Consider the following 114,514-nt stretch of genomic DNA (forward strand, 5'->3'; position numbering starts at 1 on the left):
GGTGTTCGCCATCGGCGGTGCCGAGCAGTCCGCGCTGCTGATGGGCCTGCCGGTGGCCCGCACCAAGATCAGCCTCTACACGCTCAGCGGTGGCCTGGCCGGGTTCGCCGGCGTCCTCACCGCCGCGTACCTGCAGTCCGGCGTCACGGTCATCGGCGTCGGCACCGAACTGGACGCGATCTCGGTCGTCGTCATCGGCGGCACGCTGCTCACCGGCGGCGCCGGGACGATCATCGGCACGCTCGTCGGCGTGCTGCTGCGGACGCTGATCCAGAACGTCATCAACCAGATCGGCACCCTCGACTCCAACTACCAGACGGTGGTGAGCGGGGCCTTCCTGCTCGTCGTCGTGGTGATCCAGCGCGCCCTGGCGCGCTCCCGGACCCGCTGAGCCCCAGTCCCCCAACAGGAGGTCTCAACGATGTTCCACCCTGCCCGAAAAACCCGGAGATGGCTGACCGCGGCCGCCGCGTTCGCGGTCGCGGTGGCCGGCCTCGGCACCGTGCCGGCGGCGAGCGCCGCCGACGCACCGCAGTGGCAACGGCTCACGCCACCGCTGTCGACGCCCTGGACGAAGGACGTCTCCCCTGCCAATGCCCTCCCCGACTACCCGCGGCCGCAGCTGACCCGCAACCAGTGGCAGAACCTCAACGGCGTCTGGGAGTTCGCCAAGGCGACCCCGGGTGAGGCCGCGCCGATCGGGAAGACGCTCGGCGAGCGGATCCTCGTACCGTACCCGGTCGAGTCCGCGCTGTCCGGGATCATGCGTCACGAGACGAACATGTGGTACCGCCGCACGTTCGAGGTCCCGAAGAACTGGCAGATCGGCAAGGGGCAGCGGCTGCAGCTGCACTTCCAGGCCGTCGACTACGACGCGACGGTCATCGTCAACGGCAAGACCGTCGCCCGCCACACCGGCGGCTACGACGCGTGGTCCGTCGACGTCACCGACGCGCTGACCACGAAGAAGACCCAGGAGATCGTCGTCGGCGTCGCGGACCCGAACGACCAGGGCGGACAGCCGATCGGCAAGCAGCGCCAGCCCGGTGACGGGATCTTCTACACGCCGTCCTCCGGCATCTGGCAGACCGTGTGGATGGAGCCGGTGGCGACCGCGCACGTCGACCGCCTCGACGTCACCCCCGATGTGGCGAGTGGTTCGGTCACGGTGAACGCCGTGGTCGGCGGGCCGGTGAAGCAGCGCGTCGAAGCCGTCGCCTACGACCACGGCCGCCCGGTCGGGCGCGTGTCCGGGGACGCGAACAAGCCGTTGAAGCTCAAGGTGGACCGGCCGCACCTGTGGTCGCCGGACGACCCGTTCCTCTACGACCTGCGCGTGAAGCTCTCCGGTGGTGACGAAGTCGGTTCGTACTTCGGCATCCGGTCGATCAGCGTCGGCAAGACCGCCGACGGCAAGCAGCGGATGCTGCTCAACGGCAAGTTCGTCATGCAGGTCGGCCCGCTCGACCAGGGCTTCTGGCCGGACGGCATCTACACCGCGCCGACCGACGCCGCGCTGAAGTTCGACCTGGAGCAGGAGAAGGCGCTCGGCTTCAACATGGTGCGCAAGCACATCAAGGTCGAGCCGGACCGCTGGTACTACTACGCCGACAAGCTCGGATTGCTGGTGTGGCAGGACATGCCGGCGATGAAGGACGACGTCGAGCCGACCCCGGCCTCGCGCGTCAACTACGAGTCCGAGATGCACCGGATGATCGACCAGCACCGCAGCTTCCCGTCGATCGTCACGTGGGTGCCGTTCAACGAGGGCTGGGGCGACTACGAAGTCGGCCGGATCGCCGACGAGGTCAAGTCGTGGGACCCCTCTCGGCTGGTGAACGCGGAATCCGGCGTCAACTGCTGCCGGTCCGAACCGGACAGCGGTCGCGGTGACATCTACGACGACCACACCTACACCGGCCCCGGGACGCCGACGCAGACCGGGACGCGCGCGGCGGTCGACGGCGAGTACGGCGGTCTCGGCCTCAAGGTCGACGGCCACCAGTTCGACCCGGCGGGCAGCTTCGCCTACGAGATGGAGCCCGACAGCGCGACGCTGACCCGGCGCTACGGCGAGCTGCAGCAGCGCCTGCTGCTGGTCGCCCAGCGGTGCGGTGTCTCGGCCGGCGTCTACACGCAGACCACCGACGTCGAGAAAGAGGTCAACGGCTTCTTCACCTACGACCGGCAGGTGAAGAAGATGGACTTCGCGGCGGTCCGCGCGGCGAACCTGGCGGTCATCAAGGGCGCCACTGGTGCTCCCGTTGCGGGTCCTTCGGTGCCCCAGGGCACGCCGGGCATCGACGGCATCGCGGCGTACGGGTTCGACGAGAACACCGGCACGACGGCGGCGGACAGCGTCGGCGACCACGACGCCACGCTCGTGGGCGGCGCGTCCTGGACCGCGGGCAAGAGCGGTTCGGCGCTGGCGGTGAACGGGTCGGGCCAGTACGCCGACACGGGCGCCGCGCTGGTGAACACCGAAGGCAGCTACAGCGCGGCGGCGTGGGTGAAGTTCAACGCCGTGGGCGACGGCTTCCAGACGGTGGTGAGCCAGGACGGCGACAGCAACAGCGCGTTCTTCCTGCAGTACTCGGGCCAGGACCACCGGCTCGCGATGAGCTTCGTCGGCACGCGGGCCCTGGCGCCCACGGCCCCCGAGGCGAACCGCTGGTACCACGTGGTCGGCGTCCGAGACGCGGCCGCGGGAACGCTGAAGCTGTACGTCGACGGCCAGCTGGCGGCCACGAAGAGCGTCTGCCTCGGTGACGCGTCGACGGGCCACACGGTGATCGGCCGCGGCAAGTACGGCGGCAACCCGGTCGACTACTTGAACGGGGCCGTGGACCAGGTCCACGTCTACGACCGGGCGCTGTCGGACGCGGACGTGAGCGCGTTGTACACCAGCGGGAAGTAGGCAACCGGAAGCACACCTGAAGCGTGTTGAGCCCGGGGACCGCGATCGCGGTCCCCGGGTTTCGCATTCAGGGGGTGAGCCTTTTGGGCTCTCGAAGATCGTCGCTGCCCGCCCGAGCGGGCGTCCTCGCCGCCACCGCGGCGTTGTTGCTGGCCGGAACGGCGCTGCCGGCTTCGGCCACGCAGATCACGTCGATCCAGTCGACGTCCTGGTCGTACATCGACTCGGCCCAGCCGAAGAAGAGCTTCGCCGACCCGGCCGGTGACGCACCGATCGGTGCGAAGACCGACCACGGCAAGAAGCACGTTTCGAAGTCCTACTTCACGTTCGACCTTTCCGGGCTGCGCGGCGCCAAGGTGCTCTCCGCGGAGCTGTCCGGAAAGGAGACCGCGGTCGCCGACTGCTCGGCGCCGCGCGGCACCGAGCTGTGGGTCACGGCCCCGGTGAAGAAGGCGCCGACCTGGGACGACCAGCCTCGCGAGCTGACCAAGCTGGCCGGCCCGGGCAGCCTCGACGTCTGCCCGTCGGACTACCTCGACTGGGACGCCGGACCGGTGCTGCAGCAGGCGATCGACGCCGGTCGCACGTCGCTGACCATGGTGCTGCGCCTGCCGGACAACCAGCAGTACAACCCGCGGTTCGGCCGCACCTACCGGCCGATGCTGTACGTCAGCATGGACAAGAACCAGCCGCCGGTGACGCCGACCGCGCTCAAGACCGGTGCGCACCCCTGCGCGGAAACCCCGCTCGTCCGCCGCGGCGGCGCCGCGATGTCGGCCACCGTCAGCGATCCGGACGACTACAGCTTCGAGGCCGAGTTCGCCTGGTGGCCGGTGGACCACCCCGACCAGCGCGCGACCGGCATCGACTACGTCTACGGCTCCGGCGCGTACTTCGACCCCGACTCGCAGCTCGCGGACGGCGTCACCTACGCGTGGCAGGTCCGCGCGAAGGACAGCCTGGCCGCGAGCCCGTGGAGCGAAACCTGCCGGTTCACCACGGACTTCACCCCACCGGCCACGGCGCCGACGGTCACCTCGACCGACTACGTGTACGAGGTGCCAGGCAAGGGCGGCATCGGCATCCCGGGCGACTTCACCCTCGACGCGGGTGGGGACACCCAGGTCGTCGGCTTCCAGTGGCAGGCCGGGTTCACCGACAGCGGGTACGTCGCGGCCGACCGGCCCGGCGGCACGGCCACCGTCCGGTACACCCCGCGCGACGACGGCCCGATGAGCATGTCCGCGAACGGCCTCGACGCCGCCGGGAACTACGGCCCGTCGGGCGACTACCGGTTCTTCGTGGCCCGCAACGGTCCCTCGATGACGTGCACGCCGGCCCGGGCCTTCCTGGGCGAGACGCGGCAGTGCGTGTTCGGCCCGCACAGCACCGACGGCGCCACCGAGTACCTCTACAAGATCGACGACGAGCCGGAGGTCACCGTACCCGCGGGCCCGGACGGCACCGCAGCGATCAGCGTCACCCCGACCGACGCCGCGAAGTCCTACCGCGTCAGCGTGCGGGCCCGGATGACCAACGGCAACCTGTCCGGCGACGGCGGCGGCCAGATCGACATCGACCGGGGCGCACCCACGGTCGACGTGCCGGCCGACGCCATGGTCGGCAAGCCGGTCGTCCTGACGTTGCACGCCGTGCTGCCCGGTTCGACGTCGTTCACCTACGACTGGGACTACGGCGAGCCGGTGACCGTCCCGGTCGGGCCGGACGGCACGGCGCGGGTCACCGTGGTGCCGGACCGGCCGTACTACCACACGGTTCGGGTGTACTCGACGACCGCGGCCGGGCTCGGGTCGGCGACGAACGAAGAGAGCGTCATGATCGGCTCGGACGAACCGACCATCACGAGCACCGACTTCCCCGAGTGCTGCGAAGGCGGCTACGAAACCACGCCGGGCACGTTCACGTTCTCGTCGTCGCTTCCCGGCGTCGTGAGCTACACGTACTCGTTCTTCGGGGCGGCGCCGGTCACGGTGCCCGCGGGACCGGACGGCACGGCGAGCGTCACCTTGACGCCGCTCAGCACCGACACGCAGTACCTGGACGTGACGAGCAAGTCCGCCGACGGATGGGTGTCGGCGCCGGGCTACTACCGCTTCTACCCGAAGTCGGCCGCCCCGCCGCTCACCTGTGACGCGACGGGCAACCTGCGGCCCGGCCAGGTGGTCCGCTGCACGCTGACGCCGGTCCAGCCGGGGTTGGCCTCGTACGGCTACCGCATCAGGGCGAACGAGACGACGCCGGATGTGGTGGTCCAGCCGAACGCCGACGGCACGGGGACCTTCGAGTTCACCGCGCCGCCGACCGACACGAAGATCTTCCTGTACGTGGACGCGTGGAGCGCCAACGCGGCGGGCCAGCGCACGGAGACGTCGTACGAGAGCTACTACGTCGACCCGGACGCGGCGGCGAGCCGGGTGACGCGCGCAGTTTGACCTGGAGCCCGCTCCAGCCGCTACCGTCGCTGTCATGACCGATGATCGTTTCGAACGCGGCAAGCGGGCTCTGGTCGACCTCAACGGCGAAGAGACCGCGCAGCGCGTGCTCGACAGCCTCGCCGACATCTCGCCGAAGCTCTCCGACAGTCTCGTGTCGTGGGGCTTCGGCGAGATCTACACGCGGCCGGCGCTCGTGCCGCGCGACCGGCAGCTCGTCACGCTCGGCATGCTCACCGCGCTCGGCGGGTGCGAGCCGCAGCTGGAAGTGCACGTCAACGCGTCGCTCAACGCCGGCCTGAAGCCGGAAGAGATCGTCGAAGCGCTGCTGCAGTCGGCCGCCTACTGCGGCTTCCCCCGGGCGCTCAACGCGACCGCCGTCGCGAAGAAGGTCTTCGCCGAACGCGGGCTGCTGCCGGTGGCCGACGCATGAGGGTCGTCCTCTTCGGCGCGACCGGCATGGTCGGCCAGGGCGCGCTGCGGGAGTGCCTGCTCGACGAGCGCGTCGAGGCGGTGCTGGCGGTCGGCCGGTCCCCGCTCGGCGAGACGCACCCGAAGCTCACCGAACTGGTGCGCGAAGACCTCTTCGCCCTGGACCCGATCGACGGCTACGACGTCTGCCTCTTCTGCCTCGGCGTCTCCTCGGTCGGCATGGCACCGGCGGACTACGAGCGGATCACCTACCAGCTGACCCTGTCGGTGGCCGGGAAGCTGCCCGAGGGAACCGCGTTCGTGTACGTCTCGGGTCAGGGCACCGACAGCACCGAACGCGGCCGCGTGCGGTGGGCGCGCGTCAAGGGCGCCACCGAAAACGCGCTCGCGAAGCTGCCGCTGCGCACCTTCGCCGTCCGTCCCGGCTACATCCAGCCGCTGTACGGGATCACGTCGAAAACCCGGCTGTACCGGACGCTCTACCGCGTCGCGATGCCGCTGTACCCGGTGCTGCGGCGGCTGTTCCCGGGGTTCGTCACGACCAACCGGGAGCTCGCCCTGGCGATGCTGGAAGTCGCCGAGAACGGCTACGAGAAGCGCGTGCTCGAGAACGCCGACCTCGTCACCGCCGCCGCGCGACGAGCCCGGCCAGCAGGTTCGTGAGGCCCTCGGCCAGCCCGTCCGCGAACGTCGGCACCCCGCCCACCTCGGCGGCGGCCGCCGCGACGGCGTCGGTCGGGTTGGCGTACGGCCACGCCCCCGACACCACGATCACCACGCCGAGGGCGAACTGGCGGGCCCCTTCGGCGGAGAGTTCCGGCACCCGCGTCCGGACCAGCGCGCCGAGCCGCTCGGTGTTGGCCGCGGCGCGGCCCTTGAAGCCGCGGGCGAACTCCGGCGAGATGTTGCGTTCCAGCACCGGCGCCATCGCGCTGACCAGCTCGCACAACAGCCGGCGCTCGGCCAGCGTCGCGGCGATCGTCCCCGCGACCCGCTCCTCGCGCGCGTAGCCGGGGTCCGGCGGCGCGGGGTCGCCGAGTGCGCCGTCCAGCTCGTCGAGCCACGCCGTCCACGCGGTGTCGAGGACTTCCAGGAAGACCGCTTCCCGGCTGTCGAAGTAGCGGAGCACGTTGGACTTCGCGAGCCCGACGCGGCAGGCCAGCTCCCGCAGGCTGATGTCGGCGACCGGGCGCTCGGCCAGCAGCTCCCGCGCGGCGGCGAGGATCGCGGTGCGGCGCGCCTCGATCTGCTCCGGCCGCCGGGCACGCTGGAATCCGGCGCTCATGGCGCCGACAGTATCGCCCTCAGCTGCGGCTGGTGGCCTCGCGCCGGGACTTGACCCGCCGGTAGCTCCAGATCAGCAGCGCGAAGAGGATCACCGACGACAGGATCAGGCTCGACCCGGTGCTCCAGCCGGCGAACGGCAGCGACTTCACCGTGCCCCAGACGATCCCCGCCGCCAGCAGCGCCAGCCCGGCCAGCACCGACCCGGCGATCCGCAACGGCGAGGACACGCTCTCCTCGGCCGCCTTCATCGCGCGGTCGCGCACCGGGTCGACGTACCGCTCGAGCGCCGGGAACTCCGAGGCCAGCAGCAGGAGCCCGGCGAGCACGAGCAGCAGCCCGGGGCCGGGCAGGACGAGCAGCAGCACCCCGACCAGCAGCAGGACGGCACCCGCCACCGTGATCAGGATCCGCTTCGCCTGTTTGCCGATGCCCACTGGGCGTCTCCCCTCGTTTCGTCCGATTCTTCCTGGTCGCGGCCTCGCGTGCCACTCACGAGGACCCGTGCCCTGGCCACGGCCACGGTCAGGCCCGCCAGCGCGACCACGCCGAGCGCGACGACGAGCCCCGGCCAGACGTAGAGCACCTGCGCGTAGGTACCCCGCCGGCCGGCGAATACCCACCCGAGCAGCTGCGGCAGGAAGGCCGGCGGGACGAGCGGGAGCAACGGCGGCACGACCCGCCACCACCGGGGCTTCCGGCGGGCCCGCCGGACCCCCAGGACGGCCAGTCCGACCGCGATCACCACCAGCGCGACGAGGACCCAGTCGGCGATCACCCCGGCGGGCAGCGCGGGCTCCGGCGCCCCGCCTTCCAGCAGGCTCGCGAGGCCCTGGGCCAGCAGTTCCGCCTCGTTGTCGAGCGCCATCCCGGTGTTGGCCACCACGGCGACGCCGTAGCCGCCGGGCAGCAGCACCTGCGCGGCAGTGTGGGAGAACCAGTCCCCGGTGTGCGACGCCCGGCCGTCCCGGACGCGCCAGCCCAGCGCGTAGTCGTGACCGGGTGCCGGGGTGTGCGCCAGCCGGACCGACTCCGGGGTGAGCACGCCGCCACCATCCCGCTGGGCGCGTAGCCACTTCGCCAGGTCTTCCGCGGTGCTCAGGACGCCGTGGCTGCCACCGGTGAACCAGTCCGGTTCGGACACCGGTACCTCGAACCCGAAGGCGCGGACGTACCCGGCGGTCCCGGGCGGAGCGTCCACGGAGGAGCTGGCGGACATGCCGAGCGGCGCGAACAGTCTCGTCTTCAGGTACTGCGCGAACGGCTGCCCGGCGACGACCTCGACGATCCGGGCGGCCACTTCGTAGTTCGGGTTGTGGTAGTGGAACTGCGTCCCGGGCTCGCTCGCCAGCGGTGCGTCCTTCAGCCGCGCGACGGCCTCGGCGAGGGTGTGCGGCTGCGACAGCGCGAGGTCGGGGAAGGCGGAATCGGCCATCCCGGACGTCTGGTCCAGCAGCATCCGGACGGTGATCCGCGCACCGCGGGCGTCGGCGAGCCGAAAGTCCGGCAGGTAGCGCGTGACGGGCTCGTCCAGCTCGAGCTGGTTGTGTTCGACGAGCTGAAGCACGGCGAAGGCGGTCATGGACTTGCTCAGCGACGCGATCGGCAGCGGCGTCGACGCGGTGATCGGCGCGCCGTCTGCGTCGTGGCCGTAGCCGGCGGCGCGGACGACGTCCCCGTCGTGGGTGACGGCGACCGCGGCACCGGGCAGGCCGGTGTGGTCGAGGTAGGCGCGGACGTACTCGTCGACGTCGGGCCGCTGCCCGGCGGCGGCCGGGGTCGCGGTGGCGAGCAGGAGCGTCGCGAGCAGGAGGAAAAGCCTGGTCATGGCGGTGAAGGTAGATCTTTTGCGGGTCCGCGGGCCGCTGCCGGACGACGTCGGCCACCCCCGACTTTCGGCAGGGTCTTGACAATCCGGCTATATTCAACGCGTTGGTTGATAAAAAGATTGGTTGATAAAGATGCCGGTTGACGAGGAGGCGCTGGACCGGGCGTTCACCGCGCTCGGCGACCCGATCCGCCGGGCCCTGATCGCCCGGCTGTCCCGCGGCGAAGCGACGGTCAACGAGCTGGCCGAGCCGTTCGCGATCACGAAGCAGGCGGTGTCCCGGCACATCGGGGTACTGGAGCAGGCCGGCTTGATCACGCGCAGCCGCGACGGCCAGCGCCGGCCGTGCCACCTGGTGCCGTCCGCCCTCGAAGCGCTGACGAGCTGGATCGACACGTACCGGCTGGCCACCGAACGCAGCTACCGGCGGCTCGACGCCGTCCTGGAAACCTTGGAGGAATCGCCGTGAGCACCACGATCACCGCCCGGCCGGGAACGCCGTTCATCGAGATCACGCGCGAGTTCGCGGCCCCGCCGTCGGCGGTCCTGCGCGCCCACACGGATCCCGAGCTGCTGGTGCAGTGGCTGGGCCCGCACGGGATGGAGATGGAGCTAGTGGAGTTCGACGCGAGATCAGGGGGTGGTTACGAGTACATCCACCGCGATTCCCGCGGCGAGTACCGCTTCCGCGGCGTGTACCACACGGTGAGCGCGGACCGGATCATCCAGACGTTCGAGTTCCTGGGCGCCCCGGGCGAAGTGACGTTGGAGTCGATGACGTTGACGGACCTCGACGGCCGAACGCGCGTGGTGACACAGTCGGTGTTCCCATCGGTATCGGCGCGCGACACGGCGTTGGAGAGTGGGATGAGCCGCGGGATCACGGAGTCGTTCGAGCGGCTCGACAAGGTGCTGGGGGACTGAGATGCCCAAGGTCGTCGCGAGTTTCTGCATGTCGCTGGACGGGTTCGTGGCACGCCCCGACGATTCGGTCGGGCCACTGTTCGACTGGTACACCGCCGGGGACGTCGAGGTCCCAATGGTGGGGTACCCGACGACATTCCGGGTGTCGCCTTCCAGTGCGGCGTACTTGTCGTCCTTTTTGGACATGGTTCGCGGCAGCGCTTTCGTCTGCGGGCGACGGGTTTTCGACTACACCCAGGGGTGGGGTGGACGTCCTCCTGGTGGGGGCGCGGCCTTCGTCGTCACTCATCGGCCTCCGCCTTCTTGGTCGTCTTCCGTTCTTGCGCCTTTCACTTTCGTTCCGGACGTAGCCCGGGCCGTCGAGCTGGCTGCGGCTGCCGGGGATGGGACTGTCGGGGTCTCGGGGCCTTCCATTGCCCGGCAGTGCTTGGAACTTGGGCTTCTCACTGAGGTTCGGATCGATCTTGTTCCTGTGTTCTTGGGTTCGGGGGTTCCTTACTTCGCTGGCCTCTCCCCTTCCTGCGCTTCGCTTGAACAGGTTGAGGTCGTGGTCGGGTCTGGCGTGACACACTTGGTTTACCGGGTCCATTACCCGCAGTCTTGAAGATGCCGCATCGATTCCCCACGCTTCGGTGCCTCTGGCGGACTTCGCTGGACCACCCGTTCGTGTGGTGATCATGCGTTCGAAGTCGGCTAACCTTGTTTTATGGCAACGGAAGCGGCGTGGAAAGCGGATGCGATGGCTCTGGCCGATCGCATCTCCACTCTGCTTACTGTAGTGCGCTCCGCCGAGGCCGAGATCGGTGCGTTGCTGGCGGAGATCGAGTGCCGTGGGGTGATGGAGCTCTTCGGCTACCGCTCTGTCGCGCGTCTCTTCGAGCACCTGGCGGACGTCCCGAAGTCCGCCGCTGAAACGGTCGTCAAACGAGCCCGCTCCCTCCACCCCGGCCACCACCTGGACAGCCCTCCCGCAGTCGCCCCCGCCACCGCCGCCGCGGCTGCCGAGGGCCGCCTGAGCAACCCGATGATCGACACCATCGTCGGCGCCTTAACGCAGATCCCGCCCGAGCACCGCGAGGACGCCGAGCAGCACCTGCTCACCTTCGCTGACGAGGCAGGCCACAAGCAGGTCGCCGCCCTCGGGGCTCGCATCATCGCCCACCTCGACCCCGACGGCCCCGAACCCGACACCACGGAACCCGCCATCCCCAACCGGGAACTCTCCCTACGCCGCAAAAGAACCGGTATCTGGGAGCTGCACGGCCGTTTCGACGACGAAACGGGTTCTCGGGCCAGCACCCTCCTGGACGCTTTGGCCGAACGCCGCACCACGGACGAAGGCGGCGACCACCGTTCCCCACAGGAACGCTACGGCGACGCGTTCTCCGACGCGATCGATCTGGCCCTCAACGCCCCGACGCTGCCGATGCAGGCGGGCGAGCGAGCCCACGTGATGGTCGCACTCCACCTCAACGATCTGAAGTCCGCAGTCGGCCAGGCAACACTCGGCGACACCGGCACAATCACGGCAGCCGAGGCCAGAATCCACGCCTGCGACAGCATGATCATCCCAGCAGTGCTAGGCGAGAAAAACGAGCCACTAAACCTGGGCCGCCTCCGCCGCCTGATCTCAGCGGGCTTACGCCGAGCGCTCTACCTGCGCGACCGAGGTTGCGCCTTCCCGGGCTGCCACCGCCCACCCCGGCATTGCCAGGGCCACCACATCCGCCACTGGGCCGAAGGCGGCCCGACGGACTTGGACAACCTGGTCCTGATGTGCGCCCACCACCACCGGTTACTGCACCGTTCAGGCTGGGAGGTCCGCATCGCCACCGACGGCCTTCCCGAGTTTCTCCCACCGGCATTCTTGGACAAGCGCCGAAAACCCAGGCGCAACAACCTGCACCAGCCACTGCCGTTCGCGGCTTGAGACAACCGAAGATGGCAAAGGCCCGCAGCCACCGGCTACGGGCCTACACCCACGTCCAGATCAGGAACCCGCCCCAACACACGAAGTCCGCTCATCCCACCAGAATTCCCAGCCGGCACGCCCCTCCCCCGAGCAGGGCAGTCAACAACGCCGCTCCGACCAAACGCCAACAGACAACGACTCCGCTCCCCGAACCCCAACTATCCGAGCACACCCACCGGCTGACAGAGATCCACCCACCAACACTGGCCACACCGACCACCAGCTACCAGCTACCGGCACCAGTCCTAGAACCGCAGCCGCCCAGCAGCGCAGCGACCCCGGCCGCACTCCCCGTCCTCCGCCCGCCGCTCCGACTGGAAGCCATCGGGCACCGACTCCAGTCCCGGCCCCTGCGCACCCCAGCGACACCGACCGCCTACAGAGCTGCCCTCGCCAACGCCAGCCACCTACCAGCTACTGGCACCGATCCCCGCAACGGCCCAGCGGCGCAGCAACCCGGCCGCACTTCCCCGCCTACAACTGCCGCTGCAACCGAATGCCATCCGGCACCGCCCCCGTCCCGGAACCCCCGCAACACAACCCGCCTGCAGGACTCGACTCACCAACGCCAGCCACCTCGCCTGCCGGCTACTGCCACCAGTCCCCGCAACCGCAGGTGCCTTCGCAGCGAAGCGACCCCAGCCGCACTTCCCGCCTACCGCCGTCGCTCCGACTCAAAGCCGACCAGGCGTCAACTCCAGACGCAAGTCCGCAGCAACCCAGCAACTCCAACCGCCTACAGAGCTCCGCCCGCCGGCGACACCACGCGGCACGCCACCAACCAACCGCAGGCAGCCCCTCCAGACCAGGCCGGCGAGCCCCCACCACCCGGTAGAGCCACCCCGGCAGACCATCTCCAGCTCAGCCGGCAGCACAGCACCACCACCACCACCACCGACCCGAGCCTCACCAGTCAGTCACTCCGACAGCGATCGTCGCCGCCCACCTGCAGAAAGCCACGCCGACCAGCCAGCGGCCGACCAAGCCCCGCCAGTCAGTCACTCGGCAGCTCTTCCCGGCAGCGACCATCGCCGCCCAGCGGCCGGCCGAACCATCAGCCGGCCACCGAACCCCTACTCCCCCACCTCAGCCAAAAGCTGAGCAAAGGGAACAAACCCCGCCCCCTCATCACCACCAACCCGACCATCCACAGCCGAAGCCAGCTCAGCCCCGGCCTTCTCGATCCGCCGCTGCAAGGCCCCCTCCCCGCTCCCCCAATCCGAAGAAGCGGCATAAACCCCCGTAGCCACCGGATCCGCCTTCAAGTACCCGAACAACGGCCGCAACTGGTAGTCCAACACCAACGAGTGCCGCTCGGTCCCGCCAGTGGCACCCAACAGCACCGGCTTCCCCACCAGCGAGTCCGCGTCCAGCACGTCGAAGAACGACTTGAACAACCCGCTGTACCCGGCCGTGAACACGGGAGTCACCACGATCAGCCCATCAGCGGAGACCACCGTCGAAATCGCCGCCTGCAGAGCCGGACTCGGGAACCCCGTCAGCAGGTTCTTGGTCACGTCCAGAGCGACGTCCCGCAGCTCCACCACCGAAACCGTGGAACCGGGAGAAGCAGCCACCGTGGCCGCCGCCAGCCGATCCGCCAGCAACCGGGACGACGACGGCACCGACAACCCCGCCGTCACCACCGCGAGCTTCATTCCGACACCTCCGAGAACGACGACGAAGACAAAGAAGCGTGCGTAGGCGCCTCGGGCACGTGAGCCGGCCGCATGGAGTCCAGCTCCTTGCGCAGCACCGGGACCACCTCCGACCCCAGCAGATCCAACTGCTCCAGCACCGTCTTCAGCGGCAACCCCGCGTGGTCCATCAAGAACAGCTGCCGCTGGTAGTCACCGAAGTGCTCGCGGAACGTCAGCGTCTTGTCGATGACCTCCTGCGGGCTGCCCACCGTCAACGGTGTCTGGTCGGTGAACTCCTCCAGCGTCGGCCCGTGGCCGTACACCGGTGCGTTGTCGAAGTACGGCCGGAACTCCTTCCACGCGTCCTGCGACCTCGGGCGGATGAACGCCTGCCCACCCAGCCCGACGATCGCCTGGTCCGCCGCACCGTGGCCGTAGTGCTCGAAGCGCTGTCGATAAAACGCGATCAGCTGCTGGAAGTGGGACGTCGGCCAGAAGATGTGGTTGGCGAAGAAGCCGTCTCCGTAGAACGCGGCCTGCTCGGCGATCTCCGGACTGCGGATCGACCCGTGCCACACGAACGGCGGCACCCCGTCGAGCGGCCGGGGCGTCGAGGTGAACCCCTGCAGCGGGGTGCGGAACTTGCCGGACCAGTCGACGACGTCCTCGCGCCACAGCCGGCGCAGCAGGGCGTACTTCTCGATCGCGAGGGGGATGCCCTGGCGGATGTCCTCGCCGAACCACGGGTACACCGGGCCCGTGTTGCCGCGGCCCATCATCAGGTCGACGCGGCCGTCGGCCAGGTGCTGGAGCATCGCGAAGTCCTCGGCGATCTTCACCGGGTCGTTCGTCGTGATGAGCGTCGTCGATGTCGACAAGATGATTTTGGACGTCTGCGCCGCGATGTACCCCAGCATCGTCGTGGGTGACGACGGTACGAACGGCGGGTTGTGGTGCTCGCCCGTCGCGAAGACGTCGAGGCCGACCTCCTCCGCCTTCAGCGCGATGCGGACCATCGCCTTGATCCGCTCGTGCTCCGTCGGCGTGGTGCCGTTGGTGGGATCGGTCGTGACGTCGCCCACCGAAAAGATTCCGAACTGCATGACCTGACTCCCTTCGCGAGCCCCATCTTACATGCGCGTTCAACTACTTCCAAGCAAGAGATATTCCGGCCGTCAATGCCCTGGAGGGCACCAAGTAAGGTCAAGGACATGGACGCGGAGCTCGGTCGGCTGGGTCTGGCAGAACGTTCGGTACGACTTCTCACGGGCCGCGACATCTGGGGTTCGATCACCCCATTGCTCGCGCCCCGCCGGAACCTGGTGGCGGCCTTCGGCCACGTCGGGCCCGGCGCGGCCGCCCTGTTGCCGCTGCAGCCCGGCGACACCCTGATCACGGACGCGAGCCTGGACACGGTGCTGTCCGGCGCGACGAGCCCGCACGCCCTGCTGCACTGGGTGAAGGCGGGCGTGATCGTGCACTCGCTGCGCGGGCTGAACGCGAAGCTGGTGATCGCCGAGGATGACCCGTCGTTCGTGGTCGTCGGCTCGGCCGACGTCACCGCCGCCGGGCCGCGGCAGCTGTTCGAGGCGGTCACGCTCTCGCACGAGAAGCACACCGTGGAAGAGGCCCAGGAGGCCTGGCTCGAGTGGTGCGACCTCGCCGGTCCCGCGCTGACGGCGGGTGACCTGGAGCCGCTCCTCGAGCAGTACGGCGCCGGCAAGCCGGTCACCGCGCAGCGTCCCGCGGCACCCGCGCGCCCGGCGGCGCCGAGCCGTCCGGTGGTCACCAGCCGCCCGGCCACGCCGGTCCGGCCCGCCGCCGCGACACCGCCGCCGTCACCGGTCCGCCCGGCCGTGCCCGCGCCGTCGCCGGTGCGCCCGGCCGCTCCCCCTTCCCCGGTGCGCCCGGCACCGGCCGAGACCGCCGCGCCGACCGAAACGGACACGCCCGCCGCCGCCCAGGACTCGCCCGCTCCCGAGGAGACCCCCGCGGCCACCAGCGCGACCTCGGAACCGGTTGCGGCGGCCGAGCCCGAAACCGCCGAGGTCGAAGCCACCGACGTGCCGCGCCCGAACTGGCCGCGCCCGGCGGAGCTGTACCTCGTCAGCCTCGTCGAAGGCGGCGAGCCGTCGGCCGAAGCCGAGTACCGCCTCGAAGAGCTCTCGCGCGAGTACACCCACCCCGGCGAGAACGGCGAACTCCCGTTCCGCGTCGAGCTGTTCTGGGCCGACGACGGCCAGGGCCAGGACCCGCCGCGCACGCTGCGCGCGGGCGTGCACGTGATCCGCGTCTACAGCCAGAAGCAGGGCCGGGCCCTGGTCGGGTCGCGGATCGAGGCCCCCGGTCTCGTGCTGCAGGCCTACACCGACGAGTTCGCCTACCCGCGCCGCACGTACTGCTACATCCTGACCCGGGAGCCGGCCGCGCGGCCGGCGTTCGGCGACCTCCGCAAGGGTCTCGCCACGATCGGCGAAAAGCCGAACTTCCGGAACAGCTTCCAGGTCCCGCGGAAGATCGAAGCCCTGCTGAGCCTGTGGCCCGACCTGGGGTACGACGCCCGTTAGGGGGCGGCGCGCGCCACACCCGGGGCGACAGGGCGCGGAAACTGTCGGGGCGGGCGGATATCCTGCAGTACGGTGCAGGCCAGTCCGCACCGCCACCAGCACTTTCGCGAGCCACGATCCGGGAGAACGACCCTGTGACTGCCGAGACCTTGTACGGGGCCGATGACCTGACCCACCTCGAGGGTCTCGAAGCCGTCCGCAAACGCCCCGGGATGTACATCGGTTCCACCGACAGCCGGGGCATCAACCACCTCTTCTCCGAGGTGGTGGACAACTCGACGGACGAGGGTGTCGCCGGCCACGCGACGAAGATCGTCGTAACCCTGCACGCCGACGGCAGCGTCCAGGTCGACGACGACGGCCGCGGCATCCCCACCGGCACCCACGCCAAGTCCGGTTTGTCCGGCGTCGAACTGGTGCTGACGCGCCTGCACGCCGGCGGCAAGTTCGGCGGCTCCGGCTACAAGACCTCCGGCGGCCTGCACGGCGTCGGCGCTTCGGCGGTCAACGCGCTGTCGCACCGCTTCGACGTCACGGTGAAGCAAGAGGGCAAGGTCCACCAGATGTCGTTCAAGCACGGCATCCCCGGCACCTTCGACGCACCCGGCCCGAAGGCGAAGTTCACCCGCCGGTCCGGGCTGAACCTCGTCGGCAAGATGAAGCGCGGCGAGCGCTCGGGCACGTCGATCCGCTACTGGTACGACGCGCGCTACTTCGAGTCCGGCGCGGCGCTGGACGTCGAGGGCGTGCGGGCGAAGCTGCGCAACACCGCTTTCCTCGTCCCGGGCGTCACGTACGTGCTGCGCACGGCGATCGAAGACACGATCAACGAAGAGACGTTCCACTTCCCGCACGGCCTGGCCGACATGGTCGACTTCCTGACCCCGTCGGGCGACAAGCCGGTCTGCGGCACGCTGCTGATCACCGGCGAAGGCACGTACAAGGAGAACGCGGCCGACGCCGCCGGCGTCATGCAGTCCAATGTGGAGCGTCACGCCGAGGTCGAGGTGGCGCTGCGCTGGGGCACCGGCTACGAGCGCACGGTCGAGTGCTTCACCAACACGATCCGCAACGTCCACGGCGGCACGCACCGGCGCGGCTTCGACCGCGCGGTCACGAAGGCGTTGCAGGAGGCCATCTCCAAGACCCGCGGGCTGCTCAAGCCCAAGGAGGACATGCCGACGATCGAGGACGTCCTCGAGGGCATGACCGCCGTCGTGCACGTCCGGCTGCCGGAGCCGCAGTTCACGTCGCAGACGAAGGACGAGCTGTCCACCGCCGGGATCACCCGGGTGCTGCAGGGCATCGTCGACAAGCACGTCAAGGCCTGGACCGAAGACCGCAAGACGAAGTCCGAAGCCAAGGTCGTGCTGCAGAAGGTCGTCGACGCCGCGCGCGTCCGGCTGACGCAGAAGCAGCAGAAGGACGCGGCAAGGCGCAAGACCGCGCTCGAAGGCGCGGCGATGCCGCCGAAGCTGGTCGACTGCCGCACCACCGGCGTCTCGCGCAGCGAACTGTTCCTCGTCGAGGGTGACAGCGCGCTGGGGTCGGCCCGGATGGCGCGCGTGTCGGAGTACCAGGCGCTGCTGCCGTTGCGGGGCAAGATCCTGAACGTGCAGAAGGCGTCCCTGGGCGACACGCTGAAGAACGCCGAGATCGCGTCGATCGTGCAGGTCCTCGGCGCGGGCACCGGTCGCACGTTCGACCTCACGACCATGCGCTACGGCCGCGTGATCCTGATGGCGGACGCGGATGTCGACGGTTCGCACATCCGCACGCTGCTGATCACGCTGTTCGCGAAGTACATGCGCCCGGTGATCGAGGACGGCCGGCTGTACGCGGCGATGCCGCCGTTGCACAAGCTCGTCACGAAGGGCCGCAACCCGGAGACGCACTTCACCTACACCCAGCAGGAGATGGAGACGAAGTTCGCCGAGCTGGAGAAGGCCGGCAAGAACATCGTCACCCCGGTGCCGCGGTTCAAGGGTCTCGGCGAGATGGACGCCGACGAGCTGTGGGAGACCACGATGAACCCGGCCACCCGCTCGGTCCGCCGGATCACCATGGACGACGTCGAAGCCGCCGAAGGCGCGCTGGAACTGCTGATGGGCGAGAAGGTCGAGCCCCGGCGGAACTGGCTGGTCGCCTCCTCGGACCGGATCGACCGCGAAGCCATCGACGCGTAATTTTTCTTAGCTACCAAGGAGTTCTGCCGTGGCACGCCGCAAGGGCACCACCACCAAGGTCGATCCCAGCGCGTTCGACTCCCCCGGGGCGCACGTCTTCGACAACTCGCTGAAGACCGAGATCGAGGACTCCTACCTGGAGTACGCGTATTCGGTCATCCACTCGCGCGCCCTGCCGGACGCGCGGGACGGGCTGAAGCCGGTGCACCGCCGGATCCTGTACTCGATGAACGAGAACGGCTACCGCCCGACGCACGCGTACGTGAAGTCGTCGCGCGTGGTCGGCGACGTGATGGGCAAGTACCACCCGCACGGTGACGTCGCGATCTACGACGCGATGGTGCGGCTGGCGCAGGACTTCTCGCTGAACGTCCCGCTGATCGACGGCCACGGCAACTTCGGTTCGCCGGACGACGGCCCGGCCGCCTCGCGGTACACCGAAGCGCGCATGTCGCCCGAGGCGATGCAGCTGGTCGGCGAGCTCGGCGAAGACACCGTCGACTTCCGGCCGAACTACGACGGTTCGCTCGAGGAGCCGTCCGTGCTGCCCGCGGCGTTCCCGAACCTGCTGGTGAACGGCACGTCCGGGATCGCGGTCGGGATGGCGACCAACATGATCCCGCACAACCTCGGCGAGGTCATCGCCGCGGCGCGGTGGCTGATCACGCACCCGTCCGCGACGCTCGACAAGCTGATGGAGTTCGTGCCGGGCCCCGACCTCCCGACCGGCGGCAGCCTGCTGGGTCTCGACGAGGTCCGCCGCGCCTACGAGACCGGCCGCGGCGTGGTCCGGATGCGCGCGAACTGCGAGACCGGCCCGCTCGAAGGCAGCCGCGGCCGGCAGGCGATCACCGTCACCGAGCTGCCCTACGGCGTCGGCCCGGAGAAGGTGATCGAGAAGATCACCGACGAGGTCAACAAGTCCAAGCGGCTCACCGGCATCGCCGACGTCAAGGACCTGACCGACCGCGAGAACGGCACGCGGCTGGTCATCGAGTGCAAGGTCGGTGTCAACCCGCAGGCGCTGCTCGCGGACCTCTACCGGCTGACGCCGCTGGAGCAGTCGTTCGGCATCAACAACCTGGTGCTCGTCGACGGCCAGCCGCAGACCCTGGGGCTGAAGGAGCTCCTCGAGGTCTTCCTCCGGCACCGCTACGAGGTCGTCACCCGGCGGACCAAGTACCGGCGGCGCAAGCGCGAAGAGCGGCTGCACCTAGTCGACGGCCTGCTGATCGCGTTGCTGAACATCGACAAGGTCATCAAGCTCATCCGCGAGAGCGAGAACGCACAGGCCGCCAAGGACGGCTTGATGACGCGCTTCAAGCTGTCGGAGATCCAGGCGACCTACATCCTCGACACCCCGCTGCGCCGGCTGACCAAGTACGACCGGCTGGAGCTGGAGTCGGAGCAGGAGCGGCTGCGCGAGGAGATCGCCGAGCTGTCGAAGATCCTCGACGACGAGTCCGTGCTGAAGAAGCTGGTCTCGGCCGAGCTGGCGAAGATCGCGAAGGACTTCCCGACCGAGCGCCGCACGTCCCTGATCGACGGTGACCTCAAGGAGGTCCTGGCCGCGTCGAAGCCGTCGGGCCCGCTGGAGGTCACGGACGACCCGTGCCAGGTGATCCTGTCGGCGACCGGCCTGGTCGCGCGCACGGCGGCGGAGTCGGAGGAGTCGACGGAGACGCGCCGGCGCAACGGCCGCGTGAAGCACGACGCCGTGGCGGCGGTGGTCCACACGACGGCCCGCGGCCAGATCCTGCTGGTGACGAGCCGCGGCCGCGCGTTCAAGACGGACGTGCTGCCGCTGCCGGTGCTGCCGGAACAGGCGGGCACGGTCTCGTTGCGCGGCGGCATGGCGGCGCGCGAGCTGGTCCCGCTGGAGAAGGGCGAGACGGTCGTCGGCATCGCACCGCTCGGCGAGCAGGCGGCGGGGTCCCCGGGCCTGGCACTGGGCACCCGCGCGGGCGTGGTGAAGATCTGTTCGCCGGAGTGGCCGGTCCGCTCGGACGAGTTCGAAGTGATCTCGTTGAAGGACGGCGACGAGGTCGTCGGAGCGACGTGGTTGACGGACGGCACGGAGACGCTGGCGTTCATGACGTCGGAGGCGTCGCTGCTGAAGTACGCGGCCTCGCTGGTCCGCCCCCAGGGCTTGAAGGGCGGCGGCATGGCCGGCATCAACGTCGGCGCGGGCACGGTGGTTTTCTTCGGAGCAATCCGCACGGACGACGACGAGCACGGCGAGCCCCTGGTGATCACCTCGACGGGCGCCAGCGTCAAGGTGACGCCGTTCAGCGAGTACCCGGCGAAGGGCCGAGCCACGGGCGGAGTCCGGGCCCAGCGGTTCCTGAAGGGCGAAACGGCTTTGCGAGTGGCGTGGATCGGCCCGAGGCCGGCCGGAGCGGCGAAGAACGGCGACCCGGTGGAACTCCCGGAGATCGACGTCCGCAGGGACGGTTCAGGCCACGCCCACCCAGGCCCGGACGTGGTAGGCCACCTCATCGAGCGCGACTGACCTGTTCCGGGGTGGCTCGACGCCGGGTCACCCCGGAGACCGGTCAGGCTCGCTCGGACATGGCGACGCCGAACAGCGGACAGGCCGGTGGCCGGTCCGGCGTCGCCGGTAACACCCGGTCGCAAAGCGCGCGCGGGCATTGGTGCATTGCCGTCGGGCCGGGGAAACTCTCGTCCTCGAACTCGCCGTGACGGATCGTCTGGTCCAGTTCCGCGGCGACGAGCCGGGCGATGTCCGCTTCGAGGGCGTGCCAGCCGGCGAGCGTGTCCTCACCCGCGCGCGTTGCCGCGACCAGTGCGTCGAAACGAGGCCGAAGCGCGAACCAGTTCGCGTCGCCGCCGATGCGTCGCAACCGGCCGCACACCGCCGCCCACTCCCGGCGGTGGGACTGTTCCGACATACGACCTCCGGTGTTTCCGCCGGTGACGGGACCTCGGTAGGGTGTCCAGCCTACGCAGCGACGCCTCGCCGGGGAGGTTCAGGTGGCCGATGCCGAGATCCTGACCGGTGGGGTCGATCTCCCGCCCGAACGAAGGGGCATGATCCGGCACGCTTTGCAGCGGATCGGCCGATCCGGCAACGGCTGGCACGGCCCGGTCGAGATGATCGAAATCACCCGGCTGATCGACGCCGGCCGGAGCGGTGCCGTCGTCGTCGAAGTCGCCTTGCGAGCCGGCGCCGAATACCGGCAACGGGTCGTGAAAATCGGCCCGGCCGCCGAAATGGCCACTGAATACGCCAATTTCCGGAAATACCTGGTGGAATACCCGGCGACCGTGTGCGCCCCCGTCCAGGAGGCGACGCCGGGAGCCGTGGATCCCGCCGCACAGCAGGACGGCGTGGTCGAGGCCGTGGCGTACGCGCACGTCGCCGAGTACGCCGGCCGGCCCCGGATCCCCGCGCCCACCCTGGAAGACCTCGTCCGCGCCGCGTTCGACGACCCCACCGAAGTCCGTGCGGCCCGGCGGATGATCGAGCAGTTGTTCACCAAGTTGTCGACCCCGTTCCACAACCGCCGCAGTCCCGTTCCGGAAGCGCGGAGCCTGCGCGATCTCAATCCTTCGCTCGGCCCTGACGTCGTGCTCGATCCCGGCTCGGTGCGTGCGGAGCCGGTCTATGCCGACGACGTCATCGAAGCTTCCTTCGGCAGCGGGCAATTCACCGTCGGACAGGAACTGCGCGTCGCGGATTCCGGTGGAGGAGAGATCCGGGTCGAAACGCCAGACGGGATAGCCTGCTTCGCCGGCCGAGTGGTCCAGACCCGGTTCACCGAGCAACGCCGGCGGCTCGACGGCGCTTTCACGACCATTGACCGGTCCGTCGATTCGGTGGTCGCCGACAGGGTGCGGACCGCCGATCCCGCCGGTGGCCTCCGTCCCGCGCTCACCGATCCCCGGTTCGGCCGCGTGCGCGGGGTCGTGCACGGGGATCTGAACGCGCGCAACGCGATGTGCGTCGAGGGCCAGCCGATCTTGATCGACTTCGCCATGACGACCGGCGACCGCCCCGTCCTGTCGGACGCCGCGTGGCTGGAGATCAGCCTCCTGCGTGACGTCTTCGCCGAGCTGCCGTACGCGGATCTCGTTCGCCTTCAACGCTTCCTCGCCCTCACCACCCGGTTCCGGCCGTACGTCGCCGATGTCGCCGAGCTCGAAGCGGTCTTCGACGGCCTGCTCGAAGGACAGGCACTCGTCGCCTTCCACCTCCTCCACGAGATCCGCACCCAGGCCCAGCGCACGTTCCCCGAAGCGGACGCCTGGCTCGATCACCTGGCCCAGCTGCACCTGTCTGCGTACCGCACGGTCAAGTGGGACACCCAGCCCCCCGGCGCGCTCCGTGCGGTGCACGCGGCCGCCGCGGTGGCCACCGAGTGGCTGGCCGCCGAAGATCCCTTCGCGCACTGGGACGACCTGCCGGAACTCCTCCGCCGCCTTTCGCCGATCACCGGCCTCACCCGGCCGGACGCCGTGACGGCGGTGGTCGGGCTGCTGACCGCGGTGGACCAGCGGCATCCGGGTGGCGAAGCACCCGACGTCGACGAACTGCGCGACCGCTTCGTCCGTGCGTACTACCTCGAGCAGGCCCGCGAACTGGTCGTGGAACTCTCGCGTGAACACGAAACCTTCCACGACACGATGGTCACCCGCTCAGTGCAGACGGCCGTGCTGACCGGCGGTCCTGGCGCCGGGAAGTCACGGCTGCTGCGCGAGCTGGCCTTCCGCGGTGCCCTCGACATCGCCCGCCCCGGACCGCGGGCGAAACCGCTGCGCATGCCCGTCCTCGTCTCCGCAGTCGATCTGGTGACGAGTGCCGAGCCACCGGACCTGCCGTTGCCTCCCGGAACACTCGTGCTCGGCGCCGTTCACCTCCTGCTCGACGGCCTCGACGAAATACCGGCCGAAGACCGGAACCGGATCGCCGCGTGGTCCCGGTCGCTCCTGAGCCGGTATCCCCGGATCCGGCTGACCATCGCGGTGCGCAACCGGACCTGGGCAGCCGACGCGTTCGACCTCCCGGTGCTGGAGCTGGAACCGTGGAACGACGCCGAGATCGGCTGGTACCTCAACGGGTTCCCCCTCACGGCGAGCGAGCGGGATGAGATCAAGAAGGGCATCCTCGAGCTGCACCGTGCCGATTCCACCGCGCCGCCGGGATTGGTCACCATGGTCGCCGAGACAGCCTTGACAGCCCGGGTGCCGATGCCCCTCGAGAAGGTCTACGAGAAGTACTTCGTCGACGACCTCACCGAGGAAGCCGTGGCGGCACTGGCGTCCTTCGCCGCGGCGAGCGTCGGCGCACACCGGCCGGTGGTGCCCACGATCGACGTTCACGCCTTCTTCGATCGCGGGATTCTCGAACCGGATGGCGAGGGGGCGCGGTTCATCCGGCTGGCCGAGCGGGACTTCTTCGCCGCACAAACCTTGCAGGTGCCCGGCGACCACATCCGGCAGCGCGCCCGCGTGTTCGCCTGGCGCGACCCCTGCCTGCTCGCCGCGCGGCTGCCCAGTACCCCCGACGAGGTCGTGGACCTGATGGTACGCAGTGTGCGCACCGCCGATCCCCGGTTCGCGGCGCGGCTTTTGGCGTTCCGGCCGGCGATGAGCCTCGATCACGTGCGGACCTGGACGGCGCTGCTCGCGGACGCGACCGCCGGAGCGCACGCGCACCGGGTGGCGGCAGAAGCCTTGGTGCTGACCATGGCCCCACCGGCCTGGCAGGCTCTCGCCGACCTTCTCCTCGCCCGGACGACACCCGTCACGACGCAGGTCGAGGTCCTCGGGGTGCTCTCCGAACCGCACATCTTCCAGCACCGAACGCACCGGGTGTTCGGGCCCTGGCTGCGTCAGGTCCTCGCCGCGGTCCTGACCGGGGAGTACGCCGCCGACACCCAGGTCGCGGCCATGGCCCTGATCAGCGGGCGGATCCGGGGTCTCGAAGTCCTGCTGGCCGACCTGCTCCGGTCCGCCGGGCACCGGGTCGCCGTCGCGGCCGACGACGTGCTGCGCTCGTTCGACGTGCTGGTACCACGCCACCTGGACGAAATCCGGACGACCGTGCTGTCGGCACGCCTCGCCGAAGTCGAAGCACAGCTGCCGGCACTGTCCGGCGCCGGGACCATCCGTGAGGCCAACGAACTGCGGCTGAGGCTGCTCGAACGACTGCGGGACGGGCCGGAACTCCTGCGCCGGAGGTACTCCTACGGCATCGGGTCCGCGGTCGGTGATCTCCTCGAGGGCACGGAGCCGGAGAGCCCGGAGAACCACGAGGCCCTGGTGTTCGCCGCCCGGGCGGACTCACCGCTGGACCGCCTCCTGATCGCCGCCGCGGCGGTGTCGTCACCGGCCACCGTCGACCACGCGGCGAAAGTGGTCGCGGACCTCGCCGCCGTCGTGGAGGCGGACCGGATCGAAGGGCTGGCCGCCCTCGGGCAAGCCGTGTACCAAGCCGACCGGCGACGCGGCTTCGTCGCGACCCGGCGCGCGGCACGGGTCCTGCGCGACCGCGGTCTCGCGGCGCGCTGGTATTGGCCGTGGAGCACGATGCTGGCCCACACGAGCCCCGCGCCCGCCGAACTGGATCAGTTCCTCGCCGAAGGACTCGACGGCGCGCTGCAGGAACTGGCGGGCTACGCACCGTCGTGGGACGGATCGCGCACCGCGGCACCACTCCTCGGCGCCGCCGCACGCGAGTACGTCTTGGCCGACGGGCACGACGACACGGAATGGGTACTGGCCGTCGCGGCGGCCCGGCTCACCGGCACACTTTCCCGAGTACTCGAAATCGCCGGGAACCGTTACATCGCTACAACGGTCGAGACCATTTCCACCGGCCGTTACGGAATCGTTGAAGTGGCTCCGCACGCCCGGGTCCTCGCCGCACTCGGCGGCCTGGCCCGGGAAAGCGCGGACCCGTCCAGCGCCCATCGGCTGCTCGACGGATTCGACACCGCCGGGTTGCCGCCCAGCGTGGCGGCCGGACGGCTCGCCGGGCTGGCGTTCCTCGGCGACTGGGAACCGTTGCTCCGCGCCGCACCAGGTGATGGCGGTCCGCTGGACACCGCGTCGCGCCAAGCGATCCGCGTCTGGGCACCGGGCCCGTGCACGCCGGCCGGCCTGCGCGATCCGGGCGACGTCGCGGCGCGGCTGAGCCGGCTGCGAGCCGAGCCGGGAATAGGGCCGGAACGCCGATCGCTCCTCGACGAATTGATCTACGAAGCGGAACAAAAGCACGGGGAGCTTTTGGCACCGTGAGCACGATTGGGCCGAACGGGTTGTAACGCCGGCGCCATTTCCGGCGAGCTTGGTGGGTGAAACAGGCCACTCCGCAGGGGAAGGGGCGAGGTCGCCCATGGTCGTCCGCGATCGGCTGCCGTCCGGCAGGGGGATGTTCGCCGCGTTGGCGCCGTCCACGGTTTCGAGCCTCGTCCAGGTCGGCGCGGAACGGGTGTACCGCCCCGGGGACGTGGTGGTACGCGAAGGCGAGTCGACCACCTTCGTCGTGCTCCTGCTGGAGGGGTGCGTCAAGGTGACCGCGACGACCGCCGACGGCGGCCGCGCCCTGCTGGCGGTCCGCGGCGGCGGGGAGCTGGTGGGCGAACTCGCCGGGCTGGACGGCCAGCCGCGGTCGGCCACCGTGACGGCGGTCGGGCGGCTGCGCACCCGCGTGATCGGCCGCGCGGAGTTCCAGCGCTTCCTCATCCGCCACCCGGACGCGGCGATGGCGGTCAGCCGGATGGTGGCCGCCAAGCTCAGGTGGTCCACGCAGCGCCGGATCGACTTCAGCGGGTACGACGTCCCGGCGCGCCTGGCGCGCATCCTCGTTTCCCTCGTCTCGGCCTACGGCGCGCTCACCTCCCGAGGCTGGGAAATCGGCTTTCCCATCACCCAGCCCGAACTCGCCGCGCTGATCGGCGCCGCCGAGCCGACCGTGCACAAGTCGCTCACCGAACTGCGGCACCGGAAGGTGCTCGACACCGGGTACCGCCGGATGACGATCCTGGACCTCCCCGCGCTGCGCCTGGCCGCCGGCCTGACGTCCTAGCGGCGCGGCGGAATCGCCGGATCCCGTGCCAGCACGGGATCCGGCGCGGTGCGGCGCGGCACAGTGCTTTCGGTGAGCGTCGAGAAATGGCCGTCCCGTTCCCTGCTCGGCAGGCTCAGCCGCCGGGCCCGGGAGGCGTTGCTGCAGCTCGGCACCCCGATCGGCTACGACGCGCACCAGCGCATCATCCGCCAGGGCGATTCGGCGCGGCACACGCTGCTCGTCCTCGAGGGCCTGGTCAAGATCGTCGTCGACACCGAGCGGGGTCGTGACGTCGTGCTCGCCGTCCGGGGCCGCGGCGACCTGCTGGGGGAAATGGCGACGCTGGAACGGCGTCCGCGCGCGGCGCACGTGATCGCGTGCGTGCCGGTCAAGGGGCGGATCATCCACAGCCCGGACCTCGGCGACTTCCTCGAGCGGAGCCCGGACGCCTGTCTGGCGGTGGCCCGGGTGCTCAGCGAACGGCTGCGGGGTTCCGACCGCCGCGGGATCGACTTCATGGTCTGCCCGGCGCCGGTCCGGGTCGCCCGGGCACTGCTGGAGGTCACGCAGCGCTGGGGCGAAACCGTGGAGGTCGGCCGGGGTCTCGTCATTCCCCTATCGCAAAAAGACATCGCCTCGCTGGCCGGGACGGGGCTGAGTTCGGTGGAGAAGGCGTTCCGGCTTCTCGAAGAAGCGGGCGCGCTCGACCGCCGTTACCGGCGAGTCCTGGTGACCGATCTGAGCCGGCTGCGGCGATTCGGCGAACTTCCTGACGAGATCCCGTACTAGTACGGGGTCGGCGATCGCGTTCTGTCACAGAGTGGGTGCCGTCATTCTTCCGCCACCGCCATTGGCAGGGACTTCGCCGCACCGGCTGTCGTCCTTCCGGGCGAGGGGCGCCTGTGCCGAAAGGGTTCTCGATGCCGACTCCCCGTGACAGGTTCCTGCAGGTGCGCAACGCGGTCAGCGGGCTCGGCGGGCGCCGGGCCGGGCCGGCCCCGGGCGAGGACGTCTTCGCCCGCGCCCTCCCGGAAACCGTGAAGCTGACCGAGCACTACAGCTACGAACAGGAGCTTTCGCGCAACGCCTCGACCCGGCGCAGCGCGCCGCCCAGCGGCGAGATCGAGATCGTCGTGCCGTTCGACGGGGCCGACCACTTCACCCGCCAGGCCTGCGACGACGTCGCGAGGGCGTTGCCCGGGCTGCCCTCGGGCGAACCGGTCAACGCGCTGATCGGCCACGTGGTCTTCGCCGGCCACCAGCAGACCGACCTGGGCGAAAAGCTCGGTCTCGACGACACCTACGGCGCGCTCCCGATCCGGGTTCCGGTCACCGGAGAGGGCAGCCCGGGCGGGGTGGACGAACTGAGTGGCGACCGGCACGCCTGCGTGATCAGCCACGACTACGCGCCGAAACCGGAGCTGCTCGGGGTGATCCCGATCGACGTGCAGGTGGAACTGCTCGACCCGGACACCGTCGACGAATACCGGATCGCGGCGACCGGCGACGGCGGGGTGGACTTCTCGAAACTGAGCCAGCAACCGAACTTCGAGTCGTTCCTCTGGCTGGTCCTCAAGGTCCGGCTGGTGCTGCCGTGGAAGGAGGAGCGCGACCGGCCGAGCCCGGTGATCGATCGGATCTCGCTCGACTGGCCGTCCATCACGTCCCTGCGCGCGCTCACCCTCATCCTGCCGGAAAGCGGCCAGAAAGCGCCGCCGATCATCTACAACCCGGTCGAACGCAGCATCGAGTGGCGGAACATCCCGATGCACGCCGTCGCGCCCACCAAGGGGCGTGAGGACGAACTGGAGTTCACCACCGAGGCGATGGCGCTCTCGATCGAGCAGCCGGGCGAGCTGTACCAGCAGCCGAGCCTCGACGGCCGGGTGGAGGTCAAGGTCCCCGGCTACCTGCTCTCGGGCATGCGGACCCGGTTGTTCGACGGCACCGGGCGGAAGACCGACCTGGACGGCCACGAAGAGGTCAGCTGGGTCGGGACCCGGATGCAGCTCATCCTCGACGACGCGTTCGCGCGGCGCACCCTGAAACCGCACCAGCACCTGTACTTCGACGAGGTGATCCCGGAGGACGCGCGGATTGCCGACATCGAAAACGCGTTGCGCACCAGGGGTTTCACCGTCGGCTTCCGGCGCGTGTCCGACGACGGGACGAAACGCCAGTGGGCGGGCACGGCCGAACGGGCGGAAGGCCCGGAGAAGATGACCTTGACGCTCTACGTCGAAGGAACCCGGCACGAGACCGAACGTCAGATCCGCCGCGGCGGCCAGACCTTCACCACCACCTTCCCGAGCGGCGAGCTCAGGTTGTTCATGCACGGCGCGCTGCCGCGGACGAGCGGGGCGATCACCCGCGAGATGAACGCTCTGCACGCCGTCATCCGCGACCGCTTCGCCCGCACCCGCGCCACGCACTGAACGCCACGAGAGGGAGCCGAAATGTCGATCAGGATCCGGTCCCGGGCCCCGCGGACCCGGTGCCACCGCTGCGGATCGCCGGAGATCGCGGCACTGTGCCACCACTGCGGCCGGCCGCTGTGCCAGCGGCACCGGTCGGGAACGATCATCACCAGCGAGTTCGCCGGGCTCGGCTTCCAGAAGGCCGAACCGCAGCACTGCGACGAGCACCGGCACGTGGTGAAACCGCCGATCCGCAAGTACGCCTTCGTCGGCGGCGGCGTGGCGGCCCTGGGGTTCCTGCTGATGTTCGCGTCGGTGGCCGTCGGGCTCGTCCTGCTCCTGGCCGGGCTCGCCGCCGGGGCGCTGATCTGGTGGGAGGACCACCGCCGGGCCGTCGCGGCGTTCGAGAACCGGCCGAAGCTGCCGGTGGTGCCGAGCATCGATTCCGTGAAGGTGCGGGAAATCGTGCAGGGCCGGCTCACCCTGGACGAGCGGGGCGCCTACCACAGTTCGGTCACGCCGGTCGAAGGCGGCATCACGCTGGACATGACCTTCGGCCGCCCGGACCAGGACCGCTTGCGCGACTACCGCACGAAGTTCCGGCTCGACCCGGCGCAGGACGTGGAGTTCTCGGCCGGGTACGCCGTCCTGCTCGGCCGGGCCGGGCTGGAGTTCACCGACCGCACGTTCACGCCGCCGGTGCTGCCGCTGACCGGGCTCGTCCACCAGCACCCGTTCCTCGCGACGCCGGAGAGCCGCGCCGGCGCCAAGTGGCAGCTCGAGCTCACCCACCGGCTCACCAGTGAGCTGGAGGTCGACGCGTTCCCGCTGTGGCTGACGCCGGCTCTGGTGCCCGAGTCCGACCAGCGGGCGCTGCAGCTGGACCTGCAGTGGCTGGGCAACTGGCCTTCGGAGGAGGCGAGCCTCGAAGCCGACAAGGTCGAGCGGCTGAGGCTCTACGTCCCGGCGTCGTGGGGGAACGTCGAGTACGTCTCCGAGAGCGCGACGATCGGCGGCCAGGCCGACCCGGTCACCGGCGGCCGGCTGATCGAATGGAAGCAGCTGCCGCTGGGGGCACGGGCCGATCACCGGCTGACCCTCTCGGTCCGGTTCGAGGACCGGATCCGGCTCACCGACGTGATCACCGGTTCGCTCAAAGTCTCCTTCAAGGGGGCGCTTTCCGGGCTCGCAGGCGTCGAGGTCTACCACCCGATGGGCGGGCGCCGCAGCGGCCGCGGCGACAGCGAGGTGAAGACCGAGGTCACCGCGGACATCTCGCTCAGCCTGAGCGGTGTGCGGTACCAGGACGTGCGGGTCGTGCCCGATCAGAAGAAGGACGATCTCCTGGCCCGCCCGGAAAGCCACGAATATCCCGGGGTGATCCCCGACCACGAGACGTTGATCGCGCTGACGAACGCCATGAGCGACAGCGACTACTACGTCAAGTGGGTGATCGGGCACGCGCCGCGCAACGGCGACCGGGCCAACGCGCTCAACCGCGCGTGGGACATCGGTGGCCGGCTCTACGAAGGCGTCTACCCGGTCGACTTCTACGTCGGGCTGACCGGCGAAGAGGTGTACGGCGGGGACATCCACGCCGAGGCCGGCAACAGCAAGGTCCGGCTCTCGGTGAAGGGCGCCTTCGCCAGCGACGAGATGGAGGAGCGCATCGAGTCGGTCTGGTACGGCCTGCACGACATCGTCGGCGAAACGCTGAAGGCGCGGACGCGGGCGGAGCCGCCGGGCCGGAACCACCAGCGCGGGTACCGGCCCCCGAAGGGCGCCGAGCCGGCGGACGACGACCGGGCGAAGGCGCTGCTCGACCTGCGACGGCGGCGTAAGGACTTCCAGCAGGCCGTGGCGCAGGGCCGGATTTCGGAAGAGCTGTTCCGGCAGTTCGACGCCGAGATCGAGCGCGAGATGGCGGAGCTGAACCGGGCGGACGGCCCGTGGGACGGGGAGAACTGACATGGCTTGGGAATGCAGCGACTGCAACGCCCGTGAAGACGAACAGGGCACGGTGGTGGTCGACGCCGTCTGCCACCACTGCGGCAAGCCGCTGTGCCGCGAGCACCAGGTGCCCGTGGTGCTCGACCCGGCGTTCGGCGCGGTCGCGGTGCTCGACGCGCCGGTGTTCGGGGGCCTCTTCCCCGTGCACTGCGACAGCTGCGGCAAGGCCCACCACGGGCAGGGGCTGCCGAAATGATCCGAGCCGAGCTGCTGGCGGGCGAGCTGAATGTGGGCCGGGCCACCGATCTCACCCTCCGCCTGACCAACGGCGGTGGCGGCACCTGCACGAACATCGTGTTCACGCTGCGGCTGCCGCCCCAGGTGCCGGCCGTCCGGGGCAACCGCGCGCTCGAGGCGTCCCGGCTGGCTCCGGGCGAGTCCTGCGACGCGGTCGTCCGGGTCCGCCCCCGGCAGGCCGGCCGCTGGCAGGCGACCAGCACCAACTTCTCCTTCCGCGACCAGCACGGGGCGGCGTTCCGCGTCGCGGACTTCAGCTCCCCGCTGGTGGTGGCCGCCGAAGTCGAGGACGTCAAGGTGCCGCTGCCGCGCTTCGACATCACGTTGTCCACCCCCGTGCTGGCCCACGGCGAATGGGACACCCTGCGCGGCTACGTGAGCAACACCGGCCCGACCCCGATCAGCTGGGGCCGGCTGAGCCTGCAGGGTCCGCTGGTGATGGACCCGAACGGCGTCACCGCCGACCTCGGGTACCTGCAACCGGGCGAGCAGGAGCCGTTCACGTTCCACGTGCTGGCGCGGGAAGCCGGTCGCGAAGTGCCGGTGCGCATCACCGCGATGTGCGTCGACGGAGCGGCGCAGCGCGTGGAGACGGCGAAGAACCTTTCGGTGCAGGTCGGTCACGCGGCGACGGCGAACTCCGGACAGGTGCGGATCCTCTACCTCGCCGCGAACCCGTCGAGCTTCGACCGGCTGAGGCTCGCCGAAGAGGTCCGGGACATCAAGCAGACGCTGCGTTACGGCAAGCAGCGAGATCGCTTCGAGCTCGCCGAACAGGGGGCGATGCGCGCGAGAGACCTGACCCAGGCGCTGCTCGACTTCGCACCGCGGATCGTCCACCTGTCCGGGCACGGGGCCGAGGACGGCCGGTTCGTCGCCGAGGCCGAGGGCGGGGGCACCCGGCTGCTCTCCACCAACGGGGTCGCCGCCTTGTTCAAGGAGGTGTCCGACACGGTCGAATGCGTCATCGTCAACGCCTGCTACAGCGAGGACCTGGCGCAGTCGCTGTCCGAGCACATCAGCTACGTGATCGGCATGCGGAGCTGGATCGGGGACCAGTCGGCGATGGACTTCAGCGTGGGTTTCTACCAGGCGCTGGTGGCCGGGCGGGCGATCGAGCCCGCGTACCGGATCGGCAAGGCGGCGATGGTGACCGGGAACAGCCACGGCCGCGGCGGCGAAGTACCCGTGCTGTTCCGCCGGAGCTGACCGGCTCAGCTCTTCGGCACGTAGACCCAGGCGCTTTCGGCGAAGTTCTTCTCCGGCAACCGGACCTCGGCCGGCGCGAAGTCCGCGGGGTCGAGCGAGCCGTACCCGTCGGTGATGATGTCGGTGTAGAGGACGTCGGACACGATCAGCGCGAAGTCCGCGTCGTGCTCGCGCGCGAGCGCGGCGCGCACGGGCGCGCTGTCCAGCAGCCGGTGCACGGCGATGGTCGCGCTGCCGACCCAGCCGTTGACGCCGGCGGCGACGTGCCCCCGGTGCAGGGCGACCCGCAGCCGCAGCCGGGCGTGCGCGTTGAGGTCGGCATTGGTCGCGGCGAGCTCGGTCCGGATGGCCGAGACGAGCCGGGGGATCACGGCCGACTCGTCGACTCCGGCCGGCAGGATCGCGAACTGGCCGTCGCCGGACTGCTGCAGGTCGACGTCCGCCTCCCGCAGGCCCGCGTGCCGGCGGGCCCGCGCGAGGACGTCGACGAGCCGCTGCTGGGAGCGGGCCGCTTCGCCGGTGCTGAACCTGCTGTAGGACTCGGTGTCCACGGCCACGCACAGCCGGACCGCAGGCGACCGGGTACGCACCGGCTCGGCCGGCGCGGGACGTGCGTCCAGGGCCCAGCCCTCCGGTGGCGGCACCTCGAACCGCACGGGCGGGCTTCCACCGTGCGCGCGGCGAGGCCGTCCGCGGCCCACCAGCACGGTGACGTCCAGCCGGACGAACCCGGACACCACGGTGAGTTCCGGCGGCGCGCACAGCACCGCTCGTGCCTCACCGCCCAACGGGATCGGCACGTCGCCGAGGGGGTCGCCGAGCAACCAGCCGCAGCCGCCGGGCAGCTCGCTGATCGCCATCGGCAGGCCGGGGGCTTCGCCGGCCGCTTCACACACCCGGACGCGGGGATCGTCGAAGCCCACGACCAGGTGCGCCGCCACGAACGGCGCGCCGTGGTCGGCCCGCTCGAGAGTGAACCGCGTACGCAGCTCCAAGCCGGCGGCTCCCGGCGGTGGCTCGAACGCGCTGCCGGCGGCGGGACCGGCGTGGAGCGGGCCGAGCCGGGCTTCGCCGAGCCGGCCGCCGAGCCCGGTCAGCTCCGTCGCGACGGGTTCGCCGGCGGTCACCGGACCGGCGGGAGATCCGCGGCGAGCCGCTCCGGACCGGCGAGGAACGCGCTGTGCGGCGCGATCAGGGCCGCCCGGAGGCGGCCGTGGGCGATGTCGCCGAAGTTGGCGCAGATCGCGCCCGGGCGGCTCTCGTCGTGGCCGGCGTCGACCAATTCGCGGCGAAGCCGCAAGGCATCGGGGCTCAGCAGCGCCAAGTCGTACACCTCGAAGTTCCGCACCTGCAGGTAGGGCTTTCCCGGCACCGGGGCAGGCCCCTCCCGCACGGTCCGGACCGGGCTGAAGACCAGCGACCGGGTGAGGGGTTCGAGCGCACCGAGACCGACTTCGGACAGTTCTTCCCGCAGCTCCCGCAGCAGGCACTCGCCGGCGGTCTCCCGGTAGGAGTTCGTGGCGAACCAGGCCTGGAACGGGCGCAGCGCACCGGCCGGCAATGTCCCGCGGAGGTCGGCCCTCATCTTTTCCGCACCGACGGTGGTGCGTTCGGGCTGGAACCCCCAGGACTCGAGCAGACCGGCGGCCGGCGGGTGGATCTTGATGACTCCGCCGGGCGGGCCGTACGCGCCGGGCCGTTTGGGCGAGTCGAACAGCACGTAGCGATCGTCGTCGGCCAGCCGGAGGAGGACGCTGCACGAAACGCGCACCAAGTGCCGCCGCTTCCCGGTCCTGAACCCCGCCGAGAACGTCACGGCAAGCTCCCTCCGTCCCCGTCCCGCTCCACGATGACACAGCCGTGCGGCCTTCGTCACCATGCGTCCGGCTAGGAGGCTCCCACCGCCCTCACGGCAGCCGCGCCGCGATGTCGTCGATCTGCCACGGGCCTTCGGTTTCGATCACCTTCACGTCGTGCCAGCCCGCCAGTTCCGAGATCGCGCCGCCCTGGACCGCGAACACCTTGCCCGTCAACGGACACTTCGCGGACGCCAAGTACGCCACCAACGGTGAGATGTTCGCCGGGGAGAACGCGTCGAACTCGCCCGGTGGGACCTCGGCGGCGAAGATCGCCCCCATTCCCGGGGTCGCCAACGTCAGCCGGGTGCGGGCGATCGGGGCGATCGCGTTGACCCGCACCCCGTAGCGCTCCAGCTCCGCCGCCGCCACCAGCGTCATCGCCGCGATCCCGGCCTTCGCCGCGCCGTAGTTGAGCTGGCCCGGGTTCGGCAACGTCGTCCCCGACGCCGAGGCCGTGTTGATCACCGACGCGGCCGGGGCGGAACCCGCCTTGGCCGACGACTTCCAGTACGCCGCCGCGTGGTGGAGGACCGCCGCGTGCCCCTTCAGGTGGACCGCGATCACCTCGTCCCACTGCCGCTCGGTGAGGCCCGCGACGAAGCTGTCCCGCAGGATGCCCGCGTTGTTCACCACCACGTCCAGCCGGCCGAACTCGGACACCGCCTGGTCGACCAGCTCCGCCGCGCCCGCCCACGACGCCACGTCCGACGTGTTCGACACCGCCGACCCACCGGACGCGCGGATCTCCGAGACCACCTCGGGATCCGGCTCGATGTCGTTGACGACCACCGAAGCACCCTCGCGGGCGAACAACAGCGCGTGCTCCCGCCCGATTCCCCGGCCCGCGCCGGTGATCAGCGCGACGCGCCCCTCGAGTGCACCCATCACAGCTCCGCCAATCCGTCTTTGATCACGACGGTGTCTCCCACTTTGGTTTCGAAGGCGTACGAAGAAGGTCCCGCCGCCCAGATCGACGTCGACAGGTCCTGCCCGGGTAGCACCGGCGCGGCGAACCGGACGGCCAGGCGACGCAGCCGGCCCGCGGGGGCCACCGAGGTCAGCACGGCCCACGACGTGAACGCCATCGTGCACAGCCCGTGCGCGATGATCCCCGGCAGACCCGCGGCGCGCGCGACCTCCTCGTCGAGGTGGATCGGCATCGGGTCGCCGGCGGCCGGGCCGTAGCGGAACGTCTGGTCGTCGTCGACGTGCTGGTCGACCTTCGCGACCGGCGCACCGGAATGCGAAGAGCGGTGCGCTGGCCCCAGCTCACCAATCTTCGAGCCGGCGTCGAAGCCGCGCACGAAGAACGTCACGTACTGCTCGTTGACCAGCTCACCATCGGACGCACGGCACTCGAGGTAGACCGTCGCCCGCGTCCCCTTGGGCAGTCCCTCGTAGCCGGTCATCTTGGCGCGCGACACGAGAGCATCACCGGGCCGGATCGGGCGGTGGAACCGGAAGTCCTGCTCACCGTGGAGAACGCGCCCGAACAGCGACGGCGGCACCACTTCGAGGGCCGGTTCCAGCAGCGACTGGAACACCGGGACGATCGCGAACACCGGACTGGCGACGTCCCCGGCGCGGTGCGCGGGGATCGGGTCGTTGGTCGCCGCCGCGTACTCGGCCAACCGCGAGCGCGTGACGTCGAACGAGACCGGCTCGGTCCACTTGCCCAGCCCGGCCGGGTCGAACTTCACGCGACCAGCGCCTTGAACTTCTCGAGCGACTCGTCGAGGTTCTTCTTCCCGTCCTTCTCGACGGCCTTGCCCAGCGCGCCGACGATCATCGCGCCGGTGAACTCGGCTTCGATGGTCGCCGCCGAACCGGCCCCGGCCGCCGCGACCGACAGTGAGAACCGGATCTTCACCCCGGCCATCCCGGTCCCCGAAATCACCAGGCGATGGGGAGCGTCGTAGGTGTCCACGGTCCAGGTGATCGTGTTCGCCATCCCGAGCATCGTGACGACCTCGGACACCTGCGAGCCCTGCGAGAACTCCGCCGGGACGTCGCCCTTCCACTTGGTGTGGATGGTCAGCCACTTTTCGAAGTTGTTGGGGTTGCTGAACTCCGCCCACACCTTGCCCGGCGCGGCGGGCAGTTCGACGGACGCGCTGATCTGGCCCACGGTGTCTCCTAAGCTCGCTGGTAGGCGGTGACGACGGCGGCGCCACCGAGTCCGATGTTGTGCTGCAACGCGGCCCGCACGTCCGGGACCTGGCGCGCATTCGCGTCACCGCGCAGCTGCCAGGTGAGTTCGGCGCACTGGGCGAGCCCGGTCGCGCCGAGCGGGTGCCCCTTGGAGATGAGCCCGCCGGACGGGTTGACGACCCACCGGCCGCCGTACGTCGTGTCGCCGGCGTCGATCAAGTGCCCGCCTTCGCCCTCTGCGCAGAGGCCCAGTGCTTCGTAGGTCAGCAGCTCGTTGGCGGAGAAGCAGTCGTGCAGTTCGACGACCTGGAAGTCGGCCGGCCCGAGCCCGGCCTCCTCGTACACGCGCAGCGCGGCCTGGCGGGTCATGTCGTAGCCGACGATGTTCTTCGCGCTGCCGTCGAAGGTGCTGCGGAAGTCCGTGGTCATGGCCTGGCCGACGATCTCGACGGCCCGCTCGGCCAGCCCGTTGACGTCCACAAAGGACTCACTGGCGAGCAGTACCGCGCCGGAGCCGTCCGACGTCGGCGAACACTGCAGCTTGGTGAGCGGGTCGTAGATCATCCGTGACGCCAGGATGTCGTCGAGGGAGTAGACGTCCTGGAACTGCGCGTACGGGTTGTTCGCCGAGTGCCGGTGGTTCTTCTCGCCGATCTTCGCGAAGTGCTCGGCCGTGGTCCCGTACTTCTGCATATGCTCCCGGCCGGCCGCGCCGAACATCCACGGCGCGGGCGGGAACAGCACCTCGGAGATCTCCGCGAGCGCCTGGAGGTGGTTGCCCAGCGGCTGTTCGCGGTCGTCGTAGGTCGACGCGAGCGAGCCCGGCTTCATCTTCTCGAAGCCCAGCGCCAGCACGCAGTCCGCGCGGCCGCCGCGGATCGCCTCCGCCGCCAGGTACAGCGCGGTCGAGCCGGTGGCGCAGTTGTTGTTGACGTTGACCACGGGGATCCCGGTCATCCCCAGCTCGTAGACGGCGCGCTGCCCGGACGTCGACTCGCCGTAGACGTAGCCGACGTACGCCTGCTGGACGGCGTCGTAGCCGAGCCCCGCGTCCTCGAGCGCGCTGGTCCCGGCCTCGCGGGCCATCCGCGGGTAGTCCCAGTCCTCGCGCCGCCCGGGCTTCTCGAACTTCGTCATCCCGACGCCGACGACGTACACCCTGTTCGCCATGCAACAAACATACAGACCGGCATGTATTTATCAACCCCACGGGACGGAGCTTTCACGTGAAAGCTCCGCTTTGCGGCACAAAGCGGCACTTTCACGTGAAAGTGCCGCGTGGGGTCAGCCCAGGGGGGCGACCGGGCCCGGGTAGCGGGCCGGGTCGAGGCAGCTGCCGAGCCCGTCGACGACCGAGCAGAAGCCCGGCGGCCGCACCGGCGTGTACCCGCCCGGGACGCCGTGGCCGGCGATCAGGTCCCGGTACGCCGCGACGGCGTCGGTCGGCCGCCGCGTCAAAGTCGGGTCGGTAGCGGCGTCCACTGTGTACAGTCCGAACCGCGGCTGGTAGCTGCCCCACTCGTAGTTGTCGGTGAGGCTCCAGTAGTTGTAGCCGATGACGTTCATGCCGTCGGCCTTCGCGCGCTGCACCCAGTAGATGTGGTCGCGCAGGTGGTCCGAACGCGTGTAGCCGTCGGGCCGCGCGGCCCCGTTGTCGGTCGGCATCCCGTTCTCGACGACGTACAGCGGCAGGTTCGGGAACTTCCGCGCGTAGTACCGCAGCGCGTAGTAGATCCCGTCCGGCTGCGGTGTCACCTTCCAGAACTCGCCGTTCGCCGCGTGGACGGCGCTGAGGTTGTCGAGGCTCGCGCCGTAGTAGTAGTCGACGCCGGCGAAGTCGAGCTTGTCGCGCACCCGGTCGAGGAACGACGCGTCCAGGATGCCTTGCGCCGCCGGGATGTAGGCCGTGTTGCTGGACACCAGCGCACCGGGGTCCAGGGAGTGGATCAGGTCGTAGGCCGCCCGGTGCACGTTCACCAGCCGCGTCTGCGCCCACGGCAGCTTCCAGCCGGCCAGCCCGCCGTTGGTGGTCTCGTTCTGCAGGTAGACGGTCGGCTCGTTGATCGTGATCCACAGCGCGCCGAGCCCCTTGTACCGCTCGACGACGCGGCGGGCGTTGGCCAGCCAGGCGTCGACCGTGCGGTCGGAGTCCCAGCCGCCCTGGTCGGCGACCCAGCCCGGGTACACCCAGTGGTCGAGGGTGATCATCGGCCGCATCCCCGCGGCGACGACGCGCCGGACGACGTCGTCGTAGTAGGCGAGCTCGGTCTGATCCACCTGGCCGGGGCGGGGTTCGATGCGCGCCCACTCGACGCTGAAGCGGAAGACGTTGACGCCGAGCTGCTTCGCGCGCTCGATGTCTTCGGGGTAGCGGTGCCGGAAGTCGACGGCCTCGCGGTAGGGCTCCTTGATCGACGAGGTCTTCGCCTGTTCGTAGCGGCGCCAGTTGCTGTCGGGCGCCGAGCCCTCCGACTGGTACCCGGACGTGGCGACGCCCCAGAAGAACGCCGGTGACGCGATCGCGGGACTCACTCCCGCGAGCAGGCCCGCGAGCAGGGCCAGGACGACGACGATCGCTCGGTTCCGGCGCACCACGGCACCCTCCTCAGCCAACGTGAAGGTCATTCATGTTAGCTGAGGGGGCGCCGTGGCGCATCCCCCGCTAGGCGACCTTGAACGACTGAGCGGCGCTGCCGTTGCAAGCCGCCTGGACCAGCTGGACGCTGTCCGCGGTGGAACCTCCCGGCACGGTCAGGCACTTGCCGCTGTGGCGGGCGACGAAGTGGTAGTAACCGCTGCCTTCCGAGACCGGCTGCCACTGCTGGTTGGTCCCGCCGCCGTACGCCCACAGCTGCAGGCCGGCGTTGTCGGCCGTGGAAACGCCGGTCACGTCGATGACCTGGGCGGGGTTCGTCCGGTTGTTGATCCGGTCGTAGCCGCCGCTGGTCGCGGCGAACTGGTACTGCTGCGCCGTGGTGCCGTTGCAGGTGTACTGCTGGATCACGGTGCCGTTGGCGCTCGCCGCGCTACGGGCGTCGACGCACTTGCCCGACGCCCTGTTCGACACGGCGTACCAGGCCGACGGGTCGATCGTGCCGTCCGGCGGCGGGGTGGTCGTGCCACCGCCGCCGAGCCACTTCAGGCCGTCGAGCACGAACCGGTTCTGGTCGGCGCTCTCGAACGTCGACGACAGCGCGGTGTTCGTGTCGTAGTTCATCGCGTTGTGGCCGAAGTTGGCGTAGAGCATCTTGTAGTTCTTGTTCGTCCACGCGATCGGGTAGTAGCCGCTGTACCAGGTCTGGTTCGGGTCGGTGCCGATCGGGAAGGTGGACTGGTCCATCGACGCCAGGATGGTGATGTTGCCGTTCTGGCGCAGGTCGTTCTGCCAGGCGTACCACTCGGACGTCGAGGACTTGATCGTCGCCGGCAGGTTCACCGTCGAGGGGTGCGTGCGGTTCTCGATCTTCAGCGTCTCCGGCGTCGGGCCCCACGTGTTCGACGTGAACCGGCCGGTGCCGAGGAAGTCGTTGTGGAACCAGTTGGCGTACGACGGCGTCGAGCTGTCGTTGTACGCCGTGACGTGGAAGCCGAAGAACCCGCCGCCGTTCTGCATGTAGTTCTGGAAGCCCTGGAACTGCGCCGCCGACTGCGGCTGGTCGTCCAGGAACATGACGACGTCGGCGGTGGACTTGGTCAGGCTGGTCAGCCGGTTCCAGTCGGTCGTCGAGGAGTAGGTGAAGCCGTTGGCCGCCGCCTGCTGCGGGAACCAGACGTTGGCCTCCTTCTCGAAGCTGATGTGCGCGGCGTCGTAGGTGCCGCTGTAGAACGCGAGCACCTTGAACGGCGTCGCGGCCTGCACGGCCGGGGCGCCGAGGCTCAAGCCCAGACAGGCGGCGAAGAAGGCCAGGATTCTGACCAGGTGACGGCGGGGCATGCGATGTTCCTTCCGGTGGGGGACGGGGATCACCAGTGGCGCGGGTAGTGCAGGCCGTAGCCGTAGGGGAACAGCGCGGGCTTGCCGTCGCCGGCGTTGATGGGCTGCTGGTCCGCGCTGCGCATCCACGTCACCGGCAGCTTTCCGGTCGGGTTGTAGGCGCCGAAGAGGACATCGGCGACGCCCTGGCCTTCACTGCCCGGCAGCCACGACTCGACGAGCCCGGCCCAGTCCGGCAGCTGCGCGGCGATGTCCAGCGGCCGGCCGGACACGAGCACGACCACCGTCGGCACGCCGGAGTCCTTCAGCTTCTGCAGCGTGGCGAGGTCGGTCGCGTCCAGCCCCATCCCTTGTGGACGGTCGCCCTTGCCTTCCGCGTACGGCGTCTCCCCCACGACCGCGACGGCGACGTCGTAGCTGGAGTCGATCCCGGTGCCGTCCTTGGCGTAGGTGACCTTCGACGAGCTGCTTTCGATGCCCTGCAGGATGGTCGTGCCGGGGATGACCGGGCCGCTGGTGCCCTGCCAGCCGACGGTCCAGCCGCCCGACTGGTTGCCGATGTCGTCCGCGCTCTTGCCGGCCACGAAGACCTTGTCCCGCTTGGACAGCGGCAGCACGTGGTTGTCGTTCTTCAGCAGCACCTGGGATTCGCGGACGGCCTGGCGCGCGAGGTCGCGGTGCGGCTTGCTGCCGATGGTGTTCATGAACCGGCGATCGGTCAGCGGGTGCTCGAAGAGGCCGAGTTCGAACTTCTTCGTCAGGATCCGCTTGTTCGCGTCGTCGATCCGGGACATCGGCACGCGACCGTCCTGCACCAGTGTGCGCAGGGTGTCGATGAACTTCTGCCACTCGAAGGGCACCATGACCATGTCGATGCCCGCGTTGATCGACGCCTCGACCTCTTCGGGGGTGAACCCGGTCTTGCCGTCGATCTTGTCGACGCCGTTGTAGTCGGAGACGACGATGCCCTGGAAGCCGAGCTCCTTCTTGAGGACGTCGTTGATCAGGTAGGAGTTCGCGTGCAGCTTCACGCTGTTCCAGCTGCTGTAGCTGACCATCACCGAGCCGACCCCGCGCTGGACGGCGGCCTTGAACGGCGGCAGGTGGATCGCGCGCAGCTCGTGCTCGCTGATCTCGGTGTTGCCCTCGTTGACGCCGCCGGTCGTGCCGCCGTCGCCGACGTAGTGCTTGGCGGTGGCCAGGACCGAGCCCGGCTGGTCCAGCCGGCGGCCCTGCAGGCCGGTGATGATCGACGTCATCTCGGTGGCCAGCTGCGGGACCTCGCCAAAGGACTCGTAGGTGCGGCCCCAGCGGTCGTTGCGGGCGACGCACACACACGGCGCGAAGTCCCAGTCGATGCCGGTGCCGGAAACCTCCTCCGCGGTGGCGCGGCCGATCTTTTCGACGAGCCACGGATCCCGCGTCGCGCCGAGGCCGATGTTGTGTGGGAAGACGGTCGCGCCGTAGAGGCCGTTGTGCCCGTGAACGGCGTCGACGCCGTAGATCAGCGGGATGCCGAGCGGCGTGGCGAGGGCGGCCTTCTGGAAGCCGTCGTACATGTCGGCCCAGGTGACGGGCGTGTTCGGGGTCGGCTGCGAGCTGCCGCCGGAGAGCAGCGAACCGAGCCGTCCGGCGGTGACGTCTTGAGGCGATTTCACGCCCAGCCGTTCGGCCTGCATCATCTGGCCGAGCTTGTCGTCGAGGGTCATCCGCGACATCAGGTCGGCGACGCGCACCTTGACCGGCCGCCGGGAATCCTTGTAGGCCGGGCCGTTCCCGGCGAGGGCCGGGGTTCCGGAAGCGAGCAGCACCCCCACGGCCAGCGCGCCGATGCCCAGTCTGCGTCCGAGACCCATCCGGGTCCTCCTCGTCGAGAGACCGAAATTCACGCCTTGAATTAAGACACAAGCTTTTGGCGTTGGTCCAGACCTCTGACCGAACTCGGTTTCCGCTCAGCGGGACCGCGGGTTCCGGCCTCGAACTGACGTGATTCGCCGGTATACTGGCGGCCGATGCCGGAAACCCGCCACCTCACCCCGCCCCCGGGAACCACTCCGGAAGGGAAAGGCTGGCTGCCGCACGGCTTCCACCTCGGCACCCACCGCCACGATGACGGCCAGCTGGTGTACGCGGCCGCCGGCGGGTTCGCCACGACCACCGCGCTCGGGACCTGGGTCGCGCCGGCCAACCGCGTCACCTGGACGCCGCCCGGGTTCGACCACTCGCACCGCTGCTACGGCCGGACCGACTTCCGGCTCGTCGTCATCCCGGCCGAGTCGTGCGGTGAGCTCCTGGCCCACCCCGGCGTGTTCGCGGTCAGCCCGCTCCTGCGCGAGGCCCTCCTGACGCTGACCGACCCGCGCGAAAGCCGTCCCGGCGCCCACCGGCGGCTGCGCGCGGTCGTCGTCGACGAGCTCGCCGGGCCACCCGAGCGGTCCCTGCACCTGCCCGAACCCCGCGACGACCGGCTGCGCGCCGTCACCGCCCTCCTCCACGCCGACCCCGCGCGCGCCGAGACGCTGGCCGAACTGGGCCGGGTGGCCGGGGCGAGCGAACGCACCCTCAGCCGCCTCTTCCAGGCCGAGCTCGGCATGGGTTTCCTGCGCTGGCGCACCATCCTGCGCGTCCACCACGCCCTGGTCCACCTGACCGAAGGCCGCTCGGTCCTCGACACGGCGATGGCGTGCGGGTGGTCCAACCCGTCGAGCTTCATCGACGCCTTCACCGACGTCGTCGGCCAGACGCCGGGCCGCTACCAGGCCGGGCTGGACCAGCGCTGACTTGGCGGGTTTCCGGTATCCGGTGTCGCTTCACCGGTTGGTGGCGGCCGGCGCCGGGTCCACAGTGGAGTCATGACCGAACACACCACCGTCGTCGTCATCGGGGCCGGGGTCGCCGGGCTCACCCTCGGGAACATCCTGCTGCGCAACGGAATCGGCTGCGTCGTCCTCGAAAAGCACAGCCGCGCGCACGTCGAACAGCGGCAACGGGCCGGCACCATCGACAGCCGCGGCGTACGCATGTTCCGCGAGTGGGGGCTCGAAGAGGTGCTGGCGAGCGACGCCCCGACCGACGTCGAGAGCGGTTTCTTCCTCGACGGCGAGGAACTGCCCATCGAACTCGGCGACGACGACAACGACAGCGTCTTCCTGCCCCAGCAGGTCCTCGTCCGGAACCTCACGGACGTCTTCCTGCGCGCCGGCGGCGATCTCCGCTTCGAAGCCGAGGACGTCACCGTCGAAAACCTCGAACAGCCCGTCGTGCGGTACGCGGACCACGTCGTCACCGCCGACTTCATCGCCGGGTGCGACGGCGACCGCGGCGTCAGCCGGACCGCCATCCCCGCCGGCGTCCTCACCCGGTACTCGCGCGAGTACGGCTACGCCTGGCTCAGCGTCCTGGCCGAGGTACCCGCGAACCCGTCGGGCATGGCGATCCACACCCGCGGCCTGGCGGGGATGATCCCCCGCGGCCCGCACGCGAGCCGCGTCTATCTCCAGTGCGCCCTCGGCGACGGTCTCGAGCAGTGGCCGGACGACCGCGTCTGGAGCGAGCTGGCCGCCCGGTTCGGCCGGCCGGTCACGCCCGGCCGGATCGCCGACAAGCGGCTGGTACCACTGCGGAACGTCGTCCACAGCCCGATGCACCACGGCAAGCTGTACCTGCTCGGGGACGCGGCGCACATCGTCCCGCCGATGAGCGCCAAGGGAATCCACCTCGCGCTGTTCGACACCGAGGTCTTCGCGCGCGGCGTCCTCCGGCACGTCAAGGAGGACGACCCGAGCCTGCTCGACGGCTATTCCGAGATGTGCCTGAGCCACGTCTGGAACTACCAGGCCTTCGCGTCGTGGATCACCGACCTCATGCACGACGCCGGAGACCCGGCCCACGCCGGGGAGTTCCGCAAGCGGACGGCCCGCGCGGAGCTGGAACGCCAGTTCACCTCACCCGCCGCGAGCCGCCTCTTCGGCGAGTTCATGGCCGGGGTGAGCTAGCGGTCCGAGCGCAGCGACGCGGGGTCGAAGGACTCCCAGTAGGCGTCTTCGTCCTCCGCGCTCGTCACCGGTTCGGGCGCTTCCGAAGGCGCGGCACCCAGCCGTTCGGCCCGCAGCCGCTGGAACTCCTCGACCGTCATGCCCGGGTCGTCGTCCTCGGCGCGGGCCGGGGCCGGCATCCCGGTCATCCGCTCGATCAGGTACGTCATGTCTTCGCCCAGCAGCAACGCCACTTTGTTGTAGCCGTCCTGGGTCGCCTCGCGCATGGCCGCCTGGGCGATCTCCACGACCAGCGGCCCCAGCCGCTCGCCCAGGTTCACCGCCGACGGCGCCAGCCACAGCCGCAGGAGCTTGCCGCGTCCGTCGACCGTCGCCTCCACCTGACCGTCGAGGTCGTGGGCGGTGCCGGTGGCGGACGCGAGCAGCTCGTCCACTTTGGACATGGCTTCCTCCCGAGCCCGGGCCTGGGAAATCAGGTCACGCGTCGAGATCACCGGCGCTCACCTTCCGTACGAGTAGGTGTCGGCGTCGGGGTCGTCGTCCGGGATCGGTTCGTAACCCAGGACTTCCAGCTGCGACGCGTCCACCACCGGCGCCAGCGCGTGGTACATCTTGTCGCCCGCGCGGCGGGTTGCGCGCTGGGCCAGCTCGAGGATCTGGTCGGCCAGCACCGCCGACCCGTGCCGCAGCGCGGACCGGTGGATCGTCACGCCGGTCAGCAGCCCGCCGGGCGCCACCTGGACTTCGATGGTGCTGTCCGGCGAAGCCGCCTTGCCCACCACCGGACCCGACCGCTCGAGCCGGGCCGAGACGTCGGCCTCCACGCGTTCGGCTTGCTCGGCGATCCGCGAAGAAGCCAGGTCCACGTCGAATTCAGCCACGACTCACCCCGTCGGCCGGTAGAAACCGATGAACGACTGTCCCGCGTTGGTGGTGCGGATCTTGCTGATCTGCACCGGGTCGCCGGCCTCGACCATCTGGCCGTCGCCGATCACCATCGCCACGTGCCCGGACCAGACGACCAGGTCACCGGGCAGCAGCTGGTCGATCGAGGGCACCTCGGCCCCGACCGTCTGCTGCGCGGCCGTCCGCGGCAGCTGCAGCCCCGCGTCCTGGTAGGACGTCATGGTCAGCCCGCTGCAGTCGAGGCCGACGCCGCGGGCGGTGCCGCCCCAGACGTAGGGCACGCCGAGCTGCGAAAGCGCGTTGCGCACGGCCTTGGCGGCGGTCTCGTTCGGCGCCATGACCTGCTTGCCGCCGGGCAGGTTGATCGCGACGCCGCTGCCGGGCTGCGGCGGGATCGCGACCGGCAGCCGCGGCTTGTGGACGGCGCCGCCACCACCGCCGCCGCCGCCTCCCCCACCGCCTCCGCCGCCGGAGTCGCCGCCCCCGGAGTAGCCGCTGTTGCTGTTGAAGGACGAGCCCACCTTCGTCGAGGACGCGCTGGACGTCGACGTCGACTGCTCGCCGCCGCCGAGCTTGGTGCCGATGTCGGTGAGCTGGTTGATGGTCTGCTCGCTGAAGGTCGCGGCCTGCCCGGTGAGCTGGCTGATCTTCGTCTGCAGCTTCATCAGGATGTCGCGCGACGCGGCGGCGCGGCTCTCCGGCGGCTGGATCGACTTCACCGCCGCCAGCGCCTTCATCGACGCCGAGATCTCCTTGATGATCTGGTCGCGGACCTGGTCGTTCTTGATCTCGCCCAGGTTCAGCGTCTCGGCCGCCTCGGCGACGGCCTTTTCGATCTCGGCGCTCTCGTCGAGGAGGTCCTGGACCTCCTGCTCGAGGCTCTTCGACGTCGCGGTGGCGCGGTCGGTCGTCGAGCCGGAGCTGGCCGAAGTGAGGTTGACGCGCTGGTCGGACGCGTGGTCGCGGGTTTGCCCCACCGACGTCTGCAGCGCGTGGTGCGCGTCCCGCGCGCCGCTGATCGCGACGGGGTCGTGGCGCAGTTTCAGCGCGAACTGGTTGGTGGGCTCCAGGCTGTGCCGGACGAGCTGGTCGGTGTGGTGCTCGGTCACGCGCGGTCCCCGAGGTCGGTGCCGAGCCTGCGGACGACGTCGCCGTGGTCGGCCTCGACCGCCGTGTAGTTGCGGTCGGTCTGCCGCGCGGCCTCGCCGACCTGCCGCCAGCCGCCGCCGACGCGGTGCATCCGCTCCTGCAGCGCGCGCATCCGGCCGCTGTAGGCGCCGGAGAAGCCGGACTCGCCGCCCATCTCGGAGAAGCCGTGGCCACCGAGCGTCACGTGCGGGCCGACGTGCTTGTCGGCCGCGCCTTTGACGTCGTCGCCGAGCGGGTCGACTTCGCGCGCGTACCGCGCGTATGCGCCCTCATCGACGTGAAACCCCTGATGCGAACCGTCCACTGGCCCTCCCTGTCACCGGAGGTGCGACGTACGCGCGCGACCCCCGGTTCCCCTGTTGCGGGACTGAGCCTAGTCGACGGTCGGTACCCGGGTGGGCGAATTGCCCGGACTCAGCCGGTGACCTTCGCGAGCCAGCCCGGGTCCTGCCAGCTGACGATCGCGCCGTTCGCGGTGACCGTCGGCGTGCCGAAGCCGCTCTGCCCGTTACCGAAGTCCTGCGCCAGCTTCGGGTCGGTCTCGATCTGCTGGAACGCCGTGTTGAGCTGCTGCTCGTACGTGCCCGCGTTGACCGTCTGGGCGAACGCGGGGTCGGTGATCCCGACGTCCTGGCCGAGCTTGATCAGCTGCGCCTTGTCGTAGCCGCGCTTGCCCTCTTCGGGCTGGTTCGCGAACAGCGAGTCGTGGAACTGCAGGAACTTGCCGGCGTCGGCCGCGGCCAGCGCCGCGTTCGCCGAGTCGAGCGAGTAGCCGGGCGGGTCCGAGCGGTCGTTGAGCAGCGGCACCATGTGGTAGCGCACCTGCAGCTTGCCGTCGTTGATCGCCTTTTCGACGTCGGCCTTGTAGGTCTTCTCGAACTGGCCGCAGATCGGGCAGAGGAAGTCGGCGTAGACGTCGATCGACGCCTTCGCGCCCGCCTTGCCGACCGTGACGACGACGCCGTCACGCTTCTGCGTGACGTCGCCGGTGAGCGACGTGCCCCCGGCCGCGATGGTCTGGCCCTCGGTCTTGTTCTTGTCCGAGATCGTCCAGATCACGCCGCCGATCACCAGCGCGGCCACGACGACCACGGCGGCGATCCCGATGATCCACTTCCGCTTGTCGGTCGACGCGCCCCTGGCCTGGGCCACCGCCTTCGCTCCCCCGGCCTGTGCGGCCTGACGACGCTTCCGAGCGGTCCGCTCAGCTCCACCCACTGTGTATCAGTTCCCTTCCGCGATACCCGAGTAGTCGGGCTCGGGTTCGTCAGAGTTCCCGCGACCTCGCGCGAGCCACCCGTCGAGTGACAGCAGCGTGCGCGGCCGCGCCAGCAGCCAGACGGCCAGCAGCGCGAAGCCGGAGTCGCGGAGGATCTCCTGCGGGTACTCGGTCTGCCCCGCCGCCACCTGGCCGCCGCCGCCGAAGCACCCGCAGTCGATGCTCAGGCCACGCGCCCACGACTGGGCGATGCCGGCGATGAGCACGACGAGCAGCACCAGCGCGGCGCCGGCGACCCAGCGGGTCGCGAGGCCGGCGAGCAGGAACAGCCCGAGCACGAGCTCGACGAGCGGCAGCGCGATGGCCACCACGTTGGCGAGTGCGTCCGGCAGCACCTGGTACGCCTTCACGGCGATCAGCGTCTGCCCCGGATCCGCCAGCTTCAGCGCACCGGAAACGAGCCAGACGGCCGCCAGCCCGAGCCGGGCGAGCGTGCCGACGGCGTCCAGCACGGGTTGGGACGGTCGCACCACGCACTTAGGCTAACGGGAGGACCTGAGAACTCCGTAAGGGCACGGCAGCGGTGGAGGGAGCGGCGGAATGCGGTGGCGCACGCTCGTCGCTTCGGCGTTGCTGCTGGTCACGGCGGCGGCGTGCGGGCCGGGGAAGGTTTCGCCGACCGACTCGCTGGTGGCCCGCGCCAGTGCCACGGATCACCTGACCATCGGCATCCGGTTCGACGCGCCGGGGCTTTCCGAGCGCACCGTGGACGGCCGGTTCGTCGGGTTCGACGTCGACGTCGCGACTTTCGTCGCCTCGGAACTGGGTGTCGCCGCGAAGGACATCACGTGGCGCGAGACGACGTCGGCGACGCGCGAAACGGACCTCACCTCCGGCGCGGTCGACCTGGTCGTCGCGACCTATTCGATCACCGACAAGCGCAAGCAGCTGGTGTCGTTCGCCGGGCCGTACTTCACGACCGGGCAGGACCTGCTGGTGCGGCGCACGTCCCCGGACATCACCGGCCCGGAGACGCTCAACGGGCGGCGGCTGTGCTCGGTCACCGGCTCGACGCCCGCGGAGCAGGTGCGCGACCGGTTCGCGCAGGCGGTGCAGCTGGTCGAGTACCCGCGCTACCCGGACTGCGTGACGGCGCTGCTCGCCGGCCAGATCGACGCGATGACCACCGATGGGGTGATCCTCGCGGGTTACGTCACACGCGACCCGGAGCTGCTGAAGGTCGTCGGGAAGCCGTTCTCGAAGGAGAGCTACGGCGTCGGCCTGCGCAAGGGCGACACCCAGGGCGTGAACGCGGTCGACGACGCGATCCGCAAGATGATCTCCTCCGGCGAATGGCTGCGCTCGCTCAACGCGAACATCGGGCCGTCCGGGTACCAGCTGCCGGCTCCCCCCGAGGTCACCGAGAAGTGAAGCTGCCCGACCTGCCCGTGCGCGCGGTCCTGCCCGACGTCCTTTCGGCGCTCGACGACCACGGCACCGCCGTGCTCGTCGCGCCGCCGGGGACGGGGAAGACGACGCTGGTCCCGCTGGCGCTGGCGTCTTCCGGGTCCGGCCGGGTCGTGGTCGCCGAGCCGCGGCGCCTGGCCGCGCGGGCCGCGGCGGCGCGGATGGCCAAGATCCTGGGCGAGCCGGTCGGCGAGACGGTCGGGTACGCCGTGCGCGGCGACCGGAAGGTGTCGGCCCGGACGCGCGTCGAGGTCGTGACGTCGGGGCTGCTGGTGCGGCGCGTCCAGGGCGACCCGGAGCTGCCCGGGGTGTCGACGGTCCTGCTGGACGAGTGCCACGAGCGGCACCTGGACGCGGACCTGCTGCTGGCGCTGCTCCTGGACGTCCGCGCGGGGCTGCGCGACGACCTGCGGCTGCTGGCGACGTCGGCGACGGTGGCCTCGGGCCGGCTGGCCACACTTCTGGGTGAAGCTCCGGTGGTGACGGCGACCGCGCCGACGTACCCGGTTTCGTTCTCGTACGTCCCGCCCGCGCGGGGTGAGCGCATCGAGGCGTGCGTCGCGCGTGCGGTGCGGACGGCACTGTCCTCGGGGGACGGTGACGTGCTCGCGTTTTTGCCGGGCGCGGGCGAAATCGCGCGGACGTCACGGTTGCTGTCGGTGTCCGATGTGGACGTGTTGCCGCTGCACGGCCGGCTGTCGGCGGCCCACCAGGACGACGCGCTGCGCCCACGCGACCGGCGGCGCGTGGTGCTGGCGACGGCGGTGGCGGAGTCGAGCTTGACGGTGCCGGGCGTGCGCGCGGTGGTGGACTCCGGCTTGGCGCGGGTGCCGCGGGTGGACCACCGGCGCGGCCTGCCGGGCTTGGCGACGGTGCGGGTCTCGTCGGCGGTGGCGACGCAGCGCTCGGGCCGCGCGGGCCGCGAGGGGCCGGGACGGGCGTACCGCTGCTGGGCGGAGAACGAGCAGGCGTTGCTGCCGGCGTACCCGGAGCCGGAGATCCGGACGGCCGAGCTGGCGCGGCTGGCGTTGGAGCTGGCGTGCTGGTCGACGCCGGACGGGAGCGGCCTGGCCTGGTGGGACCCGCCGGGCGAGGGAGCATTGGCGGCGGGCCGGGCGTTGCTGGAGACGCTGGGCGCGACCGCGGATGGTGCGGTGACCGCGCGCGGGCGCCGGATGGCGGAGCTGGGGCTGCACCCGCGGCTGGCACGGGCGTTGCTGGACGGCGCATCGAAGGTCGGCGCCCGCGCGGCGGCGGAGGTGGTGGCGCTGCTGGACGCGGGAGCGACGCTGACGGACGTGGACGCGGAGTTGCGGAGGCTGCGCTCGGCGAGCGACGAGCCGGCGCGGAGGTGGAAGCGCGAGGCTCGGCGGCTCGAAGGCTTGGTGTCCGGCGGCAAGGCGGACCGCTCGGCCAGCGCCGAGCGGGCACAGCCCGGCAGCCCTGCCGCAAGCACCGCCGCCGAGCGGACACAGCCCGCCAGCCCTACCGCAAGCACCAGCGCCGAGCGGACGCAGCCCGCCAGCCCTACCGCAACCACCGGCGCCGAGCGGGCACAGCCCGGCAGCCCTACCGCAAGCACCGCCGCCGAGCGGGCACAGCTCGGCCGGCCCAGCGGGAGCGCCGAAGCCGATCCCGCGCGCCGAAGCGGAAGCGCCAGCGCCGGGCAGGCACAGCCCGGCAGTCCTACCGCAAGCACCGCCGCCGAGCGGGCACAGCTCGGCCGGCCCAGCGGGAGCGCCGAAGCCGATCCCGCGCGCCGAAGCGGAAGCGCGAGCGCCGGGCGGGCACAGCCCGGCGCGGCCGCCGCAAGCGCCGGAGCCCGGCCCGATCCCGCCCTCGTCGTCGCGCTCGCGCATCCTGAGCGGCTCGCGCGGCGGCGGCCCGGGACCGCCCCCGTCTACCTCATGGCCGGCGGCACCGCGGCCGAACTTCCGCCCGGCAGCGGCCTCGACTCCGAGTGGCTGGCCGTCGCCGAAGCCACCCGCGATCCCGGCCGCGTCCACGGCACCATCCGCCTCGCCGCGGCCGCCGACGAAAAGCTCGCCACCCGCGTCGGCGAAGTGTCCGAAGTGGATGAAGTCACCTGGGACGGCGATGTCGTCGCCCGCCGGGTCCGCAAGCTCGGCGCCATCACGCTGTCCGAACGCCCCCTCCGCGACGCGAACGTCCACGACGCCCTCGTCGCCGGCCTCCGTGAGAACGGCCTCGGCCTTCTCAAGTGGAGCCAAGAGGCGACGAGGCTCCGCGAGCGCATGGCCTTCCTCCACCGCGTGGTCGGCGACCCGTGGCCCGCGGTCGACGACACGACCCTATTGTCCGATGTGGACAAGTGGCTCGATCTCTCGGGCGCCCGCCGCAAGGCCGATCTCGCGAACCTCAACGCGGGCACCGCGCTCAAAGCCCTCCTGCCGTGGCCGGCAGCGTCCAAACTGGACGAACTCGCCCCGGACCGGCTCGAAGTCCCGTCCGGCTCGCACATCCGCGTCGACTACCACGGCGACCAGCCGGTCCTGGCCGTCAAGCTGCAGGAAACGTTCGGCTGGACCGAAACCCCGACCGTCGCCGGCGTCCCGGTCGTCCTGCACCTGCTCTCCCCCGCCGGCCGCCCGGCCGCGATCACCGCGGACCTCGGGTCGTTCTGGACCACCGGCTACCCGGCGGTGCGCGCCGACCTGCGCGGCCGCTATCCGAAGCACCCGTGGCCCGAGGACCCGGCGACCGCCGTCCCGACCCGGCACACCCGCCGCCGGACCTGACGAAAGTCGGGGGCCGGGCACGACCGTCGGCCGATGCCCGCGCACCCCCGCGGCCCGCAGACTCCGACACATGATCACACTCAGAGGTCTGACGAAACGCTACGGGGAGAAGACCGTCGTCGACGCGCTGACCTGCGACGTCGCGGCGGGTCAGGTGACCGGCTTCCTCGGCCCCAACGGCGCCGGCAAGTCGACGACCATGCGGATGACCGTCGGGCTCGACCACCCGCAGGAAGGCGAGGTCCTGGTCGGCGGCAAGCGGTACGCCGAGCTGCGCAACCCGCTGCGCGAGGTCGGTGCGCTGCTCGACGCGAAGGCGCTGCACCCCGGGCGCAGCGCCGGCAGGCACCTCACGGCCATGGCGCAGAGCAACGGGATCCCGACGAGCCGCGTCGAGGAGGTGCTGGCGACGGTCGGCCTTTCGGACGTCGCGGGCAAGCGGGCCGGGCAGTTCTCGCTCGGCATGGGCCAGCGGCTCGGCATCGCGGGCGCGCTGCTCGGCGACCCGGGCACGCTGCTGTTCGACGAGCCGGTCAACGGCCTCGACCCGGACGGCGTCCGCTGGGTCCGCCAGCTGATGCGGTCGCTGGCCGCCGAGGGGCGGACGGTGTTCGTCTCCAGCCACCTGATGAGCGAAATGCAGCTGACGGCCGACCACCTGATCGTGATCGGCAAGGGAAAGCTGCTGGCCGACGCGCCGGTCGCGGAGTTCATCGCGGGCAATTCCCGCACGACGGTGTCGGTCCGCATCCCGGCCGATCCGGACCGCGCGGCCCTCGACGCCCGGCTGCGCGCCGAAGGGGGCCTGACGCACCCCGGGTCGTCACCGGACGAGCTGGTGGTCGACGGCGTCGACGTCACGCGCATCGGCGACGTGGCGCACGAACTGGGGATCCGCCTGCACGGCCTCGCCGAACGGACGGCGTCGCTCGAGCAGGCGTACATGGAGTTGACGGCTTCTTCGGTGGAGTACGGGGTATCGGCATGACGGTTCTGCAGGCCCGCACGGTGGCATCGGAGTGGACGAAGTTCTGGTCGGTCCGGGCGACGTGGTGGTCATTGATCACGGGAGCGGCGCTGATGCTGGGCTACAGCGCGCTGTCCGGAGTGGCCCAGCGCTACGGCAACGACCCCGAGGCGGCGAGCACGATAGCCCTGGGCGCCGGCTTCTACTTGGCGCAGTTCGCGGTGATCGCACTGGCGACGCTGTTCGTGACGAGCGAATACGCGGGCGGCGGGATCCGCTCGACGCTGCTGTGGACGCCGGTCCGCGCCCGGGTGGCGCTCGCGAAGGCGGCGGTGCTCGTACCGGTGCTGTTCGTCGCCGGAGTCGTCTTGTCATGTCTGGCAATGGGTCTCGCGGGCCTGCTGAAGGACGGCCACGGCCTGCCGACAAGCGTCCCGGCGGCCTTCACGACGGCGATCGGGATGGGCGGATACTTCGCGTTGCTGGGGGTGTTGTGCACGGGCATCGGCTGGGCACTGCGCAGCGCGGCGGGGACGTTGGTGTCGGTGATCGTGCTGCTGCTGCCGCTGCCGCTGATCGTGGGTTCACTGGGGTTGGGCGAGCTGGTGCCGTACTTCCCGGGGATCGCGGGGGTGAACGCGATGGTGGAGTCGGGACAGCCGAACCCGATCACGCAGGCGGTCGCCCCGTACGCACCATGGGTGGGCTTGCTGATCTGCGCGGCCTGGGCGGCCGCCGCGTTGGCGGTGGGCGCGGGAGTGCTGCGCCGCCGAGACGCCTGAGGTCCGGCGCGGGTGCCTGCGCCCGCGCCGCCTGCCTGCGCCCGCACTACTTGCCCAGCCTGCGCCCGCCCTGCCTGCAGCCCGCCCTGCCTGCCTGCGCCTGCCCAGTCTGCGCCCGCCCCGCCTGCAGCCCGCCCTCCCTGGGGGCTGCCCCCGCTTCCAGCGTATCCGGGGCGCCCGACAAAACACCGCGAAACCGCGCGCCAGGGGCCTGGTTGTCCACATCGGCAAAGCCCTGTGGACAACCAGGCTCAACCCACGCCGATCCCCCGCAGGACCTCCCGCGCACTCGTCACCAGCGCCGCCCGCGAAGGCGGAGCCGAAGCCCCCGCCAGGACCCCGAAAATCGTCCCGTCCATCCAATCGACCACCAGCGCCGCATGCCGGTCCGGCTCCGCCGACCCCGCCGCCGCCAGCACCTCCGCGGCCAGCCGCCGGATGGTCGCGCCCCCCGAGTCGTACTGCGCTCGCAGCTCGGGCCGCCGAGTCGCCTCGAGTGCCAGCTCGTACCGCGCCAGCATCCGGGTCCGTCCCGGCCCCAGCGCGTCGGACACGTACCCCGCGATCGACTCCGCCAGTCCCCCGGGCCGCGGCGGAACCCGGTCCAGCACCACGATCCGCGCCATCGTCAGCTCCAGCAGGGCCGCCCGCGTGCGTGCGTAGTACGACGTCGAGCCGAGCGGCAGTCCCGCAGCCCGGTCGACCGCCCGGTGCGTCAAGCCGCGCAGTCCCGAGGCCGCGATCACCTCGATCGCCGCGTCGCCGATCACCGAAATACGGTCCACGAACCGCACTCTACAGGTGTAGAGTGCACTAGAGGAGGAGTCATGCGAGCAGCAGTGGTCGGCGGGGGCATCGGTGGCCTGGGGGCCGCGATCGGACTGCACCGGGCGGGCTGGACGGTCACCGTCCTCGAACAAGCCCCCGAGTTCGGTGACGTCGGCGCCGGCATCTCGCTCTGGCCGAACGCCCTGCGCTGCCTCGACGAACTCGGCGTCGACCTCGGTGACCACCTCGCCGCCCAGGACCAAGGCGGCCTGCGCGACCGCCGCGGGCGGTGGATCGCGCACTGGGACGCGGCCGGCTTCCGGCGCCTCCACGGGCGCCCGCTGGCCGGCATCCACCGCGCCGACCTCATCGCCGGGCTGCGTGACGCGCTCCCCGCCGACTGCCTCCGCACCGGCACCAAGGTCACCGGTGTGACCGAAGACGGCGTCGTCCGCTGCGAGAACGGCGACGAAATCCGGGCCGACCTCGTCGTCGCCGCAGACGGGATCCGCAGCCCGATCCGGCAGGTGCTCTTCCCGCAGCACCCGCAGCCGGTCTACTCCGGCAGCGCGGCCTTCCGCGGCGTCACGCACCACCCCGGCCTCGGGCTGAGCACCACCTTCGCCCCCGGCACCGAGGTGGGCGTGCTCCCGCTGACCGGCGGTGACGTCTACTGGTTCGTCTCCTACGTCACCGCGCCCGGCGCCCGGCCCGCCGACCCCAAGGCGCACCTGAAAGAACACTTCGGCGACTGGCACGAGCCGATCCCGGCGCTCATCGACGCCACCCCGCCGGAAGCCCTGCTGTACCACGACCTCTACCACCTCGGCACGCCGTTGCCGACGTACGTCCGCGGCCGGGTCGCCTTCCTCGGCGACGCCGCGCACGCCATGCCGCCGTTCCTCGGCCAGGGTGGCTGCCAGGCGCTCGAAGACGCCGTGGTGCTCGCGCACCGCGTGTCCACAGTGGATGACATCGATGAAGCGCTCGCCGGCTACGATGCCGAAAGACGCCCCCGCAGCCAACGGATCGCCCGCGCGGCGGTCCGGACGGGCAAGGCCGGGCCGCAGGTCACCAGCCCGCTCCTCACGGCGCTGCGGATGAACTTGCTCCGGCTCGTCCCCACGAAGCTGACGGCCCGGGTGGGCAAGGACATCAACGGCTGGCGGCCTCCGCGTCTCCCCCGGCCAGCCCCGCCTCGTACGCCGTGATCGCCGCCTGCACCCGGTTCTTCGCGCCGAGCCGGGTCAGGATCGTGCTCACGTGCGCCTTCACCGTGCCCTCCACGACGAACATCTTCGCCGCGATGTCCGCATTGGACAGTCCGGAACCCAGTAACGTCAACACTTCCCGCTCACGCGGCGTCAACGCGGAAACCTTCGACCGCGCCGCCGCGGCCCGGGACAGCCGGCCGCCCGACAGGCGCGCGATCACCCGCTGCGCCACCTTCGGCGAGAGGAACGCCGCCCCGTCGGCGACGGCGTGGATGCCGGCCAGCAGTTCGCGCGGGTCACCGGACTTCAGCAGGAACCCGCCCGCGCCCAGCCCCAGCGCGCGCTCGATGTACTCGTCCTCGCCGAACGTCGTGAGCATGATGACGCCCGTCGACGGCAGCAGCCGCCGGATCTCGGCGGCCGCGCCCAGCCCGTCCAGGCCCGGCATCCGGATGTCCAGCAGCACGACGTCCGGGTGCGTGGCGAGCGTCTGAGCCACCGCCGCCCGCCCGTCGGCGGCTTCGGCGACGACCTCGATCCCCGGGTCCGCGCCGAGGATCGCCGCCACCCCCGCCCGCATCATCGCTTCGTCGTCGGCCAGCACGACCCTGATCACTTTGCCCCCTCGGCGAACCAGTCCTTCGAAACCAGCTTGCCATCGGCGAAGCAGAGCCGGTAAGCGGCGTAGTCGTTCTCCAGCCACGACCGCCCGCTGCCGTAGTACTCGCACACCGCGCCCGGCGGCGGGACCGGCTCGCCGCGCGTCGGACGGGCGGCGCGCTGGTGCTCCGGCAGCTGCGGCGCCAGGTCGGCGCGTGCCTGCCCGACGCGCATCCGGTCGTACGCCGGACCGGGCAGCTCCGAGGAGTTCCACTGGTAGAGGAACGCGATCCCGCTGACCGCGAGCAGCACCCCGAAGAGCGCGAGCGGGATGGTGACGGCGTAGACCAGGCTGCGCCGCACGTCCCGGCGCGCGACCTCCAGGGCCCGGGCGGCCGTCGGCTGCCCGACGGCGTCGTCGGCCGCTTCCCGCCCCTCCGGCGTCTCCTCGACGGGCGCGGCGTCGTGCGGCAGCGTCGCGGTGACGGCGAACCCGCCTTCGCGCGGTCCGGCTCGCAGCGTCCCGCCGACGAGCCGGACGCGTTCGCGCAGGCCGATCAGCCCCAGCCGCCCGGACGCGGCACCCGGCAGCGGCCCGGCGGGCGGGGCCGCGTTGACGACGCTCACCTCGGTCTCGGCACCGGTGCTCGTCACGCGCACCACCACCGCCGCGCCCGGCGCGTGCTTGGCCACGTTCGTCAGCCCTTCCTGCACCACGCGGTAGGCGGCCCGGGCGACCATCGGGGGCGCCAGCGAAGTGTCCACTGTGGAATCGATGAGCAACCCGGACGCGCGGGCCCGCGCGATCAGTTCGCCGAGGTCGCCCTGCACCGGTTCGACCGGTGCGGCGTCCTCGCGCAGCACGCCGATGATCTCGCGCAGCCGTTCGGTGGCCGCCGCGGCGCCGGCTCGCAGCTGCGCGGCCGCGTCCCGCTGGGGGTCGTCGAGCCCGGCCGCGACTTCGAGAGCCGCCGCGCGGACAGCGATCAGGCTCAGCTCGTGGCCCAGCGAGTCGTGCATGTCGCTGGCGATCCGGGCGCGTTCGCGCAGCCGCGCCTGGTCGGCGACCAGCCGCTGCCTGCTTTCCATCTCCTCGGCCCGGCGCCAGCCGGTGCGGGCGAGCTCGCCGCGCGTCCGGACGTACCGGCCGAGCAGCCACGGCGACAGTCCGCCGAACACCAGGATCGCCATCATCGAGCCCCAGTCGCCGAGGCCGTCGGGCGCGACGAGCAGCGACACCGGGATGCCGAGCAGCGAGACGGCCGCGCCGGTCAGGACGGCCGGCCGGACCCGGGCCATCCGCAGCGCGGCCTGGTAGCTCATCGCCACCAGCACGAACACCGTCCACACCGGCACGCGGTCGCCGTACGGGAAGGGGACGGCGAGCGTCCCGACCAGCGCGATGCCGAGCGAGACGGCGGGGTAGCGCCGGGCCGTCGCGACCGAGCCGGCGACGACGACGAGCCCGGCGACCAGCTCCCAGGTCCGCTCCCCCAGCGCGTCGGCGACGACGATGAACGCCAGGAACAGCCCGAGCAGCACGTCGAGCACCACGCGCCACCTGCGCTTCGTCACCTCTCGCACGGGTTCGAAGCTACAAGTTCCTCAGCGGGCCGGACCACTGCCGAAAGTCAAGGTGTCCACGAAGGCGAGCGTCTGCGGCCAGGACAGCGCGAACGCCTCGGCGTTGACGCTCGCGCCGTGCCGCGCGGAGTCGCTGAAGCCGTGTTCGGCACCCGGGAAGTGCTGGGTGAACGTCGCGCCCCGGGCCCGGGACTGCAGGGCCGCCTGGAGCAGGCCGAACGTCTCGTGCGAGACGACGGAGTCGGCCTCCGGGTAGGCCACGAGCACCGGCGCCGTGATCCGGGTCGACAAATCGACCGTGTCCAGCTCGTGGTTCGGCGGCGCCGGGTCGCGGACGGTCGGGTGGTAGGCGACGACGCCGGAAAGCCGCTGGTCACGGGCAGCGAGCAGGAGCGCGAACCGGCCGCCGAGGCACCAGCCCATGACCCCGGCGGAAGTGCAGCCGAGGTCGCCGAGCAGGTGGTCGAGCAACGCGGTCTGTTCGGCCAACGCCGGTTCGTCGCGCAGCTCGCCCAGCTTCGCGCCGAGGTCTTCGCGGGAGGTGTTGTCGGTGCTCGCGCCGTGGAAGACGTCCCAGGCCAGCGCGGTGATCCCACGGCCGGCGAGCTCGTCGGCCCAGGCCCGGACCTGCGTGCCGATGCCGGTGATCATCGGCAGGAGCAGCGTCCCGCGTTCGGAGCCGCCGTCCGGGCGGGCCAGGTACGCGGACAGGTCGCCGACACGGACAGTGGACGTCTCGATGGTCATGATCGCACCGTAGCGGCCCGGTTCGACCGGGCGCCGGTCTTCGCGCCCGTCGCCGTCTCGCCCACTACGGGTCGCCGCGAGGACCCTCTTCGTGCCGAACAGGGCGATGACCCCGAGGATCAGGGCGGTCCAGGCCAGGCCGCCGAACTTCGACGGCACAGGTGCGGCCTGCTGCGGAGCGGGCGGCATGGGGGGCATGCGGAACGGACTTGACCACCGTCCGGGTGAAAAGGCCGCCGCGGTGTTGCATGATGATCCACCATGGCCGAGCGCACACTCGCCGAACAGCTGGGCGGCACCCTCCCCGGCGGCATCGACGCCCTCGAAGAGCACGTACGGCAGGACCTCGCCGACGCACTGCGCGACGCGCGCAGAAGGCAGGCGAAAGCGCTCGCCGAAGCCGGCGAAGAGGGTCTGAAGTACGTCCCCGCGCTGCTGCGCGGCGCCGTCCGGAAGGCAGTCGGGCTGTGACCAACTACGAAGCCGAGGCCGAGATCCTCAAGCTCGCCCGCGTCCTCGACGTCGAGCCCGCGCGGCTCGAGTACCTCGCCCGCGTCGACGCCGGCGACCTGCAGGCCTTCCGCGAACAGGTCACCGACACGCTGTTCGACGCCAACATCGCCGTGCTGCAGCGGATGGCGCTGGCCGCGCGGCTGCTGCCCGGCGGCGTGCTCGCCAAGATCGCTGAGAAGGTGTTCGGCCCGCTGCTGTGTGCCCGGATCGCCGGGGTGGTCGACGTCGCGCGCGGGGTCGACGTCGCCAAGCGGCTGTCCCCGCGGTTCCTCGCCGAGGTCGCGGCCGAGCTCGACCCGCGGCGCGCGAGCGCGATCATCTCCCGCATCCCGCTCGACACCGTGCTCGCCGTCGCGAACGAACTCGCGCGCAAGCAGGACTGGATCACGCTCGGCCGGTTCGTCGGGCACCTGCCCGACCCGACCGTGCGGCGGGCCCTCGACGAGATCGACGACCCCGGCCTGCTGCGGATCGCCTTCGTGCTCGACGACAAGAGCCGCGTCGACCACGTCGTCGGCCTGCTGCCGGCCCACCGCCTCGGCCGGCTGATCACCGCCGCCGGGGCCGACGAAGACCTGTGGACCCCGGCGCTGGACCTGCTGAACCACCTCGGCGACGCCCGCCGTGCGACGCTCGAACCGATGCTCGGCGGGCTCCCGGACGGGTTCCGGGAACGCGCTCAGGCGACGATCAAGTAGATCCCGTACCCGACGATCGCCGCGCACAGGGCGAAGCAGATGACCGCGCCGGCCAGCGGGCCGGTGCCGGACGCCCCGGACTCGCGGGCCGACTCGCGCTGCGAGAGCCCGACGACTCCGAACGAGAACAGGCTCGTCAGCACGACCACCGAAGCGAGCGCGACGACGAAGACGAGACCGAGAGAACCCCAATCGATGTGCACGGCGCTCCTCAGGCGTTGGCCGGCTGCGCGGCCGGTTCGGGTTCGTTGATGGTCTTGGCGCTGATCGGGTTCCGCTTCGACGCGAGGTAGATGCCCACCGCGACGACGACCCCGGCGATGCCGATCAGGACGGTTCCCCAGCTGCCGAGCGTCGAGACCTCGGCGGCGACCGCCCCGACGATCGCGGCGGCGGGCAGCGTCAGCGCCCAGGCCACGACCATCTTCCCGGCGACGCCCCAACGCACCTCGGCGAGGCGGCGGCCCAGGCCGGAGCCGATGATGCCGCCCGAGCAGACGTGCGTGGTGGACAGCGCGAACCCGAGGTGCGCCGAGGTCAGGATGACCGCCGCGGCGCTGGTCTCGGCCGCGAAGCCCTGCGGCGTCTGGATTTCGGTGAGCTTCTTGCCCATCGTCTGGATGATCCGCCAGCCGCCGAGGTAGGTGCCCAGCGCGATCGCGGCACCCGCGGTGAGGATGACCCAGATCGGCGGGTTGGACCCCGGCGCGAGCGAGCCCGACGCGATCAGCGTCAGCGTGATGACGCCCATGGTCTTCTGCGCGTCGTTCGTGCCGTGCGCGAGCGAGACCAGCGACGCCGAGGCGATCTGGCCGGCCTTGAACGTCTTGCCCACCGTGCCTTCCTTGGCGCGGGCGGTGATCCGGTAGACGAGGAAGGTGCCCAGCGTCGCGACGATCCCGGCGACGATCGGCGAGGCCAGCGCGGGGATCAGGACCTTCTCGACGACCTTGCCGAAGTGGACGGCGTCGGAGCCCGACGCGATCCAGGTGGCGCCGATCAGCCCGCCGAAGAGCGCGTGCGAGGAGCTCGACGGCAGCCCGATGAGCCAGGTCACCAGGTTCCACACGATCGCCCCGACCAGGCCGGCGAAGATGATCACCGGCGTCACCTTGGTGTCGTCGACGATGCCACCCGAGATCGTCTTGGCGACCTCCACCGAGAGGAACGCGCCGACGAGGTTGAGCACCGCGGACACCGCGACCGCGATCCTCGGCTTGAGCGCACCGGTCGCGATCGAAGTGGCCATCGCGTTGGCCGTGTCGTGGAAGCCGTTGGTGAAGTCGAAGGCCAACGCCGCGACGATCACCACCAGCACGATCAGTGAGAAGTCCATGGGTGACTCTCCCGTCCCGAAGTCGCTGCGGAAAAACGCTACTTGCGTGGTGCCCCGGCCCCGGTCCCGAAGGCGTGACGGCTGACTGAACTCTCAATGAACCCGAAAGCGCTTTCCCGGCATATCCGGCATTTCCGGCGGGGTAGGGCTGGCCCGACCGGCGAACCGGGGGCCTGGCCCAGTGCCCCGGGCCTCGGCGGCTGCGACCGTCGACACCGGCGGAAGGGGCCACGATGAACAAGCTGGGGTGGGCGGTCGTCGCAACGGTGACGTCGGCGGTGCTGTTCTTCTTCGGGACCGGTCTGGATCCCGTCCCCGAGCTGGCGTGGCTCGCGCCGCTGCCGATCCTGCTGCTGGCGCCCCGGGTGTCCGGCGCCGCCGCGCTCGGCTGCGCGTTCCTCGCCTACGCCGCGGGCAGCGCCGGCAGCTGGAGCTACTTCTGGCACTCCCTGGCGGTCCCGCGCCCGGCCGCGATCGCGATCCTCGGCGGCAGCGCGCTGCTGTTCGCGCTGTCGGCCGGCCTCTTCCGGCTCCTGGTCCGCCGCGGCAACGGCCTCTTGGCCGCGCTCGCCGCACCCGCATTGTGGACCGTCGCGCTCTACGGCGTCTCGCTGCTCAACCCGACCGGCGTGATGGACACCCTGATGACGACCCAGGCCGACCGGCCGGCCGTGCTGCGGCTCGCCGCGGTCACCGGCGGCTGGGGCGTGGAGTTCCTCGTGCTGTTCGTCCCGGCGGCGGTCGCCGCCGCGCTCGCCCCCGGCGTGCGCACCCGGTCCCGGCTGACCGGGCTGGTCGCCGTCGCCGCCGAACTCGGCGCACTGGTCTTCTGGACCGCGCCGGCGATCACCGGACCGACGACCCGGATCGCCCTGGTGGCGCCCGGACAGAACCGCTGGGCGGTCGACGTCGCCACACCGGACGGCCAGGCGCTCGTCCGGTCCTATGTGGACCGGATCGGCCGGCTGCCGGACGGCGTCCAGGCCGTCGTGCTCCCGGAAGCGGCCTTCGCGGTGGACCAGACCAGCCGGCCACGGCTCGTCGAGGCCTTCGCCGAGGTGGCCCGCACGCGCAACCTCGACGTCGTCACCGGCGTCCTCGACACCACCCCGGAAGGCCGGTTCAACGCGGCGCTCGCCGTGCCCCCGTCCGGCGCGCCGGTCGAATACCGCAAGTGGCACAACGGGGATTCGCCGAACCTCGCGTCCGGCACGCAGCTCGCGCACCTGGCCGGGATCGGGCTGATGGTGTGCATGGACGTCAACTTCGCCGACCCCAGCGGCGAATACGGCGAAGCCGGCACGGGCCTGGTGCTCATCCCGGCCTCCGACGAGGACACCGACGGCTGGGCGCACAGTCGGACGGCGCTGATCCGCGGCGTCGAAAACGGTTTCTCGGTGGCGTGGAGCGCGGCCCGCGGGACGCCGATGCTGGCCGACGCCCAGGGCCACGTGCTGGCCGACGCCCACACCGGCGGCGGCCCGTTCACGGTCGTCGTCGCCGACGTCCCGATCGGCTCGGGGAAGACGCCGTACGCGCGGTTCGGCGACTGGTTCGCGTGGCTCTGCGGCCTGGTCGCGCTGACCGGGATCGCCGTCGGGGCGCGGAAAGCGTCAGACTTCGAGCGCCTTGGCGTTGCGTAGCACCTTCGACCACGCCGGATCGGCGCACAGCGTGCAGCCGGGCCCGAAGAACACCCCGCGCGCCTGCTGGTCGCCGGCCAGCCAGTAGCGGAACCACGCGGTGATCGCGCCGCGGAAGCCGCCACCGTCGCCGGCCGGGGTGAAGTGGGTGGCCCCGGCGAGTTCGCCGTAGACGGCGGGGACCTGCGACGCGGCGTAGTAGCGCGGGATCACCAGCAGGGCGGGCACGACGATGACGTCGAGCTGGCGGCCGGAACGGCTTCCACCCTGATTGTGACCTGACACAAAGAACCGTCGCCATCTCTGAGCGTTCTCCCAGGTCGCGTCCAGGGGCATGTGACCGATCATGAGCTGCATCACTTACTGACGGGTAACTGGAGGCAACGGAATGCGGGTCACCAACGGCGGTGTCAAGCGAACCCTGGCCGTGCTCGCCGCGGCGCTCACCTTCGGCGCGGTCGCGCCGGCGGTCGCCGAAGCGGCGCCGAGCAGCGGCTGGAACGACTGGGGCTGCCGGCCGGCGGCGGCGCACCCGGAGCCCGTCGTGCTCGTGCACGGGCTCGGCGCGAACGACTCGGTCAACTGGTTCTTCCACGCCCCGAAGATCGCCGCCCAGGGCTACTGCGTCTTCTCGCTGACCTACGGCACCGGCGTCCTCGGCCCGGGCGTCGGCGGGCTCGCGTCCATGCGGGACAGCGCCGCGCAGCTCGGCCGGTTCGTGGACAAGGTCCGGTCGGCGACCGGCGCGGCGAAGGTCGACATCGTCGGCCACTCCGAGGGCAGCACGATGCCCGCGTACTACCTGAAGTTCGGCGGCGGCGCGGCGAAGGTCGCGCACTTCGTCGGCTTCGGCGCGAACTACCGCGGCACCACCCTCGGCGGCCTCGACGCGCTCGCCAAGGCCCTGCTGACGACCGTGCCCGGGCTCGACCTGGTCCTGCGGACCGCCTGCGGCGCCTGCAAGGAGTACCTGGCGCCGTCGGCGTTCCTGACCGACCTCGCCCGCGGCGGCGTCCACGTCCCCGGGCCGGCGTACACGAGCATCGTGAGCAAGTACGACGAAGTGGTGACGCCGTACACGAGCGGAATCCTGAACGAGCCGGGCACGACGGACATCGTGCTGCAGGACTTCTGCGGTTCGGACGCGTCGGGCCACCTGAGCCAGGCGATCGACCCGAACGTGACCGGGCTGATCCTGCACGCGCTGGACTCGTCCTACACGCCGGCGTGCACACCGTTCACCCTCCCGCTGTGAGCGGGTTCTGCCCGAGGTACCGGTGGCCGTTCTCGGCGGACTCCCGCACGGCGGCGAAACCGTAGTCCACCATCGCGGTCTCGTAGGCCGCGACGGCCTCGAGCAGCGGGGCCCCGGCCAGCGCGGACGCCAACGCCGCACCGTCGCGCAACGCGGTGTTGGCGCCCGCGCCGCCGGCCGGGCTCATCGCGTGGATCGCGTCGCCGGCGAGCGTCACGCGCGACGGTTCCCACGGCCCGATCGGCACGCTCGTGCGGATCGGCTGCGGGAACGTCGCCGGGACGTCCCAGTGCCCGACCATCGCGCGGGCCAGCGGGTGCCAGCCGTCGACCAGGCCGAGCGCGATCTTCTGCAGGTCACCAGGGGTCATCGCGGCGAGCTCCGCCTCGGTGTGGCCGACGACTTCCCAGCGGGCGCCGACCGAGCAGGTCATGTACGGCCGGTCGTCGCGCAGCCGCAGGTCCGGCACCAGCCGCGCGCACGCGTCGGCGACCGGTTCGGGGTAGTCGACGGGCGCGAACCCGGCCATCGTGCGGTCCGGGCCGAGCATCATGGAGAACACCGCGAACATCTCGGGTTCGAACAGCGCCCGGGTGTCCGGGGTGAGCGGGATCCGGCCGTAGAGGTGCACGAGCCCGGCGTCGACGACCCGCGCGTGCGGCAGGTACTGCTGCCGCACCGGAGAATTGATCCCGTCCGCGCCGACCAGCAGGCTGCCGCGTGCGGAAGTTCCGTCGGCGAAATGCGCCGTCACGCCGTCTTCGTCGGTTTCGTAGTGCGTGAACCGCTTGCCGTACCGGACTTCCTGGCCGTGCAGCAGGATCTGCCGCAGGGTGAAGCGGTTGACGTTGAGGTGGGTTCCCTCGTCTTCGAGGCGCGTCAGCAACCGCAGCCGATCGTCGTAGACGTTCGTGTGCGGCAGCGCCCTCCCTGCGGTGGCGCGGAGAAGTTCGTGCAGCTCCGGGCGCAAGACTTCGCTGAGCGCCGCATCGCCGACGCCACCGATGTGCAGCCGGTAGCCCTGCTTGCGGGCGCCGGCCGACTCGTCGCGTTCGTAGACCTGGCACGGGATTCCGGCCCGGCGCAGCCCGTGCGCCAAGCTCAGGCCACCCAGACCGGCACCGATGATGATCACAGACACAGCTGTCCCTTCGTCGCTTCCGAGGAAGGGACGCACAGGTAAGCCTGCCGATGCCGCCCGGACTAACCCATACCGGACTGTGTCTTCGCGCGTCCTCGCGTCCGACGTTAGCGCACCCGTTCTCCGGCGCGCCACACCGATTTCGTCAGCGGCACGCCCGGCCGGTAAGCCAGGTGGGTCACCGAAGGCGCGTCGAGCACGTGGACGTCCGCCCGCGCCCCAGGCCGCAGGACGCCCACGTCCTCCCGGCGCAACGCCTCCGCCCCGCCCGCCGTCGCCGCCCAGACCGCTTCCTCGATCGTCATCCGCATCTGCAGCACCGCCGTCGCGACGCAGAACGCCATCGACGTCGTGTACGAGCTGCCCGGGTTGGCGTTGCTGGCCAACGCGACCGTCGCGCCCGCGTCGAGCAGCCGCCGTGCCGGGGCCAGCGCCTGACGAGTCGACAAATCGCACGCCGGCAGCAAAGTCGCGACCGTGCCGGAAGCCGCCAACGCCTCTACATCGGCGTCGCTCAGGTAAGTGCAGTGGTCGACGCTCGCCGCGCCCAGCTCCACCGCCAGCCGCACGCCCGGGCCTTCGCCGAGCTGGTTGCCGTGCACCCGCAAGCCGAGCCCGCGCCCGGCCGCGGCCTTCAGCACCCGCGCCGACTGCGCCTCGTCGAACGCTCCCGTCTCGCAGAAGACGTCCGCCCAGCGCACGCTTTCCGCGACCGCGTCGAGCATCTCGCCACACACCAAGTCCACATAGGACTCCGCGTCGACACCCGGCGGCACGAGGTGCGCGCCGAGGAACGTCACCTCGTCGGCGACCTCCCCGGCGATCCGGGCCGAGCGCGCCTCGTCCGCGACGGTCAGCCCGTAGCCCGTCTTCGTCTCCAGGCACGTCGTCCCCTGCCGGGCCGCCTCGTCGACGTGCCGGCGCAGGTTCGCGGCCAGCTGCTCGTCGGACGCCTCCCGCGTCGCGCCGACGGTGATCGCGATTCCGCCGGCGGTGTAAGGCTTTCCCGCCATCCGGGCCTCGAACTCGGCCGTGCGGTCACCGGCGAAGACGAGGTGCGTGTGGCTGTCGACCCAGCCCGGCAGTACCGCGCGGCCTTCGACGTCGACGCGCTCGTCGGCGTCCGGCGCATCCACCGCCGGCCCCACCCACGCGATCTTGTCGCGGTCCACGACCAGTGCCGCGTCGGTCAGCCGACCCAGCGCAGGGTCGTTGGTCGTGAGTTCGCCGATGCCCGTGATCAGGACTGCCACAGTGCCTCGATCTCCTTCGCCAGCAGGGTTTCCGGACGGTCGATGAGCAGGTGCGCGCCGTCCCGCACGACCTCGCGGCCCGCGACGACGACGTGCCGGACGTCGGCCCCCGAAGCCGCGAACAGTACCCCGGACGGCTCGATCCCGGCCGTCCGGACCGAATCCAGGCCGACGGTGACGAAGTCCGCGCCCGCCCCCTCGGCGAGCGCGCCGACCCCGTCCCACCCGATCGCCGCGTGGTCCGTGCCCGCCGCCAGGAGTTCTTCGGCGGTGAACCGGCCGCGTTCCTCGCTGGCCAGCCGGTCGTCCAGTTCAAGCGCGCGGGTCTCCTCGAACGCGTCGACGACGGCGTTGCTGTCACTGCCGATGCCCAGCCGCACCCCGGCGTCCCGCAGCGCGCGGGCCGGGCCGATGCCGTCGCCGAGGTCCCGTTCGGTGGTCGGGCAGAAGCACGCCCGCGCCCCGCTCAGCCGCTCGATGTCCGACGCGGTGAGGTGCGTGGCGTGCACGGCGACCAGCCGGTCGGTGAGCACCCCGTGCTCGTCGAGCAGCTCGGTGGGCGTGCGGCCGTAAGCGGCCTGGCACTGCTCGTTTTCGGCCCGCTGCTCCGACAAGTGGATGTGCACCACGCGCGGGCTGTCCACAAGCGACAGTTCGGCCGCCGGCACCGCACGCACGGAATGGATCGCCCCGCCGACGCGGAACAGGTCGTCCTCTTCCAGAAGAGCGACCCGCGAAGCCCACGCCGAAGCGGAGCCGTCGGAGAACCGCCGCTGGACCTCGTCCGGTTCGACACCGATGCCGCCCGCGAGGTAGCACGTGTCCAGCAGCGTCAACCGGATCCCGGCGTCGGCCGCGGCTTGCCGCAGGGCCGCGCCCATCGCGTTCGGGTCGGCGTACGGCTTCCCGCCGGGCGCGTGGTGCAGGTAGTGGAACTCCCCCACGCTCGTGTAGCCGCCGAGCACCATCTCGGCGTAGACCCCGCGGGCCAGCCGGTAGCAGGTGTCCGGGTCGAGCCGGGACGCCAGGGCGTACATCCGCTCGCGCCAGGTCCAGAACGTGCCGCGCTCGTGGTGCGTCCGCCCCCGCAGCGCCCGGTGGAACGCGTGCGAGTGCCCGTTCGCGAACCCGGGCAGCGTCAGCCCCGGCAGCAGCACGCCGCCGCGGGGCGCGCCCGACGCCACCGAAGTGATCCGGCCGTCCGAGACGTCGATCCGCACCCCGGTAGCGATCCCGCCGGGCAGCCAGGCCTGTTCGCACCAGAAAACTGTCGGTGCCGGGCGATAGGCTGGAAACGGGGGGCGCCCCCGCGGGCCGGAGGTCATCGCGCCAGCCGTTCCAGGACCGTGGCCAGCGCCGCGGCGCCCGCCTCGACGTCGGCGGCCTCGGCGAACTCCTCCGGCGAGTGGCTGATCCCGGTCGGGTTGCGCACGTACAGCATCCCGGCCGGCACGAACCCGGCGAGGATCGCCGCGTCGTGCCCGGCGCCGGTCGGCAGCTCCGGCGCGCCGCCGAGCCAGCCGCCGAGGTCGCGCCGCAACCGGTCGTCGAACACGACGTCGTCCGAATAGGACTCCCGCGTCACCTCGACCCGGCAACCTTCTTCTTCCGCCGCCTCCTCGGCCGCTCGCGCGATGTCCGAGACCAACGATGGAGTCGCGTCGCCAGGCACCCGCGCGTCCAACCACAAGTCCACAGTGGACGCGATGACATTGGTGCCGCCCGGCGTCGGGACCAACCGGCCGACGGTCGCCCGCGCGTCCGGCACCGCGCGCGCCAGCCGCCGGACGGCGGTGACCGTCGCGGCGGCGGGCAGCATCGGGTCGGCGCGGTCGGCGATGAGCGTCGCCCCGGCGTGGTTTCCCTGGCCGGTGAAGGAGAACCGCCACCGGCCGTGCGCGATCACCGTGCTGCCGACGGCCACCGGCGAGCCGAGGTCGATCAGCCCGCGGCCCTGCTCGACGTGCAGTTCGAGGAACCGTCCGATCAGCCCGAGCCGGCCGGGATCAGGCCCGATCCGCTCCGGGTCGAAGCCCGACTTCGCCGCGGCCTCGGCGAACGTGACGCCGTCGGCGTCCCGCAACCCGCGTGCCTTGCCGGCGTCGATCGTGCCGGTGAGCAGCCGCGCACCGAGGCAGGGGACGCCGAACCGGCCGCCCTCCTCCTCGGCGAACACGACGACGGCGAACGGCTTCTCCGGCTGGAAACCCTTTTCCCGCAACGCTTCCACGGCGGCGAGCGCGCTGACCACGCCGAGCGGGCCGTCGAAAGCGCCACCGCCGGGCACCGAGTCGAGGTGGCTGCCGGTGACGACGGCGTCCGGCCCCGGCGAACCCCACCAGGCCCAGATGTTGCCGTTGTAGTCGGTGTCCACGTCCAGCCCGAGCCCGAGCGCGCGCTCGACGAACCAGACGCGCAGGTCCTGCTCGGGCGAGTCGAACGCGTGCCGCGAATAGCCGCCGCGCTTCGCATCGCGTCCGACGTCTCCGATCTCCGCCAGCAAGGAAGAAGCGGTCACGCCTGCTCCCGCATCGGTACCCGCACGCCGCGCTCGTCAGCGACCTCGTTCGCCCGGTCGTACCCCGCGTCGACGTGCCGGATGACGCCCATGCCCGGGTCGTTGGTGAGCACGCGCTCGAGCTTCTGCGCGGCGAGCTCGGTCCCGTCGGCGACGCTGACCTGCCCCGCGTGGATGGACCGGCCCATGCCGACGCCGCCGCCGTGGTGGATCGACACCCAGCTCGCGCCGGACGACGTGTTGACCAGCGCGTTGAGCAGCGGCCAGTCGGCGATCGCGTCGGAGCCGTCGGCCATGCCCTCGGTCTCGCGGTACGGCGAGGCGACGCTGCCGGAGTCGAGGTGGTCGCGGCCGATGACGACCGGCGCCTTCAGCTCACCGCTGGCGACCATCTCGTTGAACCGCAGGCCGGCCAGGTGCCGCTCGCCGTAGCCGAGCCAGCAGATCCGGGCGGGCAGGCCCTGGAACGCCACGCGTTCGCCGGCCAGCTTGATCCAGCGCGCGAGGGATTCGTTCTCCGGGAACAGTTCCAGCATCGCGCGGTCGGTCGCGGCGATGTCCTCGGGGTCGCCGGAGAGCGCGGCCCAGCGGAACGGGCCGTTGCCCTCGCAGAACAGCGGCCGGATGTAGGCGGGCACGAAACCGGGGAAGTCGAACGCGCGCTCGCAGCCGCCGAGCTTGGCCTCGCCGCGCAACGAGTTGCCGTAGTCGAAGACCTCCGCGCCGCGGTCGAGGAAGCCGAGCATGGCGTCGACGTGGTCGGCCATCGACTCGCGCGAGCGGTCGGTGAACTCGTCGGGCTTCTTGGCCGCGTAGTCGTGCCAGTCTTCGACGCCGATGCCCTTGGGCAGGTACGAAAGCGGGTCGTGCGCGGACGTCTGGTCGGTGACGATGTCGACCTCGACGTTCCGGCGCAGCAGCTCCGGCAGCACCTCGGCCGCGTTGCCGACGACACCGACCGACAGCGCGCGCTTCTCCTGCTTGGCCCTGGTGACGCGGGCGATGGCGTCGTCGAGGTCGTCGGCCACCTCGTCGAGGTAGCGCGTCTCGACGCGGCGGTGGGCGCGCTGCGGGTCGCACTCGATGACCAGCGCGACGCCGTCGTTCATGGTCACGGCGAGCGGCTGTGCGCCACCCATGCCACCGAGGCCAGCGGTGACGGTGAGCGTCCCCTTGAGACTCCCGCCGAACTTCTTCTTGGCCACCGCGGCGAACGTCTCATACGTGCCCTGCAGGATGCCCTGGGTGCCGATGTAGATCCACGAGCCCGCGGTCATCTGCCCGTACATCGTCAGGCCCTGCTGCTCGAGCCGGCGGAACTCGGGCCAGGTCGCCCAGTCGCCGACCAGGTTCGAGTTCGCGATGAGCACGCGCGGCGCCCACTCGTGCGTGCGGAACACACCGACCGGCTTGCCGGACTGGACGAGCAGCGTCTCGTCGGTGTCCAAAGTGGTCAGTTCGCGGGTGATGGCGTCGAAGCTGGCCCAGTTGCGGGCGGCCTTGCCGGTGCCGCCGTAGACGACCAGGTCCTCCGGCCGCTCGGCGACGTCGGGGTCGAGGTTGTTGTGGAACATCCGCAGCGCGGCTTCGGTCTGCCACGACTTGGCGGTGAGCTGGGTGCCGCGGGCGGCACGGACGACGCGGGACATCAGACCTCCAGACGGGCGGCGTCGAGGACGGCGCCGGAGCGGACGAGTTCTTCGGCGGCCGCGATCTCGGGCGCCAGGTGGCGGTCGGGGCCGGGGCCCGCGACCTTCGTGCGGAGCAGGTCCCGGACGCGGCCGGTGACCGGCGACGGCTCGAGCGGCGCCCGGAAGTCGAGCGCCCGGGCCGCCGTCAGCAGTTCGATGGCGAGCACGGTGGTCAGGCCGTCGACGGCCTTGCGCAGCTTCCGCGCGGCCGACCAGCCCATGGAGACGTGGTCCTCCTGCATGGCGCTGCTCGGGATGGAGTCGACGGACGCGGGCACGGCGAGCCGCTTGAGCTCGCTGACCACCGCGGCCTGCGTGTACTGGGCGATCATGTGACCGGAGTCGACGCCGGGGTCGTGCGCGAGGAACGGCGGCAGGCCGTGCGAGCGCGCCTTGTCGAGCATCCGGTCGGTGCGGCGCTCGGCGATGCTGGCGACATCGGCGATCGGGATGGCCAGGAAGTCGAGCACGTACGCGACGGGCGCGCCGTGGAAGTTCCCGTTGGACTCGACGCGGCCGTCGGCCAGGACGACCGGATTGTCCACAGCGGACATCAGCTCGCGCTCACCGACGAGTTCGGCGTGCGCGAGGCTGTCGCGCGCGGCGCCGTGCACCTGCGGGGCGCAGCGCAGCGAGTAGGCGTCCTGGACGCGGTTGCAGTCCGGGCCGCGGTGGCTCTCGACGATCTTCGAGCCCTGCAGCGCCGCCCACATCCGGGCGGCAGAGGCGGCCTGCCCGGGGTGCGGCCGGAGGGCCTGCAGGTCGGCGGCGAACGCGCGGTCGGTGCCGAGCAGGGCTTCGACGCTCATCGCGGCGGTGAGGTCCGCGATGTCGAACAGCCGGTGCAGGTCGGCGGCGGCGAGCAGGAGCATGCCGAGCATGCCGTCGGTGCCGTTGGTGAGGGCAAGGCCCTCCTTCTCGGCGAGCACGACCGGCTCGATGCCGGCGTGCTTCAGCGCTTCTTCCGCCTTCACGACTTCGCCGCGATAGGTCACTTCGCCTTCGCCCATGAGCGCGAGCGCGACGGCGGCCAGCGGCGCGAGGTCACCGGAGCAGCCGAGCGAGCCGTACTCGTGCACGATCGGCGTGATGTCGGCGTTGAGCAGGGCCGCAAGCGTTTGCGCGGTCCCCGGGCGGACGCCGGTGTAGCCGCTGGCGAGGGTCCGCAGCCGCAGCAGCATCAGCGCGCGGACGACCTCGGGCTCGACGGCGGGCCCGGCGCCGGCGGCGTGCGAGCGGATCAGGCTGCGCTGCAGCGCGGTCCGGCTCTCGACGGGGATGTGACGGGTGGCGAGAGCGCCGAAGCCGGTCGAGACGCCGTAGGTGGGCGTGACGGCGTGGGCGAGGTTCTCGATGTGCTGGCGGGTCGCGGCGAGGGTCTTCTCGGCCGCGTCCCCGAGCGCGACCGGCGCGTGGCCGCGGACGACGTCGACGACCTGGGCGGCGGTCAGGGGTTCGAGGCCCAGGAGCACTTTTTCCGGCATGGGCCCATTGGACATCGTCCTTCCCGCTGGTGGGATGCCCCACGGAGTGGTTCCGTCTGGGATCCCAGACGTAAGCTCGGACCATGAGCGACGTCCCGGCGCTGCGCCGCGGTCTGGCGGTGCTGAGCCTCCTGGCGACGCGCCCGGGCCCGGTGACCGCGGCGGCGATCGCGCGCGAGGCCGGGCTCCCCCGCTCGACGACGTACCACCTGCTCAGCGAGCTCGAAGCCGCCGGTTTCGTCGTCCACCTGCCCGCCGAACGCCGGTACGGCCTCGGCATCGCGGCGTTCGAGCTGGGCTCGGCCTACCTGCGCCACGACCCCCTCGAGCGGCTGGCCGGGCCGTTGCTGCGCAAGCTCGTCGACCGCGTCGGCCACACCGCGCACCTGGGCGTCCTGCACGGCAACGAGTCGCTGTACCTGATCAAGGAACGCCCGGCGCGCCCGGAGACGCTGGTGACCGAGGTCGGCGTCCGGCTGCCGGCCCAGCTGACGGCGTCCGGCCGCGCGATCCTGCGGCACCTGCCCGCCCCGCACGTCCGGGCCCTGTTCCCGTCGGCGTCGGCGTTTGTGCTGCGCACCGGTCGCGGACCGCACACGCTCGCCGCGCTGCGCCGCGTCCTCACCGCGGAGCGCCGGCTCGGCTGGTCGGTCGAGGACGGCCACGTCACGGCGGGGTTCGCCTCGGTCGCCACCCCGGTTTTCGACCACGGCGCCCGCCCGCTGGCGGCGATCAGCGTGACCCTGCGCCACCACTGCGCGGCCGAGCCGTGCGAAGAGACGTGGCCGGACCTGGCGGCCGAGGTGGCGGCGACGGCCGCCGAGCTGACCAGCCGGATCGGCGGCCACCCGGGCTGACCCGCTGCTGCGATCGGGGCAACTGTCACCGAACGCCTCGATTCCACTGCGCTGGGTTATTACCGTTGCCGGATAGCGGTCTGAGGGGCGCCGGTGATGGATGACGCACGCGTGACGAAGGTGGGGTTCGGCGCCGTGCTCGCGGTCGCCGAGTTCCGGGCGATGTGGCTCGCCGAACTGCTGTCCATCTGCGGCGACCAGCTGGCCCGCGTCGCGCTGGCGGTCCTCGTCTACCAGCGCACTTCCTCGGCGGCCCTGACCGGCCTGACCTACGCGCTGACGTACGTGCCGTCCCTGCTCGGCGGGATCCTGCTGGCCGGCGCGGGCGACCGGTGGCCGCGCCGCGACGTGATGGTCGCGGCCGACGTGGCCCGGGCCGCGCTCGTCGGCGTCATCGCGATCCCCGGCGTCCCGCTGTGGGTCCTGTGCGTGCTGGTCGCGGTGATGACGGCGCTGGGCGGCCCGTTCAAGGCGGCGCAGCAGGCGCTGCTGCCGACGGTGCTCGAAGGCGAGCGGTACCTGGTCGGGATGGCCCTGCGGAACGTCACGATCCAGGGCGCGCAGCTCGCCGGGTTCGCCGGCGGCGGCCTGCTGATCGCCGCGCTGGCGCCGTCCGCGGCACTCGCGCTGGACGCCGTCACGTTCGCGCTCTCGGCGTTGTTCCTGGTCACCGGCGTCCGGCGGCGCGCGGCGATCGCGCAGGCGGTGCGGCCGGCCTGGCTGTCGACGACCGGCGCCGGCATCCGGCTGATCTGGCGCGACCCGGCGCTGCGGACATTGGTGGCGCTCAACTGGCTGGCGGGGTTCTACGTCGTGCCGGAGGCGCTGGCCGCGCCGTACGCGGCGGGGATCGGCGCGGGCGCGACGCTGGTGGGGCTGCTGATGGCGGCGGACCCGGCGGGCAGCGTGCTCGGCGGCGTCCTGTTCGGCAAGTGGATCCCGGAGCGGGCGCAGGTCCGCGTGCTGGGCTGGCTGGGGATCGCGGCCGGGCTGCCGCTGGTGGTCTTCGTCTTCCGGCCGGGCCTGGTCGCGTCGGTGCTGCTGCTGGCGGCGTCCGGCCTGCTGGCGACGGGCTACAACATCACCGGCACGGTGACGTTCATGCGCCGGGTCCCGGACGAGCACCGCGCGCAGTGCGCCGGGGTGAACTCGGCCGGCTTGATCACGGTGCAGGGCGTCGGCGCGGCCGCGGCCGGCGTGCTCGCCGACGTGCTGAGCCCGGCCCACACCATCGCCGTGGCCGGGGCGGCGGGCGCCGCGGTGGCCGTGCCGATCGCGAGGGCGTGGCGCCGGGTCGGGCTGGAGGGACCATGACCTCAGTTGTCGCGTCCGCACATGGCGCGCCTCCCTTCGCCACCTCGGGCCGGCCCGGTTCCGTCACCGGCCGGACACCATGAGTATGCGGACCGGCGCCGGAGCCCCGCGCGGCGGACCGCACTTTCGTGACGCGCTCGTGCCACGGCGCTGGGCGCTGTGGCAGCAGGGTCCGCGCGTGGTCGTCTACTGCCTGTTGACGGAAGCGGCGGCGGTGACCCTGACGCTGCGCCCGTTCCCGATCGCGGTCGACCGCCGCACGGTGCTGATCCTGCTGGTGCTGCTGCTCCTCGGCGTGGCCCAGTCGGAGGCGGGCCGCCGGGTCGAGCGCATCCGCCGCCGCGTGTCGGGCAGCCCGCACATCAACATGACGTCGGTCTGGACGTTCGCCGGCGTGCTGGTGCTCCCGCCGCCGCTGCTGGCGGTGCTGGTCGGCGGCCTGTACGGGCACCTGGCGATCCGCAGCTGGTACCGCCTGCAGCGGGTGCCGGCGTCGAGGACGGTCAGCAACGCGGCCATCATCCTGCTCTCCTGCTACGCGGCCCAGGCGGTCATGCGCGTTTCGGGCTCTCCGGACGTGCGTTCGGCGTTCCCCCGCGGCTGGGCGGGCACGTTCGCGATCGCGGCCGCGGGAGTGACGTTCTTCGTGGTGAACGCCCTGCTGGTGCTCCCGGCCCGCCGCGAGATCGGCCGGACACCGGAGGCGTTGTTCGGCACGTGGTCGGACAACGGCCTCGAGGTGGCGACGCTGTGCCTCGGCGCGCTGAACGCCGTGGCGCTGGCGGTGCTGCCGGGCCTGGTGGTGCTGGTGCTCCCGCCGTTGCTGCTGTTGCACCGGACGGTCCTGGTGAAGCAGCTGGAGGTGGCGGCCCACCGCGACGCGAAGACGGGGCTGTACAACACGAGCGGCTGGCACTCGCTGGCGGAGCGAACACTGGCGGCCGCCGCCCGCCAGCGGTCGACGTTCGGTCTGCTGATGCTCGACTTGGACCACTTCAAGCAGGTGAACGACACGTACGGCCACCTGGCGGGCGACGCGGTGCTACGGGCGGTGGCGGAAGCGATCATCGCGGCGGTCCGCGGCCGCGGCGACGCGGTGGGGCGGTTCGGCGGCGAAGAGTTCGTGGTGCTGCTGCCGGGAATCGCCCACCCGGACATCGGCGCGGTGGCAGAGCGCATCCGCCGAGCGGTGGCGGCGCTGAAGGTCCCGGCGGGCACGCTGTCGATCACGGGTCTGTCGACCTCGATCGGCATGGCGGTCTACCCGACGGCGGGAACCTCGTTGCAACGCCTGCTGGACGCGGCGGACACGGCGCTCTACCACGCGAAAGCGACGGGCCGGAACAAGGTGGTCCACGTAGCGGACCTGGGATGATCAGGCGTGGGTACGCCGCCGCCCGCCGGCATCGAGCCCGAGCATGGCAAGCAGTTCGGCACACTCCCGGACGTTGGTGGAGTGGCCGGCAACGGTGATAACGGCCCGATCGTTCTGTTCGGCGAGCCGAACGGCTTCTTCAGCGCGGATGACACCCATCCGGCTGTCTTCATCGTTGGCGGTCGAGCTGCCATTGGAACGGGCCCAGGTCATCTGGCCACCTACTTCCGACCCCGCGGGTGCGGAGCCATGGTCGGGGCTTCAGCATGACACTCACAAAAATTTCACCCGCAAGTGGGTTCGGTCACAGGGGTGGGGTTGCGGAGAGTAGTGGCTTGGTGGGGTGGGTTTGGGGTGGTGGAGCGGGGGTTGGTGGCGCTCTCGTGAGGTGAGGCCCGGCGAGATCCGGTTTGGCGCGGCCCAGCCCGACCCGGCGTAGCCCAGCCCGATCGGCCCCAGCCCAACCGGCCCCAGCCCGACCCGGCCCGACCGGCCCTAGCCCAGCCCAGCCCGGCGCAGCCCAGCCCAGCCGGCGCAGCCCAGCCCAGCCGGCGCAGCCCAGCCCAACCCGACCGGTCCCAGCCCGACCGGCCTCAGTCCGGCCCGACCCGGTCCGACCCGGCCCAGCCGGCCCCAATCCAGCCCGGCCCGACCCGGCGCAGCCCAGCCCCGCCCGGCAGCCCAGCCCGACCGGCCCAACCCAGTCCGACCCGACCCAGCCCGACCCAGTCCGACCCGACCCGACCCAGCCCAGCCCGGCCCAGCCCGACCGGCCCCAGCCCGGCCCAGCCCGACCGGCCCCAGCCACACCCGACCCAGCCCAGCCCGATCCAGCCAAACCCGCTGTCCCTCAATGCCTTCCGGCACCCCGAAGCTGTCATTGTGACTACGGCCGGCAACACCGCGTCAAGGCGGGAAAGATGCCTTGACCCGGCGCTGCCGGCCGTGTTCTGGCTTCGGATCGGGGTGCGGGGAGGTCTGGGTGCTCGTCCGTGCCCGTTCTCGAGGCCCCTGGCGTCTGCGGAGCCCTCAAAGACAACCCCAAAGAAGAAGACCCCCGCTCCAAAGGGAGCGAGGGCCTTCTCGAAGGTGGAGGTGCCGGGAATTGAACCCGGGTCCTCTGGCGTATCAACAGGGCTTCTCCGTGCGCAGTCCGCTACGTCTCTACTTGGCCCCCTCGGTCACGCGAACAAGCCGAGGTGACGAGCCCAGCCACTGTTTGCTTCACGACCAGTCCCCGTGGCCGGGATGGTCGCTGAGCCTCCTAGCTGATGCCGGTACCCGGGCCGGAGGCGAACCCGGGCCGACAGAGACGCACTCGCTCAGGCGGCGAGGGCGTACTCGCGCTGACTGGAGTCGGCGCTTATTTGGTTGCGATGACGCTTAACGGTGGTCTCTCGCCTGCACCGGCACGCTTCTCCTGAATCAACGTCCAAAGTCGAAACCGTTCACCCCCTTGGTGGGAACACAACCTGTACATCATAACGCGCGGCGCCACCGCTTTGCTCCCGGCGGGTAGGGCCAGCCCTACCGCGAGGATGCCCGCGCGCACCATGTCGCCGGCCACCGGAAACGACGACCCTGGACTCCAGCAGAGAGGAGTCCGGTGATGGGTAGCGCGAGGCGGGATCCGCCGTTCGGTGGTTCGGTGGTGTTCCTGCTGATGAACCTGCCGGTGGGGGTGCTGGCGTTCGTCTTCTTGACGACGTTCGTGGCGGCCGGGCTGGGGACCGCCGTCATCTGGGTCGGGGTCGGGCTGCTCGCGCTGCTCGTGCTGGCCGTTCGGGGGGCCGGGCGGCTGGAGCGCGCGCGGGTCTACGCGCTGCTCGACCGGTACATCGACCTGCCCTACCTCCCCCTGCCCGCTCAGGGGCAGAAGGACCGCTGGAAGGCTCGGCTGAAGGACCCGTCGACGTGGCGGGACCTCACCTACTTCTTCCTGCTCTTCCCGCTGGGCATCGTCGAGTTCGTGCTGGTGACGACGTTCTGGTCGACGAGCCTGGCGCTGGCCGGCCTGCCGCTCTACTTCCGGTGGCTGCCGGACGGCGCGTACTACTTCCCGTCCTACGACGTCCGGTGGCTGACCGTGGACTCGACCGTGGAAGCGCTACCGTGGGCAGCGCTGGGGGTGTTGTTCGTCGCGTTGTCGGTGGCGCTGACCAAGGCTCTCGCCGGGGTCCACGCCCGGCTGGCGGGCGCCCTGCTGGGGACGACCGTGGCCCAGCGTCGTCGGATGGAGCGCTGGTGGGAAGACGCGGAAGAGAAGAACCTGGTGGCGGGATGACCGAGGCGCAGCGGCTGGAGCGCCCGCGGCCGAACCCGGCTCGCACGATCGTGTACATGATCGTGAGCTTCGTCTTCCGGATCATCCAGTTCGTGCTGATCGTCACCGGCATCGTGACGGGGGTCGCGACGGCGGTCGTGTGGATCGGGTTCCCGATCTTGCTGGCGACGACCAGCTTCATCCGCTGGTCGGCGGACCGCGAGCGGTCGTGGCTGGGAGCGATGCTGCGGGTGCCGTTGCCGCCGGTGGAACGGCGTTCGCAGGAGGGCCTGCCGCTGCTGCGCCGGTGGATCGTCCGGCTGAGCGACCCGACGACGTGGCGAGACCTCGCCTACCTGATGGTCACGTTCCCGCTGGCGTGCGCCGAGCTCGCGATCGCGCTGGCGTCGATCGTGCTGCTGCCGATGGCGATCTGGGTGACGCCGTGGCTGGGCTGGCTGCACGGCGAGCTGGGCCTGGCCTTGCTGGGGCCGGACCGCACGAAACGGCTCGAGCAGAAAGCCGAGCGGCTGCAGGCTTCGCGGGCGCGTGGTGTCGACGCCGCCGAGGCGGAACGGCGCCGCATCGAGCGTGACCTGCACGACGGCGCGCAGCAGCGGCTCGTCGCCGTCGCGATGAGCCTCGGGCGGGCCAAGTCGAAGTTCGACCAAGACCCGGCCGCGGTGCGGGAGCTGATCGACGAGGCGCACTCGGACGCGAAGCTCGCCGTGTCGGAGCTGCGGGACCTCGCGCGCGGCATCTACCCGGCGGTGCTCGGCGACCGCGGGCTGGACGCGGCGTTGTCGGCGCAGGCGGCGAAGTCACCGATCCCGGTGGACGTCCACGTGGACGTCGAGCCGCGCCCGCCGGCGGCGGTGGAGACGACGGCGTACTTCATCGTCGGCGAGACGCTGACGAACATCGCGAAGCACTCCGGAGCGTCCGAAGCGGGTGTGAAGGTGTGGCGGACCGACGACCACGTCGTCGTCGAAATCACCGACAACGGTCACGGCGGCGCCGAGGTGCGTCCGGGTGGCGGGCTGGCCGGGCTGGCCGACCGCGCCGCGACCATCGACGGCGTCATCACGGTCGTCAGCCCGGTGGGCGGGCCGACGGTGATCCGGGCTGACCTCCCCTGCCAGTGGTGAATAGGCTGGACCCCGTTCATCCACGAGCTTGGGGGCCGGATGCGGGTAGTCATCGCCGAAGACGCCGTGCTGTTGCGGGCCGGGGTGACCCGCCTGCTCGCCGACGAGGGCATCGAGACGGCCGCGGCCGTCGACAACGGTGACGACCTGCTCGGCGCGGTGAAGGAACACCGTCCGGACTTGGCGATCGTCGACGTCCGGATGCCCCCGACGTTCACCGACGAAGGCCTGCGCGCCGCCCTGGCGGCCCGCAAGGAGGTCCCGGGGCTGCCGGTGCTGGTGCTGTCGCAGTACGTCGAGGAGTCGTACGCGGTGGAGCTGCTGTCGGGCGGCGCCGGCGGGGTCGGCTACCTGCTGAAGGAGCGCGTGGCGGACGTCGACGAGTTCCTGGACGCGGTCCGCCGCGTGGCGAACGGCGGCACGGCGATCGACCCGGACGTGATCGCCCAGCTGATGGCCCGCGGCCGCCGCAACCCGCTGGACGCGTTGACCGCGCGGGAGTCCGAAGTGCTGGGCCTGATGGCGCAGGGGTTGTCGAACACCGCGATCGCGAACTCGCTGGTGGTTTCGCACGGCGCGGTGGAGAAGCACATCGGCAACATCTTCTCGAAGCTCGGCCTCGAGGCGAGCGCGGAGGAGCACCGCCGCGTCCGGGCGGTGCTGACCTACTTGGGGCGCTGAGGTTTGCGGGCCAGCAGGTACGCCTGAGGAACCTTCTCGGGTTCCTGCGGCGCGCGGACCAACCGCGCTTCCAGCTCCAAGCCGGCGTCCTCGAACAGGCCCGCCACGAAATCCGGCTGCAAGCGGTAGGCGTCGAAGGAAACCTCGTGGCCGTAGCCCTGGGAGATGTGCCGGCGCTCGTCGCCCACCTGGAACGCCGTCAGCAGGCGGCCGCCCGGCGCCAGGACCCGGGCCAGTTCCGCCACCAGCGCGGGCAGCCGCTCCGGCGGGGTGTGGATCAGCGAGTACCACGCCAGCGCGCCCGCGAGGGAGCCGTCTTCCAGCTCCAGCGCGTGCATCGAACCGACCTCGAACCGCAGCTCCGGGTACGTCCGGCGAGCCACGGAGACCATGCCCGGCGACAGGTCCACGCCGAACACGTCCAGCCCCAGGGAGGCCAGGTGGCCCGTCAAGCGGCCCGGGCCGCAGCCCAGGTCGCCGACCGGGCCGGTGTCGCCCACGAGCTCCGCGAACGTGCCCAGCACCGCCCGGTCCCACGGGCTGGTGGCCAGCGCGTCCCGCGCTTCCTCGGCGTAGGCGTCGGCGACCGTGTCGTACGCGGTCCGGGTGTCGGTCAGGTAGGCGAGTTCCGTCACGGGCCGGAACACTATCGACGGACGGTGACCGCAAGTCCCGTAGGGTGGACGTAGGGTCACCCGATCTGCGGGCGGCACCCTGCGCACCACTCACCTACCATGAGCGGACCCACCGGGAAGGAGCGCGCGGATGACCGAAGAGACCCCCTGCGTCCACTTCTTCGGCGGCCCGCTCGACGGCCGCGTCCAGGAGCTCGGCGACGCCGAACCCGTGCCCGGCACCGTCATCCGGCACATCCACCTGCACGGCGGCCCGAAGATCGAGACCCGCTACGAGCTCGGCCTCACCGAGCACGGCTGGGAATACCGCGTCGCCGCGACGCAGCACGAACCCGAGCCCGACGGCCTGAGGTAGGGCAAACCCCAGTACGGCCCTGGGGTAAACACGACCCCGAAGAGGCCGGTAAGCACCGCTGTCCCGGCGGCCCGGACCGGCCAAGCTCAATGCATGCAAACGAGCCGGGACCGTTTCCTCGACGTCGTCCGGGCGGGGGCCATCCTCGCCGTCATCGCCCAGCACTGGACCATGCCGGTGCTCTCGTACTCCGACGGCCACCTCGCCACGGGCAACGCGCTCGCGACCCCTGGCTGGTGGGTCGTCACCTGGCTGTCCCAGGTCATGCCGCTCGTCTTCTTCGCCGGCGGCGCGGCCAACCTGATCTCCTTCCGCCGCGCGGAATCGACGCGGACCTGGCTCGGCGCGCGGCTCAAGCGCCTGATGCTGCCCGTGCTGCCGCTGATGGCCGTCTGGCTCGTCATGCCGGACTTCCTGCGCGGCCTCGGCGTCCCACCCCAGCCGGTGCAGGTCGGCAGCGCCATCGCCGCGCAGCTGCTGTGGTTCCTCGCCGTCTACGTCCTGGTCGTGCTCCTCACCCCGCTGATGGTCGCCGCGCACCGGCGCTGGGGCCTCAAGGTCCCGCTCGTCATGGGGGTCGCCGGCGTCCTCGTCGACGTCGCCCGCTTCAACGACCTCGGCTACATCGGTTACGCCAACGCGATCTTCGTCTGGGTCGCGGTGCACCAGCTCGGCTTCCACTACGTCGAAGGCCGCCTCGGCACGCTCACCCGCCGCGCCGCCCTCACGCTGTCCGCCGCCGGTTTCGGCGTCACCGCCCTGATGGTCGCCTTCGGCCCGTACCCGGCCAGCATGATCGGCATGCCGGGCGCGCCGGTGTCGAACATGAGCCCGCCCACCGTGCTGCTCGCCTTCCTCGCCGTCGGCCAGATCGGCCTGCTGCTCGCCTTCCGCCCGCAGCTCAACGCGCTCGCCGAACGTCCCGGCGTCGGCACCGCCCTCGGCTGGCTCGGCGCGCGGTTCATGAGCGTCTACCTCTGGCACATGCCGGCGCTGGTCGTGGTGACCGGTGTGACCGTCTACGGCCTCGGCTACGAGACCCCCGCGCCGGGCACGCTCATGTGGCTCGTCATGGCGCCCGCGTGGTTCGCGGTGTGCGGCATGGTGCTGCTGGGTCTGCTGCGGCTGTTCGCGCACTTCGAGATGCAGCGCGACACCGCGAGCGTGACGGCGAGGGTGCCGCAGCTGGTCGTCGCCGGGCTGATGATCTCCGGCGGCCTGCTCGGCCTGGCCGCGCACGGCTTCGCACCGCTGTCGGACGGCTTCGCGCACGGCCCGGTGCCGTGGGTGCTCCTCGCGACGGCCGGTTTCCTGCTGGCGAGCAAGCCGGTCCCGGTGGTCGACCTGCTGGGGCGCGCGGTCGTGGTGAGCGAACGCGCGGTCGTCAAGCGCTGATCAGCCGCAGCGGGGTGTCGTGCAGGACGGCTCGCAGGAACGGCTCCCCCAGGCGATCGTCGGCTGCCCAGCCGGCGATCGCCTGCAGCTGCGTCGCGTACGAGTACGGGATGTTCGGGAAGTCCGTGCCGAGCACGACCCGGTCGGCGAACTCGGCCAGCCGCGCCGTCCAGTCCGGCGGCAGCGGCGACATCTTCTCCGCGAACGGGACGCCGACCATCGTCGTGTCCAGGTGCACCCGCGGGTACTTCTCGAGCAGTTCGAACGCCGTCCCGAACTCCGGCATCGCCGCGTGCGCGAGCACCGCCGTCAGGTCCGGGTGGGCGGCGAGGACCTCTTCGAAGACCGACAACCCGGTGAAGTCGCCCCGCAACGGACCGTGTCCACAGTGGACGACCACGGGAACGCCGGCGTCGGCCAGCGAGCCCCACACCGGCTTCAGCAGCTCGTCACGCGGGTCGTACGCGCCCACCTGCACGTGCGCCTTGAACACCCGGGCGCCGGCGCGCAGCGCACCGTCCACAGCGGACCCGGCGCCGGGCTCGGGGTAGAACGTCCCGGTCGGCACCGCGTCCGGCACCCGCGCGGCGAACTCCAGCGCCCAGTCCGTCAGCCACTCGGCCATCCCCGGCTTGTGCGGGTACACCAGCGGCGCGAAGCGCGTCACGCCCAGCGAGCGCAGCGTCTCCAGCCGGTCCTCTTCGGACGTCCGGTAGTGCACCGGCCAGTCGGTGCCGTAGTGCGTCGAGGCCCGGTCGAAGTACGCCCAGACCTTGTCCATCACCGGTTTCGGCAGGAAGTGGACGTGCAGGTCGACCAGGCCGGGCAGGCCCAGCGACGCCGTCCAAGCCGCGACGTCGGCATCCGAGGCCGGGCCCGCCGTCACTCCGTGAACCGGCCCTTCAGCGCGCGGCCCATGGCCTTCCTGATGTCGCGGTCGGCGTCGCGCTTGGCGAGCGCCTGCCGCTTGTCGTAGGCCTTCTTGCCCTGCGCCAGCGCGATCTCGACCTTGACCTTGCCGTCCTTGAAGTACATCGACAGCGGGACGAGGGAGAGCCCGCTCTCTTTGGTCTTGCCGATGAGCTTCTCGATCTCGCGCCGGTGCAGCAGCAGCTTCCGGGTGCGCCGCGGCGTGTGGTTGGTCCACGTGCCCTGCGTGTACTCCGGGATGTGCACGTTGCGCAGCCACACTTCGCCGTCGTCGACCGTCGCGAACGCGTCCGCCAGGGACGCCTTGCCCTCGCGCAGGCTCTTCACCTCGGTGCCGACGAGCACGAGACCGCACTCGTAGGTGTCGAGGATGGAGTAATCGTGCCGCGCCTTGCGGTTCGACACGATCACCTTCTGGCCACGTTCCTTGGGCATACGACCACTCTACGTGATTCCGGAAACGACAAGCAGCTGGTTAAAACTAGTGCCGGACGTACAGGCGCAGCGTGACGTACCCGGTGATGGCGGAGATCACCACGGACACCGCCAGCAGGATCGGCGCGACCGGGAACAGCAGCTCCAGCGTGGTGATCTTCGGGAACACGTCCCCGGTGAACACCGAATCGAGGAAGCCGGCCTTCGTGATGATCAGCATGATGATCCCGATGACCGCACCGAAGACGCCGGCGACCACCGCCTCCAGCAGGAACGGCAGCTGCGTGTACCACCGCGTCGCGCCGACCAGCCGCATGATGCCGACCTCGGTGCGCCGGGTGAACGCGGACACCTGGATCGTGTTCGCGATCAGCAGCAGTGCCGCGATGGCCATGATGAGCGCGGCGCCGAACGCCATGTTCCGCACGCCGTTGAAGGCGTTGAACACGCGGTCGAGGAACTTCTTCTGGTCGTCGACCTTCCGCACGCCCGGCTTGCCGCCGTACTCCTGGACGATCGACTCGCTGCGGTCCGGGTCCTTCAGCTTCACGTGCAGGGACGCGGGAAGCGACTCCGGCCCGGTCAGCTGGATGAGCTCCGGCTGGCTCTCGAAGATCTTCTTGAACCGGTCGAAGGCCTGGTCGCGGTTCTCGAACACGACGGACTCGACGCCGTCGTTGCTCTGCAGCGACGAACGCAGCGACTGGCACAGCGACTGGGTGCAGTTCTTGTCCGTCGCGCTGATGTCGTCGGTGAGGTAGACCGAAACCTCGACGTCGGCGAGGAAGTTGGACTTCATCTTGTCGATCGTGCGCACGGCCAGGAGGCCGCCGCCGAGCATGGCGAGCGACACGGCCGTGGTCAGGATCATCGCGATGGTCATCGTGACGTTCCGGCGCAGGCCGGTGATTACCTCACTGAAGACGAAACTGGCGCGCATGTCGGGGTCAGGTCCTTGATGTCGGGGGCTGGGGCGGGAAGGTCAGCGACCGATGCCGTAGACGCCGCGGGCGTCGTCGCGGATCACCCGGCCGAGCTGGAGCTCGACGACGCGGCGCCGCATGGAGTCCACGATGGAGTGATCGTGGGTCGCCATCAGGACGGTCGTGCCGGTGCGGTTGATCCGCTCCAGCAGCAGCATGATGTCCTGGCTGGTGTCGGGGTCCAGGTTCCCGGTCGGCTCGTCGGCGAGCAGCACCAGCGGCCGGTTCACGAACGCGCGCGCGATCGCGACGCGCTGCTGCTCACCACCGGAGAGCTCGTTGGGCAGCCGGTCCGCCTTGCCGTCGAGGCCGACGAGCTCGAGCACCTCGGGGACGACCTTCTTGATGGTCGGGGCGGGCTTGCCGATGACCTCGAGGGCGAACGCGACGTTCTCCGCGACGGTCTTGTTGGCCAGCAGGCGGAAGTCCTGGAAGACGCAGCCGATGGTCTGCCGCAGGCGGGGGACCCGGCGGCGGGCCAGCTTGGCGACGTCGAAGTTCGACACCATCACGCGGCCCTTGCTCGGCGTCTCTTCGCGCAGCAGCAGCCGGAGGAAGGTCGACTTCCCCGATCCCGAGGGACCGATGAGGAAGACGAACTCACCCTTGTCGATGTTGACGGACACCCGCTCGAGCGCGGGCCGCGTCGAGGTCTTGTAGACCTTGGAAACCTCTTCGAGCCGGATCACGATTCGGCATACTACCCACCGGTCTCGTGAAGCCCCGGTTGCCCGGTCCACCCGGGTGGAGCAGCGGGTGTTTGCGCACGGTGAGCGGTCACGCAAACACCCCCTGCACCGATCAGGCGCTCTGCATCCGCCAGCGGATACCGGCGTCGAGGAAGCCGTCGATGTCGCCGTCGAGCACCGCGGTCGGGTTGCCGACCTCGAACTCGGTCCGCAGGTCCTTGACCATCTGGTACGGGTGCAGCACGTAGGAGCGCATCTGGTTGCCCCAGCTGGAGCCGCCGTCCTTGAGCGCGTCCATCTCCTTGCGCTCTTCTTCCTTCTTGCGCTGCAGCAGCCGCGACTGGAGGACCTTCATCGCGGCCGCCTTGTTCTGCAGCTGCGACTTCTCGTTCTGGCAGGAGACGACGATGTTCGTCGGGATGTGCGTGATGCGCACCGCACTGTCGGTCGTGTTGACGCTCTGGCCGCCCGGGCCCGACGAGCGGTAGACGTCGACCCGGATGTCCTTTTCCGGGATGTCGACGTGGTCGACCTCTTCGACCTCGGGCAGCACCTCGACGTGCGCGAACGACGTCTGGCGGCGGCTCTGGTTGTCGAACGGCGAGATCCGGACGAGCCGGTGGGTGCCCTGCTCGACCGAGAGGGTGCCGTAGACGTAGGGGGCGCTCACCTTGAACGTCGCCGACTTGATCCCCGCCTCTTCGGCGTAGGAGATGTCGTAGACGTCGGTCGGGTAGCCGTGGCGCTCCGCCCAGCGCAGGTACATGCGGAGCAGCATCTCGGCGAAGTCGGCCGCGTCGACGCCGCCGGCCTCGGAGCGGATGGTGACGACGGCGTTGCGGTCGTCGTACTCGCCCGAGAGCAGCGTGCGGACCTCGAGGGCGTCGATGGCCTTCCCGAGGTCGGCGAGCTCGGTCTCGGCCTCGCCCAGGCTGCCGGAGTCGCCCTCGGCCTCGGCGAGCTCGTACAGCACGCCCAGGTCGTCGAGCCGCTGGCGCAGGTCGCCGACCCGGCGCAGCTCGCCCTGCCGGTGGGACAGCTGGCTGGTGACCTTCTGTGCCGCTTCCGGGTCGTCCCAGAGCGTCGGGCTCGAAGCCTGCTGTTCGAGATCGGCCACCTGGGCACGCAGGGCGTCCAGGTTCATCACCGACTCGATCTGCGTCAGCTTGCCGGCCAGGTCCCTTAGTGCCGCGTCGAACTCATCACTCACGTTTGTCAAGGTTACGGCAAAACCCACGACCGGTTGCGAGGACCGGTCGTGGGCGCGCGAACCTCAGGCCGCGGGGATGGCGTCGAGCAGCTTGAGCGCGGCCTTGGCCTGAGCCTGGGCGAACTCGGCGACGGCCTTCTCGTACGGCCCGTCGGCCGCCTTGGTGGCCGCCTTCGCGTCGTCGAGCTGCTGGCCGTAGCTGGTCCGGGCCGACTCGAGCAGCGACTGGCGCTGCTTCGCCGTCAGCGACCCCGCGTGCACGAGCCGCAGGATGAGCGGGCTGCGCAGGTGGTCGGGACCGGCGTCGGACGTCAGCCAGGCCTTGAAGGCCTTCTTCCCGGCGGCGGTGATCAGGTACTGCTGACTGGAGCGCGGGCCCTGCTTGCCGAGCCGGACGAGACCTTCTTTGGACAGCGCCGGGAGCTCCCGGTACACCTGGCTGCGGGTGACGCTGAAGAAGGCGCCGAATCGCTCACCCGCTCCCGCGACGAGCTGCCCGCCGGTGGCGGGACCGTCGTGGAGCAGACCGAGCAGGGCGGCGGCTGTTGCATTCAATTCGGACACGTCCCCTAGATTCCCACTTATCGGCCGCTGTGTCCACAGTGGTCAGCGGATCTGTCCATTGTGGCTAGTGAGATCCCCTCGTTCGGCCCAATGCGACCAGGTCCACTGTGGACCGCGGACACGCTGTGCAACCACCAGGGGCGGGACAATGGTCCAACCAGCCGCACGCGAGCTGTCGCGACACGGCCAGGCAGGTGACTTCGACAGGTGGCTTTCCCCGGCTTGGCGGACTCCGGACACGCACCGCAACCACCCGGAAACGGCGTTCGGATCGTGGAATCCGCAGTCATTCGACTGTTTCGCGGAAAAGTCGGCAGCGAAAGTCGTGCACGCATGACAAAAGAGGCACGTTCCCGGATTTCCGAGAACGTGCCTCTTCGTGGTAGCGGGGACAGGATTTGAACCTGCGACCTCTGGGTTATGAGCCCAGCGAGCTACCGAGCTGCTCCACCCCGCGCCGTTGTGGTACTTGACTAGATTACACGGGGTGGCCAGCGGCTTTACACCGGGGTCGATAAGTGGCCTGACCAGGCATTACGGTCCACCGAGCCACTGACGCGCTCCACTGAGGACCATCTCCAGTCCGTCCTCGAAGCGCGAACCGACGTCGGCGAGCAGGTCACCGGCCGCCTCGCTGCGGTACCGCTCGTCCAGCTGCCCCGGCACCGGGTAGACCGCCTGCTCTTCGATGGTGAAGCCGACGACGTAGCTGTAGACGGTGAACAGCGCCTGGCCGGCGCGCCGTTCGTCCACACCGGCGTCGATGCTGCGCTGCAGCGGGCTGGGCCCGACCAATCCGGTGTCGCCGAGGTACGTGCCCGCGAAAACCTTGCCGCCGTCGCGGTAGGACAGCATCATCCGCCGCAGCGCCCGCGCGGCGTGCGCGACGGCGTCCCACTCCGCCAGCCCCTCCGGCGGCCGCCGCTCCTCGATCGAATCGGCGTACATCCGCGTCGCCATTTCGTCGAGCAGTTCCTGCTTGCTCTTCAGGTGCCAGTACAGCGCCGGCGCTTTGACGCCGAGGTCGGCGGCGATCAGTCGCAACGTGAGCCCGTTGAGGCCGACCTCGTTGAGCAGCTTCAGGCCCGATCGTGCGATGTCCTGCCTGGTCAGGGCCATGTTTTCGGTTCTCCTCGGGTACCCGGCTTGACAGTTTAACGATGTTAAGGGCATCCTCGGGTCAGGTCAATTTAACGTTGTTAAGGAGCTGGGGATGAACGAGCTGACCGCGGAGGTGGTCGTCGCCGGGGCGGGGCCGACCGGGCTGATGCTGGCGAACGAGCTGGCACTGGCCGGAGTGGACGTCCAGGTGCTCGAGCGGATGCACGAGCGGACGGGCCTGTCGAAGGCGCTGAACCTGCAGCCGCGCACGGCGGAGGTCCTCGATCTGCGCGGCCTGCTGGGCCGGGCGGAGCAGCGGTCGTTCGCGACCGTCGCGGACGGACACTTCGCGGTGATCCCGGTGCGCTACACCGGCTGGGACACGCGCCACCCGTACCAGGTCGGCATCCCGCAGGCGCAGGTCGAGGCGGCGCTGGAGGAGCGGCTGGCCGAGCAGGGCGTGAAGGTGCTCCGCGGCCACAGGCTGACAGGTTTCGAGCAGGACGCCACCGGCGTGACGATCACGGCGGGCGACCTCCGCGTGCGGGCGAAGTACCTGGTGGGCTGCGACGGCGGCCGCAGCGCGGTCCGCAAGGCCCTGGGGCTGCCGTTCGAAGGGATCGAGGGCCGCGGCCACGGCGTCTCGGCGGACGTCCTGTTCCGCACGACCCCGCCGGGCGCGCCGACGCAGTGGCGGTCGATGGGGAACATGGTGACGTCGCTCAGCCCCGGCAAGTTCGTCGGCCTGATCCCGCTGGGCGAGCCGAACCTGTACCGCCTGAGCTACGGCGACCGCCTGAACCGTCCGGAAGACCTGCGGGCGGAGGTGCCGGAGGACGAGGTCCGCGCGGCGGTCCGCGAACGCTTCGGCGACGAGGTGGAGATCGAGGAGATCCGCTGGGTGTCCCGGTTTTCGGACGACAGCCGCCTGGCGGCGAAGTACCGGGTGGGCCGGGTGTTCCTGGCCGGCGACGCGGCACACGTCCACTTCCCCGCGGGCGGCCAGGGCCTGAACCTGGGTGTCCAGGACGCGATGAACCTGGGCTGGAAGCTGGCGGCGGACGTGCGCGGCCACGCCCCGGCGGATCTGCTGGATTCGTACGAGGCAGAGCGTCGCGCGGTGGCTTCCGGGGTGCTGCAGAACGTGGCGGCCCAGAACGCGCTGATCCCCCTGACACCGGACCAGCTGGCGCTGCGGGCGTTGTTCCGCGACCTGGCGGCGCTCCCGGAGGTCCAGCACAAGCTGTCGGGCATGGTCTCGGGGCTGGACATCGCTTACGCATCGCCGGAATCCCACCCGGCGGCGGGCACCCGGCTCCCGGATTTCCCCCTGGGCAACGGCTTCGCGAGCGACTTGTTCCACAGTGGAAGGTTCGTCCTGCTGACGAAAACCCCAGCGCCGACCCCGCATCCGGAGGTAGTCGTAGCGGAGGTGCCGGAACTCCCGTGGCCCGACCTGACGCAGGTACTGGTCCGCCCGGACGGTTACGTCGCCTCGACGACGGGTTCCGCGGCCGGCTGGCTCGTCTGACGAAAAAAGAAGAGGCGCGACCATTGGCCGCGCCTCTTCTTCCAGTAGCGGGGACAGGATTTGAACCTGCGACCTCTGGGTTATGAGCCCAGCGAGCTACCGAGCTGCTCCACCCCGCGTCGTGGTACCTACTTTACGCCCTGGTTGCGAACGGGTGCAAAGCAGGTACCCCTTAGGTAACCGAGGTCACCCTCCAGGCTGCGAACTCGGCGGCGGAGTGCTGGTCCCGGGTGCCGCCGTCTTGGCCGCCTCGTACTCCTTGGCCGCCGCGTCGAGCGCCGCGAGAGCCGCACCCTGGTCCGTGAAGTTCCCGGACTGCTGGGCCGCCCGCAGCTTGGCGAGCGCGGACTGGATGTCCGTCACGGCCTTGTCGAGCGCCGCGTTGCCGCCGCTCGAGTTGGGTGGCGTCGTCGTGGCCGGCGGGGTCGTCGTCGGTGGCGTGGTCGTGGGCTGGCCCGCCTGCGGTGGCGTGGTCGTCGCCTCGCCTGTGCCCGCGCCGAAGATCTGGTCGAGCGCCTCCTGCAGTGTGGCGCCGTAGCCGACCTTCGGCCCGTACGACACCAGGACCCGGGCCAGCTGTGGATAGCTGTTCTGGTTGCGCTGCCGGATGTACACCGGTTCGACGTAGAGGAAGCCCTGCGCCACCGGCAGCGTGATCAGGTTGCCGTAGATCGGGATGACGTTGGGGTTGTTGAACAACGTCCGGTCCTGCGCCACCCGTGGATCGCTCTGGAACCGGTTCTGCACCTGGACCGGGCCGTCGACCTGGGTCGCCCCCGTCGCCGCGCTGGGCAACTGGAGGACCCGGATCTTCCCGTAGTCGTTCGGATCGGAGGACACCGACATCCAGGACGCGAGGTACTGCCGCTGCAGCCCGGTGAGCGAGCTGGTCAGCTGGAACGTCGGCTTGCTCTGGCCCGGGGAGTCGGCGAGGACGTAGTAGCCGGGCTGGTTCGCGGCGCCGGCCGCGGCCGGGTTCGAGCCGCCTTCGGCCGTCGGGTCCTGCGGGACGCTCCAGAACGCCTGCTGCGAGTAGAACTCCTGCGGGTTGCTGACGTGGTAGCGCGACAGCAGCTCACGCTGGATCTTGAACAGGTCCTCCGGGTAGCGGAAGTGCGACCGCAGGTCCGGGGAGATCTCGGAGCTCGGCTTCACGAGCCCGGGGAAGACCTTCTCCCAGGCGTTGAGGACCGGTTCCTTGTCGTCGATCGAGTACAGCGTCACGCTGCCGTTGAAGGCGTCGACGGTGGCCTTGACCGAGTTCCGGATGTAGTTGATCGAGCTGTTCGCCTGCCGGGCGACGCCGTTGAGCGAGTCGTTGGTCGCCGCGCCGAGCTGCGTCTGCTGCGAGTACGGGAAGTTGTTGATCGTCGTGTAGCCGTCGATGATCCACTGGATCTTGCCGTCGACGACCGCGGGGTACGGGTCGCCGTCGAGGGTCAGCCACGGCGCGACCTTGCTGACGCGGTCGCGTGGATCGCGGTTGTACATGATCTTCGAGTTGTCGCCGATGGCGTCGGAGAACAGGATGTTGCGTTCGCCGTACTCGGCCGCGAAAGCCAGGCGGTTGAACCAGTTGTCGACCGAGACGCCGCCGCTGCCCTTGTAGTTGTAGCGGTCGGTGGCGGTGTCGTACTCGCCCGGCGCGCCGTTGCCGCCGACGATCGCGTAGTCGGAGTCCGCGGCGGACAGCTCGCCGTAGTAGATCCGCGGTTCCTTGACCTCGATGCCGGGCTGGCCCGCGGCGGGCGAGCCGGCGCCGGCCGGGTTCTGCGTGTCGCTCGTGGTGGCGATCGGGTAGCCGCCGTCGGAGTTGGCGTCCTTGACCGCGCGGTCGATCGTGTTGGCCGGCGCGGCGACGAAGCCGTTGCCGTGGGTGTAGACGAGGTGCTTGTTGATCCAGCTCGTCTGGTTGCCGGTCAGGCCCTCGGTCTTGATCTCCTTCGCGGCGACGATGTAGTCCTGCGTCACGCCGCCGACGGTGTAGCGGTCGATGTCGAGCTTCGCCGGGAAGCCGTAGAAGTTCTCGCGCCCGACGCGCTGGGTGAAGGTGTCGGAAAGGATGTTCGGGTCGAGCAGCCGGATGTTGGACATCGTCCCGGCGTCGGCCTTGAGCTGGTCCGGTGTGGCGGATGCGTTGCCCGTGTAGGGCTGGTACTGGACGTCGGTGAGGCCGAAGGCGCGGCGCGTGGCGTCCATGTTGCGCTGGATGGACGTGGCTTCCTTCTCGTTCGCGTTCGGCTTGACCGAGAACTGGTCGAGGATCGCGGGCCACGCGACGCCGACGAGGATGCTCGAGAGGATCAGCAGCACGAGCGCGATCGCCGGCAGCTGCAGGTTCCGCAGGAAGGCACCGGCGAAGAACGCGACCGCGCAGATCACCGAGATGCACAGCAGGATCAGCTTCGCGGGCAGCACCGCGTTCAAGTCCGTGTAGGTGGCGCCGATGAACAGCGGCGCGCCGCGGTCGGACAGCAGCAGGTTGTACCGGTCGAAGAAGTACTCGGCCGCCTTCAGCAGCACGAAGACGCCGACGGTGATGGCGAGCTGCGCGCGCGTCGGGCCGGCGAGCTGCCCGCCCTTGCCGGCCAGCCGGATGCCGCCGAAGACGTAGTGCGAGATCAGGGCACCGAAGAAGGAGATGACGACGGTGATGAACAGCCAGCCGAGCAGCCAGTTGTAGAACGGCAGGTCGAAGGCGTAGAAGCCGACGTCGTTGCCGAACTCGGGGTCGGTCTGGCCGAACGAGGTGCCGTTGAGGAACAGCTGCACGACCTGCCAGTCGCCCTGGGCGGAGAGGCCGGCGATGAGGCCGGTGAGCACCGGGATGCCGATGCCGAAGAGCCGGATGCGGGCGACGATCGCGGACCGGTAGCGGGCCAGCGGGTCGTCGGCGCCGGAGATCGGGACGAACACCGGGCGGGTGCGGTAGGCGATCATCAGGCTGATCGCGAGCGCGCCGCCGACGAGCACCCCGACGGCGAAGAACAGGATGATCCTCGTGACCACCTGGGTGGTGAACACCGAGCGGGCACCGACTTCACCGAACCACAACCAGTCGACGTACGTGTCGAGCAGGCGGGCCCCGAGCAGGAGCGCCAGCACGATCACCGCGGCGATGATGAGGAGGATCCGGCTCCGCCGGGACAGCTTCGGCAGGCTCACCGGGGGCCGAGTCGCCACGGTGCACGCTCCTGTCTTCGTCAGCACTTGAGCAGGGGCGCACGCGCCCCCTGATTCCCTAACTCTACGGATGCCCGGGGAAGTTCCCGGGACCCGCCCAAACCGGACTCGCGGCGTCGTCGCGCGGACGCGCCTGAGAGCATGTGCGCATGGAATCGCAGCAGGCCGGAGTGGCCGCTCTCGCCCGCGAGATCGAGGAGTTCATGGCCGCGGGTGGCTGGGACCAGCCCCCGCAGCTGTTCGCGCTGGTCCCGACGGCGGCGCTGCTGGACGAGCAGCCGGAGCTGGCCGGGCAGCTCGACCGCACGAGCCCGCTGACGCCGGTGGCGCAGGAAGCGCTGCCCGAAGGCGACCTCGCCGACGCGCTGGGCCGGATCGCGTGGCCCGATCTGGTGATCGGGTGCGCGCTCGCGCAGGAGATCATCGTGCTGCCGCCGGGCTCGGAGTCGGAGCTGCCGGACGTCGCCGAGGCCGACGCCGAGAGCCTGCGGCGCGCGGCCGCCGACCACCCGCAGCGGACGGAGGCCCGCCTGGTCGCCGCAGTCCTGCGCGATGGCGAAGGCGCGTGCGTCATGCGGCTGCGCGGGATGGGCGGCGACGAGCAGGTCGACGAGATCGTCGAGAGCCCGGACCTGGCCCCGAACCTCCTCGAGGCCCTCAAGGCGACGCTCCTCCCCTAGCAGGAGGCCGTCGGGCGGCCCGCCTTCAGGTTGGCCAGCTGGGCAAGCGCGTCGTCCAGTGTGGACACCTTGATGAGGTTGAGCCCCTCGGGCGCGTTGGTCTTGGCCTCGGCGCAGTTGTGCTCGGGCACGAGGAAGTCCGTGGCGCCGGCCTCGCGCGCGCCGACGACCTTGAACGAGATCCCGCCGATCGGGTCGACCTCGCCGGTCTCGGTGATCTCGCCGGTGCCGGCGATGTGCCGCCCGCCGGCGAGGTCGCCGGGCTGCAGCCGGTCGATGATCGCGAGGGTGAACATCAGGCCGGCCGACGGGCCGCCGACGTCCTGCAGCGAGATGTTGACCGTGAAGGGCGCGTCGGCGCGGTCGACCGCGGTGAGGCCGATGAAGCCTTCCTTGCGGTCGGGCCGCGAAGCGAGCGTCAGCGGCACTGTCCGCTCCGGCTGGCCGTCCGACTGGAACGTGATCTGGACGGTCTGGCCGGGCAGCGTGCCGGCCAGCGCGTTGCGCACGTCGGCGGCTTCGACGATCTTCTTGCCGTTGACGGTGATCAGCTTGTCGCCGGGCGAGAGCACGTGGTCGGCCGGGCTGCCCGAGACGATCTGCTTCGCCAGCACCTTGATCGGGTAGCCGAGCTTGCGCAGGGCGGCGACCTGCGCGTTCGTCTGCGAGTCCTGCAGCTGCTGGATGTTCTCCTGCTTGACCTGCTCGTTCGTCTCGCCGGGCCGGAAGTACTCCTCGCGCGGCGCGAGCGCGTAGCGGCCGCTGGCCCAGAAGCCGAGGCCCTGGAAGAGCGTGACGCCGTCGTGCAGCGAGACGGTCGTCATCCGGAGCTCGCCGGTGGTCTGCTGGGTCTCGTGCCCGGTGACCTGGATGACGGGGTTGCCCGCGGCGTCGCGACCGAGCGTGTCGTAGGTCGGGCCGGGGCTGATCGCCACGAACGGCACCGGCACGACCAGGCCGAGCACCACGAAGACGAGGAACAGCGAGCCGCTGACCACGAGCGTCCAGCCGCGGCGGGTCATCCGCCCGGCCTCGCCGGCGGGCTCGGCGCCGGGGTCCGGGCTGCTCTTCGCGGGCGCGGTCTGCTCGGAGGACTTGGTCACGCGTGACAGCGTACGGTGACCGTGTTCGCTTCTCGGTGAAGGCCACGCACATGACGCGCTTCGGGCTTCCTGACCCGCGTACGGTGGACACATGAGCAAACCCCCGTTCGGCTTCGGACCGTCCGATCCCGACAAACGAGGTGAGAACGAGCCTTCGGAGCCCTCCGGTGCCGAGGCCTTCAACCAGCTCGGGCAGATGCTGAGCCAGCTGGGCCAGATGCTCAGCCAGGCCGGCAGCTCCAGCGGGCCGGTGAACTACGACCTCGCCAAGCAGATCGCCCTGCAGAACCTCGGCAGCGCCGGCAACACCGGCGAGAGCCGCCTCGGCTTCCGCGGCGGCGACGACTCGAACGCTGCGGTCCGCGACGCCGCCCACCTCGCCGAGCTGTGGCTCGACGCGGCGACGGTGTTCCCGGCCGGCGCGACGACGACCGTCGCCTGGTCGCCGCGCACCTGGGTGGAGAAGACGCTCCCGACGTGGCAGCGCCTCTGCGACCCGGTGGCGCAGCAGATCTCCGGTGCCTGGATGCAGGCGCTGCCGGAGGAGGCCAAGCAGGCCGCCGGTCCGCTGCTGCAGATGATGGGCCAGATGGGCGGGATGGCCTTCGGCTCCCAGCTCGGTCAGGCCCTGGCCCAGCTGGCGTCGGAGATGCTGACCGCGTCCGAGATCGGCCTGCCGCTCGCCCCGGCGGGCACGTCCGCGCTGCTGCCGGCGAACATCGAGAAGTTCGCCGACGGCCTGGAGCTGCCGAACAGCGAGATCCTGGTGTTCCTGGCCGCCCGCGAGGCGGCCCACCAGCGGCTGTTCACGCACGTGCCGTGGCTGCGTCAGCGCCTGCTGGCGACGGTCGAGGAGTTCGCGCACGGCATTTCGGTGGACACGTCGGCGCTGGAGTCCCTGGCCGGCCGCATCGACCCGGCCAACCCGGCGAGCATCGAGGAAGCGATGTCGTCCGGGCTGCTGGAGCCCCAGACGACGGAGGAGCAGAAGGGCGCGCTTCGGCGCCTGGAGACGCTGCTCGCCCTGGTCGAGGGCTGGGTGGACGTGGTGGTGGCCGAAGCGGTCGGCGACCGGTTGCCGGGAGCGGACGCGCTGCGCGAGACGCTGCGCCGCCGCCGGGCGACGGGCGGCCCGGCCGAGCAGACGTTCGCCACGCTGGTCGGCTTGGAGCTGCGCCCCCGCCGCATGAGGGACGCGTCGAACCTGTGGAAGCTGGTGGGCGACCGCCACGGTTCCGAGAAGCGCGACGGCCTGTGGTCCCACCCGGACCTGATGCCGACGGCGGAGGACCTGGACGAGCCGATCGACTTCGCCGACCGGGTCGGCGAGACGGGATCTTTGGACGACCTGGACCCGATCGCCGAGCTGGAGCGCGCGGAGCGCGAGCGGTCGGAGAAGGAGAAGGGCCAGGAGGCCCCGCCTGAGGAGGGCGAGACCCCGGCGTAGCCCGGATGGTTTTCGAAAGCCGGTGGTCCGCTTCCGCGGACCACCGGCTTTCTTCGTGTCAACGGCGGCCGGGGCGACCCGCAGGTCACCCCGGCCACCACCCAGCTCAATCCTCGGTGTCGATCCCCCACCCGGCGGCCGCGGCCAGCCCCTCGAGGTATCCCATCGCCCGATCCATCTTCGGGTACCGCCGCACCAGCGACCAGAACGCCGCGTCGTGCCCGGGCTCGCGCAGGTGCGCCAGCTCGTGCACCAGCACGTAATCCAGCACCCAGGTCGGGACCTTCCGCAGCCGGTCGCTGACCCGGATGGTCGCGTCGACCGGCGTGCACGATGCCCACCGCGTGCGCATCGGCGGCACCCAGCGGACGCTCGCCGGCGTCGCGGTGCCGTCCAGGTACTTGCCCGACAGCAGCGTGCAGCGCGCCAGCAGGGCGTCGTCCGACGTCTTCGGGGGCGCCGGCCGACGTGGTTCCGCGCGCTGCAGCTTGCGCTCCATCTCGGCGACCCAGTGTTTCTCCTCCGCCCTGGTCATCCGCGCGGGGATGAGCACGACGAGCGTGTCGTCCTTCCAGTACGCGGTGACCGTCCGGTGCCGGCGCTGGCTGCGCCGCACTTCGACCTTGTGTCCGGGTGTGTCCGACGGGGGGTTCGTTTCCCCCCTGCCTCTCAGCGAGGGCGTCCGTGCTTCGACCACTCGACAACGGTAAGGCCAGGCACCGACAACTCCGAGCGCATTGAGGTCACAGACCCGAGTTGTCCACAGCCCCTTGCACTTGTGGACAACTCGGCCGATCCGGCCCCGGAAAACGCCGGGCGGTCGCCGCCGGGTGCCATCCTGCGGACATGATCCTCTCCCCCGCGGACATGCCACCGGTGCTGCTGCCGGCCCATCCCGCCCTGCTCCCGGGCATATCCGTGCTCGAACGCGGGGCGCGGGAGATCCAGCTCGGGCTCGACCCGCGCCACGGGGTGATCGTCGAAGGCCTGCCGCCGGGCCTCGTCGAGCGGCTGCGCGCGCTGGACGGCAGCAAGCCCGTCGAACGGCTTCTGCTCGCCGAGAGCGAACACCGTGATCAGCTGCAGACCCTCCTCCGGCAGCTGACCGCGCTCGGCCTGGTCACCGACGCGGGCGCCCCGGACGGTCCGGGCTTCCGCGGCGAAACCGGCCTCTGGTCCCTGCGCGCCCGCCACCACCAGCGGGCGCTGGCCGACCGGCGGCGTGCCACCGCGGTCACGGTGCACGGCGACGGCCGGGTGGCGGTCGCGGTCGCCGTCCTGCTGGCCAACGCCGGGATCGGGCACGTCGAGCTGGACCTGCCCGGCACGGTGACCGAGCACGACCTGGGCACCGGTTTCACCGAAGCCGACCTGGGCCGGCCGCGGCGGCAGGCCCTCGGCGACCTGCTGCGCCGCGTCGACCCGGACGTCCGCGTCACCCGGCTGCACGACCGGTACCCGGAGCTGGCGCTGCTCACCGACGCCGTCGTCCCGGCGCCGGAGGTCGTCGCCGAGCTGATGGCGGACGGCGTCACGCACCTGCTCGCCCGCGTCCGCGACGGAACGGCCATCGTCGGCCCGCTCGTGGTCCCGGGCCGCAGCTCCTGCGTGCGGTGCGCCGACCTGCACCGGACCGACCTCGACCCGTGCTGGCCCCGCGTCGCCGGCCAGCTGACCGGGCGGCACCAGCGACCCGACCTCGGAGCGGTCCACGCCTGCGCGTCGCTGGCCGTCGCCCAGGCCATGCGGCTGCTCTCGCCCGCGCAACCGCCGCCGCCGGTGTGGAACGCGACCCTCGAGATCGACGCCTTCGACGGCCGCATCCGCCACCGCGGCTGGCCCCCGCACGCCCGGTGCGGGTGCGGCGCTCCGGCGGTGCGACAGGAGACGTAGGCCACTAAGACGCCGCGAGCAGGCTGCGCGCCGCCGACAACGCAAGGCAGAATCGCGGAGGTGACCGACTTCCGCGACCCAGGCGATCGTGACACCGCGATGCCGCGCAAAGGTGCCGCCCGCACCGCCAAGCTCGCCAGTCTTCCGCTCGGGATCGCCGGGCGGGCGGTCGGCGGGTGGGGCAAGCGGCTGGCCGGTCAGAGCGCGGAGCAGGTGAACGCGACGCTGTCGGCGAAGGCCGCCGAGCAGCTGTTCGAGGTGCTCGGCACGCTCAAGGGCGGCGCGATGAAGTTCGGCCAGGCCCTCAGCGTGTTCGAGGCCGCGGTGCCGGACGACATGGCGAAGCCGTACCGCGAGGCGCTGACGAAGCTGCAGGCCGCGGCGCCGCCGATGCCGGCCCGGCAGACCCACCGCGTGCTCGCCGAGCAGCTGGGCCGCACCTGGACCAGCCGGTTCGCCTCGTTCGACGACGAGCCGGCGGCGGCCGCGAGCATCGGCCAGGTGCACCGCGCGGTCTGGCACGACGGCCGCGAGGTCGCGGTCAAGGTCCAGTACCCGGGCGCCGACGAGGCGTTGCGCAGCGACCTGCGGCAGCTGCAGCGGTTCAGCAGGCTGTTCCAGGCGTTCGTGCCCGGCACCGACGTCAAGCCGCTGCTGGCCGAGCTCTCCGAGCGGATGAACGAGGAGCTCGACTACCAGGCCGAGGCCCAGCACCAGCGCGCCTTCGCGAAGGCGTTCGACGGCGATCCCGGCATCCTCGTGCCGCGCGTGGTGGCCAGCGCGCCGAAGGTCGTCGTCACCGAGTGGGCGACCGGCACCCCGTTGTCCAAGGTCATCGCGGACGGCGACCGCGAGACGCGCAACCTCGCGGGCCGGCTGCTGGCCGAGTTCCACTACTCGTCGCCCGAGCGCGTCCACCTGCTGCACTCGGACCCGCACCCGGGCAACTTCATGATCACCGAGGACGACCGGCTGTGCGTCATCGACTTCGGCGGCGTGGCCCGGCTGCCCGACGGCATCCCCCGCCACCTGGGTGAGATGACGCGGCTGGCCCTCGACGGCGAGTCCACCGAGCTCATGCGCGTGCTGCGGGAGAACCGGTTCATCCGGCCGGACAGCGACCTGACCGCGGACGAGGTGCTGACGTACCTGGCGCCGTTCACCGAGCCGCTGGCCGAGCCGACCTTCCACTTCACGCGCAAGTGGATGCAGAAGCAGGCCTGGCGGGTCGGCGACAGCCGCGGCAACGACTTCCGGGTCGGGCGGTCGCTCAACCTGCCGCCCGAGTACCTGATGATCCACCGCGTGACGGCCGGGTCGACGGGCATCCTCTGCCAGCTCGACGCGGAGATCCCGGCGCGCGGCATCGTGGAGCGCTGGCAGCCCGGGTTCGCCGCCTGAGTTGTCCACAGGCCGGGCCGCGAACGGGCGGATTCCGGCGAGTTGTCCACAGCTGCGGGGAACGGAGTTCCACCCGGTTGGCCGAGCCGTCATGCTCGATCCATGACCGCTACTCAATGCTTCGACCCGCTGGCCCTCAGTAACCCCGGCACGTGCGAGGTGATGAACCTCGAGCAACTCAGGAAAGCCGGGGTCTCGGACCGAAGAATCCGGCGGCTCTGCGGCCCCGGTGGGCCGTGGCGCCGCCTGCACCCCGGTGTGGTCCTGCTGCGCAACAGCACCCCGACGCGGCAGCAGCGGCTGCACGCGGCGCTGGTGCGCTACGGCCCGCGGGTGGTGATCACGGGCGCCGACGCGTTGCGGGCCCACGGCGTGCAGTGCCCGGCGGACGGCGAGATCCGGCTGCTGGTGCCCGACCACTGCCGGGTGGCGCCCTGCGAGGGGGTCAGCGCGGCGCGCACGGCCCGCATGCCGGCGCCGGCGGTGGTCGACGGGCTGCCGTTCGCCCCGCCGTCGCGGGCCGCGCTCGATCTGGCGAGGGCCGAGCCCGACCCGGCGCAGATCCGGCACCTGCTGACGCTGCCGCTCTACTGGGGGCTGTGCGACCGCCAGGACCTGCTGACGGAGCTGGCGGAGGGCCCTCAGCGCGGCACGGCGTCGGTCCGGAAGGTGCTGCGGGACCTGGAGGAAGGGCCGATCCAGGCCCACGGCCTGGCCGCGCAGGTCATGGACCTGGCCCGCCTGCCCCAGCCGACCTGGGACGTGACGATCTGCGACCGCCGCGGCCGCCGCATCGGCGAAGCGGACGCGTGGTGGGACGAGCTGGGTCTGGCCTGGCAGTACCGCTGCGGCCCCGGCACCGGCGGGTTCTCCCACCTCGCCCTGGCCGCGACGGGGATCGTCCTGGTCCGCTGCACGGTCCACCAGCTGAAACAGGTACCCCGCGAGGTAGCGCAAGAGCTGGCCAAGGCCTTCGGCGACGCGTCCCGAACCCCGCGTCCGAAGGTCCGGGCGGTCCCGATGACCTCGATCGGCGACGCGGCATGAGCCCGGCGATCGCACGCACCACCAGTCCGCGCGCCCGAACACCCACGCACCGGCCGGGCCCGGTCCACCCACCAGTCCGCGCACCCCAACACCCACGCACCAGCCAACCCGGCCCACACACCCATCGGCGCACCCCAACACCCACACACCGGCCAACCCGGCCCACACACCCGCCCACGCACCTCAACACCCGCACCCCGGCCCGGCCCGGGTCCACTCACCCGCCCGCGCCCCAGCACCCGCGCACCAGCCGACCCGGTCAACTCACCCGTCCGCGCACCCCAACACCCGCACACCGGCCAACCCGGTCAACTCACCCGCCCGCGCACCCCAACACCCGCACACCAGCCAACCCGGTCAACTCACCCGCCCGCGCACCCCAACACCCGCACACCAGCCAACCCGGTCCACACACTCGTACGCGCTGCGGCACACCACTCCGGAGCGCCGTTCGATCACCAGTATTCGTCGGGCAGCTTGCCCTCAATGTCGCGCACGTGCTGCCGCGCGCAGTCCGGACACAGCCACGTCAGCGCACCCCGTTCGCGGCTGGACACCCAGGCGAGCGCCGTAGCCGGGTCGTCGTCCGCGCCGCGAGTCCGGCCACACCGCGTGCACACGACCGGCGCCGGCGCGCTCACGGCAACCGTCCACAGTGGATCGCCTTGGCGCCGAACAAGTACAGGTCATCCCGCCGGCCGAGGAAGTCCGGGCCATCGGGATCGATCAACGCGGCGACGGTCGCGCGATCATCGGCATCGAGCCGGTCCCCGGCCGACTCGGCAAGCCACCCGATCCGGTGCACGACGTACTCGCGCAACAGCTCCGAGCCCGGCACGGGGTGATCGATGAGCGCACCGAACGACTCGACATCGTCCAGCCCGGCCTCACGAAGAGCGCGCGGCCACCCATAGGGCATGGCGACGCTGCCGGGCAGCCCGGCCCGCATCCCGGCGAACCACTCACCCCGCGCGGCGAGCAACCGCTGCTCCAGCCCGGGCCGCCCGACCCCGACGTCCCAAGGGAGGCACCGCATCTCGAGCCCACCCTCGCCGATGGCGACCGCGCCACCAGGCCGCACCAGCCCCGCCAACGAGCGCAAGGCAGCCTGCTGATCACCAACGTGGTGCATAACGCCCGACGCCCACACGAGATCAGGAGCGGGTACGCGTTCGGCAAGCCGCGGATCGGCAAGATCCCCATGCACGCCGACAACGTCGACATCCGAACCGGCCGCCGCCCGCACGGCGCGCTGAGCCTCGGCGAGCAACGCGGCAGTGGCATCAAGCAGCACAACGGCGCCCCCACCCCGCCGAGCAAGCTCACGAGCAAAGAGCACGCTCATGCCACCAGCCCCGCACCCGACATCGAGCACGGTAGGCCGCCCAGGAAGGCGCTCGACCAACCGCCGAGCAACAGGCGCGAGCGCACCGGCATCAAGGGCATCGGCCATGCGCAGCTGAGCGAGCCGATCGGCCCAGTCGATGTCGTCGTGGGTGTGTACGGACATCACCCCATTGAACACCAGCACTCCCGCCGCGAAGGAGGCGAAACGCACCGGCAGCCCAGACTCAAGCACACCCAGTGACCCCACGGCACCACACCACGCGGCGGCCAGCCACAGAGTCTTTTCCTGCTGCACCCGCAGCCGACCGCGAGCACGCCCGCCGAAGCCCAACTGGCGGCGCCCGCGCATCAACTCACCGGCACTGGCGCAGCCGCACGACGACCGGTACGGCGGTAGCGCTCGGCCTAGACCGCGCCCGACGCGAGTGCCACCAACCCTGCCGCCGCAATCCCCCTCGCAGCGCCCACGCATCGGCTCACCGCCGCAGGCCCCTCCGCGCGGCGGCAGCACTTGGCTCACAGCGAACCGCCGCGAGCGCCCCCACCGCACCGCTGGCCACCGAAGCCCACTGGCGGCGCGCGCCAGCTCACCGGCACAGGCCCACCGCCCGGCGATAGCACTCGGCTCACTCCGCACGCGAGCCGCACCCGCCGCGCCGACCGGCCGAACCCGCGCTGACCAGCGCAAAGGCCCCCGCCGCCCGACGGGCGGCAGGGGCCGGCGCTCAGTCCTGGTCCAGCTGGTACCGCTCCGCTCGGCGGCTCGCCCATCGGGCTACCCGCGTCCAGCGGCGTACGGCACGCGCGCTACCTCGGGCCCGCTGGGCGCGGACCCCCTCCTCCAGATCCCGTATTCGGGCCCTGGACAGTTCTTCGTAAAGCAACATCTCGCTGATCTCCTCGATCTCGGTCTTCGTCAGTTGCAGCTGCGGACGGCTCATCCGCGCTTCGTGGTCCTTCGTGGTGACCGGTTCGACGCTCATGCGGCGGCGCTCCGGTGATCGCCGCCGGCCTTGGCCGCGGCGGGCTCGACGGTGGCGTTCTTGCGCGGACGGCCACGGGGCCGCTTGCGCGCGATGACGACGCCGCGCTCGAAGATCTCGCCACCCCAGACGCCCCACGGCTCGCGCCGGGCCAGGGCACCTGCGAGGCATGCCTCGCGGACGGGGCAGTCGGCGCACTGCGCCTTCGCGCGCTCGAGCTCGGCCGGGGACTCGGCGAACCAGAGGTCCGCGTCGCCCGAACGGCAGGGCAGCGCCGCGTCCGGGACGGCGATGGGGTCGAGCAGGTCGGCGAATATTGCCTCACCCGAGGTGTAGGCGATGGCCGAAGACATGGCAGTTCCTCCTTGTGTCGTATGGGTTTTCGGTTGGGAGATGGAGCTGGGCAATGCTGTTCCTCTTGGGTTGTGCAGCCAAAAACACGAAGGCCGCGGATCCGGGTTTTCCGGTTCCGCGGCCTTCGTGAGCCTCTGTCCTGACTTAGGTCAGGAACTTCGCTCCCGTATCGACAACGGAACACGGAACTGCTTGATGGTCGGCAGATCGGCCTGCGGGTACGCGGCGAGAACGCCCTGCGTCCCGAAGACGACGACACCGGTGGCCCAACGCCGCTCGACGCGACGCATGCCACGGATCTCGTGCGCGCTCACGGACACAGCGGTGCCCGGGCGCTGAGCAGCCGCAACTTCCGCGGCGCAGGACAGACGGGTGCCCGGGTTCGTGAGCGTCATGTTGCTGATCATTTCACCGGCACCTCCTTCTGTACTCTGCACACACGGCCGCCGAGCGGCGCTGTGTGTCTAGGCTCTGCACGTGGATCCCCAGCCGAGCCCTTCGGGCTCGGTACTGGCAGGTTATTGCCCCCCACCACACGGGGGCAACTCAATTAACGGGAAAATCCTCGAAGTTACGAAGATCGCCCCTGAGCAGCGGGTTCGCCGCGTGGATCATGGCCCGGACGCGGTCAAGACCGCATGAGCGCCCCCGCCCGCCGAGGCACCGGACCCGCGCGCGACACCAACGCGGCCCAACCGCATCCGACTTCCCCACCGCGCGGACAACCACCCGGACCGCGCGCCGACCCCGGCACGACGCGCCCGAGCCGCGCGCCGAGCGGTCCAGCACGACCACCCGCGGACAGCGGCGCACGGGGACATCCCGGCTGGCCCTCACGCCTCCTGAGCGCGGCTCACGAACCGCGCCGCGCCGGGTCGGCCAGGACGCGATGCACGACCCGGCCCACCGCGCCCAGTGTCGCCGCGTCTCCGGCCGCCCGAACCACGCCGATCAAGGAACGACCGCCCCGAGCGAGCGGCCCGCCCGCGGACCCGGCCGAGCCGAACCGGCAACCGACCCCGGCGCAAGCGCCTGGACCAGGCCGAACCGGCAGCCGACCCCGGCGCGAGTACCTGGACCAGGCTGACCCCGGCAGCCGACCCCGGCGCGAGCACCTGGACCAGGCCGAACCGCGCCCGACTCCCCCACCACGCGGACGACCGCTCGAGCCGAGCCGACCGGCGCCACCGCCCGGTCCCGGCCAACCGGCCTCAGGACTCCGCCGAGGCTCGAACGACCCCGAGAATCTCCGCACCGAACCGCTCGAGCTTCGTCGCACCGATTCCCGAGATCGACACCAGCGCCGACTCATCGACCGGCCGTTGCTCCGCGATCGCCATCAGCGTCGCGTCCGTGAACACCACGAACGCCGGCACCTTCAGCTCGCGAGCCCGGTCGCCCCGCCACGTCTTGAGGCGCTCCAGCAGCCCTTCGTCCACAGTGGACGGGCAGCGCCCGCAGCGCCCCAGCTTGACGTCGATCGTCTCCAGCAGCGGGCCGCCGCACACCCGGCAGCGCGTCTTCACCGGTGTGGCCGGCTTCTGCTGGGACCGGGCCGCGCGGGCGGCCGGGTGGTCCTCGGGGATCAGGCCGTACAGGAACCGGCTGCGGCGGCGGTTGCGGCGCCCTCCCGGGGTCCGGGCCAACGCCCACGACAGCCACAGGTGCTCGCGGGCCCGCGTCACACCCACATAAAAGAGCCGGCGCTCTTCCTCGATCGCCGCCTCGTCGTCGCCCGCGTGGAGGATCGGCATCGTCCCCTCGGCCAGGCCGACCAGGAACACCGCGTCCCACTCCAGGCCCTTCGCCGCGTGCAGGGACGCCAGCGTCACGCCCTCGACCGTCGGCGGGTGCTGGGCCGCCGCGCGCTGGTCGAGCTCCGTGCAGAACCGCGGCAGGTCGGCGTCCTCGACCGTCGACGCCAGCTCCTCCGCCAGCTCGACGATCGCCAGGAGCGCGTCCCACCGCTCCTTCGCCGCGCCACCCGCCGGCGGCGACTCCGTGAGGCCGACGCGGGCGAGCACCGAGCGGACCGTCGTGACCAGGTCGGAGCTGACGTCGCCGCTCGCCGCGCGCAGCGCCGACATCGCCTGGCGGACCTCGGTCCGGTTGAAGAACCGCTCGCCGCCGCGGACCAGGTACGGGATGCCCGCCTCGGCCAGCGCCGACTCGTACGCCTCGGACTGCGCGTTCACCCGGTACAACACCGCGATCTCGCTCGCCGAAACACCGCCGTCCAGCAGCTCGCGCACCCGGCGGGCGACGGCTTCGGCCTCGACCGCCTCGTCGTCGAACTCGGCGAAGCGCGGCTCCGGCCCCGCGGGCCGCTGGCCGATCAGCTTCAGCCGCGATCCCGCCGGGCGTCCCCGCGCCGCGCCGATGACGCGGTTCGCCAGCGAGACGACCTCGGGCGTCGACCGGTAGTCGCGCTCGAGGCGGACGACGGTGGCGTCCGGGTAGCGCCGCGTGAACTCCAGCAGCGACCGCGGCGACGCGCCGCCGAAGGAATAGATGGTCTGGTTGGCGTCGCCGACGACGGTCAGGTCGTCGCGGCCGCCGAGCCACGCGTCGAGCAGGCGCTGCTGCAGCGGCGTCACGTCCTGGTACTCGTCGACGACGAAGCAGCGGTAGCGGTCGCGGAACTCCTCGGCGACGACGCCGTGCTCCTCGAGCACCGCCGTCGTGTGCAGCAGGAGGTCGTCGAAGTCGAGGACCTGCGCCGCGGTCTTCAGCTCTTCGTACGTGCGGTAGACCTCGGCGACCTGCGCCGCCGGCGCCGGGATGTCGCGCTGGGCGCGCGCGGTGACGGCCGGGTAGTCGTCCGGGCTGACCAGCGACGCCTTCGCCCACTCGATTTCGCTCGCCAGGTCGCGCAGGATCTCGGTCTCGGTGCCGAGCCGGTGCCGGGTCGCGGCCTGGCCGACGAAGCGGAACTTGTTTTCCAGCAGGTCCCACGGCCGGTCGCCGACCACGCGCGGCCAGAAGTAGCGCAGCTGGCGGCGGGCCGCGGCGTGGAACGTCAGCGCCTGCGCCGATTCGACGCCGAGGCCGCGCAGCCGGGTCCGCATCTCGCCCGCGGCGCGCGTCGTGAACGTGACGGCGAGCACCTGACCGGCGGAAACGTGCCCCGATCGGACGAGGTGGGCGATCCGGTGGGTGATCGTCCGGGTCTTGCCCGTGCCGGCGCCGGCGAGCACGCAGACCGGCCCTCGCGGGGCACTGGCGGCGGCGCGCTGCTCGGGGTCGAGACCATCCAGCAGACGGGTCACACTCTTGGGGGGAAGTACGCCGGTCACGTCCCGCATCCTCGCAGAGGGGGACGGGGAATCGGGTCAGGGGCACGCGGCCGTATCCTGGTCATATGGCGGGACAGCAGGACAAGGAAGCGGCCAAGCAGGCCAAGAAGGAGAAGCGCGCGGCGAGCAAGGCACGCCGTGGCCAGCTCTTCGAGGCCTTCAAGATGCAGCGCAAGGAAGACCCGTGGCTCATCCCGTGGATGGTCGGGGCGATCGTCGTCGTCGCGGGCGTCTTGTTCGGGATCGGGTTCTTCTTCGACGCGCAGTGGGTGCTGCTCCCGCTGGGCCTGGTGCTCGGCGGCCTCCTCGCCATGATCATCTTCGGGCGGCGCGTCCAGAAGACGGTCTACTCGAAGGCCGACGGCCAGCCCGGCGCCGCGGCGTGGGCGCTGGAGAACCTGCGCGGCCGCTGGAAGGTGACGCCGACCGTCGCGGCGACGACGCAGCTCGACGCCGTGCACCGCGTGCTCGGCGGGCCGGGCGTGGTGCTCGTCGCCGAGGGCGCGTCGCACCGCGTGAAGACGCTGCTCGCCCAGGAGAAGAAGCGCGTCTCCCGCCTGGTCGGCGACACGCCGATCTACGACGTGACGATCGGCCACGAAGACGGCCAGATCCCGCTGAAGAAGCTCCAGGGCTTCCTGATGAAGCTGCCGCGCAACCTCAAGCCCGCCCAGGTGGACGCGCTCGAGGCGAAGCTGGCCGCGCTCGGCAACCGCGGCGCGGCGATGCCGAAGGGCCCGATGCCGGCCGGCGCGAAGATGCGCAACGTCCAGCGCACGATCCGCCGTCGCTGATCCCCCGCGTACGACGAAGGCCCCGTCCTCGGACGGGGCCTTCGTTCGTTCAGCGCATCCGGATGACGACGGTGCCGGTCAGCCGGTCGAGCCAGCTGCGGCCGTCGGCGTTGCGGACCGCCGCCGGGATGATCACGAACGTCAGCACCGCCCGCACCAGCGCGCGCGGCGGGCCGACCAGCGCGGCGCCGTCGAGCCGGGCGACGCGGATGCCGACGACACCCATTCCGGGTGTGAAGCCGAAGAAGCCGGCGGAGAGCACCGAGATGATCGCCCACACGCCGCCGGACCAGAGGTTGAAGGTCTGCATCGCGGCCGGGTCCTGCAGGCTGGGGTGCAGGAAGATGGCCGTGACCAGGGCCGCGACGACGAGGTCGACGATCAGGCCGAGCAGCCTCGCGCCCCCGCTCGCCGCCGAGCCGACGCCGGATTCGGGCAAACCGAACTTCTCGCCGGGCCAGCGCTGATCAGCGTCCTGCCGGGCCTCGCCGGTGCCGGGCAGCCATTCTCCGGTCCATCTCGCCACCCGTCCAGGGTATGCCGGTGGCGCGGACCACATCCGCCCTGGTCGGATAGCCGGTATCCACCCACCCGTTAACACCCGCGAAACATACGGGTGACGGTCGGGCAACACCGCCCTCTTAGCGTGAGCCGAAGAGAGCACTGCCGTACGAGCTCGAACGAGAAGGAGTCACCGAGGGTGCCCACTACTCCAGACGACATCCAGCGCCTTATCGCCGACGAGGACGTAGAGGTCATCGACGTCCAGTTCTGCGACCTGCCCGGCGTGATGCAGCACTTCACGGTCCCCGCGAAGGCCTTCACCGAAGAGGCATTCGAAGAGGGTCTCGCGTTCGACGGCTCCTCGGTGCGCGGCTTCCAGTCCATCCACGAGTCCGACATGCTGCTCCTGCCGGACGCGGCGACCGCGCGGATCGACCCGTTCCGCAAGGCGAAGACCCTCGCCCTCAACTTCTTCGTGCACGACCCGTTCACGCGCGAGGCGTACAGCCGTGACCCGCGCAACATCGCGCGCAAGGCCGAGCAGTACATCGCCGAGTACGGCGTCGCCGACAACGTGTACTTCGGTCCCGAAGCCGAGTTCTACATCTTCGACTCGATCCGCTTCGACTCCGCCGAGCACGCCTCCTTCCACGAGATCGACTCGGTCGAGGGCTGGTGGAACACCGGCACCGATGAGGTGGGCGGCAACCAGGGCTACAAGACGAAGTTCAAGGGCGGCTACTTCCCGGTTCCGCCGGTCGACCACTTCGCCGACCTGCGCGACGACATCGTCCGCAACCTGACGAACATCGGTTTCGAGATCGAGCGCGCGCACCACGAGGTGGGCACCGCCGGCCAGACCGAGATCAACTACAAGTTCAACACGCTGCTGCACGCGGCCGACGACCTGCAGCTGTTCAAGTACATCGTGAAGAACACGGTGTTCGCGGCGGGCAAGACGGCCACGTTCATGCCGAAGCCCCTCGCCGGCGACAACGGCTCGGGCATGCACTGCCACCAGTCGCTGTGGAAGGACGGCCAGCCGCTGTTCCACGACGAGTCGGGCTACGCCGGCCTGTCGGACACCGCGCGCCACTACATCGGCGGCCTGCTGAAGCACGCCCCGAGCCTGCTGGCCTTCACGAACCCGACGGTGAACTCCTACCACCGCCTGGTCCCGGGCTTCGAGGCGCCGGTTTCGCTCGTCTACTCGCAGCGCAACCGCTCGGCGTGCGTCCGCATCCCGATCACGGGCAACAACCCGAAGGCCAAGCGCGCCGAGTTCCGCTGCCCGGACTCCTCGGGCAACCCGTACCTGGCGTTCTCGGCGATGATGATGGCCGGCCTCGACGGCATCAAAAACAAGATCGAGCCGCCGGACCCCATCGACAAGGACCTCTACGAGCTCCCGCCCGAGGAGGCCAAGGACGTCAAGCTCGTCCCGGGCGACCTGGGCACGGTGCTCGACACCCTCGAGGCCGACCACGAATACCTGCTCGAGGGCGGCGTGTTCACGCCGGACGTGATCGAGACGTGGATCTCGTACAAGCGCGAGAACGAGATCGACCCGCTGCGCCTGCGCCCGCACCCGTACGAGTTCAGCCTGTACTACGACGTGTGATCAGGTAATCCACCCACGGACACGCCGGTGGCGAGGAGCGAAAAGCCCTCGCCGCCGGCGTTTCTCTTCACTCCGCCGTCGACATCAGCTTCAGGTCCGCGCCCGCCGCTTCGTACCGGCCTCGCGGGTCGGCCACCAGCTTGCGGAGCTCCAGGTCCATCAACCCCAGCGTGCAGGTGATCTCCGCGGCCAGCGTCCCGTCCACCTTGTAGATGTTCGAGTCCATCGAGAACGTCTTGCCGCTGCCGAACTTCACGTCGCACGTCACGTCGACCTCGTCGCCCGCCCTCAGCTCGCGGCGGAAGACCACGTGCGTCTCCAGCAGCACTGATGCCAGCCCGCGGAGCCCCTCGATCGCACCCGCCGCCTCCAGCAGCTCCAGGCGGGAGACCTCGCCGTAGGAGTGGTAGACAGCGTGGTTGAGGTGGCCCAGGGTGTCCAGCTCGTAGTGCCGGACCTTGATCCGGGTCCGGAACGGCTCGCGATCGGTCACCAGCCCACTGTAGGTCAGGCCTCGTAGAACAGGTGCTCCACCACCGTGTGCGCCCGGCGCGTGATGCGGCGGTACGTGTCCAGGAACTCGCCGGGGTCGTCGGCCGCGGACTGGCCGAGCACCCGGGCCACCGCCGCCAGGTCGCGGCCCGAACCCGGGACCTCGTCGACCGCCTTGCCGCGCACCAGCATCCCCGCGTTGCGCACCCGCGTCGCCAGCAGCCACGCTTCGCGCAGCGAGTCCGCTTCGGACTTCGTGGCCAGTCCCGCCCCGGGCAGGACCGCCAGTGCGTCGAGCGTCGACGTCGTGCGCAGCTCCGGGACCGAATGCGCGTGCTGCAGCTGCAGCAGCTGGACCGTCCACTCGACGTCGGCGAGGCCGCCGCGGCCCAGTTTCGTGTGGCGCGTCGGGTCCGCGCCGCGGGGCAGGCGCTCGGTCTCCACCCGCGCCTTGATGCGGCGGATCTCGCGGGCCTTCGTCGCGTCCAGGCCGCCTTCGGGGTAGCGGATCGGGTCGATCATCGCGGTGAAGCGCTCGCCGAGCTCGTCGTCGCCCGCGACGAACCGGGCGCGCAGCAGCGCCTGCGCCTCCCACACCTCGCCCCAACGCGCGTAGTACGTGCGGTACGACTCCAACGTGCGGACCAGCGGCCCGCTCCGGCCCTCCGGCCGCAGGTCCGCGTCGACCTCCAGGGCCGGGTCCGAGCTCGGCGCGCCCAGCATCTTCCGGACCGTCTCCGCGACCGACGACGCGAACTTCACCGCGTCGGCGTCCGAAACCCCCTCGGACGGCTCGCACACGAACAGGACGTCGGCGTCGGAGCCGTAACCGAGTTCCGCGCCGCCGAGCCGGCCCATCCCGATCACCGCGATGCGCGCGGGCGTCTTGCCCAGCTCGGCCTGGCGCTGGCGGAACGCCGCGGCCAGCGCACCCTGCAGCACCGCCACCCACACCGAAGAGAGCGCTTCGCACACAGCCGGCACGTCGAGCAGGCCCAGCAGGTCAGCGCACGCGACCCGCAGCAGCTCGTGCCGCCGCAACGACCGCGCGGCGGCGACCGCGGCGTTCAACCCCGGCTGACGGCGGACGGCGGCCCGCAGCGACGTCGCCACCTCGGCGGGCGCGCGGCCCAGCAGCCGGGCCGGGTCGCCGAGCAGCCGCAGCACCTCCGGCGCGCGGACGAGCAGGTCGGGCACCAGCCGGGACGTCCCGAGCAGCAGCGCCAGGTTCTCGACGACCGTGCCCTCGTCGCGCAGCACCCGCAGGTACCACGGTGTGTCCTGCAGCGCCTCGGACACCTTCCGGTACGACAGCAGCCCGCCGTCGGGATCGGGCGTGTCGGCCAGGAGGTCGAGCAGCACCGGCAGCAACGCCTGCTGGATCGCCGCGCGCCGCGAGACGCCGGACGTCAGGGCCTTGATGTGCTGCAGCGCGCCGTCCGGCGCCGTGTAGCCGAGCGCCTCCAGCCGACTCGCGGCCTGTTTGGTCGTCAGGCGCAGCGCCTCGGTCGGCACGTTCGCGACGGACTGCAGCAGGGGCCGGTAGAAGATCTTTTCGTGCAGGCGGCGGATGCCCTTGCCGTGCTTGCGGAACTCCGCCAGCAGCGCTTCGCCGGCGGTCTTCCCGGCACTCCCCTTGATCCCGCTGGCGCGGGCGAGGATCCGCAGCTCGTCCGTGTCGGACGTCGCCGGGAACAGGTGCGTCCGGCGCAGCCGCCGCAGCTGCAGCCGGTGTTCGAGCATCCGCAGGAACTCGTACGACGCGCCCAGCTCGGCCGCGTCCTGCCGGCCGACGTAACCGCCTTCGCCGAGCGCGGCGAGTGCGTCCATCGTGGACGGTGAGCGCAGGTCCGCGTCGACGCGGCCGTGGACGAGCTGTAGCAGCTGCACCGCGAACTCGACGTCCCGCAGCCCGCCGCGTCCCAGCTTCAGCTCGCGCTCGGCGTGCTCGGACGGCACGTGCCCCTCGACGCGGCGGCGCATCTGCTGCACCTCGCCGACGAAGTTCTCGCGGTCGGCCGCCGACCACACCAGCGGCGCGACCATCTCGGCGTACTGGTGCCCGAGCTCGGCGTCGCCCGCCACCGGACGTGCCTTGAGCAGCGCCTGGAACTCCCAGGTCTTGGCCCACTTCTGGTAGTAGCCCTGGTGGCTTTCGAGCGTGCGGACGAGCGCGCCGGCCTTGCCTTCGGGGCGCAGCGCGGCGTCGACCTCGAAGCACGCCTTCCCGACGACCCGCATCGTCGTGCTCGCCAGCCGCGTCGAGACGCCGAGGTCGTCCGCGCCGACGAAGATGACGTCGACGTCGCTGACGTAGTTGAGCTCCCGGCCACCGCACTTGCCCATGGCGATGATCGCCAGCGCGCCTTCCGCGGACGCGCCGACCTCGGCCTCGGCGACGACGAGCCCGGCGGCGAGCGCGGCCTCCGCCAGCTCGGTCAGCTGCGCCGCGACCTCGGCGTAGTGCGGGTGCTCGAGCCCGGCCTCGACGAGGTGGCCCAGGTCGGCGGCGGCGATGCCGAGCAGCTGGCCGCGGTAGGCGATCTTCAAGGCCTGCTCGGCTTCGGTGCCGGTGAGCACCGAGCCGTCGTCGCGCACGAGCGCCGTGCGCAGGTTTTCCCGGTAGCAGGCGGAATCCGTGCACTTGTCGCCGAGGAGCGACTGCCACTGCGCGGGGTTGGCGGCGAGGAAGTCGGCCAGCGCGCTCGACGTCCCGAGCACGCCGAAGAGGCGGCCGCGGAACGTCCGGTTGGCACGCAGCTGCTCCTCGAGCCCGGTCCACTCGGCGTCGTCGGCCTCGCGGATCCGGTCGATCCCGCGCAGCGCGAGGTCCGGGTCCGCGGCGCGGGACAACGCGGCGATGACGTCGGTGGCGGTCACGGCCGGGCCGCCGTCGTCCCACCAGCCGGCCGCGCGCAACTGACCCTCGGCACGGGAGTCGGTGAAGCCGTACCTCGCCGCCGAAGCGGTCGATCGCGCGCGGTCTGCCATCACCGACCACCGTATCCCGCGGGGCCCGGCTCAGGCGGCCAGCCGACCCGGTTCGGTTCCGGCGGGCGTCGGCTCGGGCACCTGGAAGCTGTGCGCGGTCACGGGGTGCCGGCGCGAAAGCAGCCAGATCCCGACGCCGACGCCCACCCCGACGACGCCGACGGCGATGGTGCCCGCGGCGCCGAGCGAGGCGATCTTGCCGGAGATCGCGCCGACGATCGCGGCCGCGGGCAGCGTGAACAGCCACGCGATCACCATCCGGCCCGCCATCCGCCAGCGCACCGGCGCCTCCCGGCGGCCGACGCCGGAGCCGACGATCCCGCCGGAGCACACGTGCGTCGTCGACAGCGGGAAGCCGAGGCGGGACGAGACCAGGATGACCAGCGCCGAGCTCGTCTGGGCGGCGAAGCCCTGCGGGCCTTCGATGTCGGTCAGGCCCTTGCCGAGGGTGTGGGTGATGCGCCAGCCGCCGAGGTAGGTGCCCGCCGCGAGGGCGCACGCGGCGCTGATGATCACCCAGACGGGTGGTGCTGCGCCCGCCGGCAGGCTGCCGGCGGTGACGAGCGTGAGCGTGATGACGCCCATCGTCTTCTGCGCGTCGTTGGTGCCGTGCGCGAGCGAGACGAGCGACGCCGAGACGACCTGGCCGACCTTGAACCCGCGCGTGGCCGGGCGGCCGCGCACGAGGAACCGGTAGACGAAGTACGTCGCGCCCATCGCGACGACCCCGGCGATCACCGGGCTCGCCGCGGCCGGGACGAGGACCTTCTCGACGATCTTTCCGAAGTGGACCGAGTCGGTGCCCGCCGAGATCCAGGTGGCGCCGATCAAGCCGCCGAACAACGCGTGCGACGAGCTCGACGGCAGGCCGACGAACCACGTCACGAGGTTCCAGACGATCGCGCCGATCAGCCCGCCGAACACGATCGACGGGCCGATCTTCGTGTCGTCCACCAGGCCGCTGGAGATCGTCTTGGCGACCTCCACCGACAGGAACGCGCCGACCAGGTTCAGCACCGCGGAGATCGCGACGGCGACGCGGGGCTTGAGCGCGCCGGTCGCGATCGACGTCGCCATCGAGTTCGCGGTGTCGTGGAACCCGTTCGTGAAATCGAAAACGAGGGCCGTGACTACGACGATCACGACCAGCAACGAGGGTTCCACCCCGACCTCCGAACCCTTGTGGGGACTCCTCCCGCAAGGTACCTGAAGGGTGACGCCTGGCGTTAACAGGCTGTTGCTCGTTGTGATCCCTGCTGTTAAGCCAGCGGTAAGGACCGTTGACTGTCGGCGGCGGCCTCGAGTTCTCCGGCGGCCAACCGGACGAACCGCTGCGCGAACGGCCGCCAGGTCTCCTCGATGTCAGTGTGGACAGTGATCAACGCGTCGTGCTCGAGTGAGCCCGGACGGGCGAATTCCGCCATCTCGGGCTCATCCGCGGCCCAGCTCTCGACGACGAGGGGCGTCGTCTCGATGTGGAACTGGACACCGTAGACACACCGGTTGAACCGGAACGCCTGGTTTTGGTACAGCGGCGCGGAAGCGAGCAGCTCGGCGCCGGGCGGGAGCCGGGTGATCGCGTCGTTGTGGAACTGCAGGACGTCCTGCACCAGCGGCAGGTCGGCGAAGAGCGGATCGGTCCACGCCGCGTCCTTCTTGCTGACGAGCTGCGGGCCGACCTCGGGCCCGTCCGGCCCGACCTCGACCCGGCCCCCGGTCGCGACGGCGAGCAGCTGGGCGCCGAGGCAGATCCCCAGGGTCGGGATCCTCTTCGTCGCGGCTTTCGCCAGCAGCCGCCGGACGTCGACGAGCCACGGGTGCTTCGCGTCGTCCTCCGCGGCCATGCCGCCGCCGAGGCAGACGACACCGCGGTAGCCGTCGAGGTCGTCCGGCAGTTCGTCCTTCGGCGGCAGCCGGAGGTCCAGCTCCGCGCCGGCGCCGGTGAGCCAGTCGCCGAGCGGGCCGAGCGGGTCCGACGCGTCCGGCTGGATGATGAGCAGTCGTGTCACGCTTTTCAGGGTAGGTCAGCAGGCGCAGCGGATTCCCGGGGTGGCGGCTCCCTCCACCGGGTAGCCGGCCGCGATCCAGGCCGTGATGCCGCCGGAGAGCCGTTTGACCTGGAAGCCGAGCTGGGCGAGCTTGAGGGCGCCCTTGGTGGCGGCGTTGCA

The 114,514-nt window shown here is 71.0% G+C and carries 103 protein-coding genes, 2 tRNA genes and 1 other RNA gene (2 of these 106 only partly in view); 45 read left to right on the forward strand and 61 right to left on the reverse strand.

From position 1 onward, the window contains the following. From BLV96_RS38710 to BLV96_RS38730, 5 genes are all read left to right on the forward strand, one after another. Positions 1 to 391: the final stretch of an ABC transporter permease gene (locus tag BLV96_RS38710; protein WP_086681825.1), read on the forward strand. Its footprint begins 593 nt before the window's first position; 391 of the gene's 984 nt are visible here — the last part of the coding sequence; its start codon lies off the left edge, out of view; its stop codon occupies positions 389 to 391. A gap of 30 nt (positions 392 to 421) precedes the next feature. After that, positions 422 to 2,917 carry a LamG-like jellyroll fold domain-containing protein gene (locus BLV96_RS38715; protein ID WP_086681828.1) on the forward strand — a complete coding sequence of 832 codons (2,496 nt, stop codon included), beginning with the start codon at positions 422 to 424 and terminating at the stop codon, positions 2,915 to 2,917. 74 nt (positions 2,918 to 2,991) lie between these two features. Continuing rightward, positions 2,992 to 5,370: a DNRLRE domain-containing protein gene (locus tag BLV96_RS38720; RefSeq protein ID WP_244180802.1), complete on the forward strand. Its 2,379-nt coding sequence runs from the start codon at positions 2,992 to 2,994 to the stop codon at positions 5,368 to 5,370. Positions 5,371 to 5,404: 34 nt separating this feature from the next. Further along, a complete protein-coding gene (locus tag BLV96_RS38725; RefSeq protein ID WP_086681834.1) occupies positions 5,405 to 5,803 on the forward strand; it encodes a carboxymuconolactone decarboxylase family protein in 399 nt (132 codons plus the stop codon). Then, a complete protein-coding gene (locus BLV96_RS38730; protein ID WP_086681837.1) occupies positions 5,800 to 6,465 on the forward strand; it encodes a Rossmann-fold NAD(P)-binding domain-containing protein in 666 nt (221 codons plus the stop codon). The genes BLV96_RS38725 and BLV96_RS38730 overlap by 4 nt, the downstream gene beginning before the upstream one ends. Here the strand turns inward: BLV96_RS38730 and BLV96_RS38735 are convergent. The 3 genes from BLV96_RS38735 to BLV96_RS38745 are packed head-to-tail and all read right to left on the reverse strand — an operon-like array spanning position 6,425 to position 8,914. Next, the gene (locus BLV96_RS38735; protein ID WP_086681841.1) at positions 6,425 to 7,087 is read right to left on the reverse strand and encodes a TetR/AcrR family transcriptional regulator; all 663 of its coding nucleotides are present in this window, start codon (positions 7,085 to 7,087) and stop codon (positions 6,425 to 6,427) included. The two genes, BLV96_RS38730 and BLV96_RS38735, sit on opposite strands and share 41 nt — an antisense overlap. A 19-nt stretch (positions 7,088 to 7,106) precedes the next feature. Next, entirely contained in the window at positions 7,107 to 7,523 is a 417-nt protein-coding gene (locus BLV96_RS38740) for a PGPGW domain-containing protein (protein WP_086681844.1), read from the reverse strand. Continuing rightward, complete coding sequence (locus BLV96_RS38745) at positions 7,490 to 8,914, reverse strand: serine hydrolase domain-containing protein (RefSeq protein ID WP_244180804.1); 1,425 nt, start codon at positions 8,912 to 8,914, stop codon at positions 7,490 to 7,492. Before BLV96_RS38745 ends, BLV96_RS38740 begins: the two co-directional genes overlap by 34 nt. Positions 8,915 to 9,047: 133 nt before the next feature. Here BLV96_RS38745 and BLV96_RS38750 point away from each other — a divergent pair, with 133 nt between their 5' ends. The 3 genes from BLV96_RS38750 to BLV96_RS38765 all read left to right on the forward strand — a co-directional run bounded on the left by BLV96_RS38750 (position 9,048) and on the right by BLV96_RS38765 (position 11,768). Continuing rightward, the gene (locus BLV96_RS38750) at positions 9,048 to 9,383 is read left to right on the forward strand and encodes an ArsR/SmtB family transcription factor (protein WP_091390185.1); all 336 of its coding nucleotides are present in this window, start codon (positions 9,048 to 9,050) and stop codon (positions 9,381 to 9,383) included. After that, a complete protein-coding gene (locus BLV96_RS38755; protein WP_211293477.1) occupies positions 9,380 to 9,838 on the forward strand; it encodes an SRPBCC family protein in 459 nt (152 codons plus the stop codon). Before BLV96_RS38750 ends, BLV96_RS38755 begins: the two co-directional genes overlap by 4 nt. A 706-nt stretch (positions 9,839 to 10,544) precedes the next feature. After that, complete coding sequence (locus BLV96_RS38765) at positions 10,545 to 11,768, forward strand: HNH endonuclease signature motif containing protein (RefSeq protein WP_091390188.1); 1,224 nt, start codon at positions 10,545 to 10,547, stop codon at positions 11,766 to 11,768. A 1,115-nt stretch (positions 11,769 to 12,883) separates the two neighbouring features. Here the strand turns inward: BLV96_RS38765 and BLV96_RS38770 are convergent. Both BLV96_RS38770 and BLV96_RS38775 read right to left on the reverse strand, forming a co-directional pair. Continuing rightward, the gene (locus tag BLV96_RS38770; RefSeq protein ID WP_086675462.1) at positions 12,884 to 13,468 is read right to left on the reverse strand and encodes an FMN reductase; all 585 of its coding nucleotides are present in this window, start codon (positions 13,466 to 13,468) and stop codon (positions 12,884 to 12,886) included. Beyond that, a complete protein-coding gene (locus BLV96_RS38775; protein ID WP_086675461.1) occupies positions 13,465 to 14,553 on the reverse strand; it encodes an LLM class flavin-dependent oxidoreductase in 1,089 nt (362 codons plus the stop codon). The genes BLV96_RS38770 and BLV96_RS38775 overlap by 4 nt, the downstream gene beginning before the upstream one ends. Before the next feature lie 108 nt (positions 14,554 to 14,661). On the opposite strand from BLV96_RS38775, the gene BLV96_RS38780 reads away from it, so the two are divergent. From BLV96_RS38780 to BLV96_RS38790, 3 genes are all read left to right on the forward strand, one after another. Next, positions 14,662 to 16,017 (forward strand): hypothetical protein, encoded by a 1,356-nt coding sequence (locus BLV96_RS38780; protein ID WP_086675460.1) that lies wholly within the window; start codon positions 14,662 to 14,664, stop codon positions 16,015 to 16,017. Positions 16,018 to 16,151: 134 nt separating this feature from the next. Then, positions 16,152 to 18,203, forward strand: coding sequence for a DNA gyrase/topoisomerase IV subunit B (locus tag BLV96_RS38785; RefSeq protein ID WP_091390190.1), 2,052 nt, complete (start codon positions 16,152 to 16,154; stop codon positions 18,201 to 18,203). Positions 18,204 to 18,231: 28 nt separating this feature from the next. Further along, on the forward strand, positions 18,232 to 20,715 hold the full coding sequence (locus BLV96_RS38790; protein ID WP_086684859.1) for a DNA gyrase/topoisomerase IV subunit A: 2,484 nt from the start codon (positions 18,232 to 18,234) through the stop codon (positions 20,713 to 20,715). A gap of 43 nt (positions 20,716 to 20,758) precedes the next feature. Here the strand turns inward: BLV96_RS38790 and BLV96_RS38795 are convergent, their stop codons facing one another. Next, entirely contained in the window at positions 20,759 to 21,067 is a 309-nt protein-coding gene (locus BLV96_RS38795; protein ID WP_143051084.1) for a hypothetical protein, read from the reverse strand. 130 nt (positions 21,068 to 21,197) lie between these two features. Between BLV96_RS38795 and BLV96_RS38800 the strand changes: the two genes are divergently transcribed. From BLV96_RS38800 to BLV96_RS50355, 7 genes are all read left to right on the forward strand, one after another. Next, the gene (locus BLV96_RS38800) at positions 21,198 to 25,466 is read left to right on the forward strand and encodes a hypothetical protein (RefSeq protein ID WP_143051085.1); all 4,269 of its coding nucleotides are present in this window, start codon (positions 21,198 to 21,200) and stop codon (positions 25,464 to 25,466) included. A gap of 97 nt (positions 25,467 to 25,563) precedes the next feature. Next, complete coding sequence (locus BLV96_RS38805; RefSeq protein ID WP_091390192.1) at positions 25,564 to 26,256, forward strand: Crp/Fnr family transcriptional regulator; 693 nt, start codon at positions 25,564 to 25,566, stop codon at positions 26,254 to 26,256. 72 nt (positions 26,257 to 26,328) lie between these two features. After that, positions 26,329 to 27,027 carry a Crp/Fnr family transcriptional regulator gene (locus tag BLV96_RS38810; RefSeq protein ID WP_143051086.1) on the forward strand — a complete coding sequence of 233 codons (699 nt, stop codon included), beginning with the start codon at positions 26,329 to 26,331 and terminating at the stop codon, positions 27,025 to 27,027. Positions 27,028 to 27,158: 131 nt separating this feature from the next. Further along, positions 27,159 to 28,673 (forward strand): hypothetical protein, encoded by a 1,515-nt coding sequence (locus BLV96_RS38815; protein WP_143051087.1) that lies wholly within the window; start codon positions 27,159 to 27,161, stop codon positions 28,671 to 28,673. 21 nt (positions 28,674 to 28,694) lie between these two features. Then, the gene (locus BLV96_RS38820) at positions 28,695 to 30,623 is read left to right on the forward strand and encodes a hypothetical protein (protein WP_086681306.1); all 1,929 of its coding nucleotides are present in this window, start codon (positions 28,695 to 28,697) and stop codon (positions 30,621 to 30,623) included. A 1-nt stretch (position 30,624) separates the two neighbouring features. Beyond that, the gene (locus BLV96_RS38825; RefSeq protein ID WP_086681304.1) at positions 30,625 to 30,861 is read left to right on the forward strand and encodes a hypothetical protein; all 237 of its coding nucleotides are present in this window, start codon (positions 30,625 to 30,627) and stop codon (positions 30,859 to 30,861) included. Continuing rightward, on the forward strand, positions 30,858 to 32,111 hold the full coding sequence (locus BLV96_RS50355; RefSeq protein ID WP_208608438.1) for a CHAT domain-containing protein: 1,254 nt from the start codon (positions 30,858 to 30,860) through the stop codon (positions 32,109 to 32,111). The genes BLV96_RS38825 and BLV96_RS50355 overlap by 4 nt, the downstream gene beginning before the upstream one ends. A 5-nt stretch (positions 32,112 to 32,116) precedes the next feature. Here BLV96_RS50355 and BLV96_RS38835 read toward each other — a convergent pair whose 3' ends face one another. The 9 genes from BLV96_RS38835 to BLV96_RS38875 form a co-directional block, all read right to left on the reverse strand. Further along, complete coding sequence (locus BLV96_RS38835) at positions 32,117 to 33,238, reverse strand: hypothetical protein (RefSeq protein ID WP_086681302.1); 1,122 nt, start codon at positions 33,236 to 33,238, stop codon at positions 32,117 to 32,119. Further along, positions 33,235 to 33,927 (reverse strand): SMODS-associated NUDIX domain-containing protein, encoded by a 693-nt coding sequence (locus BLV96_RS38840; protein WP_086681300.1) that lies wholly within the window; start codon positions 33,925 to 33,927, stop codon positions 33,235 to 33,237. Before BLV96_RS38840 ends, BLV96_RS38835 begins: the two co-directional genes overlap by 4 nt. Before the next feature lie 91 nt (positions 33,928 to 34,018). Continuing rightward, positions 34,019 to 34,855, reverse strand: a complete 837-nt coding sequence (locus BLV96_RS38845; protein ID WP_086681298.1) for an SDR family oxidoreductase — start codon at positions 34,853 to 34,855, stop codon at positions 34,019 to 34,021. Beyond that, positions 34,855 to 35,670: a MaoC/PaaZ C-terminal domain-containing protein gene (locus BLV96_RS38850; protein ID WP_086681297.1), complete on the reverse strand. Its 816-nt coding sequence runs from the start codon at positions 35,668 to 35,670 to the stop codon at positions 34,855 to 34,857. Before BLV96_RS38850 ends, BLV96_RS38845 begins: the two co-directional genes overlap by 1 nt. Then, positions 35,667 to 36,098, reverse strand: a complete 432-nt coding sequence (locus BLV96_RS38855) for a type II toxin-antitoxin system Rv0910 family toxin (protein ID WP_086681295.1) — start codon at positions 36,096 to 36,098, stop codon at positions 35,667 to 35,669. Before BLV96_RS38855 ends, BLV96_RS38850 begins: the two co-directional genes overlap by 4 nt. Before the next feature lie 8 nt (positions 36,099 to 36,106). Further along, positions 36,107 to 37,291, reverse strand: a complete 1,185-nt coding sequence (locus BLV96_RS38860) for a lipid-transfer protein (RefSeq protein ID WP_086681293.1) — start codon at positions 37,289 to 37,291, stop codon at positions 36,107 to 36,109. 114 nt (positions 37,292 to 37,405) lie between these two features. After that, entirely contained in the window at positions 37,406 to 38,713 is a 1,308-nt protein-coding gene (locus BLV96_RS38865; RefSeq protein ID WP_341866138.1) for a glycoside hydrolase family 1 protein, read from the reverse strand. Positions 38,714 to 38,783: 70 nt separating this feature from the next. Further along, positions 38,784 to 40,055 carry an RICIN domain-containing protein gene (locus BLV96_RS38870; RefSeq protein ID WP_086683218.1) on the reverse strand — a complete coding sequence of 424 codons (1,272 nt, stop codon included), beginning with the start codon at positions 40,053 to 40,055 and terminating at the stop codon, positions 38,784 to 38,786. A gap of 29 nt (positions 40,056 to 40,084) precedes the next feature. Further along, a complete protein-coding gene (locus BLV96_RS38875) occupies positions 40,085 to 41,911 on the reverse strand; it encodes a glycoside hydrolase family 3 protein (protein ID WP_086683221.1) in 1,827 nt (608 codons plus the stop codon). Positions 41,912 to 42,067: 156 nt separating this feature from the next. Here BLV96_RS38875 and BLV96_RS38880 point away from each other — a divergent pair, with 156 nt between their 5' ends. Together BLV96_RS38880 and BLV96_RS38885 are read left to right on the forward strand one after the other, a co-directional pair. Then, positions 42,068 to 42,835 (forward strand): helix-turn-helix domain-containing protein, encoded by a 768-nt coding sequence (locus tag BLV96_RS38880; RefSeq protein ID WP_086683224.1) that lies wholly within the window; start codon positions 42,068 to 42,070, stop codon positions 42,833 to 42,835. Positions 42,836 to 42,907: 72 nt separating this feature from the next. After that, complete coding sequence (locus tag BLV96_RS38885) at positions 42,908 to 44,050, forward strand: 4-hydroxybenzoate 3-monooxygenase (RefSeq protein ID WP_086683227.1); 1,143 nt, start codon at positions 42,908 to 42,910, stop codon at positions 44,048 to 44,050. Here the strand turns inward: BLV96_RS38885 and BLV96_RS38890 are convergent. From BLV96_RS38890 to BLV96_RS38915, 6 genes are all read right to left on the reverse strand, one after another. Continuing rightward, positions 44,047 to 44,544, reverse strand: a complete 498-nt coding sequence (locus tag BLV96_RS38890) for a YbaB/EbfC family nucleoid-associated protein (protein ID WP_086683230.1) — start codon at positions 44,542 to 44,544, stop codon at positions 44,047 to 44,049. The two genes, BLV96_RS38885 and BLV96_RS38890, sit on opposite strands and share 4 nt — an antisense overlap. A gap of 6 nt (positions 44,545 to 44,550) precedes the next feature. Further along, positions 44,551 to 44,931: a hypothetical protein gene (locus tag BLV96_RS38895; RefSeq protein ID WP_086683232.1), complete on the reverse strand. Its 381-nt coding sequence runs from the start codon at positions 44,929 to 44,931 to the stop codon at positions 44,551 to 44,553. 3 nt (positions 44,932 to 44,934) lie between these two features. Continuing rightward, the gene (locus BLV96_RS38900) at positions 44,935 to 46,065 is read right to left on the reverse strand and encodes a C40 family peptidase (RefSeq protein ID WP_091390194.1); all 1,131 of its coding nucleotides are present in this window, start codon (positions 46,063 to 46,065) and stop codon (positions 44,935 to 44,937) included. Then, positions 46,062 to 46,409, reverse strand: a complete 348-nt coding sequence (locus tag BLV96_RS38905; RefSeq protein WP_086680975.1) for a hypothetical protein — start codon at positions 46,407 to 46,409, stop codon at positions 46,062 to 46,064. Before BLV96_RS38905 ends, BLV96_RS38900 begins: the two co-directional genes overlap by 4 nt. A gap of 110 nt (positions 46,410 to 46,519) precedes the next feature. Next, positions 46,520 to 47,257: a DsbA family protein gene (locus BLV96_RS38910; RefSeq protein WP_086680976.1), complete on the reverse strand. Its 738-nt coding sequence runs from the start codon at positions 47,255 to 47,257 to the stop codon at positions 46,520 to 46,522. A gap of 72 nt (positions 47,258 to 47,329) precedes the next feature. Next, positions 47,330 to 47,836, reverse strand: a complete 507-nt coding sequence (locus BLV96_RS38915; protein ID WP_086680978.1) for a MauE/DoxX family redox-associated membrane protein — start codon at positions 47,834 to 47,836, stop codon at positions 47,330 to 47,332. Between the two features lie 88 nt (positions 47,837 to 47,924). Here BLV96_RS38915 and BLV96_RS38920 point away from each other — a divergent pair, with 88 nt between their 5' ends. The 4 genes from BLV96_RS38920 (at position 47,925) to BLV96_RS38935 (ending at position 53,299) form a co-directional block, all read left to right on the forward strand. Beyond that, positions 47,925 to 48,755: a glutamate ABC transporter substrate-binding protein gene (locus BLV96_RS38920; protein WP_086680980.1), complete on the forward strand. Its 831-nt coding sequence runs from the start codon at positions 47,925 to 47,927 to the stop codon at positions 48,753 to 48,755. Next, a complete protein-coding gene (locus BLV96_RS38925; protein ID WP_086680982.1) occupies positions 48,752 to 51,550 on the forward strand; it encodes an ATP-dependent helicase C-terminal domain-containing protein in 2,799 nt (932 codons plus the stop codon). Before BLV96_RS38920 ends, BLV96_RS38925 begins: the two co-directional genes overlap by 4 nt. Before the next feature lie 70 nt (positions 51,551 to 51,620). After that, positions 51,621 to 52,538 carry an ATP-binding cassette domain-containing protein gene (locus tag BLV96_RS38930; protein WP_086680984.1) on the forward strand — a complete coding sequence of 306 codons (918 nt, stop codon included), beginning with the start codon at positions 51,621 to 51,623 and terminating at the stop codon, positions 52,536 to 52,538. Continuing rightward, the gene (locus tag BLV96_RS38935) at positions 52,535 to 53,299 is read left to right on the forward strand and encodes an ABC transporter permease (protein ID WP_091390196.1); all 765 of its coding nucleotides are present in this window, start codon (positions 52,535 to 52,537) and stop codon (positions 53,297 to 53,299) included. The genes BLV96_RS38930 and BLV96_RS38935 overlap by 4 nt, the downstream gene beginning before the upstream one ends. Before the next feature lie 251 nt (positions 53,300 to 53,550). Here the strand turns inward: BLV96_RS38935 and BLV96_RS38940 are convergent, their stop codons facing one another. Then, on the reverse strand, positions 53,551 to 54,084 hold the full coding sequence (locus BLV96_RS38940; protein ID WP_244180809.1) for a TetR/AcrR family transcriptional regulator: 534 nt from the start codon (positions 54,082 to 54,084) through the stop codon (positions 53,551 to 53,553). A 42-nt stretch (positions 54,085 to 54,126) separates the two neighbouring features. Here BLV96_RS38940 and BLV96_RS38945 point away from each other — a divergent pair, with 42 nt between their 5' ends. After that, positions 54,127 to 55,278 carry an FAD-dependent monooxygenase gene (locus tag BLV96_RS38945; RefSeq protein ID WP_208608439.1) on the forward strand — a complete coding sequence of 384 codons (1,152 nt, stop codon included), beginning with the start codon at positions 54,127 to 54,129 and terminating at the stop codon, positions 55,276 to 55,278. Here BLV96_RS38945 and BLV96_RS38950 read toward each other — a convergent pair. From BLV96_RS38950 to BLV96_RS38960, 3 genes are read right to left on the reverse strand one after another with little or no spacing between them, the layout of a single operon-like run. After that, positions 55,223 to 55,897 carry a response regulator gene (locus BLV96_RS38950; RefSeq protein WP_086676326.1) on the reverse strand — a complete coding sequence of 225 codons (675 nt, stop codon included), beginning with the start codon at positions 55,895 to 55,897 and terminating at the stop codon, positions 55,223 to 55,225. The genes BLV96_RS38945 and BLV96_RS38950 overlap by 56 nt on opposite strands. Then, positions 55,894 to 57,465, reverse strand: a complete 1,572-nt coding sequence (locus BLV96_RS38955) for a sensor histidine kinase (protein WP_086676324.1) — start codon at positions 57,463 to 57,465, stop codon at positions 55,894 to 55,896. Before BLV96_RS38955 ends, BLV96_RS38950 begins: the two co-directional genes overlap by 4 nt. 21 nt (positions 57,466 to 57,486) lie before the next feature. Next, a complete protein-coding gene (locus BLV96_RS38960; protein ID WP_341866139.1) occupies positions 57,487 to 58,401 on the reverse strand; it encodes a dienelactone hydrolase family protein in 915 nt (304 codons plus the stop codon). 72 nt (positions 58,402 to 58,473) lie between these two features. On the opposite strand from BLV96_RS38960, the gene BLV96_RS38965 reads away from it, so the two are divergent. Together BLV96_RS38965 and BLV96_RS38970 are read left to right on the forward strand one after the other, a co-directional pair. Further along, entirely contained in the window at positions 58,474 to 58,683 is a 210-nt protein-coding gene (locus tag BLV96_RS38965; RefSeq protein ID WP_086676322.1) for a hypothetical protein, read from the forward strand. Further along, complete coding sequence (locus BLV96_RS38970) at positions 58,680 to 59,423, forward strand: hypothetical protein (protein WP_086676321.1); 744 nt, start codon at positions 58,680 to 58,682, stop codon at positions 59,421 to 59,423. The genes BLV96_RS38965 and BLV96_RS38970 overlap by 4 nt, the downstream gene beginning before the upstream one ends. Here BLV96_RS38970 and BLV96_RS38975 read toward each other — a convergent pair. Beyond that, positions 59,405 to 59,626 carry a hypothetical protein gene (locus BLV96_RS38975; RefSeq protein ID WP_086676319.1) on the reverse strand — a complete coding sequence of 74 codons (222 nt, stop codon included), beginning with the start codon at positions 59,624 to 59,626 and terminating at the stop codon, positions 59,405 to 59,407. The genes BLV96_RS38970 and BLV96_RS38975 overlap by 19 nt on opposite strands. An 8-nt stretch (positions 59,627 to 59,634) precedes the next feature. Then, on the reverse strand, positions 59,635 to 60,759 hold the full coding sequence (locus BLV96_RS38980) for an inorganic phosphate transporter (protein WP_086676316.1): 1,125 nt from the start codon (positions 60,757 to 60,759) through the stop codon (positions 59,635 to 59,637). 233 nt (positions 60,760 to 60,992) lie between these two features. Here BLV96_RS38980 and BLV96_RS38985 point away from each other — a divergent pair, with 233 nt between their 5' ends. Continuing rightward, positions 60,993 to 62,402 (forward strand): carbon-nitrogen hydrolase family protein, encoded by a 1,410-nt coding sequence (locus BLV96_RS38985; RefSeq protein ID WP_086676314.1) that lies wholly within the window; start codon positions 60,993 to 60,995, stop codon positions 62,400 to 62,402. Here the strand turns inward: BLV96_RS38985 and BLV96_RS38990 are convergent. Next, complete coding sequence (locus BLV96_RS38990) at positions 62,373 to 62,687, reverse strand: hypothetical protein (protein WP_244180811.1); 315 nt, start codon at positions 62,685 to 62,687, stop codon at positions 62,373 to 62,375. The two genes, BLV96_RS38985 and BLV96_RS38990, sit on opposite strands and share 30 nt — an antisense overlap. A 103-nt stretch (positions 62,688 to 62,790) precedes the next feature. On the opposite strand from BLV96_RS38990, the gene BLV96_RS38995 reads away from it, so the two are divergent. Next, entirely contained in the window at positions 62,791 to 63,657 is an 867-nt protein-coding gene (locus tag BLV96_RS38995; RefSeq protein ID WP_086676312.1) for an esterase/lipase family protein, read from the forward strand. On the opposite strand, the gene BLV96_RS39000 is transcribed toward BLV96_RS38995, so the two are convergent. From BLV96_RS39000 to hutH, 6 genes are all read right to left on the reverse strand, one after another. After that, entirely contained in the window at positions 63,641 to 64,798 is a 1,158-nt protein-coding gene (locus BLV96_RS39000) for an FAD-dependent oxidoreductase (RefSeq protein ID WP_244180813.1), read from the reverse strand. The two genes, BLV96_RS38995 and BLV96_RS39000, sit on opposite strands and share 17 nt — an antisense overlap. A 107-nt stretch (positions 64,799 to 64,905) precedes the next feature. Beyond that, positions 64,906 to 66,051: an imidazolonepropionase gene (gene hutI / locus BLV96_RS39005; RefSeq protein WP_086676308.1), complete on the reverse strand. Its 1,146-nt coding sequence runs from the start codon at positions 66,049 to 66,051 to the stop codon at positions 64,906 to 64,908. Next, complete coding sequence (locus BLV96_RS39010) at positions 66,039 to 67,271, reverse strand: formimidoylglutamate deiminase (RefSeq protein ID WP_244180815.1); 1,233 nt, start codon at positions 67,269 to 67,271, stop codon at positions 66,039 to 66,041. The genes hutI and BLV96_RS39010 overlap by 13 nt, the downstream gene beginning before the upstream one ends. 101 nt (positions 67,272 to 67,372) lie before the next feature. Then, positions 67,373 to 68,569: an allantoate amidohydrolase gene (locus BLV96_RS39015; RefSeq protein WP_086676304.1), complete on the reverse strand. Its 1,197-nt coding sequence runs from the start codon at positions 68,567 to 68,569 to the stop codon at positions 67,373 to 67,375. Further along, the gene (hutU, locus tag BLV96_RS39020; RefSeq protein ID WP_086676302.1) at positions 68,566 to 70,218 is read right to left on the reverse strand and encodes a urocanate hydratase; all 1,653 of its coding nucleotides are present in this window, start codon (positions 70,216 to 70,218) and stop codon (positions 68,566 to 68,568) included. The genes BLV96_RS39015 and hutU overlap by 4 nt, the downstream gene beginning before the upstream one ends. Further along, entirely contained in the window at positions 70,218 to 71,744 is a 1,527-nt protein-coding gene (hutH, locus tag BLV96_RS39025; RefSeq protein WP_086676300.1) for a histidine ammonia-lyase, read from the reverse strand. Before hutH ends, hutU begins: the two co-directional genes overlap by 1 nt. An 83-nt stretch (positions 71,745 to 71,827) precedes the next feature. On the opposite strand from hutH, the gene BLV96_RS39030 reads away from it, so the two are divergent. The 3 genes from BLV96_RS39030 (at position 71,828) to BLV96_RS39040 (ending at position 75,290) form a co-directional block, all read left to right on the forward strand. Further along, positions 71,828 to 72,601, forward strand: a complete 774-nt coding sequence (locus BLV96_RS39030) for an IclR family transcriptional regulator (RefSeq protein WP_086676298.1) — start codon at positions 71,828 to 71,830, stop codon at positions 72,599 to 72,601. A gap of 96 nt (positions 72,602 to 72,697) precedes the next feature. Next, on the forward strand, positions 72,698 to 73,915 hold the full coding sequence (locus tag BLV96_RS39035; protein WP_208608440.1) for an MFS transporter: 1,218 nt from the start codon (positions 72,698 to 72,700) through the stop codon (positions 73,913 to 73,915). Positions 73,916 to 74,000: 85 nt separating this feature from the next. Next, positions 74,001 to 75,290: a GGDEF domain-containing protein gene (locus BLV96_RS39040; protein WP_091390200.1), complete on the forward strand. Its 1,290-nt coding sequence runs from the start codon at positions 74,001 to 74,003 to the stop codon at positions 75,288 to 75,290. Here BLV96_RS39040 and BLV96_RS49435 read toward each other — a convergent pair whose 3' ends face one another. Both BLV96_RS49435 and ssrA read right to left on the reverse strand, forming a co-directional pair. Then, positions 75,291 to 75,503: a hypothetical protein gene (locus BLV96_RS49435; protein WP_143051088.1), complete on the reverse strand. Its 213-nt coding sequence runs from the start codon at positions 75,501 to 75,503 to the stop codon at positions 75,291 to 75,293. A gap of 874 nt (positions 75,504 to 76,377) precedes the next feature. Next, positions 76,378 to 76,746, reverse strand: a transfer-messenger RNA (tmRNA) gene (ssrA, locus tag BLV96_RS39045). Positions 76,747 to 76,899: 153 nt separating this feature from the next. Between ssrA and BLV96_RS39050 the strand changes: the two genes are divergently transcribed. Genes BLV96_RS39050 through BLV96_RS39060 form a run of 3 tightly spaced genes read left to right on the forward strand, consistent with a single transcriptional unit; the run spans position 76,900 to position 79,382 of the window. Then, positions 76,900 to 77,574 carry a sensor domain-containing protein gene (locus BLV96_RS39050; protein ID WP_086685085.1) on the forward strand — a complete coding sequence of 225 codons (675 nt, stop codon included), beginning with the start codon at positions 76,900 to 76,902 and terminating at the stop codon, positions 77,572 to 77,574. Further along, a complete protein-coding gene (locus tag BLV96_RS39055) occupies positions 77,571 to 78,701 on the forward strand; it encodes a sensor histidine kinase (protein WP_086685088.1) in 1,131 nt (376 codons plus the stop codon). The genes BLV96_RS39050 and BLV96_RS39055 overlap by 4 nt, the downstream gene beginning before the upstream one ends. A gap of 39 nt (positions 78,702 to 78,740) precedes the next feature. Continuing rightward, entirely contained in the window at positions 78,741 to 79,382 is a 642-nt protein-coding gene (locus tag BLV96_RS39060) for a response regulator transcription factor (protein WP_086685091.1), read from the forward strand. Here the strand turns inward: BLV96_RS39060 and BLV96_RS39065 are convergent. Then, positions 79,367 to 80,017: a class I SAM-dependent DNA methyltransferase gene (locus tag BLV96_RS39065; protein ID WP_167379880.1), complete on the reverse strand. Its 651-nt coding sequence runs from the start codon at positions 80,015 to 80,017 to the stop codon at positions 79,367 to 79,369. The genes BLV96_RS39060 and BLV96_RS39065 overlap by 16 nt on opposite strands. Positions 80,018 to 80,147: 130 nt before the next feature. On the opposite strand from BLV96_RS39065, the gene BLV96_RS39070 reads away from it, so the two are divergent. Together BLV96_RS39070 and BLV96_RS39075 are read left to right on the forward strand one after the other, a co-directional pair. Beyond that, the gene (locus BLV96_RS39070; protein ID WP_086683564.1) at positions 80,148 to 80,372 is read left to right on the forward strand and encodes a hypothetical protein; all 225 of its coding nucleotides are present in this window, start codon (positions 80,148 to 80,150) and stop codon (positions 80,370 to 80,372) included. A gap of 93 nt (positions 80,373 to 80,465) precedes the next feature. Next, positions 80,466 to 81,767, forward strand: a complete 1,302-nt coding sequence (locus tag BLV96_RS39075; RefSeq protein WP_086683561.1) for an acyltransferase family protein — start codon at positions 80,466 to 80,468, stop codon at positions 81,765 to 81,767. Here the strand turns inward: BLV96_RS39075 and BLV96_RS39080 are convergent. The 8 genes from BLV96_RS39080 to BLV96_RS39115 all read right to left on the reverse strand — a co-directional run bounded on the left by BLV96_RS39080 (position 81,757) and on the right by BLV96_RS39115 (position 87,697). Further along, on the reverse strand, positions 81,757 to 82,653 hold the full coding sequence (locus tag BLV96_RS39080) for an amidohydrolase family protein (protein ID WP_086683558.1): 897 nt from the start codon (positions 82,651 to 82,653) through the stop codon (positions 81,757 to 81,759). The genes BLV96_RS39075 and BLV96_RS39080 overlap by 11 nt on opposite strands. Then, a complete protein-coding gene (gene smpB / locus BLV96_RS39085; RefSeq protein ID WP_086683555.1) occupies positions 82,650 to 83,132 on the reverse strand; it encodes an SsrA-binding protein SmpB in 483 nt (160 codons plus the stop codon). The genes BLV96_RS39080 and smpB overlap by 4 nt, the downstream gene beginning before the upstream one ends. Positions 83,133 to 83,178: 46 nt before the next feature. Then, complete coding sequence (gene ftsX / locus BLV96_RS39090; RefSeq protein ID WP_086683552.1) at positions 83,179 to 84,072, reverse strand: permease-like cell division protein FtsX; 894 nt, start codon at positions 84,070 to 84,072, stop codon at positions 83,179 to 83,181. Positions 84,073 to 84,114: 42 nt separating this feature from the next. After that, complete coding sequence (gene ftsE, locus BLV96_RS39095; protein WP_086683549.1) at positions 84,115 to 84,804, reverse strand: cell division ATP-binding protein FtsE; 690 nt, start codon at positions 84,802 to 84,804, stop codon at positions 84,115 to 84,117. Between the two features lie 112 nt (positions 84,805 to 84,916). Beyond that, positions 84,917 to 86,014 carry a peptide chain release factor 2 gene (gene prfB, locus BLV96_RS39100; protein ID WP_143051089.1) on the reverse strand — a complete coding sequence of 366 codons (1,098 nt, stop codon included), beginning with the start codon at positions 86,012 to 86,014 and terminating at the stop codon, positions 84,917 to 84,919. A 63-nt stretch (positions 86,015 to 86,077) separates the two neighbouring features. Further along, entirely contained in the window at positions 86,078 to 86,578 is a 501-nt protein-coding gene (locus BLV96_RS39105) for a PadR family transcriptional regulator (RefSeq protein WP_086683543.1), read from the reverse strand. A 380-nt stretch (positions 86,579 to 86,958) separates the two neighbouring features. Beyond that, positions 86,959 to 87,035 (reverse strand) — tRNA-Met (locus BLV96_RS39110). Positions 87,036 to 87,112: 77 nt separating this feature from the next. Then, entirely contained in the window at positions 87,113 to 87,697 is a 585-nt protein-coding gene (locus BLV96_RS39115; protein ID WP_086683540.1) for a TetR/AcrR family transcriptional regulator C-terminal domain-containing protein, read from the reverse strand. Positions 87,698 to 87,791: 94 nt separating this feature from the next. Between BLV96_RS39115 and BLV96_RS39120 the strand changes: the two genes are divergently transcribed. Further along, a complete protein-coding gene (locus BLV96_RS39120; protein WP_086683537.1) occupies positions 87,792 to 89,210 on the forward strand; it encodes an FAD-dependent monooxygenase in 1,419 nt (472 codons plus the stop codon). A 45-nt stretch (positions 89,211 to 89,255) separates the two neighbouring features. Here BLV96_RS39120 and BLV96_RS39125 read toward each other — a convergent pair. Beyond that, a tRNA-Met gene (locus BLV96_RS39125) sits at positions 89,256 to 89,329 on the reverse strand. 67 nt (positions 89,330 to 89,396) lie between these two features. Next, the gene (locus BLV96_RS39130) at positions 89,397 to 92,393 is read right to left on the reverse strand and encodes a UPF0182 family protein (RefSeq protein WP_091390203.1); all 2,997 of its coding nucleotides are present in this window, start codon (positions 92,391 to 92,393) and stop codon (positions 89,397 to 89,399) included. Between the two features lie 149 nt (positions 92,394 to 92,542). On the opposite strand from BLV96_RS39130, the gene BLV96_RS39135 reads away from it, so the two are divergent. Then, the gene (locus tag BLV96_RS39135) at positions 92,543 to 93,073 is read left to right on the forward strand and encodes a PPA1309 family protein (protein ID WP_086684637.1); all 531 of its coding nucleotides are present in this window, start codon (positions 92,543 to 92,545) and stop codon (positions 93,071 to 93,073) included. On the opposite strand, the gene BLV96_RS39140 is transcribed toward BLV96_RS39135, so the two are convergent. Then, entirely contained in the window at positions 93,070 to 94,176 is a 1,107-nt protein-coding gene (locus BLV96_RS39140; RefSeq protein WP_086684634.1) for a YlbL family protein, read from the reverse strand. The genes BLV96_RS39135 and BLV96_RS39140 overlap by 4 nt on opposite strands. Positions 94,177 to 94,267: 91 nt before the next feature. On the opposite strand from BLV96_RS39140, the gene BLV96_RS39145 reads away from it, so the two are divergent. Continuing rightward, positions 94,268 to 95,623: a zinc-dependent metalloprotease gene (locus BLV96_RS39145; protein ID WP_086684631.1), complete on the forward strand. Its 1,356-nt coding sequence runs from the start codon at positions 94,268 to 94,270 to the stop codon at positions 95,621 to 95,623. A gap of 106 nt (positions 95,624 to 95,729) precedes the next feature. Here the strand turns inward: BLV96_RS39145 and BLV96_RS39150 are convergent, their stop codons facing one another. Further along, positions 95,730 to 96,239 (reverse strand): M48 metallopeptidase family protein, encoded by a 510-nt coding sequence (locus BLV96_RS39150; RefSeq protein ID WP_086684628.1) that lies wholly within the window; start codon positions 96,237 to 96,239, stop codon positions 95,730 to 95,732. 230 nt (positions 96,240 to 96,469) lie between these two features. Here BLV96_RS39150 and BLV96_RS39155 point away from each other — a divergent pair, with 230 nt between their 5' ends. From BLV96_RS39155 to BLV96_RS39165, 3 genes are all read left to right on the forward strand, one after another. Further along, positions 96,470 to 97,516, forward strand: coding sequence for a ThiF family adenylyltransferase (locus BLV96_RS39155; RefSeq protein WP_086684625.1), 1,047 nt, complete (start codon positions 96,470 to 96,472; stop codon positions 97,514 to 97,516). Between the two features lie 60 nt (positions 97,517 to 97,576). After that, complete coding sequence (locus BLV96_RS39160; protein ID WP_086684621.1) at positions 97,577 to 98,917, forward strand: ABC1 kinase family protein; 1,341 nt, start codon at positions 97,577 to 97,579, stop codon at positions 98,915 to 98,917. Between the two features lie 162 nt (positions 98,918 to 99,079). Continuing rightward, a complete protein-coding gene (locus tag BLV96_RS39165; protein WP_086684618.1) occupies positions 99,080 to 99,964 on the forward strand; it encodes a hypothetical protein in 885 nt (294 codons plus the stop codon). A 455-nt stretch (positions 99,965 to 100,419) separates the two neighbouring features. Here the strand turns inward: BLV96_RS39165 and BLV96_RS50980 are convergent, their stop codons facing one another. The 6 genes from BLV96_RS50980 to BLV96_RS39195 form a co-directional block, all read right to left on the reverse strand. Further along, positions 100,420 to 100,605, reverse strand: coding sequence for a hypothetical protein (locus BLV96_RS50980; RefSeq protein WP_086682998.1), 186 nt, complete (start codon positions 100,603 to 100,605; stop codon positions 100,420 to 100,422). Further along, a complete protein-coding gene (locus BLV96_RS39175; protein WP_167379889.1) occupies positions 100,602 to 101,474 on the reverse strand; it encodes a class I SAM-dependent methyltransferase in 873 nt (290 codons plus the stop codon). The genes BLV96_RS50980 and BLV96_RS39175 overlap by 4 nt, the downstream gene beginning before the upstream one ends. 562 nt (positions 101,475 to 102,036) lie before the next feature. After that, positions 102,037 to 102,294 carry a hypothetical protein gene (locus tag BLV96_RS39180; protein WP_086682994.1) on the reverse strand — a complete coding sequence of 86 codons (258 nt, stop codon included), beginning with the start codon at positions 102,292 to 102,294 and terminating at the stop codon, positions 102,037 to 102,039. Beyond that, complete coding sequence (locus BLV96_RS39185) at positions 102,291 to 102,647, reverse strand: WhiB family transcriptional regulator (protein ID WP_086682990.1); 357 nt, start codon at positions 102,645 to 102,647, stop codon at positions 102,291 to 102,293. The genes BLV96_RS39180 and BLV96_RS39185 overlap by 4 nt, the downstream gene beginning before the upstream one ends. Before the next feature lie 150 nt (positions 102,648 to 102,797). Beyond that, positions 102,798 to 103,055: a hypothetical protein gene (locus BLV96_RS39190; protein ID WP_086682987.1), complete on the reverse strand. Its 258-nt coding sequence runs from the start codon at positions 103,053 to 103,055 to the stop codon at positions 102,798 to 102,800. Between the two features lie 804 nt (positions 103,056 to 103,859). Next, positions 103,860 to 105,953, reverse strand: coding sequence for an ATP-dependent DNA helicase UvrD2 (locus tag BLV96_RS39195; RefSeq protein ID WP_208608441.1), 2,094 nt, complete (start codon positions 105,951 to 105,953; stop codon positions 103,860 to 103,862). Positions 105,954 to 106,009: 56 nt separating this feature from the next. Here BLV96_RS39195 and BLV96_RS39200 point away from each other — a divergent pair, with 56 nt between their 5' ends. Continuing rightward, entirely contained in the window at positions 106,010 to 106,738 is a 729-nt protein-coding gene (locus BLV96_RS39200) for a DUF4191 domain-containing protein (protein ID WP_086682980.1), read from the forward strand. Between the two features lie 49 nt (positions 106,739 to 106,787). Here the strand turns inward: BLV96_RS39200 and BLV96_RS39205 are convergent, their stop codons facing one another. After that, complete coding sequence (locus BLV96_RS39205; protein WP_086683004.1) at positions 106,788 to 107,177, reverse strand: RDD family protein; 390 nt, start codon at positions 107,175 to 107,177, stop codon at positions 106,788 to 106,790. 261 nt (positions 107,178 to 107,438) lie between these two features. Between BLV96_RS39205 and glnA the strand changes: the two genes are divergently transcribed. Next, on the forward strand, positions 107,439 to 108,863 hold the full coding sequence (gene glnA, locus BLV96_RS39210) for a type I glutamate--ammonia ligase (protein WP_086682977.1): 1,425 nt from the start codon (positions 107,439 to 107,441) through the stop codon (positions 108,861 to 108,863). 67 nt (positions 108,864 to 108,930) lie between these two features. On the opposite strand, the gene BLV96_RS39215 is transcribed toward glnA, so the two are convergent. The 5 genes from BLV96_RS39215 to BLV96_RS39235 all read right to left on the reverse strand — a co-directional run. Next, on the reverse strand, positions 108,931 to 109,356 hold the full coding sequence (locus BLV96_RS39215) for an acyl-CoA thioesterase (RefSeq protein WP_086682974.1): 426 nt from the start codon (positions 109,354 to 109,356) through the stop codon (positions 108,931 to 108,933). 14 nt (positions 109,357 to 109,370) lie between these two features. Next, a complete protein-coding gene (locus BLV96_RS39220; RefSeq protein WP_167379881.1) occupies positions 109,371 to 112,346 on the reverse strand; it encodes a bifunctional [glutamine synthetase] adenylyltransferase/[glutamine synthetase]-adenylyl-L-tyrosine phosphorylase in 2,976 nt (991 codons plus the stop codon). Between the two features lie 30 nt (positions 112,347 to 112,376). Beyond that, positions 112,377 to 113,510, reverse strand: a complete 1,134-nt coding sequence (locus BLV96_RS39225; protein WP_167379882.1) for an inorganic phosphate transporter — start codon at positions 113,508 to 113,510, stop codon at positions 112,377 to 112,379. 95 nt (positions 113,511 to 113,605) lie between these two features. After that, a complete protein-coding gene (locus BLV96_RS39230) occupies positions 113,606 to 114,355 on the reverse strand; it encodes a type 1 glutamine amidotransferase (protein WP_086682968.1) in 750 nt (249 codons plus the stop codon). Positions 114,356 to 114,370: 15 nt separating this feature from the next. Further along, on the reverse strand, positions 114,371 to 114,514 hold the final stretch of the coding sequence (locus BLV96_RS39235) for a rhodanese-like domain-containing protein (RefSeq protein ID WP_086682965.1). 279 nt of this gene lie beyond the right edge of the window; only the last 144 of its 423 coding nucleotides appear in the window; its start codon lies off the right edge, out of view — the gene reads right to left on this strand; the stop codon is at positions 114,371 to 114,373.

It is taken from the genome of Amycolatopsis pretoriensis (genome assembly GCF_900107925.1).
GTDB classification, from domain to species: domain Bacteria; phylum Actinomycetota; class Actinomycetes; order Mycobacteriales; family Pseudonocardiaceae; genus Amycolatopsis; species Amycolatopsis pretoriensis.

Bases quoted from the DNA above. Each gene is read 5' to 3' on its own strand.
- BLV96_RS39220 (WP_167379881.1), bottom strand. From the start codon at position 112,346: ATGGCAGACCGCGCGCGATCGACCGCTTCGGCGGCGAGGTACGGCTTC.
- BLV96_RS38715 (WP_086681828.1), top strand. From the start codon at position 422: ATGTTCCACCCTGCCCGAAAAACCCGGAGATGGCTGACCGCGGCCGCC.
- BLV96_RS38780 (WP_086675460.1), top strand. From the start codon at position 14,662: ATGGACGCGGAGCTCGGTCGGCTGGGTCTGGCAGAACGTTCGGTACGA.
- BLV96_RS38820 (WP_086681306.1), top strand. From the start codon at position 28,695: ATGTCGATCAGGATCCGGTCCCGGGCCCCGCGGACCCGGTGCCACCGC.
- BLV96_RS39115 (WP_086683540.1), bottom strand. From the start codon at position 87,697: ATGGCCCTGACCAGGCAGGACATCGCACGATCGGGCCTGAAGCTGCTC.
- BLV96_RS38945 (WP_208608439.1), top strand. From the start codon at position 54,127: ATGCGAGCAGCAGTGGTCGGCGGGGGCATCGGTGGCCTGGGGGCCGCG.
- BLV96_RS39185 (WP_086682990.1), bottom strand. From the start codon at position 102,647: ATGTCTTCGGCCATCGCCTACACCTCGGGTGAGGCAATATTCGCCGAC.
- BLV96_RS39075 (WP_086683561.1), top strand. From the start codon at position 80,466: ATGCAAACGAGCCGGGACCGTTTCCTCGACGTCGTCCGGGCGGGGGCC.
- BLV96_RS38960 (WP_341866139.1), bottom strand. From the start codon at position 58,401: ATGCCGCCCGCTCCGCAGCAGGCCGCACCTGTGCCGTCGAAGTTCGGC.
- BLV96_RS50355 (WP_208608438.1), top strand. From the start codon at position 30,858: ATGATCCGAGCCGAGCTGCTGGCGGGCGAGCTGAATGTGGGCCGGGCC.
- BLV96_RS38995 (WP_086676312.1), top strand. From the start codon at position 62,791: ATGCGGGTCACCAACGGCGGTGTCAAGCGAACCCTGGCCGTGCTCGCC.
- BLV96_RS38935 (WP_091390196.1), top strand. From the start codon at position 52,535: ATGACGGTTCTGCAGGCCCGCACGGTGGCATCGGAGTGGACGAAGTTC.
- BLV96_RS39165 (WP_086684618.1), top strand. From the start codon at position 99,080: ATGAACCTCGAGCAACTCAGGAAAGCCGGGGTCTCGGACCGAAGAATC.
- BLV96_RS39155 (WP_086684625.1), top strand. From the start codon at position 96,470: ATGATCCTCTCCCCCGCGGACATGCCACCGGTGCTGCTGCCGGCCCAT.
- BLV96_RS39175 (WP_167379889.1), bottom strand. From the start codon at position 101,474: ATGTCCGTACACACCCACGACGACATCGACTGGGCCGATCGGCTCGCT.
- BLV96_RS38750 (WP_091390185.1), top strand. From the start codon at position 9,048: ATGCCGGTTGACGAGGAGGCGCTGGACCGGGCGTTCACCGCGCTCGGC.
- BLV96_RS39055 (WP_086685088.1), top strand. From the start codon at position 77,571: ATGACCGAGGCGCAGCGGCTGGAGCGCCCGCGGCCGAACCCGGCTCGC.
- BLV96_RS38725 (WP_086681834.1), top strand. From the start codon at position 5,405: ATGACCGATGATCGTTTCGAACGCGGCAAGCGGGCTCTGGTCGACCTC.
- BLV96_RS38985 (WP_086676314.1), top strand. From the start codon at position 60,993: ATGAACAAGCTGGGGTGGGCGGTCGTCGCAACGGTGACGTCGGCGGTG.
- smpB (WP_086683555.1), bottom strand. From the start codon at position 83,132: ATGCCCAAGGAACGTGGCCAGAAGGTGATCGTGTCGAACCGCAAGGCG.
- BLV96_RS38765 (WP_091390188.1), top strand. From the start codon at position 10,545: ATGGCAACGGAAGCGGCGTGGAAAGCGGATGCGATGGCTCTGGCCGAT.
- BLV96_RS39200 (WP_086682980.1), top strand. From the start codon at position 106,010: ATGGCGGGACAGCAGGACAAGGAAGCGGCCAAGCAGGCCAAGAAGGAG.
- BLV96_RS38735 (WP_086681841.1), bottom strand. From the start codon at position 7,087: ATGAGCGCCGGATTCCAGCGTGCCCGGCGGCCGGAGCAGATCGAGGCG.
- BLV96_RS49435 (WP_143051088.1), bottom strand. From the start codon at position 75,503: ATGACCTGGGCCCGTTCCAATGGCAGCTCGACCGCCAACGATGAAGAC.
- BLV96_RS38730 (WP_086681837.1), top strand. From the start codon at position 5,800: ATGAGGGTCGTCCTCTTCGGCGCGACCGGCATGGTCGGCCAGGGCGCG.
- BLV96_RS38860 (WP_086681293.1), bottom strand. From the start codon at position 37,291: ATGGCGAACAGGGTGTACGTCGTCGGCGTCGGGATGACGAAGTTCGAG.
- BLV96_RS39195 (WP_208608441.1), bottom strand. From the start codon at position 105,953: ATGCGGGACGTGACCGGCGTACTTCCCCCCAAGAGTGTGACCCGTCTG.
- BLV96_RS39190 (WP_086682987.1), bottom strand. From the start codon at position 103,055: ATGATCAGCAACATGACGCTCACGAACCCGGGCACCCGTCTGTCCTGC.
- BLV96_RS38875 (WP_086683221.1), bottom strand. From the start codon at position 41,911: ATGGGTCTCGGACGCAGACTGGGCATCGGCGCGCTGGCCGTGGGGGTG.
- BLV96_RS39180 (WP_086682994.1), bottom strand. From the start codon at position 102,294: ATGAGCGTCGAACCGGTCACCACGAAGGACCACGAAGCGCGGATGAGC.
- BLV96_RS38775 (WP_086675461.1), bottom strand. From the start codon at position 14,553: ATGCAGTTCGGAATCTTTTCGGTGGGCGACGTCACGACCGATCCCACC.
- BLV96_RS38845 (WP_086681298.1), bottom strand. From the start codon at position 34,855: ATGGGTGCACTCGAGGGGCGCGTCGCGCTGATCACCGGCGCGGGCCGG.
- BLV96_RS38880 (WP_086683224.1), top strand. From the start codon at position 42,068: ATGCCGGAAACCCGCCACCTCACCCCGCCCCCGGGAACCACTCCGGAA.
- BLV96_RS38770 (WP_086675462.1), bottom strand. From the start codon at position 13,468: ATGAAGCTCGCGGTGGTGACGGCGGGGTTGTCGGTGCCGTCGTCGTCC.
- BLV96_RS39050 (WP_086685085.1), top strand. From the start codon at position 76,900: ATGGGTAGCGCGAGGCGGGATCCGCCGTTCGGTGGTTCGGTGGTGTTC.
- BLV96_RS38870 (WP_086683218.1), bottom strand. From the start codon at position 40,055: ATGCCCCGCCGTCACCTGGTCAGAATCCTGGCCTTCTTCGCCGCCTGT.
- hutU (WP_086676302.1), bottom strand. From the start codon at position 70,218: ATGTCCCGCGTCGTCCGTGCCGCCCGCGGCACCCAGCTCACCGCCAAG.
- BLV96_RS38815 (WP_143051087.1), top strand. From the start codon at position 27,159: ATGCCGACTCCCCGTGACAGGTTCCTGCAGGTGCGCAACGCGGTCAGC.
- BLV96_RS39145 (WP_086684631.1), top strand. From the start codon at position 94,268: ATGAGCAAACCCCCGTTCGGCTTCGGACCGTCCGATCCCGACAAACGA.
- BLV96_RS38965 (WP_086676322.1), top strand. From the start codon at position 58,474: ATGGCCGAGCGCACACTCGCCGAACAGCTGGGCGGCACCCTCCCCGGC.
- BLV96_RS39070 (WP_086683564.1), top strand. From the start codon at position 80,148: ATGACCGAAGAGACCCCCTGCGTCCACTTCTTCGGCGGCCCGCTCGAC.
- BLV96_RS39135 (WP_086684637.1), top strand. From the start codon at position 92,543: ATGGAATCGCAGCAGGCCGGAGTGGCCGCTCTCGCCCGCGAGATCGAG.
- BLV96_RS38930 (WP_086680984.1), top strand. From the start codon at position 51,621: ATGATCACACTCAGAGGTCTGACGAAACGCTACGGGGAGAAGACCGTC.
- BLV96_RS39030 (WP_086676298.1), top strand. From the start codon at position 71,828: ATGAGCGACGTCCCGGCGCTGCGCCGCGGTCTGGCGGTGCTGAGCCTC.
- BLV96_RS38885 (WP_086683227.1), top strand. From the start codon at position 42,908: ATGACCGAACACACCACCGTCGTCGTCATCGGGGCCGGGGTCGCCGGG.
- hutH (WP_086676300.1), bottom strand. From the start codon at position 71,744: ATGCCGGAAAAAGTGCTCCTGGGCCTCGAACCCCTGACCGCCGCCCAG.
- BLV96_RS38920 (WP_086680980.1), top strand. From the start codon at position 47,925: ATGCGGTGGCGCACGCTCGTCGCTTCGGCGTTGCTGCTGGTCACGGCG.
- BLV96_RS38825 (WP_086681304.1), top strand. From the start codon at position 30,625: ATGGCTTGGGAATGCAGCGACTGCAACGCCCGTGAAGACGAACAGGGC.
- BLV96_RS38745 (WP_244180804.1), bottom strand. From the start codon at position 8,914: ATGACCAGGCTTTTCCTCCTGCTCGCGACGCTCCTGCTCGCCACCGCG.
- BLV96_RS39120 (WP_086683537.1), top strand. From the start codon at position 87,792: ATGAACGAGCTGACCGCGGAGGTGGTCGTCGCCGGGGCGGGGCCGACC.
- ftsX (WP_086683552.1), bottom strand. From the start codon at position 84,072: ATGCGCGCCAGTTTCGTCTTCAGTGAGGTAATCACCGGCCTGCGCCGG.
- BLV96_RS39060 (WP_086685091.1), top strand. From the start codon at position 78,741: ATGCGGGTAGTCATCGCCGAAGACGCCGTGCTGTTGCGGGCCGGGGTG.
- BLV96_RS38980 (WP_086676316.1), bottom strand. From the start codon at position 60,759: ATGGACTTCTCACTGATCGTGCTGGTGGTGATCGTCGCGGCGTTGGCC.
- BLV96_RS39040 (WP_091390200.1), top strand. From the start codon at position 74,001: ATGCGGACCGGCGCCGGAGCCCCGCGCGGCGGACCGCACTTTCGTGAC.
- BLV96_RS38805 (WP_091390192.1), top strand. From the start codon at position 25,564: ATGGTCGTCCGCGATCGGCTGCCGTCCGGCAGGGGGATGTTCGCCGCG.
- BLV96_RS39035 (WP_208608440.1), top strand. From the start codon at position 72,698: ATGGATGACGCACGCGTGACGAAGGTGGGGTTCGGCGCCGTGCTCGCG.